The 88,782-nt window shown below is 37.1% G+C and carries 78 protein-coding genes, 2 other RNA genes and 4 pseudogenes; 24 read left to right on the top strand and 60 right to left on the bottom strand.

Going from position 1 to position 88,782, the window contains the following annotated elements:
- Positions 1-187: 187 nt before the first annotated feature.
- A pseudogene (locus D1953_RS14260) lies at positions 188-310 on the bottom strand (NmrA family NAD(P)-binding protein); the annotation flags it as partial.
- Between the two features lie 33 nt (positions 311-343).
- Entirely contained in the window at positions 344-940 is a 597-nt protein-coding gene (locus tag D1953_RS14255; protein ID WP_119117855.1) for an NADPH-dependent FMN reductase, read from the bottom strand.
- Between the two features lie 342 nt (positions 941-1,282).
- On the opposite strand from D1953_RS14255, the gene D1953_RS14250 reads away from it, so the two are divergent.
- Positions 1,283-2,218: an aldo/keto reductase gene (locus tag D1953_RS14250; protein ID WP_119117854.1), complete on the top strand. Its 936-nt coding sequence runs from the start codon at positions 1,283-1,285 to the stop codon at positions 2,216-2,218.
- A 492-nt stretch (positions 2,219-2,710) separates the two neighbouring features.
- Here D1953_RS14250 and D1953_RS14240 read toward each other — a convergent pair whose 3' ends face one another.
- Positions 2,711-3,472 carry an enoyl-CoA hydratase/isomerase family protein gene (locus tag D1953_RS14240; RefSeq protein ID WP_182480619.1) on the bottom strand — a complete coding sequence of 254 codons (762 nt, stop codon included), beginning with the start codon at positions 3,470-3,472 and terminating at the stop codon, positions 2,711-2,713.
- 322 nt (positions 3,473-3,794) lie between these two features.
- Between D1953_RS14240 and rnpB the strand changes: the two genes are divergently transcribed.
- Positions 3,795-4,185, top strand: an RNA gene (gene rnpB, locus D1953_RS14235) — RNase P RNA component class B.
- A gap of 158 nt (positions 4,186-4,343) precedes the next feature.
- Positions 4,344-4,609: signal recognition particle sRNA large type (ffs, locus tag D1953_RS14230), an RNA gene on the top strand.
- A 118-nt stretch (positions 4,610-4,727) separates the two neighbouring features.
- Here ffs and D1953_RS14225 read toward each other — a convergent pair.
- Positions 4,728-4,940, bottom strand: a complete 213-nt coding sequence (locus D1953_RS14225) for a DUF2187 family protein (RefSeq protein WP_119117851.1) — start codon at positions 4,938-4,940, stop codon at positions 4,728-4,730.
- A 365-nt stretch (positions 4,941-5,305) separates the two neighbouring features.
- On the opposite strand from D1953_RS14225, the gene D1953_RS14220 reads away from it, so the two are divergent.
- The 5 genes from D1953_RS14220 to D1953_RS14200 all read left to right on the top strand — a co-directional run bounded on the left by D1953_RS14220 (position 5,306) and on the right by D1953_RS14200 (position 10,936).
- Positions 5,306-6,013 carry a response regulator transcription factor gene (locus D1953_RS14220; RefSeq protein ID WP_119117862.1) on the top strand — a complete coding sequence of 236 codons (708 nt, stop codon included), beginning with the start codon at positions 5,306-5,308 and terminating at the stop codon, positions 6,011-6,013.
- Positions 6,010-7,392, top strand: coding sequence for a sensor histidine kinase (locus D1953_RS14215; RefSeq protein WP_119117850.1), 1,383 nt, complete (start codon positions 6,010-6,012; stop codon positions 7,390-7,392). Before D1953_RS14220 ends, D1953_RS14215 begins: the two co-directional genes overlap by 4 nt.
- A 112-nt stretch (positions 7,393-7,504) precedes the next feature.
- Positions 7,505-9,214, top strand: a complete 1,710-nt coding sequence (locus tag D1953_RS14210) for a DL-endopeptidase inhibitor IseA family protein (RefSeq protein WP_119117849.1) — start codon at positions 7,505-7,507, stop codon at positions 9,212-9,214.
- A gap of 171 nt (positions 9,215-9,385) precedes the next feature.
- On the top strand, positions 9,386-10,306 hold the full coding sequence (locus D1953_RS14205) for a DL-endopeptidase inhibitor IseA family protein (RefSeq protein WP_119117848.1): 921 nt from the start codon (positions 9,386-9,388) through the stop codon (positions 10,304-10,306).
- Between the two features lie 144 nt (positions 10,307-10,450).
- Positions 10,451-10,936, top strand: coding sequence for a C40 family peptidase (locus D1953_RS14200; RefSeq protein ID WP_119117847.1), 486 nt, complete (start codon positions 10,451-10,453; stop codon positions 10,934-10,936).
- Positions 10,937-11,399: 463 nt separating this feature from the next.
- Here D1953_RS14200 and D1953_RS21730 read toward each other — a convergent pair whose 3' ends face one another.
- The 6 genes from D1953_RS21730 to glnA form a co-directional block, all read right to left on the bottom strand.
- Positions 11,400-12,194 (bottom strand): glycoside hydrolase domain-containing protein, encoded by a 795-nt coding sequence (locus D1953_RS21730; RefSeq protein ID WP_119117846.1) that lies wholly within the window; start codon positions 12,192-12,194, stop codon positions 11,400-11,402.
- Positions 12,195-12,383: 189 nt separating this feature from the next.
- Positions 12,384-13,235 carry an acyltransferase gene (locus D1953_RS14190; protein WP_182480618.1) on the bottom strand — a complete coding sequence of 284 codons (852 nt, stop codon included), beginning with the start codon at positions 13,233-13,235 and terminating at the stop codon, positions 12,384-12,386.
- Between the two features lie 154 nt (positions 13,236-13,389).
- Positions 13,390-13,587, bottom strand: a complete 198-nt coding sequence (locus D1953_RS14185; RefSeq protein WP_245980143.1) for a hypothetical protein — start codon at positions 13,585-13,587, stop codon at positions 13,390-13,392.
- 91 nt (positions 13,588-13,678) lie between these two features.
- Complete coding sequence (locus tag D1953_RS21320) at positions 13,679-13,834, bottom strand: hypothetical protein (RefSeq protein ID WP_182480617.1); 156 nt, start codon at positions 13,832-13,834, stop codon at positions 13,679-13,681.
- Between the two features lie 327 nt (positions 13,835-14,161).
- Positions 14,162-14,347 (bottom strand): hypothetical protein, encoded by a 186-nt coding sequence (locus D1953_RS14175; RefSeq protein WP_119117844.1) that lies wholly within the window; start codon positions 14,345-14,347, stop codon positions 14,162-14,164.
- A gap of 524 nt (positions 14,348-14,871) precedes the next feature.
- A complete protein-coding gene (glnA, locus tag D1953_RS14165; RefSeq protein WP_119117843.1) occupies positions 14,872-16,236 on the bottom strand; it encodes a type I glutamate--ammonia ligase in 1,365 nt (454 codons plus the stop codon).
- Between the two features lie 152 nt (positions 16,237-16,388).
- Between glnA and D1953_RS21315 the strand changes: the two genes are divergently transcribed.
- Positions 16,389-16,526 carry a hypothetical protein gene (locus tag D1953_RS21315; RefSeq protein WP_182480616.1) on the top strand — a complete coding sequence of 46 codons (138 nt, stop codon included), beginning with the start codon at positions 16,389-16,391 and terminating at the stop codon, positions 16,524-16,526.
- A gap of 316 nt (positions 16,527-16,842) precedes the next feature.
- On the opposite strand, the gene D1953_RS14160 is transcribed toward D1953_RS21315, so the two are convergent.
- Both D1953_RS14160 and D1953_RS14155 read right to left on the bottom strand, forming a co-directional pair.
- Positions 16,843-17,496, bottom strand: coding sequence for a vWA domain-containing protein (locus D1953_RS14160; RefSeq protein ID WP_119117861.1), 654 nt, complete (start codon positions 17,494-17,496; stop codon positions 16,843-16,845).
- 77 nt (positions 17,497-17,573) lie between these two features.
- The gene (locus tag D1953_RS14155; RefSeq protein WP_119117842.1) at positions 17,574-18,578 is read right to left on the bottom strand and encodes a macro domain-containing protein; all 1,005 of its coding nucleotides are present in this window, start codon (positions 18,576-18,578) and stop codon (positions 17,574-17,576) included.
- A 284-nt stretch (positions 18,579-18,862) separates the two neighbouring features.
- Here D1953_RS14155 and D1953_RS14150 point away from each other — a divergent pair.
- A pseudogene (locus D1953_RS14150) lies at positions 18,863-19,750 on the top strand (thiamine pyrophosphate-dependent enzyme); the annotation flags it as partial.
- Positions 19,751-20,393: 643 nt separating this feature from the next.
- On the opposite strand, the pseudogene D1953_RS14145 reads toward D1953_RS14150, so the two are convergent.
- Positions 20,394-21,113: pseudogene (locus D1953_RS14145) on the bottom strand (molybdopterin cofactor-binding domain-containing protein); the annotation flags it as partial.
- Positions 21,114-21,264: 151 nt separating this feature from the next.
- Here D1953_RS14145 and D1953_RS14140 point away from each other — a divergent pair.
- On the top strand, positions 21,265-21,771 hold the full coding sequence (locus D1953_RS14140; protein ID WP_119117841.1) for a hypothetical protein: 507 nt from the start codon (positions 21,265-21,267) through the stop codon (positions 21,769-21,771).
- Positions 21,772-21,914: 143 nt separating this feature from the next.
- Here D1953_RS14140 and D1953_RS14135 read toward each other — a convergent pair whose 3' ends face one another.
- A complete protein-coding gene (locus D1953_RS14135) occupies positions 21,915-23,108 on the bottom strand; it encodes an MFS transporter (protein WP_119117840.1) in 1,194 nt (397 codons plus the stop codon).
- A gap of 127 nt (positions 23,109-23,235) precedes the next feature.
- On the opposite strand from D1953_RS14135, the gene D1953_RS14130 reads away from it, so the two are divergent.
- Complete coding sequence (locus D1953_RS14130; protein ID WP_119117839.1) at positions 23,236-24,132, top strand: LysR family transcriptional regulator; 897 nt, start codon at positions 23,236-23,238, stop codon at positions 24,130-24,132.
- 164 nt (positions 24,133-24,296) lie between these two features.
- On the opposite strand, the gene D1953_RS14125 is transcribed toward D1953_RS14130, so the two are convergent.
- The 6 genes from D1953_RS14125 to D1953_RS14100 form a co-directional block, all read right to left on the bottom strand.
- Positions 24,297-24,827, bottom strand: a complete 531-nt coding sequence (locus tag D1953_RS14125) for an IseA DL-endopeptidase inhibitor family protein (RefSeq protein WP_119117838.1) — start codon at positions 24,825-24,827, stop codon at positions 24,297-24,299.
- A gap of 239 nt (positions 24,828-25,066) precedes the next feature.
- The gene (locus D1953_RS14120; RefSeq protein ID WP_119117837.1) at positions 25,067-26,353 is read right to left on the bottom strand and encodes a M48 family metallopeptidase; all 1,287 of its coding nucleotides are present in this window, start codon (positions 26,351-26,353) and stop codon (positions 25,067-25,069) included.
- 167 nt (positions 26,354-26,520) lie between these two features.
- The gene (locus D1953_RS14115) at positions 26,521-27,780 is read right to left on the bottom strand and encodes an MFS transporter (RefSeq protein WP_182480615.1); all 1,260 of its coding nucleotides are present in this window, start codon (positions 27,778-27,780) and stop codon (positions 26,521-26,523) included.
- Positions 27,781-27,802: 22 nt separating this feature from the next.
- Entirely contained in the window at positions 27,803-29,089 is a 1,287-nt protein-coding gene (locus D1953_RS14110) for a D-serine ammonia-lyase (protein WP_119117836.1), read from the bottom strand.
- A gap of 233 nt (positions 29,090-29,322) precedes the next feature.
- Positions 29,323-30,288 (bottom strand): peptidoglycan-binding protein, encoded by a 966-nt coding sequence (locus tag D1953_RS14105; RefSeq protein WP_182480614.1) that lies wholly within the window; start codon positions 30,286-30,288, stop codon positions 29,323-29,325.
- A gap of 272 nt (positions 30,289-30,560) precedes the next feature.
- Positions 30,561-30,806: a hypothetical protein gene (locus tag D1953_RS14100; RefSeq protein ID WP_119117835.1), complete on the bottom strand. Its 246-nt coding sequence runs from the start codon at positions 30,804-30,806 to the stop codon at positions 30,561-30,563.
- A gap of 280 nt (positions 30,807-31,086) precedes the next feature.
- Between D1953_RS14100 and D1953_RS21985 the strand changes: the two genes are divergently transcribed.
- Positions 31,087-31,257 (top strand): aspartyl-phosphate phosphatase Spo0E family protein, encoded by a 171-nt coding sequence (locus tag D1953_RS21985; protein WP_119117834.1) that lies wholly within the window; start codon positions 31,087-31,089, stop codon positions 31,255-31,257.
- A 33-nt stretch (positions 31,258-31,290) separates the two neighbouring features.
- Here the strand turns inward: D1953_RS21985 and D1953_RS14090 are convergent, their stop codons facing one another.
- The 7 genes from D1953_RS14090 to D1953_RS14060 form a co-directional block, all read right to left on the bottom strand.
- Complete coding sequence (locus tag D1953_RS14090) at positions 31,291-32,061, bottom strand: nucleotidyltransferase domain-containing protein (RefSeq protein WP_119117833.1); 771 nt, start codon at positions 32,059-32,061, stop codon at positions 31,291-31,293.
- A 456-nt stretch (positions 32,062-32,517) separates the two neighbouring features.
- Positions 32,518-34,245, bottom strand: a complete 1,728-nt coding sequence (pabB, locus tag D1953_RS14085; RefSeq protein ID WP_119117832.1) for an aminodeoxychorismate synthase component I — start codon at positions 34,243-34,245, stop codon at positions 32,518-32,520.
- A 96-nt stretch (positions 34,246-34,341) separates the two neighbouring features.
- On the bottom strand, positions 34,342-35,367 hold the full coding sequence (locus D1953_RS14080) for an LLM class flavin-dependent oxidoreductase (RefSeq protein WP_119117859.1): 1,026 nt from the start codon (positions 35,365-35,367) through the stop codon (positions 34,342-34,344).
- Between the two features lie 325 nt (positions 35,368-35,692).
- Positions 35,693-37,933, bottom strand: a complete 2,241-nt coding sequence (locus tag D1953_RS14075; protein WP_119117831.1) for an AAA domain-containing protein — start codon at positions 37,931-37,933, stop codon at positions 35,693-35,695.
- A gap of 116 nt (positions 37,934-38,049) precedes the next feature.
- On the bottom strand, positions 38,050-39,846 hold the full coding sequence (gene pepF / locus D1953_RS14070; protein ID WP_119117858.1) for an oligoendopeptidase F: 1,797 nt from the start codon (positions 39,844-39,846) through the stop codon (positions 38,050-38,052).
- Positions 39,847-39,949: 103 nt separating this feature from the next.
- Positions 39,950-40,576 carry an FMN-dependent NADH-azoreductase gene (locus tag D1953_RS14065; protein WP_119117830.1) on the bottom strand — a complete coding sequence of 209 codons (627 nt, stop codon included), beginning with the start codon at positions 40,574-40,576 and terminating at the stop codon, positions 39,950-39,952.
- A 284-nt stretch (positions 40,577-40,860) separates the two neighbouring features.
- Positions 40,861-41,937: a branched-chain amino acid aminotransferase gene (locus D1953_RS14060; RefSeq protein WP_119117829.1), complete on the bottom strand. Its 1,077-nt coding sequence runs from the start codon at positions 41,935-41,937 to the stop codon at positions 40,861-40,863.
- Between the two features lie 407 nt (positions 41,938-42,344).
- Here D1953_RS14060 and D1953_RS14055 point away from each other — a divergent pair, with 407 nt between their 5' ends.
- The gene (locus D1953_RS14055; protein ID WP_119117828.1) at positions 42,345-43,178 is read left to right on the top strand and encodes a formate/nitrite transporter family protein; all 834 of its coding nucleotides are present in this window, start codon (positions 42,345-42,347) and stop codon (positions 43,176-43,178) included.
- A gap of 82 nt (positions 43,179-43,260) precedes the next feature.
- On the opposite strand, the gene D1953_RS14050 is transcribed toward D1953_RS14055, so the two are convergent.
- A complete protein-coding gene (locus tag D1953_RS14050) occupies positions 43,261-43,710 on the bottom strand; it encodes a YueI family protein (RefSeq protein WP_119117827.1) in 450 nt (149 codons plus the stop codon).
- Positions 43,711-43,880: 170 nt separating this feature from the next.
- Between D1953_RS14050 and D1953_RS14045 the strand changes: the two genes are divergently transcribed.
- Positions 43,881-44,627, top strand: a complete 747-nt coding sequence (locus D1953_RS14045; RefSeq protein ID WP_119117826.1) for a L,D-transpeptidase family protein — start codon at positions 43,881-43,883, stop codon at positions 44,625-44,627.
- Positions 44,628-45,036: 409 nt separating this feature from the next.
- Here D1953_RS14045 and D1953_RS21980 read toward each other — a convergent pair whose 3' ends face one another.
- The 4 genes from D1953_RS21980 to D1953_RS14030 all read right to left on the bottom strand — a co-directional run bounded on the left by D1953_RS21980 (position 45,037) and on the right by D1953_RS14030 (position 47,333).
- Complete coding sequence (locus D1953_RS21980) at positions 45,037-45,168, bottom strand: hypothetical protein (protein WP_281271552.1); 132 nt, start codon at positions 45,166-45,168, stop codon at positions 45,037-45,039.
- Between the two features lie 132 nt (positions 45,169-45,300).
- Positions 45,301-45,693 carry a nucleoside 2-deoxyribosyltransferase gene (locus D1953_RS14040; RefSeq protein ID WP_182480613.1) on the bottom strand — a complete coding sequence of 131 codons (393 nt, stop codon included), beginning with the start codon at positions 45,691-45,693 and terminating at the stop codon, positions 45,301-45,303.
- A 189-nt stretch (positions 45,694-45,882) separates the two neighbouring features.
- Positions 45,883-46,293: a hypothetical protein gene (locus tag D1953_RS14035; RefSeq protein WP_245980140.1), complete on the bottom strand. Its 411-nt coding sequence runs from the start codon at positions 46,291-46,293 to the stop codon at positions 45,883-45,885.
- Positions 46,294-46,430: 137 nt separating this feature from the next.
- Positions 46,431-47,333 (bottom strand): AEC family transporter, encoded by a 903-nt coding sequence (locus D1953_RS14030; RefSeq protein WP_119117824.1) that lies wholly within the window; start codon positions 47,331-47,333, stop codon positions 46,431-46,433.
- 193 nt (positions 47,334-47,526) lie between these two features.
- Here D1953_RS14030 and D1953_RS14025 point away from each other — a divergent pair, with 193 nt between their 5' ends.
- The 3 genes from D1953_RS14025 (at position 47,527) to D1953_RS14015 (ending at position 50,994) form a co-directional block, all read left to right on the top strand.
- Positions 47,527-47,994 carry a nucleoside deaminase gene (locus D1953_RS14025; RefSeq protein WP_119117823.1) on the top strand — a complete coding sequence of 156 codons (468 nt, stop codon included), beginning with the start codon at positions 47,527-47,529 and terminating at the stop codon, positions 47,992-47,994.
- Positions 47,995-48,108: 114 nt separating this feature from the next.
- Positions 48,109-49,857: an adenine deaminase gene (ade, locus tag D1953_RS14020; protein WP_119117822.1), complete on the top strand. Its 1,749-nt coding sequence runs from the start codon at positions 48,109-48,111 to the stop codon at positions 49,855-49,857.
- Between the two features lie 63 nt (positions 49,858-49,920).
- The gene (locus D1953_RS14015; protein WP_425454278.1) at positions 49,921-50,994 is read left to right on the top strand and encodes a lactonase family protein; all 1,074 of its coding nucleotides are present in this window, start codon (positions 49,921-49,923) and stop codon (positions 50,992-50,994) included.
- Between the two features lie 150 nt (positions 50,995-51,144).
- On the opposite strand, the gene D1953_RS14010 is transcribed toward D1953_RS14015, so the two are convergent.
- The 4 genes from D1953_RS14010 to D1953_RS13995 form a co-directional block, all read right to left on the bottom strand.
- Complete coding sequence (locus tag D1953_RS14010) at positions 51,145-51,864, bottom strand: mannitol dehydrogenase family protein (RefSeq protein ID WP_119117820.1); 720 nt, start codon at positions 51,862-51,864, stop codon at positions 51,145-51,147.
- On the bottom strand, positions 51,837-52,643 hold the full coding sequence (locus tag D1953_RS14005; protein WP_119117819.1) for a mannitol dehydrogenase family protein: 807 nt from the start codon (positions 52,641-52,643) through the stop codon (positions 51,837-51,839). Before D1953_RS14005 ends, D1953_RS14010 begins: the two co-directional genes overlap by 28 nt.
- A gap of 101 nt (positions 52,644-52,744) precedes the next feature.
- Positions 52,745-53,758 (bottom strand): zinc-binding alcohol dehydrogenase family protein, encoded by a 1,014-nt coding sequence (locus tag D1953_RS14000; RefSeq protein ID WP_119117818.1) that lies wholly within the window; start codon positions 53,756-53,758, stop codon positions 52,745-52,747.
- Positions 53,759-53,815: 57 nt separating this feature from the next.
- Positions 53,816-55,288, bottom strand: a complete 1,473-nt coding sequence (locus D1953_RS13995; protein ID WP_425454277.1) for a UxaA family hydrolase — start codon at positions 55,286-55,288, stop codon at positions 53,816-53,818.
- Positions 55,289-55,308: 20 nt separating this feature from the next.
- Here D1953_RS13995 and D1953_RS13990 point away from each other — a divergent pair, with 20 nt between their 5' ends.
- Entirely contained in the window at positions 55,309-56,148 is an 840-nt protein-coding gene (locus D1953_RS13990; RefSeq protein ID WP_281271555.1) for an AraC family transcriptional regulator, read from the top strand.
- Between the two features lie 101 nt (positions 56,149-56,249).
- On the opposite strand, the gene D1953_RS13985 is transcribed toward D1953_RS13990, so the two are convergent.
- From D1953_RS13985 to D1953_RS13910, 16 genes are all read right to left on the bottom strand, one after another.
- A complete protein-coding gene (locus D1953_RS13985; RefSeq protein ID WP_119117816.1) occupies positions 56,250-57,491 on the bottom strand; it encodes an MFS transporter in 1,242 nt (413 codons plus the stop codon).
- A gap of 211 nt (positions 57,492-57,702) precedes the next feature.
- The gene (locus D1953_RS13980; RefSeq protein WP_119117815.1) at positions 57,703-58,704 is read right to left on the bottom strand and encodes a LacI family DNA-binding transcriptional regulator; all 1,002 of its coding nucleotides are present in this window, start codon (positions 58,702-58,704) and stop codon (positions 57,703-57,705) included.
- 208 nt (positions 58,705-58,912) lie between these two features.
- The gene (locus D1953_RS13975; RefSeq protein ID WP_119117814.1) at positions 58,913-59,749 is read right to left on the bottom strand and encodes an SDR family oxidoreductase; all 837 of its coding nucleotides are present in this window, start codon (positions 59,747-59,749) and stop codon (positions 58,913-58,915) included.
- The gene (gene uxuA, locus D1953_RS13970; protein ID WP_119117813.1) at positions 59,746-60,822 is read right to left on the bottom strand and encodes a mannonate dehydratase; all 1,077 of its coding nucleotides are present in this window, start codon (positions 60,820-60,822) and stop codon (positions 59,746-59,748) included. The genes D1953_RS13975 and uxuA overlap by 4 nt, the downstream gene beginning before the upstream one ends.
- Positions 60,823-60,834: 12 nt before the next feature.
- Positions 60,835-61,455: a bifunctional 2-keto-4-hydroxyglutarate aldolase/2-keto-3-deoxy-6-phosphogluconate aldolase gene (locus D1953_RS13965; RefSeq protein WP_119117812.1), complete on the bottom strand. Its 621-nt coding sequence runs from the start codon at positions 61,453-61,455 to the stop codon at positions 60,835-60,837.
- A 13-nt stretch (positions 61,456-61,468) separates the two neighbouring features.
- A complete protein-coding gene (locus tag D1953_RS13960) occupies positions 61,469-62,488 on the bottom strand; it encodes a zinc-binding alcohol dehydrogenase family protein (RefSeq protein WP_119117811.1) in 1,020 nt (339 codons plus the stop codon).
- Positions 62,489-62,651: 163 nt separating this feature from the next.
- Positions 62,652-63,608, bottom strand: a complete 957-nt coding sequence (locus D1953_RS13955) for a sugar kinase (protein WP_119117810.1) — start codon at positions 63,606-63,608, stop codon at positions 62,652-62,654.
- Positions 63,609-63,976: 368 nt separating this feature from the next.
- Positions 63,977-64,600 carry an NUDIX hydrolase gene (locus tag D1953_RS13950; RefSeq protein WP_119117809.1) on the bottom strand — a complete coding sequence of 208 codons (624 nt, stop codon included), beginning with the start codon at positions 64,598-64,600 and terminating at the stop codon, positions 63,977-63,979.
- Positions 64,601-64,723: 123 nt separating this feature from the next.
- The gene (locus D1953_RS13945; protein ID WP_119117808.1) at positions 64,724-66,025 is read right to left on the bottom strand and encodes a nucleotide sugar dehydrogenase; all 1,302 of its coding nucleotides are present in this window, start codon (positions 66,023-66,025) and stop codon (positions 64,724-64,726) included.
- Positions 66,026-66,066: 41 nt separating this feature from the next.
- Entirely contained in the window at positions 66,067-67,383 is a 1,317-nt protein-coding gene (locus D1953_RS13940) for a glycosyltransferase (RefSeq protein WP_245980133.1), read from the bottom strand.
- 21 nt (positions 67,384-67,404) lie between these two features.
- Positions 67,405-68,607 carry a glycosyltransferase family 4 protein gene (locus D1953_RS13935; RefSeq protein ID WP_182480612.1) on the bottom strand — a complete coding sequence of 401 codons (1,203 nt, stop codon included), beginning with the start codon at positions 68,605-68,607 and terminating at the stop codon, positions 67,405-67,407.
- A 254-nt stretch (positions 68,608-68,861) separates the two neighbouring features.
- A complete protein-coding gene (locus D1953_RS13930) occupies positions 68,862-69,413 on the bottom strand; it encodes a thioredoxin family protein (protein WP_119117806.1) in 552 nt (183 codons plus the stop codon).
- A 162-nt stretch (positions 69,414-69,575) separates the two neighbouring features.
- Positions 69,576-70,541 (bottom strand): cation diffusion facilitator family transporter, encoded by a 966-nt coding sequence (locus tag D1953_RS13925; protein ID WP_119117805.1) that lies wholly within the window; start codon positions 70,539-70,541, stop codon positions 69,576-69,578.
- 215 nt (positions 70,542-70,756) lie between these two features.
- Complete coding sequence (locus tag D1953_RS13920; protein ID WP_119117804.1) at positions 70,757-71,155, bottom strand: nuclear transport factor 2 family protein; 399 nt, start codon at positions 71,153-71,155, stop codon at positions 70,757-70,759.
- Between the two features lie 71 nt (positions 71,156-71,226).
- A complete protein-coding gene (locus D1953_RS13915; RefSeq protein WP_182480611.1) occupies positions 71,227-72,561 on the bottom strand; it encodes a flavin monoamine oxidase family protein in 1,335 nt (444 codons plus the stop codon).
- Positions 72,562-72,800: 239 nt separating this feature from the next.
- The gene (locus D1953_RS13910; RefSeq protein WP_119117802.1) at positions 72,801-73,064 is read right to left on the bottom strand and encodes a hypothetical protein; all 264 of its coding nucleotides are present in this window, start codon (positions 73,062-73,064) and stop codon (positions 72,801-72,803) included.
- Between the two features lie 432 nt (positions 73,065-73,496).
- Between D1953_RS13910 and D1953_RS13905 the strand changes: the two genes are divergently transcribed.
- The 4 genes from D1953_RS13905 (at position 73,497) to D1953_RS13890 (ending at position 77,544) form a co-directional block, all read left to right on the top strand.
- The gene (locus D1953_RS13905; RefSeq protein ID WP_119117801.1) at positions 73,497-74,105 is read left to right on the top strand and encodes a LysE/ArgO family amino acid transporter; all 609 of its coding nucleotides are present in this window, start codon (positions 73,497-73,499) and stop codon (positions 74,103-74,105) included.
- Between the two features lie 441 nt (positions 74,106-74,546).
- On the top strand, positions 74,547-75,797 hold the full coding sequence (locus tag D1953_RS13900) for a flavin-dependent oxidoreductase (RefSeq protein ID WP_119117800.1): 1,251 nt from the start codon (positions 74,547-74,549) through the stop codon (positions 75,795-75,797).
- Positions 75,798-75,807: 10 nt separating this feature from the next.
- A complete protein-coding gene (locus D1953_RS13895; protein ID WP_119117799.1) occupies positions 75,808-76,104 on the top strand; it encodes a Dabb family protein in 297 nt (98 codons plus the stop codon).
- 84 nt (positions 76,105-76,188) lie between these two features.
- A complete protein-coding gene (locus tag D1953_RS13890; RefSeq protein ID WP_119117798.1) occupies positions 76,189-77,544 on the top strand; it encodes an MFS transporter in 1,356 nt (451 codons plus the stop codon).
- Between the two features lie 627 nt (positions 77,545-78,171).
- Here the strand turns inward: D1953_RS13890 and D1953_RS13885 are convergent.
- Positions 78,172-79,212, bottom strand: coding sequence for an NAD(P)-dependent alcohol dehydrogenase (locus D1953_RS13885; protein ID WP_119117797.1), 1,041 nt, complete (start codon positions 79,210-79,212; stop codon positions 78,172-78,174).
- 391 nt (positions 79,213-79,603) lie between these two features.
- On the opposite strand from D1953_RS13885, the pseudogene D1953_RS13880 reads away from it, so the two are divergent.
- Positions 79,604-80,013, top strand: a pseudogene (locus tag D1953_RS13880) (MerR family transcriptional regulator).
- 141 nt (positions 80,014-80,154) lie between these two features.
- Here D1953_RS13880 and D1953_RS13875 read toward each other — a convergent pair.
- From D1953_RS13875 to D1953_RS13845, 7 genes are all read right to left on the bottom strand, one after another.
- Entirely contained in the window at positions 80,155-80,799 is a 645-nt protein-coding gene (locus tag D1953_RS13875) for a hypothetical protein (protein ID WP_119117796.1), read from the bottom strand.
- A 227-nt stretch (positions 80,800-81,026) separates the two neighbouring features.
- Positions 81,027-83,024, bottom strand: coding sequence for a serine hydrolase domain-containing protein (locus D1953_RS13870; protein WP_119117795.1), 1,998 nt, complete (start codon positions 83,022-83,024; stop codon positions 81,027-81,029).
- 280 nt (positions 83,025-83,304) lie between these two features.
- Entirely contained in the window at positions 83,305-84,273 is a 969-nt protein-coding gene (locus D1953_RS13865; protein WP_119117794.1) for an NAD(P)-dependent alcohol dehydrogenase, read from the bottom strand.
- A 229-nt stretch (positions 84,274-84,502) separates the two neighbouring features.
- The gene (locus tag D1953_RS13860) at positions 84,503-86,581 is read right to left on the bottom strand and encodes a (Fe-S)-binding protein (protein ID WP_119117793.1); all 2,079 of its coding nucleotides are present in this window, start codon (positions 86,579-86,581) and stop codon (positions 84,503-84,505) included.
- 261 nt (positions 86,582-86,842) lie between these two features.
- On the bottom strand, positions 86,843-87,259 hold the full coding sequence (locus tag D1953_RS13855) for a MaoC family dehydratase (RefSeq protein WP_119117792.1): 417 nt from the start codon (positions 87,257-87,259) through the stop codon (positions 86,843-86,845).
- 158 nt (positions 87,260-87,417) lie between these two features.
- Positions 87,418-88,197 carry an enoyl-CoA hydratase/isomerase family protein gene (locus D1953_RS13850; protein WP_119117791.1) on the bottom strand — a complete coding sequence of 260 codons (780 nt, stop codon included), beginning with the start codon at positions 88,195-88,197 and terminating at the stop codon, positions 87,418-87,420.
- Positions 88,198-88,646: 449 nt separating this feature from the next.
- The coding region (locus tag D1953_RS13845; RefSeq protein WP_281271554.1) for an acyl-CoA dehydrogenase family protein at positions 88,647-88,782 on the bottom strand (136 nt) is incomplete at its 5' end.

Raw genomic sequence — 88,782 nt, 5'->3', positions numbered from 1 at the left:
ACATTTCAATCTTACGATTAAATACCAAACTCACCATTTTCACCTCCTTCTACACGAACAAATGATCCTATTTATATTTTACGATAAGCTTACCAACAGTTCAATGCCTATAATTCAAAAAACTTGCTCAATGAAAAGTAAAATTGAGCAAGTTTAACTATATTTAAAGAAGCTGTTTTTTAGCCCCGTTTTTCTCTGTAAGCTTCGACGCATCTCTAACAACAGCTGTGACTTGATGCCCTCGTCCGATTCCTTCTTTTAAAATAAACTGTCCTGCTTTTCCGCTCGCCCCAATAACTGCAATCTTCATAATTGTCACTCCATTCTCCCTAATTTCTATTTTTTATCTTAAAGTTTTTAAGGCTCCACTCCATTCCACAACTTCACCAAGCATCGCATTTACATTATCTAGATGTAAGGCTTGAGGTTTGAAATCAGTTCCATTTTCAAAATCTAGAAACAAAGACAATGTTGGATGTGCACGAACGTCCGCAATTTTTAACTCACCGCAAATTCCACGTAAATGTTCTGCTGCACGAGCACCACCAGTAGACCCATAGCTAACGATACCGGCCGCTTTGTTGTTCCATGCTTCACGCGCAAAATCAAGGGCATTTTTTAATGCTCCTGTAATACTGTGGTTATACTCCTGAACAATGAACACGAATCCATCTAAATTCGCAAGTTTTTCATTCCAAGCTGCAATTCCCGGTTCCGTCCCATCAGTTGTCCCTAAGAACGGTAAATTAAAATCAGCAATATCTACTATTTCATAATTTGCATCTCCACGTTTGTCCGCAATTTCTTTTACCCATTTTCCTACTTGTGGACTTACACGCCCTTGACGTGTGCTTCCTAAGATAATTCCAATGTTTAATTTATCAGTCATTGTTTTTTCCTCCTTCGTTTGTTTCCCAAATATCTTTTCCAAAAAACCCATCTTTCACACCGCTTATCTGTTTTCCCCTTGAAACTTCGACACCCCATGAATAAAGACAATAAGTCCTAAAACTGCACTTTATATAACTTTTCCTAACTCATTTTTTCATTTCTTTATTCTTTCAATTTACCTTATGTAAATTAATTTATTTATATAAATTAATTTCGTAAAGTAAGTTTATAATAAATTATTATTAATAAATAGATATGTAGTATAGTATAAATAGAAAGGTGTAAAATATATGAAGCAATCTATTATTTTTCCTAAAAATGAAATAATTTATTTTTTACTATAGTTGTTTAACTTGTCTGCAAAATAAAAAATGTGAAAAGAGGAATGAAAATGATTAAGCAAACACAATTAGGAAAAACAGATATATATGTCAATCCGATTGGACTTGGAACGAATGCTGTCGGAGGTCATAATCTTTATCCTAATTTAAATGAAGAGGCAGGAAAAGAGTTAGTACGAGCTGCAATTAATCACGGGGTTAACTTTCTAGATACAGCATTCATTTACGGACCAGGGCGTTCTGAAGAATTAGTAGGAGAAGTCATGAAAGAAACAGGAAAACGCAGCGACATGGTTATTGCCACCAAAGGTGCACATAAATTTGTTGGACAAGATGTTGTAATCGACAATTCTCCGCATTTTTTAAAACAGGCTGTTGAGGAGAGCTTAAAACGTCTGCAGACGGATTACATCGATTTATTTTATATCCATTTTCCAGATAACGATACACCAAAAGATGAAGCGGTTGGTGCATTAAAACAATTGAAAGACGAAGGAAAAATTAGAGCGATTGGTGTTTCTAACTTCTCAATGGATCAGTTAAAAGAAGCGAATACAGACGGGTATGTCGATGTTTATCAAGGTGAATATAATTTATTACAACGATCTGCGGAAAAAGAATTACTCCCTTATACAGCAGAGCAGAATATTTCATTTATACCTTACTTCCCTCTAGCAGCTGGCATATTAGCAGGTAAATACAATAAAGACATGGTATTCAATGACCTTCGTTCACAAATGCCGCATTTGCAAGGAGCGGCATTTGCACAAAACTTAGAAAAAGTAGAAAAAATACGTAAAATTGCTGATGCTAAACAAACAAACGTTGCCCATATCGTCTTAGCTTGGTATTTAACACGCGCTTCCATCGACGTTGTGATTCCAGGTGCAAAGAGAGCGGAACAAGTGCTAGATAATTTAAAAACATTAGATGTGCGATTAACAGCAGAAGAGATTCGAGACATTGATTGTACTTTCCAATCATAAAAAACTAGAAGAAATTTTAGGTTTGGGAACAAGAATCTTTACTACTGTTCTAATGACGTGCATCATGCTGAGCGAGATCTTATTCGTGAAGCTAGACAGTGGCTTTCTGAGTGGATTCGAGTTTGACACGGCTTTACTAATCATCACTATCCAACTACTCTTAAATGGAAGCTCACTATTAGCATTAGATTCCAAACTGCCACAAATAAAGTTATTTCCTACGTAGACCATCCCTGACGACACTAGAGAAGGAATAAACTAAGAATAAAATCGTAAACACGATCTTATTTTCGTCCCAAGTGAAATCACTTGGGACTTTTTTTAACTTTTCACATTGTTATGCTCCCAAAGCACTCGAATGAGCAGAGCTAATATGCCTTAAACTAGTAAAAATCAATACGACTTAATTTTAAAATAGCCTTACAAAATCTTGTCCATTTGGCAGAAATTAATCACTACACCCAATCAAAGTTTTCAAAATTATTCCGGGAATTATTTTTGTTTTGCCGCAAAAAATTCTGCTATCTTTTCCTGAGGAACACCCGTACTAAACGATAAAGCAAATTGGTTCATACTATCTTGGATCGCAGTATCGAGTGAAGTATTCTGCCACGTTTCAAAAAGTTCTTTTTGCTGTTTAATAGTAACTCTATGATTTATAGCAATTCTGTGTGCAAAAAATTCAGCAGTTGCTTTCAATTCAGATAATTCTACCAGTGCATTCAAAAAACCAAACTGATTTATTTCCACTGCACTGACAGCATCACCTGTAAGCAGCATCTCTTTTGCGCGGCTTAACCCAATATGCTGTTGGAGCAAAACAGAATCTAAAACAGATGGAATACCTAACTTTATCTCCGGCATGATAAAAATTGCATCTTTGGTAGCTACTCGAATATCGGCTGCCATTGCAATTTCCATTGCCCCTCCTATACAGTAGCCGTTTATAGCTACAACTACAGCTTGTGGAATTTTACGAACCAATTCACATACCTGCTTTAATAAAGAAATAAGTTCATATCCAGTTTGTGGAGTTAGACCTACAAATTCATTGACATCCATTCCTGCTGAAAATGACCTCTCTCCGCTGCCAGTTATAATGACAACGCTTACTTGTTCATTATTCTTTAACATTTGCAAATGTTCAATAAGATCTATTAGCATATCTCTCGATAAACAGTTTGCTTTAGCAGGGTTGTTTAAAGTAATCCATTCAATATTCCCTTCTCTTTCAAACAATAATTTTTGACCCATGAATGTCCCTCCTCCCCCTTGAAATATTCTAGTACCATTTTCCATAAATTACACAAGTTCTAGCACGTTTAAGATTTGCTTTATTTTCCATACATATAGTATACAAAAATATCCTTATTTCACCAATAAATACAATGCTTTTAATATACATATAGTCTTTTATATTACACAAGGAAGGCGGTCATTCATCTCCCACCTTGAAATACGGAGGATTCTAATGGTTTCATCCTAAATATCCCACAAATGGTGGCGGTAAACTAATGACGTCTTCCGTCCATTTATGATAAATTTACTTTCGTAGTCGATGAACACATAAACATGAAATGGTGAGTAGTCGCGGCTCATGGTTCACATGAGTTGAGGAAAGTCCAGGCTCGCCCGGTGCTGAGATGCCCGGAGTGTTCTTGCCATCTGTAAAGGTGGGCAGCAGACTTCGTATCTGCTGACGGCGGAGAAATCACGCTAAGTCCAACAGGGATATGCTGAGAGTAACCTTAAAGTGCCACAGTGACGAATTCTTCTGGAAACGGAAGAAGTGGAACGAGGTAAACCCCAAGAGCGAGCAACCCAAATTTAGGTAGGGGCACCATCCGGCGGGAATAATCAACCAAAAGGATGGATTGATTGAATAAATCAATAGTTATATGACTGCACCTGGTTGTGCGAGATTGGCATCGTTATTAGCACACAGGAACAAAACCTGGCTTATAGCCATTTCATGAGCCGAATTCATCAATGCGCTTATGCTAAATAGCAATAACCATTATCGTTCGGTTGTAGCTCTTATTAGAAATAAGATAATCGGTCAACTAGGGATAAATCTCTTCAAGTGTGCCGTTTTTCACATAGAATATAGTCTAGCCTATACATACCGTGCTAGATGGGGAGTTGGCGGTGCCCTGTAACCCGCAATCCGCCATAGCGGGGTTGAACTCCTATTTGAGGTAGGAACATGTGAGGTCTGCCTTGTGAAAGCAGTGTTGACAATTGGGTCCTACGCAATGGAAACCTACGAAATTGGTCAGGTCTGGAAGGAAGCAGCCATAAGTAGTGATTTCGATGTGCCGTGGGGCAACCTAATTAGAGCTAGCTTCCATAAGTAACGCTTGGTTGTTTCTATAAATGATAGGTGCACGGTTTTTAACTAATATGTAATGATTGTCCAATCGTTTAATACTATATTTTCTCTAACTTTTACATACTCGATATTAGTTCAAAGTGCATGTCCAATTCAATGGATACTATACTTGCTGCTTTATTTTATACATTTATAATTTTTATGATTAACCACTATTTTTATCGGTTCATCTGTTTGTGGTTTTATTCCAACTTTGACAATCACAGAGTTTTCTCGCACTGTTAAAACTTCTCCCTTCTTACCTTTCTGTTCACCTTTTATTACTTGAATAGTTTCTCCTACCTCCGCCTTTTTAATTTCACTCTTACCTACTGTTTTGTCTTCTGTCATTTTATTTCCTCCTTTTTAAAGGAACCCACTTTTTATTGTCATATTCAGTCTATAAGCTTTATTTACAACTTATCTTTCCCCATGTTTACCTTTTTATTTGGTCATTGTGTATTCATCTTAAATAATCATCATTCATCAAAAGAAATATCCGTGCAAATTAAAACATAAAATATTATATATGTTCAACTTATTAAACAGACAAAATACCGTAATACACGGTACTGTTTCGCCAACTAAATGGGTGGGATATATTGATATTAGAAAATCAATTTAGTTTTATATGGTTTTATTTTTTTATTTCCAAAATTACCAGTAAGTGTAAAAATATAATTATTAATATATTTAAAAATTGTGAGGTTATGAATATGACAGAAGGGACAGTGTTGATTGTAGAAGATGAAACACCAATAAGGAAGCTGATTGCATTTAATTTACAAAGATCAAACTTTGAGGTACTGGAAGCTAGTGAGGGAAAATCGGCACTACAGCTTGTTAAAGAAGATAAACCTACCATTGTCATTTTAGATTTAATGCTTCCCGATATGGATGGATTCGAGATTTGTACGAAAATGAGAGAAATCAATCCACAATTACCCATCATTATTTTATCCGCTCGCGGTCAAGATATGGATAAAATCACGGGGCTTGAGATTGGAGCAGATGATTATATAGTCAAACCCTTTAATCCACTAGAATTGATCGCAAGAATACGCACTGTACTAAGACGAACCTTACAAAGTCACCAACCAGTCACCCAAGAAAAAATTGAAATAGGTCCATTCCTTTTAGAGATAAAGACACAAAGGGTTTATAAATCTGGCAAACTATTAAAATTGACCGCTAGAGAATTTCAGTTAATGAAGCTGTTCTTTGAAAAAGTGAATGAACCCATCACTAGAAATGATCTATTAGACAATATTTGGGGCGTCAATTACTTTGGAGACCCTAAAACGGTGGATGTACATATACGAAGACTTCGAGAAAAAATTGAAGAGAATCCTTCTAATCCCACCTACTTAAAAACCTCATGGGGATATGGATATTGTTTTCAAGAAAAGGATAAAACGGAATGAAATCAGGAATAACAACACGTTTAGTATGGAGCTACTTATTGCTAATCATCTTAACCGTATTGATGTTTGAACTTTTTATCTTAACAGCTCTTCGCTTTTATTATGTCAATGGAGTAAAAGATACTTTATTAGATCAAGGAACGATGTTTACTTCCTTTTATGAACAGACAATTAATAAAGAAACATTCTTGACCGAAGCCCCTATCCTTCTTCAGCGCTACAACTTATTCGTAGATGCACAAGTACAAATCATTGACCCAAAAGGTGAAGTAGTCGCCGATACCCATAAAAGCGACAATAAAAATCTGAAAACATCAGAAGACGTAATCAGTGCCTTAAACGGTATTCCTGGTAGTTCTTATAGCGTTTCTAATGGTGAAAAGCTGATGTCTGTTACTCAACCCATTAAGCTAGATAATAATATCTTGGGAGCAATCCGACTAACGACATCTATGGAACAGATTAATAGTACGTTTAAGCAAGGAATGGTCCTGCTGTTGTCCATTGGTTGTTTTGTTATTGTGTTGGCTACATGCATTAGTTATTTTTTAGCAAATACAATCACGAAACCGTTAAAAATGATTACGGTTGCAGCCGAACAAATGGCATCTGGTAGATTTTCTGTAAGAATTTCAAAGAAAAACAACGATGAATTAGGAAAGCTTGCTGATACGTTAAACTATATGGCTGAAGAAGTAGAGAGCCATGAACGATTGAAAAATGAGTTTATTGCATCCGTTTCTCATGAATTAAGGACCCCGCTTACATCAGTCAAAGGCTGGGCCATTACCTTGCACTCGATGGCAGATGATCCTTTCTTTCAAGAAGGGCTTGATATTATTTCAAATGAAAGTGATCGTCTATCCTTTCTACTAGGAGATTTATTAGATTTATCTAATCTTTCTGCAGGAAATGTAAAATATTCATTTGAAACAGTCTCCCTAAATGATCTTCTTCATCAGGTCGTCAATCAACTAAGACCACGTGCAGAACGACAAGGAGTTCACCTAAAGGAAAAATATGAAGAGACACTTGAAACAAAGGCTGATATAAATCGGCTGAAACAGGTGTTCATTAATATTATCGACAATGCATTAAAATTCACCCCCATTAACGGGGAAATTTTGGTCCTCCTCAAGGCTAATGAATCATGTGCGCAAATTCAAGTATCTGATACGGGAGCAGGAATCCCAATGGAGGAACTCCAATTAGTTAAGGGGAAATTTTTCAAAGGAAAAACAAAAGCCTCTGGAACTGGACTTGGTCTGTCCATATGCCAAGAAATTATCAATGCTCATGATGGAACATTGAATCTTATGAGTGAAGTTGGACAAGGAACAACTGCGGAGATAAAGCTGCCACTTATCAAAAATACTTGAGTGAGTAACCAGTATGTAGCAATTGTTAACCTTTTTATAAAGATTTCTCTTTCTTTGACATGTATATTTTATATAAAAAATGTTTGATAGAAGGAGAAATGGAGGATAAATCATGCTTCAAAAAAAACTTTTAGGAAGTAAAATCTTGATAACGAGCACGCTCTTGCTTGGAGGCTGCAACTTTTTCCCCGAGCCGGCAAGTCTTATACAATCTCCGCAACAGAATCTTGCTTCAGGTCAAAGTACGAAATCATTGTATCAGAATGTGAAGAATTTTATTCCCACAGGTTCCTCTTTAACGGTTCCCAATGACCCGGTTAGCAGTAACTCTATTATACAAGCTGACTTTAATGACGATGGGGAAAATGAAGCCGTTACCTTTTATAAATCAAATGTTACAGCAAATAAAGTCGGTGCTGTTGTTCTTCATAAAGAGGAACAACAGTGGAGTCCGTTGGTGAATTTTAGTGGGAATGGTTATGAAATAAGCTGGGGAAGTGCCACTGATATTGACGGGGACGGAATTCCTGAATTATTAATCGGTTGGAAAATGGGAGTATCAGCGGGAAATGTTCTTGATATTTATAAGTGGAGCGACAATCACTTCGTAAAGATTACCCAGTTAAATTACCATGAGCTTGAACTAATTGAATCTCAGGCGCAATTTCGTTTAGCCATTTGGAAAAGAGAGTTCGATGATGTATACAAAGTCGATGTGGTAAAATGGAATCAAGGAACATTTGTCTCAGATAAAACTCTTTACCCCTCCTATTTTTTAAAAGTATCAGACTACTTTCAGCAAAGAGCTAAGGCTGTACCAGATGCAGCACACTACTGGTATTATTTAGCTGACTCCTTAGTCAAAGCGAAACAACCAGAGTCTGCCTTACATGCTATTAATAAAGGAATGACCCTTAGTACGGTTGTCCCTCCCTTCAATCAGTATGACGAGCTAAAAAAAACAATTGAGGCTCAAATTGAAAGCCGGGGAAATCAAGATGTACAATATTATGTTCCCTATGCAGACTTAACTATAAACATACCTAAGCAACTAGCTCCAATGATTTCTATTGAAGATCAAGAAGGTGTCTCAAATGAGTATATAGTAAATGTTTATATTACAGATCAAAAGAAAAAAGGGCTTCTTTTCTCCATCGAAATTCATTCAAAAGATTTTACTTCAAGAGAAGAACTACCCTTTCCTATTATTCTTGAAACCGAACATTTAATGTATATGATTCGTTTGAGTAGCGAAAACCCCTTTATAGAAGATCAAGATAATTTATTGTACAAAACATTTAATCAAGCCTCAAACGTGATGAATGATATTAGTGCTAGTATCCGACTTGGGGCTCCTTTTCCAAAATACGTGAACACCGAGGATACATTATTAATCAATCAGATAACCGAGGCCTACAGACAAATTACACATGTAAATATTGGGGGTGAACTTAAATCTGAAACACTTGAAACTTTCACCTACCAACAAAAGGAATATCGATTTTTAGGCGAGGACATTAACACACATGAAAAACTTATAGACTATCTTTCTAGCTCATTTACAACCGACGCAATTCAAGACTATATCGATACGGCTGGCATCATTGAACATAATAAAAGACTTGCCCAGCCAAATGCAGACGGAGGTTCCCTATTAACTTACCCTAAAGCAAGCGTAATCCAAGCTAGAGATCTTGGTTCAGAAAAACAATACGATTTAAGAGTTCCACTGGCGAATAGTTTATCCTTTGAAGTAATCCACATTTCTTTCCGAAAAACAGAAGCAGGCTGGAGAATCTCCTCTAGTCCTCTTTCTCTCTAAAGTGGCATCTACTCCAGATGTCACTTTTTTCTGTTTTCCTCTTCCCTATTCGGCACGAAAAACTGTTACCTTTTTTCAACTTTTTGTTAACCATTTTGTAACTTATCAAAGTTTAAAAAGGAATATGATGAAGACATACCAAATCAAACAGAACAAATTGGAGGTAATAAAATGAAAAAGTACTTAATGGCCGGGTTAGCAACAGCCATTTTCACAAGTTCATTTTTACAAACGGGAGAAGCATTTTCCAAACAAAATGAAGCATCAAAAGTGGTGACTGTAGAAATTCAACAAAAAATTACGAATGATCTGGTCATAAAAAAAGTGGCCCAATGGCTGAAGAGAGATAGCTATATATCTCGTGGTGGAAACTATAAGGAAGGAGAGTATAAGACATTTAGATATAAGAATAAAACCTATCGTTACTTATCGAAAGATATCGATACGAAGAAGGAATTAATCAACTATTTAACAAAGAGCGTAACAACAGACTATGCTGAACAATACATCAAGGATAAAGGAATCATTGTTCATAAAGGTAAATTAGCTCAAGTAGAAGCAGACGGCGGATCTCTCCTTCAATGGAATAAAGCTAAGGCAAAATATGACTCAACAATAGGGAAAGAGAAAATTTATAAATTAACGGTCCCAGTTGGAGACACGGGGCAGTATGAGCAATTTAATGTTTCCTTCCGATACGTTAAGAGTAAAGGCTGGAAAATTAGTAAAGCACCATCTTTAGTAACGATTAATCTAGATATCCCATTTAATATAAACCCAGCCTTTATCTTCTTTAAGTACTTATTCGTAGATACAAATGTTTCTAAAGCCCAATTCACAAAGCCACATATCTTAGACGTTGATATGTTCAAACAAGGAATAACAAAACTAGAGGTTCGTACATTAACTGAATTGGCTAGAAACGAGAAACAAGTTGAATTTGCGGCAACATTTGACGTTGAATTAGCTCCAAACTACAAAGGTTCACTAAACAAAGGGAAGAACCAAATGTTCTTCTTAATTGAAAACACAGGAGAAATGGAATTTAAAATTGTCAGCGCCGGTACTAGTCCGCATTTGAAACGAAAGTAGTTTAAATTCTTGTGAAGGTAGAATTCGTTCTTTGTAGTATGTATTCAATCATGCAATACATTAATAAAAATTAAAAATCGGTAATTCCAATCATGTTTAAGTATGTATGCACAAAATAAATTTATTTAAAATGGAGGAATTTTAATGTTAACGTCTATCCGGTTACCAAAAAATCTTTTGATACTCCTAACTTCTTTAATTATGGGATTTACTCTTTTATTTACCCCTCTATTTAAAGCGGAAGCCTCCGTTTCATGGGGACAGGAAGTAGTTGAAGTAGGTAAACGTTTTATTGGAACAAAATTCAAATGGGGTGGTAATACTCCTAAAACTGGATTTGATGCTTCAGGATATACACAGTATATATTCAAGACTTCTGCTGCGAAGATTCATTTACCTCATTCATCAAAAGCTCAATATAAATTAGGGACACACGTAAAAAAATCCCAACTAAAACAAGGCGATCTAATCTTCTTTAATACTAATGGCAAAGAGGTATCATTCGTTGGTATTTATGATGGGAACGATAAATTCTTAGCTGCAACGTCAAAAGGGGTTAAATACCAATCACTTAACACGAAGTATTGGAAAGACCGTTATGTAGGAGCAAAACGTATATTAAAAGAATAGTAATAGTTATTCCCAATATTGTTTTTCGGCGCTGTTATTAACAGTGATACTAATATTAAATCATTATCAAAAGAGATTTTGTTTTCTTAAACGATTGCTTCTATGATTTTATAGATTAGATATAGACCAGTTGGCCTAAGTAAGCAGAATTTACCCCACTTTTTTAAGTTTTGTATGATAGAAGTTTAAAACTTGTATTTTCACTTTCTAGGCTCCACGGTAACGCACACGGCGCAAACTGTGGAGTTCTTCACTATATAAGAAACTTGACGCCACCGTTGAAGGAGCGTACGGGTCGAAAGTTTTTTTACACACAGACAACCGTTGTTCCCTTAATTGATCATAACGTAATACATAATTTTCTTTGTCGTTTGGACAGTTTAACTTCACCTTATCCCCGCTTAGTCATCATTATTTTTATTTCACTCTTATTTTTTGATTTGTATAAATTAAATCAATATCTTTAATTGATGGATTTAGCCTCAGCTTTACTTTCATATTTCACTATTTGACCAACTTTAATTAAATTGACATTCTTAATTTCATTTAATTCTTGTAATCGTTTAACTGTTGTTCCCCACTTTTTTGCAAGAGCACTTAAAGTATCGCCACTTTTTACGGTGTACGTGTTTATAATGAATGTAACTTCTGTTTGATTTAATTTTACAACAGTTTCTTTCTTCTCTCCTTCCCTCCAATGACCAGGTGACTTTTTGATAGTATTTCGATCAATAGCAACACCTGCCACCTTTACATCATTTTCATATTGGTGCATATGGATGAAGTCCGCTACTTCTCCCCGAGACCATGCGTATGTCTGCCAATAATAATCAACTAACCCCTTCACAGCTTGAATGGTTGTGTATGAACCATATACTCCCAATTTATAGTCCTTCAACGTTTTTCTTACTGCATTAAAATAGATACGAATTGCTTTGGTATGTGACGACTGAGAATCAAAATCTACTGCAAAATAGATGGCCGTTCCTCTTGGTTGATCAACAGCTGCAGCATATTTCATTGCTTCTTCAGCATCAGCAATTCCTTGTGTTTCTGTAAAATAGGCAGCGTGATTAGCACTCTTTTGAAAGATACTGATTAATTTAAGACCCGCTTCTTTGATTACCGTTACTTCTGTTTTATCAAACGACTTCCAACTATTCCCCAAGTATCGGGCCACATATTCAAACCCTTCACTTCTCAATCTTTTTGCCGTTGTTAGTGTTAATTTAGTTGCACAATCAAATCCCTTTATCATTATTCACCCTTTCCTTTGTATCTTCTCTTTTACTCAGTGATTCAGAGTTGGAGAGAGTAAATCCTTTGAGTTTGCAAATTCAACATCAAAAAGAGCCCTTCAAAATAGAATAATGAAAGCAACTCAGAGTTTTGATTTATTTTTTTGGATAAATTTATTCATTTACTCCTTGCTTCCTTTACGAAAGATTCAGTCAATAAATGTTTTCTTGTTCTCAGGAGGCACTGGAATAAAGAAACGATTCTTACTTGTTACATCAAGATAAGATGTTAATATAGCAGTCTTCTCCTCTACAGAAGTTGCGATATTTAGCTGTTCTTCAATTTTTGCAAAATGTTTTTCTGTCGAGCCTTTTGATGTATAAACAAAACGTCCATCTGGAAACTCTTGTGAATCCATCGTTTCTTTTTCAGTATATGCATGGACAGACGGACGTGCCCAAAAAACATCTTTCCGCACCACACGTGCAGGACTTCCTGCAATTGCTACATTTGATGGGAATGATTTTGTCACGAGTGACCTTGCACCTAAAATTGAACCTGTACCAACTTCTACTCCTTTTAGAATCATCACGTCCTGCCCAATCCAAATGTGGTCACCTAAATACACACTCTTTGTTGGGTTAATCCGTTTTCGAGTTGTTCCATCATAGATTAAATGTGGATCTGCCAAACGAACGACTACATCACTTGAAAACATATTATCATGACCGATGAACAGGTTCTTTCGCTCAGAGAGAATAAATCTCGCAGCTCCATTAAATGAATAATTGCGACCAAGGAAAAATGTATTAGCATTCCAAACACTGACGCTCATCATTGCATTATGATTTGATTTCCCAATGATGATGAGCGAGTTGTTACGATTAAAATTTAGCGTTGCATTTTTAATTTTGGCCCCACGTTCAATAATTAACCGATTTCCTTTACCAACAAAATTGATTTTGCTATTCACAAACGAAATCTCATCTTCGGTATTTCCTATAAAAAGTATTTCATTATCCGTTTTCGGTTTCTGTGATATCTCGGAAATAGTTTCCATGCTGTTCATACCCACTTTCAAAATGTTAAAAACGTGTTTATTAAAGAAAAAATAAAAAAAGAGATATATCGCAATAATAGAAAGCTGTATTCGATACTAGCATATTGGTCCCTTCACACGCAACTCCCGGTCACTCTTAATGGTATAGTCACCCTCAAGCTCGTTCCAGCTTTTCATTTGCCGCCCCTGCCTTATTTATATATTCATACATAAGGTCTTTTTTCTTCATTTCTTTTTGTAAACGACAGTAAAAATCATGTGTTTCGATATACAATTTAATCAATTCTTCATCTGACTCTTGATATGATTCACCTAGATATTCTCTGATTTTCTTTGCAGTTGGTACGGCCATAATTTATGTCCCCCCTTTCATAAAAAAATTACATCGTGGTACAAACGATGGTCCCCAAATGAGAAAATTTTTGAATTGAAAGGCAGGGGGACTATCTAGTAATCGCATAATAAATTACATAGAACCAACTGAAAAAACCGTGAATGATTGCCCACAATATTGATTTATGAATACTCCATGATACGCAAATAGCCAACGCACATCCGAATGAGATACCACCTGACACAACTGTTTTATTGTCACTCATCTTCACTCACTCCTGTCTGTTTTTGAAAAGATATGCATCAGGTTATCTCCGGATTTCTTTTTGAAGAAATTATTTTTTTTACTAACAGTCTTCGCTTTCTTCTTTCCCTTCTCGGGATGTTGTTTGTTATGACAAGCGTGGATAATCTGCAAGCTCTTTAATGTGATGGACCATATCGGCTAGCTTGATAGTCTCCTTGTCATAACAGTCCTGGCGTAGATAATCGTAGCGTTGTAACGTTTATGCTCGGACCTTTTACTAGCTTTATAGTGTAGTAGCATCCGATAGTAATCCTTTGCTTCCCCCTGGTAATGAATAGCGCTCACATTAGGACTCCACAGCTTCTTGAATTTTTTGTTTAATTTCCTCATAAGTCCCTTCATGTCTAATTATTTCTACACCTGTTGGATATTCAACAAAGATTTGATCATCTAAAACAGATATGATTTTATTTATATTTATTAAACGCGAAGAGTTATAATGCTTTTCTAATATTTCTATAAATCCTTTCATCTCATCACTGCTCCATTCTTAAAATAAACCCTGGCTCGTTCAAGAATTTCTTTAGACAATTTATCTATTACTGTATTCTTATAATTGCAAATTGACTCCGATATTTTATTCCATTCGTTATATGAAAGTTCAATAGTCAATTCCATAACCATCTTGGTGGCCTCACCGTCACGGTTAAGCCAATCATTTATTTTTCCGTTCATATCTTACTCGATGCCCAAATAGAAATTAATAATCTTGTCCACAGTTTATTTTACATAAGCCACGATACGAGATTTATAGTTCTTCGCTAGCTCTTCAAGTTCTGGATAAATATTCTCTGGATGCTCTATGTACAAGTGGTCACCATTCAGAACTAATTAAAGAGAGCACATTAAATAAATTGGGAGATTACACGAAAAATGTACTCAAATAATTACTTTTTTAAATAAAATCGGGCATTTGTAAAAATCGGCGGAAAACTATTTAAATCGCCCGACATAAAAAAAAGCCCCGATACTAAAAGTACCAAGGCTTTGAATAGTTTAGAATTTAGATTGATAGTTTTCAATTTCCCATGAATGAACAGCTGTACGATAGCTATCCCATTCTGCTTTTTTGAGAGAAACATATTCGTTATATACGTGACCGCCTAATGCTTTATAAGCAAATTCGCTTGATTCTAATTCACTGATTGCTTCCTTTAAGCTGCCAGGTAAGTTGTCAATTCCGAGTTCCGCTTTTCTTTCTTCTGTCATATGGAAGATATCTTCATTAATTGGAGCTGGTGCTTCTAGTCCTTTTTCGATTCCATCTAAACCTGCAGAAGCAATGACCGCGAACGTTAAGTAAGGGTTGGCTGATGGATCTGGACAGCGTAATTCTACACGTGTCGCAAGACCTTTTTTCGCTGGAATACGAATAAGTGCTGAACGGTTAGAAGCAGACCAAGCAAGGTAACAAGGTGCCTCGTAACCAGGCACTAGGCGTTTATAAGAGTTTACTAACGGGTTTGTTACTGCCGCAAAGCTCTTCACGTTTTCTAGTAGCCCTGCAATAAATTGATACGCTTTTTCAGATAGCTGCAACTCATCTGAAGGATCAAAGAATGCATTTTCGCTTCCTTCAAAGAATGACATATTTACGTGCATACCAGAACCGTTGATTCCGAATACTGGCTTTGGCATAAATGTAGCATGCAATCCAAATTTCTTTGCAATGGTCTTCACGACCCATTTATACGTAGTTGATCGGTCTGCTGCAGTTAGTGCATCTGCATATTTAAAGCTAAGTTCATGTTGCCCTTCTGCTACCTCATGATGAGATGCTTCAATCGTAAAGCCTAGCGCTTTTAAAGCACGGTAGATTTCTAAACGAACACGTTCTCCAAGATCATGTGGTGATGGTTCGAAATAACCTGCTTTATCGCCGAGTTCTCGAGTTGCATATCCGTTTTCATCTGTTTTAAATAAGAAAAACTCTAACTCAGGTCCTACTGAAATCGTAAACCCTTTATCAGCTGCGCGTTCCATTGTTTTCTTTAGTACATTTCTTGTATCTCCCTCAAAAAGAGTCCCATCAGGGTTCTTTACAGAGCATAAGAATCGTGCCTCTGAATACCCTTCTTCTACCGTCCAAGGAAGAACAGCAAATGTAGCTAAATCTGGTTGTAGATATAGATCTGATTTATTAATAGGTGAAAAACCTGTAATAGAAGAACCATCAAACATCATCTTACCTTCTACTACATCTTCTAATTGTTCAGATGTTACCGTGATATGCTTTAAGATTCCTTCAATATCTACAAATTGTAAGTGTAGTAGTTCAACATTTTTTTCTTTAATTGTCTCTTCGATTTGTTCTAAAACTGCAGTCTCTGTCGTTATATTTGAAATAAGTGTTTGAGTCATGTTGTCCTACCTCTCATATACATGTTATATTTTATATCATTCGATAATTTGATTATATTTTAATCTATATGATTTGACAACTATTTTTTGAATATTTATGCTAATTTAACCTAGTTAATAATAAAGGGGTTTAGGAGAAAGGTAGTGCGAAAATGTCTAATAACAGAAAAGATAAGGGAAATTCATCAGTAAATAAAACTCAAACATCTCGAAAAGAAAAAATACATTCTAGTTTTGAAAAAGCCATCCAAGCAAATGGGGATGCCCTAAAAAAATTGAGCAAAGATTAATAGAAATATATTTAAGGGTGATTGTTTTAAATGACATGAAATAATATTTGTAGTTATATAAAAAAACACATGATGATTCAGAACTCAAATCTGGAGACCGTCTATTATTAGGGGGATTAAAAAGTTACCTAAATCTTATGTTTCTCATGAAGTAAACAATAATGGCCCTTCTCTAAAAAACGAGAAGAGCTCTATACTAAAATATTAAATTCCTTTGTGGTAGTATTTTATTTTTAAAATTGGCTATTCAAAATTTTTCAGGGTCATGAAAAGGTAGTTTTACTTCCTAAAAAATCACAACCATCATTTTTGTATTTTATTTATTCCTTGAGCGCCGATTATAATCTCTTTCAATTCCTTCTTTCCAGCTTCGATCAATCTTTTTGCCACTTCGGAGGTTTACCACAGCCTCATTCACCGCTTCATAATTTAATTGCGTTCCTATATGGTCAGCATGGTATTCAACTGCGAAGTCCTCATCGATTCCAAATTGTGCAGCAGTTGAGATGGCATCGATATTGGCGCCAAGGAACATAAATCTCCAGCCATATTTCTCTTTTTGATGCTGCACCATTTTTTTAATTTTATTCGTTGTGTATTCACGGCTAGCATTTTCCATCCCATCCGTCGTAATGACGAATAGTACCTTTTCTGCACGTTCATCCTCACTTGTTCTCTTTTGTACATTAATTATTTTTTGAATGGTGAAACCAATAGCATCTAATAAAGCAGTAGTCCCTCCTACTTCATAATCTTCTTCATTAATAGGAGATATACCTTTTACATTTATTCGGTCATGCAATAATTCATAAAGATGATTGAATAATACAGTAGTGACAAAAGCTTCTCCTTCAGCTTTTTGTTGTTTCCTGAGCATCGCATTGAAACCACCAATTGTATCCGCTTCAAGTCCTGCCATGGAGCCGCTTTTATCTAAAATAAAAACTAATTCTGTTAAATTCCCTTTCATCATCGTCATCCTCCGTTCGTTGATAAACTTAGATTAACAATGATTTAATAAAAAATGGTCGCTGTCAAAGCGACATTTTAAGCACCAAGTAATGGCTGGTCAAAAGCAAATAAGGCTTCATTGATTTCATGAATATTATAGTTATCTTGTTGAATAAAGAACTCAATAATGACATCAAATTTACTACTACGCGACAAGGTATAACCAGCAGTAGTGAGTAACTCCATCGTTTCCTCTAAATTCAGCTTTAAAGCAATAGCAAAGGCAATAACGGTTTTCTTCTTTGGAGTATAATCAACTCCATTCCGGATTTTCGAGAATAATCGACGGTCTATATTCGCCCTTTTATACGTCTCAACATCTGTCATTCCTTTTTCATCAATTAAACGAAGCAGCCGCTCGGAAAAAGACTCCTCGAGTTGGTTCAACAGGTTTACTAAAGAAGCGTTTGCTTCTTCGTATAGATCCTGCTGAAGAATTTCGACTTCCTGCAATTGTTCCATTATGTATCGTTCTTCTCTTCTACTACGATTAAATTTGCTTTCTACTTCCTCTACATAATGCTCGTCAATATATTGATGAATCGATGTAAATAACTTCTTGCTTAAACCGAAAGATTGCTTATCAAAAACAACTAGATAAACAAACATGTCATGATTTAATAAAAATGAACTGATAGTGGAAACCGCAATTTGTAATGCCTCCTCTTTTGGATAACCATATATGCCGGTCGAAATCAATGGAAAAGCAATGGATTCACATTGATAATTCTTTGCTAGTTCCAAAGAGTTATAGTAAGCTGCCTTTAACAGAGTTGCTTCTTGATTTGAACTACCTTGCCAAATAGGTCCTGGTGTATGAATAATAAACTTTGCATCCAACTTAAACCCGTCGGTAATAATAGCTTCTCCAACCTGGCACTCACCAATTTTATCGCATGCTTCTTGCAACTCGCTGGCACCTGCTGCACGAAATATAGCACCACATACACCACCACCCATTTTCAGTGCTGTATTCGCGGCATTTACAATCGCATCCACCTTCATCTTTGTAATATCATTTCGAACGATTTCTAATGGCATAGCACCTTCTCCTTCCCTACAAAACATCTTTTTTCACTGTACTTCCAATCATAGCTAATTAAGGGGATTTTAAAAAGAGAGGACATTTATTAAAAGCAAGACCCATTCAGGGACAGCCTGATTCATTGATATCCTCCTTACACTTTCTTCCTTATCGATGCGGATATTAAATACAGATACAAACCTTGTCGAGGCAACAACTGAACAATCACGCCATTCCTTTGATTCAGCATAAAATCCGGCAACATGGTAAAAATACAAAAAATAACGAAGGAGAAAAATATTTTCCATACAGACAATTCTATCCAAAAGATGCCACAATTTTGCAGGTCGGTATCGAGCCGGGACATCTCGGCCGCCGAACCGACATCATCTACAGGCTGTGTGGTGATGTGAAGGCAACCATTGAAGGACTGCTGCCTTATCTAACAGAGCCACATGATGGAGGCCACTTGAAGAGATTAACAGACCACTATTGCAAAGTCCGTGATGATCTGGACGAACTTGCCATCGGAAAACCCGGCCATAAACCGATCCATCCTCACTATCTAACGAAAGCCGTCAGTGATCTGGCGAGTGAGAATGCCGTATTTACATGCGATGTCGGAACCCCAACACTTTAGGCCGCCCGTTATCTGCAAATGAACGGACAAAGGCGGTTATTCACGGAACGATGGCAAACGCCCTGCCACAGGCTATTGGAGCACAGATAGCCCAGCCAGGTCGCCAGGTGATTTCTCTTTCTGGAGATGGAGGTCTTGCCGCGCCAATGGGCAATCTTCTCATCCTGCGACAGTATAAATTATCCGTAAAAGTGGTCGTATTCAATAACGGTGCGTTCAGCTTCGTTGAGCTTGAAATGAAAGCAGCCGGCCTCCTGGAAATAGGCACCGCCCTTGATAACCCCAACTTTGCAACGATGGCGCAAGCGATAGGCATTGAAGGAATTCGCGTGGAAGATCCTGCAGAACTGAAGGAAGCGATTCAGCGTACCCTTCAATATGACGGACCTGTGCCTACTTGATGTTATCGTGAACCGTCAGGAATTGGCTCTACCACCAAAAATCACATTTGAACAGGCGCATGGATTTAGCCTTTGGATGATGAAAGCCGTCCTGAACAGGCACGGCAACGAGCTCATTGACCTTGCCAAAACGAATCTTTTCCGCTAATAAGCCCAAATTATACGATATTATAGAAGAAAAGAAAAACCATGATGAAAAACAAACCGTCATTAAAAAGTTTGTTTTTTTATGCTATTAGTTGTTAATGCACTGCAACGAAGCCGTACATTAGTGCAATTAGGAAAACAAATGTAAAAACATCCTATTTTTTTCTTAAAATTAGTCGCCATTTATTATTGAATTTCTCAAATTGAATAATATAATTTTCTTTTTCATAAATAAAAATATTCCCGGGTTTTGTTGGTTTTCCCATCATCTCCAAAATTTCAGCTTTTGAATAATCAAGTTCAACTTGAATTGAATAAATCTCTTTCATTTCATCTTCGTTGATAATAAAATTTTGATTTTCAATTGTATATCCATATGTTTGAATGTCTTCATGGTCAAAATGTTCGTTTGGTTTGCCCCAAATTCTTTCTACATCGCTCATTTTAATATCGTTATCAAGCCTTAAAGGTGTTCCTTTTATGATTCCTTTTTCTAAGCTTTTAATAGTTTCAGCATCTAAATTAAATACGCTATGTCTTGAAATATCTCCTACCTTATTTTCCTCTTTTGGTACTTGCGTACTGCAACCAGATATAACAAGTAAAATAGCAATCAATGTTATTAATAAATTCACTATTTTCAAATTCAACACCCTCCCTAAATCATCAAAATAAAAGGTTTCTCTCCCAGCGAATGCCAGCCCCATACTCATTGCCCCCATAACCTGACCTAACGCTGTTTTTTCATTCATCACCCTGTGCCAGCATCCACCACCGTCGCAGCATTAACAAGTCGATACGTATAATTTTTACGATCAAATTCTACCTCTACCCCATATGCCGCAACAGACCACTCCGGACCAGGCTTCCCAGCCCCAGTTTCAGGATCCAAATGCGTGATATGGCGTAATATATATTTTCCTCTGCCAATGATTTGACCGCCAATAGAGTTACCATTTGGATACTTATAACCATAACCAATATCTTAAAAATGGAGCCCAATGGATGGATTATCCCTCAAAAATACCCGACTATTGGCCACTTCAAGATCTTCCTTTGGTACTCTTAACACACATGAAGCCACTTCTTTTAATTGGTTAATCACATCGTCTGCGGCATTTAAGGTAGCCCTACCTGCCATAAATGTCCCCCTGCTGCCAACACTTTTCCAATGTTCTGGCGTTGTCTCGGTATCGACTTTCATTCGAACATGAATTTGATTGATATCCATTTTAAGTCTCTCGGCGAGAATTTGAGCTAGCACAGTCTTAGTTCCAGTTCCAATTTCGATAACCCTACATCAAATTGATACTCCCATCCCGATTAAATATTAAAATAACGCCCGAGGGAGCGTTGGTATCAATTTAAGAAAGTTTTAAAAAGTCTCCTAAAATAGTCCTTTCACTCTAAAACTAAGGTACTTTTAGGATGTTTTCCCTATTGATTCCAATAAAATATTAATATAATATTTTTACTATGAATTTTACATATCATTAAAAAATGGAGGTAATTTTGGTGAAAAGGAAATTATATTCATATGTAACAGCCCTTTTATTAACAGTAACGGCATTGTTATTTTATCCTTCTCAATCCCAAGCATTAAGCGGTAACGAAGCATCCTATTTTTATTGGATGCAAAGTGGAACACCAAGTTATCAATCTACGTCTTATGGTAGTTGGACAAGCCAAAAGGGAACGATTGTTGGACCTGGCACTATGAAAAAAAGCTATACTACAAAAAGCAGCTTTTCCATTACTGGAAGTGCTGGAATACCAGTCAAAACAGTAGAATTAGGATTAGAAGCTGGTTTTACTAAAGAAAACACATTATCTACCTCAGTATCTAGACGTATTCCAAAAGGGAAAACAGGAGTATTTCAAACTAGATATCAATACAAAACATACAAAGTAAAAATGGCACAATGGGTTAGCATCGACGGCAGAAAATCAAAAACAGGTAAAACTAAATATGTAACAGTTAAGAAAAGAACAGATGTACAAGGACGAATTATTTTAAAATAAAAGAAGCCTAAGCCTAATTTCTCGCAAACACTGCTGAGAAATTAGGCTTCTTTGCTATTTTATCTACCAGTTTATTTAACTTTTAAAGTTCAATAATTTTAAATACAGCATGAATACTATTTCAATTACGAGAGACAATTAATTTAAAATTCCGTTGAAACAGATTGATGCTTTTTTTCTGGGATATGATGAAAAATAAAATAAACAACTATCGAGATTAGTGAAATAACAGCCGCAAATGTATACATTATTCGATAACTACTAATGAATGCAGTAAAGCCCATGAAATAGGAACCTAAACCGTATCCAAGATCACTTAGTAAAAAGAAAGTAGCTGTAGCAGCGCCGCTTCTGGCAGCAGGTGATTGTTTGATTGCAAGCCCTTGGAAGCAAGGATACAAAATACCGTAGCTAAGCCCCATAATGATGCCCGAAATTAAAATAGTCCCCACCGAATGAGCCTGACTTAACAAAAACATACCAGCCGTAAAAACGATGATGGAAGGATAAAATAAATAATGTTCCTTAAAGCGATCAAATAATTTAGCAACTGCTGGACGAAACACAACAATCATTAAGGCATATACAATAAAGAATAGCCCGGTTACAGAAGATTGATGAAGTTCCTTCGTATAGGGTGCTAGAAAGCCTGACAGTGAACTATATGAGAAAAATAAGAAAAAAGATACGAGAGAAATCGGCAACGCCTTGATTTCTAAAATATCCTGCCATTTTAATTTTTTCTTTACCGGTGTAACCGTTTTTTTCGTTTCCCGCAGTTGAACACGTAATACTAAAAGAAATGCAATTGCAGAGAGAATAGAAACTACACTTAGCAGCAAATAAATGTTTTCACTTTTCCATAAAAGCAGACCAAATGAAGGTCCAACAACCATAGCTAAACTGATAAACATACTAAAATATCCAATCCCCTCACCTTGACGAGAAGCGGGTAAGACAGAAATGGCAGCTGTGTTTGTAGCTGTTGAAGCAACGGCATAGCTCATACCGTGGATAAAACGGACAATTAAAAATAAAATAATCCCATCTTTTACACCAAAATAGGAAATCGTAGCAATAAAAAATATAGCAAATCCGATGACACCCATTTTCTTTTTACCGAAACAGTCTACCCATAAACCAGAAAAGATACGTGCCAGTACACTACCGATTACATATACCGTAATAATTAATCCCATTTGTTGTTGGTTGCCATGCATTCCAGATTGAACATATAAGGGTAAAACTGTAGCTAGCATATAAAACATCATGCCGATTAAAAAATTACTACCACAAAGATACAAGAAATTTTTTGTCCAAATTCTTGGTCGGTCCAATTCAGTCTCCACACTTTCTATAAATACTTTATTAAAACGGATAATTCATTATAAAGTTAATTTAATTTAATGTATAATTAACATTAATGATATTTAATATTAGTTATACTAATAGACGGAGGCAGACATGAATTTTGAACAGCTGGATTATATTAAAGCAATTGTCGAAAATAAATCGATGTCCATCGCATCACAACAATTGCATGTCACACAATCAGCTATTAGCCAGTCAATTGCGATGCTTGAAAAAGAACTAGGTGTTCAGTTATTTAAACGTTCCCGAAATGGAACATCGCCGACCGAAGATGGACTTTGGATTATTCCAAAGTTAATGGAGATTCTGCAAAAATCAAATGAACTTAAAATGGACATTCAATCCAAAACAGAAACTTTCTCAGGAAAAGTAACAATCGCTACCATTCCAAGTATTTTTATGACGCTGCTGCCAGAGGCATTGGCAAGTTTTAAAAAAGATTTTCCACTCGTACATTACGCAATTTCAGAACTGGAAAATAATCAAGTGTTAAAAGCAATTGAGCAAAAAAAAGCAGACGTTGGTTTTATCACATTAACACATGAATCGAAATCGTTAGACAATCAGCTAATTTATCATCCACTAAATCAACAAAGTCATTTTCATCTGCTTGTATCAGCAAAATCAATTCTTGCGATACGCTCGGAGATTCAATTGCAAGATGTACTAGATGAGTCCTTTATTTTATTTGGAGAACATTTTTATAGTAGCTTAACGAAAGGATTCGAAGAGAAATACAAGCAGCTATCCATTATATTTCAGTCATCTAATCCGGAAGTAATTAAAAAATCCGTAGCAGCTGGACTTGGCGTTAGCGTTGTATCAAAAACGATGATTGAAGACGATCCATATATTGAGAGTGGCCGAATTAAAGCAATACCGCTAATCGGTTATCCCTTTAATTTTTCCTTATCGTTCGGTGCCATTTATGACCGAAATTGTTCTAATTATAAATTAGTTCAACGAATGCTTACTTATTTTAATAAATAGCTTAGAAAAATTGCAGTACTTTGATTGAACTTTTTTCAAAACGATAGCTTTTTTGCTATATTTAAAACCGATACCGTAATACAATTGATGAAAAAAGAACATAATGAAGAGGCGATTTTCCATTCATTACTGAGCGGAAAATCGCCTTCTTAAGAGGTTTTCATTTATTGAACTGCATCGAACTTGTTTACTTTCCACTTCGACCCTGATTTGTAGAAAGTAACCGTACGTTTCACACTATCACCATCAACAGTAGGTACAGTGAATTTATATGAACGAACGTTTTGTTTTTTATCAATCAATTTCACTTTTGCTTTCTTCCATTCCAGCATGCCGAATCCATCGCCGACAGGTCTAGCTAGTTTTCCTTTATACGTAATATATCTATAATCTTTTAACCCTTTTTGTATCGCACTATTAGTAAATGTTTCTGATAAGTATTTAACGAGTTTATCTTTTGTATTAAATTCTTTACAAAGATACGAATACTGTGTGCCTTTATAAGTAAATGTCTTTTGTAAACATGGAGTCTTTTTATATCCGTATAACGCATTCCAAAAATGAATGCTAGCGTTATTTGCTATTTTTATCGCATTTGCATCTGATAAATTCTGTGAGGCAGTGTTCGCTGTAACTCCGGTACTTAATATACAAAATAGAATAACCGATAATACGATAACTGCAAATTTTTTCATCTTTTCTCTCCCCTATTCATAAGAGATTCAGCGTGAGCGGACTAAAAAACCTCCAATCTATATTTTGAATTAATTTTAACATAATTTAACAAAGTTTTCTTCAAATATTCATTTTCAAACAAGTTCGAGTGGACATTGAAAGTATCTACTTATATCATTCTTCATACCATCAAAAAAATACTGAACTTCCCTCAAAATGAGAAGTTCAGTATTTTTGATCATCATTCATAAACATCGATTTATTCGGCTAGGAGCTTCATGATTTCTTTATCGCCATTTTCTTCGGCATATTCATACGCTGTGTATCCTTCTTCACCTTTGATTTCCTTATTAGCTCCATTTTTTATGAGAAGTTCTACAATGTCAGAATTTCCATTCATGGCAGCAATCATAAGTGGTGTATCGCCATAGTAATCTTTTGCATCAAGATTACTTCCTGATTGAACTAGTAGTTCTACCGCTTCATAGGAATCATTGTAGACAGCATAATGAATAGCCGTTGAATCATCACTATCTTTCGCATTCAAATCTGCCCCACCGTCTATTTCTCTTTGCATTGTATCAAGATCGTTTTCACTGGCAGCATTCATTAATTCCGTAACATTTTCTACCTCATATTCTGATGCATCATCATTCCAAGCATATTCACTTAGGAATTGATCCGCTTTATTCACAGCATAAAATATACCAAATAATAGTGCTGGAGAAACAACCAGAGTCAAGAACAATACAAGAACAACATGTCGTTTTCTCTCTTTAAATAGTGTATATTCATGAGGATTCTGCCAATGATATAGACTATTCATTCTTTTAGGGAGATCAGGATGAGTAGACAGTTTTTCACTTAGCCATGTGAAAAATCCTTTTTCCTCCTCAAGTTGAGACATGAATGCTTCTTGATTCACACGATAATGCAATTTCTTTCCTATCGCTAGAATGGTTAAAGCATTTTGGGCTGCTTCCATATCTTTTATATAAAAAGCAGCGTAACGATCACATGTATACTCACAAGCTCTCATATATGATTCACCTAAAAAAGGCACCCACATTGCAGGTAAGATTAGGAAATGTACTAAAACATGTCTTCTCTTCAAATGTGCAAATTCATGTGCCAACACAAACAGCATTTCATCTTCCCTATCGTTTTCAATTAAATCAAATATTTCCGAATACATAACCACCATATTCTTACCGAAAAAACGAGTGGCAAACGCATTCAGCATTCCCATACTTTCCATAACATACATAGCTGGAACCTTTTCTAGTCCCATTTCAACTGACAGTCTCTCCGCTTTTATATATATTTCCGGAAATTGCTTCGGGGAAATTCTCACTGCATTTCGACGAATCTGCGCCATACTAATGGCATGAAAAAAATAAGAAATAAGAGCAAGAACAAGGATAATCACAATACCTATAATCGAAAAAGCCAATGAAATATAACATAATATACTGACAAATAAGACCAGTCCAAAATAAATATTTTCTTTATTATGTACTAAATTCCTCTGTAAATCTTCATTCATTTCTGTAAATCCCCCTCTCTATCTTTTAAACAACCATTTTAGAATAAATGGGGGGTTTTCAAAACACAAGTTGTAAATCAAAATAAACCATCATTCTCTATACAAACAGTCCTATAGTACTAAATACAACATATGAAAATATCAAAAGATCCAATTATATTTTTTGGTCAATCTCGCTTCGCTGTAACTTGAGGCAAACGAGCACTTAACACCCCAGCAATCGCTAACAATACAAACGCCATGATAAAGGATTGCTGATAATTCCCCGTTTGGTCGAACAAAATGCCAGGAATATACGAACCTAAGGCTGAGCCAAGTTGATGACTCATAAATAACCAGCCCGAAAGCAGACCGACAGATTGGCCTTCAAAATATTCCGAAAGCAATTTAACGGTTGGTGCAACAGTCGCAAAATCCACTAATCCAAAGGCAATCGCAAAAATAAATAACAGAATTGGATATTCAATAAATAGGACGAGCCCTGACCCGCTCGCAGCGAATACTAAAAACGCCACCGTAATCGCTCTTGTGAAATACAAAGCTACTAATATATTTTTATTATTAAAACGATCAGCTAATATGCCAGAAACAAGCGTTCCAATGACATTAAAAGCAGCAAGCGTACTAACCGCGGCACTTGTTACCGGCGCTGAAAACCCACAGGCTTGCGCAAAGGGTATTAAATGTGTATCCATTAATCCAGTTGTCGTAAAACCGCAAATGGCAAACGGAATTAATAAAAACCAAAAGCGACAATCCGCTTTCGATTTTGCTTGTACGACTGGCCGTTCTTCCTGCTTTTCTTCTTGATTTTTTTCATAACCAAACGGTTCCATCCCTGCTTTAAATGGGTCAGATTTTAACAACCAAGCAAGTAATGGACTAACAATACAAATTAAAAACAGACCAATGATACAAACCGTCCATCTCCAACCAACAGCATCAATAAGAAGAAGCGAACTTGGGACAATAACCATTTGTCCGGCACCAAACCCCGCTTCATTAATTCCAAGTGCTAATCCTCTTTTTTTCTGAAACCAGGTTGTCACAGCAACCGTTGCTGTGACACCTGAAGCACCGCCAAATCCAATCGAAGCGACAATTCCGTATAAAATAAACATTTGCCAAAGCTCTGTCGCAAAAAAACTAAGCAAAACTGAAAAACCAATGATAAGTGTACTCATGTAAAATACTCTTTTGATGCCATATTGATCAATCATTTTTCCAACAATCGGTTGAAAAATCGCAAATACGATAAAGCTAATAAAGGAAATCGCTGAAGTCGTTCCGCGGTTCGTTGAAAAAGTTGTTTCCCAGGGCTCCATAAAAGCCCCATACGTGTATCGTACGCCTTGCGCTGCCAAAATCCCGATAAACGTGACAGCGAGTATAATCCAGGCATAATGAATATGATGTCTTGTTCTCACCGGTTATCCTTCTTCCTATTCATTACTTTGTTAAATATTCATCCATCATATCTTTCGGCACCATACTGCCGCCTGTCGCCCAAATAATATGTATGGCTTGTGCCATCTTATCTTCTAGATGATGGTTTTTCAAATACTCCTGGCCTTCCGGCGTTTGACTAAGTTGGATGGGTCCATAGGCACCAGCTAGTGCAGATGGTTCTAAATAATAGTTTTCTGTTTCAGCCATCGCTTTCAATAAGTGAAATAAGCGCTTATCTTCAATCGTATAACTTCCGCTTAACAAATCATTCATCTTCTCACAAACCAATTTCGATGCTCTTCCAACTGCAAGTCCATCTGCCTCTGTTCGATTATCAATGCCTACATCCTGCACCGAAATTTGATCAAACTTGCCTGTCATGAGACCTAGCACCATACAAGGAGAATGCGTTGGTTCAGCGAAGAAACAATGAACGGCTTCTCCAAAAATGAGCTTTAATCCGTATGTAATGCCGCCAGGTCCTCCACCAACACCACATGGTAAATAGACAAATAACGGATGATCTGAATCGACAACAATGCCTTGTTCCTTCAATTGTTGCTCTAAGCGTAAAGCCGCTGTTGCATAGCCATAGAACAAATCTTCTGAATTTTCATCATCAATAAAATGACAGTTCGCATTTTGCTCTGCTTCCTGCCTCCCAGCTTCAACCGCTTTACTATAATCATCTGCATATTCTTTTACAATTGCACCAAGGCTAGTAAGCTTGTCTTTCTTCCATTGCTTCGCATCTTGTGACATATGAACGGTCACTTGAAAGTCTAGCATTCTACTAATAATTCCAATACTTAGTCCTAAATTCCCCGTTGAACCGACGGCAATCGAATATTGTGAAAATAGCGATCGAAATGTTCCATCATTAAGCTTTGCGTAATCCTCCGTCTCTTTTAGAAGTTTATGTTCTATTGCAATGCTCTCAGCATATTTTAAGACCTCATAAATACCGCCTCTCGCTTTAATTGAACCAGAAATCGGTAAATGACTATCACATTTTAATAGTAAACGCCCTTCTATTACCGTGTTGTATGTATTCTCTAAATATCGCTTCATATGGTTTATCTTTACAAGAGGCGATTCAATAATACCATTTGCTTCTTTTGTTTCAGGAAAAACGCTTGCAATATACGGAGCAAATCGTTTAAGACGAGCTTCCGCATCTATCACCTTTTCCCCGGGCACCGTCTGTTGTGCATAGTTGGGATTAGCCCAAAACACCTCTTTTGTCGCAATGAGATCTGTTAACTGTGGAATTATTTTTTTCTCCATATAGGACTCCTTATCTATATAAATTTTTCTTTCTGTAAATCCTCTACCTCTCTTAAATTCCTTTCATTCATTTTATTATAACGAAAAAATGAACTTTGTACGTAAAATTCAAGTCTAAATCCATAAATAGATGTCTGCGACGAAAAAACCCAATCATAATGATTGAGTTTCTTCTAAACGTTTTAAAATGTGCCTCATCTAAATTAAATATTATCATCAAACTTATTGCATCATTATCCAAATAATTTTGCAAAAGTAGTTTTACCAACTATTCCATCTACATCTAATCGATTCGCACGTTGAAATGCTCGTACTGCACTTTCTGTACCATCTCCAAAATGTCCGTCTACGCCTTTTGGATCATAGTTTTTGATATACAACATGGCTTGTACAATATACGTGATATTCCCTTTTGCCCCTTTACGTACATTACGAACAGCTGCTTTCGTTTTTGGTCTCCATTTACCATCTACATCTAACCTGGCCTTAAATTGTTTATTCAGTTCAGTTTGTAATCCTTTTATAAGCACTGTTTTCATTTTAGTTTTATACAAACCATCTACATCTAATTTAACATTATATCGACTATTTAATGTTTTCTGAATCGCTTCAATGATTGGATCTCCATTATTTTTAGAGATTGGTTCCTTCTCAATGACCTCCGACTTCACTTTTTCTTCCGGTGAAGTATAGGTCCCACTCACTTTAGAGGTAAGACTAGGACGTTTTCCAGATTGTAGCTGAGAGTAAGATAAGCCCCCTGTCATCTCAAGATGTGGGTAATCCTTGAAGTTTTTCCAATCTCCTCCCCAAGCAAAACCTAACTCTTTCCCAATTTCTGCAGTCCTTCTCCATTTATCATCCACTGTCCACAACGCTCGTCTTCCATCGTCACTTGAAATGAAATAGTCGATTGCTAATCCAAAGTTATGATAAGACTGGCCAGGCTTAGCATAAGTCACTATCGGTTTAGACATATCACTATAATTTTTTCCGTTATAACTATACCCTAGACGCCCTTGACCATATAACTTTGCTTGTTCCTCCATAGAACGATAACCTGCACTGATTTGCACATAAATCCCTTCTTCATATGCTCGTTTAATCATTTCAAGTGCGGATTCTTTTACAATCGGATGGATACCGCTCCCCATATTTTTAATAGATCTATCTAATAAAGTTTGCAACGACACTGGCATTTAAATCACCTCCTATTTTTTATATGTTTCATTCCTTAGACTTGCTTGTATATCTAACTAGTAAAGTTGATTTAGCCATTGCCTGACTGGATAACTTGTTTCAAACTTTCTTCTCTACTTATGTATATATTTTTTATGGATAATAAGTGCAATAGAAAAAGCCAACTTTGTTGTTGGCCATAAAAGAATCATAAGTTATTAGCAAACTCACTAAGGCTTTTTTGAAAGTTGCTCAACTGATTATGTACTGCATAAAGATAACTTAGTACTTGTTATTCTTCTTGGATAAAAACGACTTGATCGTGACCGCATGAGTTGCAAGACATCAAGTGAGGACAAATTTGATCTCTTGCTGTATTCGGATATCCATCTCCCATTTTTACCGTTTCTTCATCATTATAATGACCGTATGGATCTAAAAAGTCGGATACTTTTCCTGAGTCATCTAATAAAGTTCCACATAACGTGCAATGCATTTCCAATTCCTTGAATGCATTACATAATGGACATATCGCCATCACGTTCACTCCTTCTACTCATAATCACACCTTATCCATTTCCGTATACTAGTTAGATGGTGTTTTTGACCAAAACTAAATCATAGCCCTTCCTTTTACTCTTCCCTTAAATCCCTTCTACTATATCCATTAATATTTTCAAGAAATACACTTAAAATTTGTCCTAATATCTCAATTTTTCTTAGTATAAACGTATTTTAAAATATCTTTTTTGTAATAATTATTATATAATGTTAAATATTAACTAAACTTTACTTTTTATTGATATAGGAGTTCATTTATGAATACAAAATCCGTACCTCTTAAACATTTGGAAGATGCCATTCATTGCTTAAGAACCCATATGATTACTGTAGGAATATCGAAAGGATTTAATCATCCCGATACCATTAAATATAGTCAAACATTAGATGTTTTATTGAACAAATATCAGAAAACTAAACTGAATTAATATAGAGCTAACATCAGCTTAACTTGCTATTTATTAAAATGATCTCAACCCTAGTCCTTGCTGATTAATCTCGATTAACAATTCATTAATTCTATGATAATCAGGTGTTGGAGGAAGCGTGGATTTTTCATATGATACTTTTAATTGATCATCATACATTCTAAGCATGTCCAAAGCTTCATTGAAAGTGAATTTTCCGTTTCTACAATCTAACAAAAGTTGGCGATTGCTTCTGTATGTGCTGTAATCTCCAGTTTCTAATATCTCAATAGCACTTGTTAGAAGGCGAATACTGTGCATAAAAAACTTATGGTCATATCTAAATTCCTCCATTAAATCTTGGTTCCCTGTTTCATTAGATTGTTTACTTTTTAATTTTTGCATTTGGGAATAGGCATAGCCGCCGAATTTCTTTTGAATATTCTTAGATAAAAACAAATGGCGATGATCAATAAGCAATTGTCCTAAAGGAGTAACTTTTAGATAATCTTCTTGTCGGACGAACAGAATTTCAATATTGTTCGGAACTCCTTTCATCGCATCTTTTACGAATTTATTAATATGAATGACACTTACATCGACATCATCTTTCGTGTTGCGGAAGTTCTTCCCTCCAGTAGTGTTATATTCGTTAAAAGATTCTAATCCCAAGTAATAATCAATAGGAGGTATGCATACTCCCTTAAAATCCTTATCTGATGTTTCTGTGTTTGTACCATAGGCATAACTTCCTGTTGGAGATAAGATGATTGTTCTTTCTTCTAACCAATCTAAATTGGATTGATTTAATTTTAATTCTGTCATAAACTATGCTCCTTCCTGTACATCATAGTGTTTGCTTTGCATTATTCATTAAGCTAAGTCAGCCATTTATATTTTATAATTCCACGAAAGGAACTGTGAAATATAGAAATCTTAGGGACAGTAGTCTAATTCTTAGGTTTTATTGCGAATCTAATACCTATCCTTTCTTTGTTAAACGATCTTATTAATCATGCAATTGTTGGCTCACACAAATGAGCCAACAATGAACAGCACCATATTCCTTCAAAAAAACAAATTAGCACCACTTTCTCCTGCATAAATTGCGTTATATACACGCCGTTATGCGATTGGAAAGTGGTGCTGTTATGAAATTTATAAATGAATGTCTTGGTCATGCAACTATAAAAATGACAACAAATACGAAGCCGAGAATTTATTAAAGCTAGAATCCTATTTAAGTTAGTTAAGGCTTGATAAATCTAAAAGCCCGTCCTGTTACACTATTTTACACTGTATCCATTTACGTACGCTGTTAATAAACCAAACCTCCTCAGCTTCTAGCAACTTTGCCTTCGTAATCACTTTCTCCTCGATTTCTTTTTGAAGCAATAATTGCTTGCGGAACGTACCCGCTAGTAACCCACATTCAACAGGAGGAGTATACAGTTTTCCATTCAACTTAACGACAACATTTCCATTCGTAAATTCAGTGATTTCCTCGTTTTCATTCCAAAGCAATACATCAAACACATTTTGTTTTGAAAATGTTTCATAAACTTGACGATTTGTCGTTTTAAAATAAACAAATGGATGATTTGTCTTAATTGGAGCATCAGCCAATCTAATTGAAATTGTAGAATCTGTATCTTCAATTATCATCCCGCTAACTTCTACTCTGTTTGTTTTTGAAACAACTAAACGTACTTTATATAAACCCTGCGAATGCTGATCCGCAAATTGATGAAGCTCATTTATTACATCCTCTTTGACAATCGGAAATTGAAAATATTCAGCTGCTTCCATTAACCTTTCTATATGGTGATGAAATAAATAATATTCACCATTTTCTAATCGAAATGACTCCAAGAGTTGAAAGTCAGGTCGAATCTCGGTTAACAATTTTGCTTTTAAAAACGCTTCTGCATATTCTTCGCTTAGTACCGAATCCCAGGTAATTCCGCCACCGACCCCATATTCCGCACGTCCTGTTTCTGTATCAATCCAAACGGTGCGAATCGGTACATTAAAGATGGCCTCACGTTCAGGAGTTATATAGCCAATAGCTCCACAATATACTTCTCTTGGGAAATCCTCAACATGTGTAATAATGTCCATCGTCTTAATTTTCGGAGCTCCTGTTATGGAACCACACGGAAAAAGTGCTTTGAAAATATCAGTAATCGTTGTATGTTCCTTCGTTTTTGCTTTCACAGTAGACGTCATTTGCCACACAGTTGGATACTGTTCAATGTCAAACAATGCTGGAACATGAACCGATCCATTTTCTGCAATAACACTCACATCATTTCGTAATAAATCAACAATCATGACATTTTCCGCTTGGTTTTTTGCCGATTCAGCCAGCCAGCTAGCTTGTTCTCGATCTTGCTCTAGAAATAGCCCTCTTTTCACTGTTCCTTTCATTGGTTTTGTTGTAATCACATCATCTTTCCAATGAAAAAATAATTCCGGTGATGCTGATAAAATTCGATAGTTTCCTATATGTAAATAAGCACTATAATTCGAATTCTGTGCCTTCTCTAACTGTTGATAAAAGGCAAAATCATCTCCTTCAAATTGTGCTTGTAAGCGCAAGGTATAGTTCACTTGATAAGTATTGCCTCTTTTTATTTCTGTTTTAATATTTGTAAAGCCTGCCTCATATTGCTCTTTTGATGTGTTGGAAGTCCAATTGGATAATTGAAAAGATCCAGTATTGCACTCCTTCAAAAAAGTTGGTTGTTCAAAAATACCAAACCAAAGCAGCGGCATTCTTTCCCCTTGTTTTACCATAAAAGCCGAATCAAATGCTGGTGCAGCTTCATAGGAAACATAGCCAGCGGCATAATACCCTTGATCAACAAAAGCTTCTACTTCCAGCATTTTCGTTACCACTTCATCTAGATTAGATGTTTCGACGATTTGCTTTGGGTGTGTAAAAAAAAGCGGTTGTTTCATTCCCTGCTCGTTTGCAAAATGAAAAAATAATGAGTTTTGTTCCATACATACCTCTTGTTAACATAATATAATTATAATTAATTCACTTTATACATCATCCATGAGACATTCGTTTGAACTCTCATGGATGATTATTTCATTTTATTTCATCCCTACTACTTCTGCTACAATTTCAAAAGAACGAAGACGTGCTTGATGATCGTAAGTTGTTGTAGCAATAATGATTTCATCCGCCTTCGTATTTTGCGCTAAATCTTCTAATCGTTTTTTCACTTCTTCATGTGTGCCAATAATCGTATTTTGTAACTGCTTCATTACAAGACTTTTTTCATATTCTGACCAAAGATTCTCCATTGAATCCACAGGTGGTGGTAATTGGCCAGGTGTATTACGAATGAGATTTAGGAATTGCTGTTGATGAGAAGTCGCGATTCGCTGCGCTTCTTCCATTGTATCTGCCGCATATACATTTACTGCTACCATCACATGCGGCTCGTCTAGCACTTCAGAAGGTTTAAAGTATTGACGATACCTAGCAAGGGCTAACTGCATATTTTCTGGTGAGAAGTGGCTGGCAAATGAAAAAGGTAACCCAAGTTCCGCTGCAAGCACGGCACTAAAGCCGCTCGAACCAAGCAGCCAAATGGGAATGTCTTGTCCTTCCCCTGGAATCGCCCGTATTCGATTATTACGTGAAGCAGGCTCTAGATACATCCTTAACTCAGCTAATTGTTCAGGAAAATCTTGACCTTGGTTGCGAGGGTCGCGTCTAAGAGCCACTGCTGTTTGTTGATCACTGCCTGGTGCACGCCCTAATCCTAAATCAATTCTCCCAGGATACATTGCTTCTAGTGTACCAAATTGTTCCGCAATGACAAGCGGTGAATGATTAGGCAGCATAATTCCACCTGAACCAACACGAATCGTTTTCGTTGCATTCGCTACATAACCAATGACAACAGATGTAGCTGAACTTGCAATGCCTGGCATATTATGATGCTCAGCAAGCCAATAACGATGGTACCCCCACTTTTCGGCATGTTGTGCAAGATCGGCTGAATGTTGAAATGATTCGGCAGGTGAACCACCAACGGTAATTTGTGCTAAATCTAGTATTGAAAATTTTATATTTGATAATGTGTCCACTTTATTCACTTCTTTCTTCATTAGATGACGCAATACATTGTCATCTTATATTAAGATAACCTAAAAATGCATCCAATTTGCTTGAAGGCAATAAAACAACCTTACTAATTTATTTAGAATGAACGATTATTAGATATTCTATTGAGGTTATTTATCAAATATAAATAAATTGAATGTGTTTAATGGATAAATCGTTTAAATGAACTAATAAAATCTCAGTTTCAAGTGATAAATTGTTGTATCCAATTGATAAACTGAAAAAAATATATTCTGACGAGGTAGAATTTTAAATATAAAATTTAGAACAAAAAGACGAGCACGTTCGTATGCTCGCCTTTTTTCGCGCTTACTCTGACACAATCACTTGATTGATAAATTGTTCAGCCATTACAGTTGAATCTAGTCTAGCTGCGATAAACGGCGGCTGCACTCGATTGTTTGCTTCAACAGGAACGCCAAGCCAGACAAATCTTTGATCGATGATGATGAACGGAAATGCAATGGCGCTTAGTATAAAACGATTGGCAGGAAGCTCACGATTTATTTTAGGTGAAATAAGCGTAATATTCGCTGAACAGTTTTGTAATACCGGCAGCCATTCATCCGGTAATTGAAATGAATTAGGTAAAGCTACGATGATGTCTCTCTTTGCTGACGTTAAATCATCAAATAATTTTTCTAATTTTCTTGCATGCATCCATTGTAAACGAGGATGCTGATGCTTAACCCACTGGCCAATTTCATCTGTTTGAACTAGTTGGCGATGTTGTGTTTGATGGTCGACTAATTGGCGGATTGTTTTACTGCGATATACAAATTTCTTTACAAAATCGGTATCACATACATGAATAAACTTTCCTTTTGTACGGGTAATCGCTACATTTATTAAGCGTTCACTATCTTTTCCCGTCAATAGTAATCCTGCACGATTTTGCGGATAGCTATCAACCGTATCAAAAATCATCACGTCGCGCTCACTGCCTTGAAAACGATGAACAGTGGCTGCAATCAAATCGGCTGTTTGACGCTCCTTTGCATATATATCATTTAATAGCAGTTCCATTAAATCCGCTTGTGCACGATACGGCGTCACATAGCCAATCGAACGAGCACCATCGATATAAGCTTCATGAAGCAATTGAAAGGAAAGCAGCAATTGCCAAGGATTCACTCGCGAATGAGTCGTTCGCTCTGACACACAATATTCTCCCGAAAAACTCGTATTTAACAAAATGGAAGCTCGATTCATAAAAGGCTCCATTTCAGCAATCGGCTTTCTACTTTCCTCCACACTTTTGTGATCACCAACAAAGTCATGATAAATATAATGATTCGTAAAAGCAGAAATTTCCGGATGCATGCGTCGCTGTTCTTTTAAAAGAAATAAATGCGGATGCAGCTCTCCGGCTTCAACAACGGTTGCTACCCCCGAACGATGAAAAACATCTTCCTTTAACCATTGCTTCACAATCGCATCTTTAGCTGCAGCAATGGGGGGCAGCTGCTTAAAATCACCCGAAACAATGATATGCTTCGCGAGTGAAGCAGCAAAAGCCACTTGCGGCACATAGGCCATACTTGCTTCATCTAGTATCACGACATCATATTCTTGCTCATAAATGGTCGCATCCGTTGCGGCCTTCGCCAATGTAGTTCCAATTATTTTCGCTTCTTTTATAAAGCTCATTTCTTTTTGACGAATTTTTTCTAAAATTCTTGCCAGCTTTTTCTCTAATTCAATTAATTGTTCTGAATCGCGTACGCTAAAAGAGCCAGCTAAATCCTGCTTTAACAGTCGTTTTTCTTCTATTAATTGTTCTTTTTCTTTTAGCAAGCTTGGTTCCTTCTTTTGCAGCAGCTGACCGGAAACAATATCTTCATGCTTCGTTAGAATTTCTCCAATTTGGGTGCCATAGCGAAGCACTTCTCCTTCTTGAAATCGATTTTTCTTCTTCACAAAAGCAGAAATTTCCGCCATTAACACATCGACAGCTTGATTGCTATGCGCTAAAATAAGCACCTTTTTCTCTTTTAAATAGTGATTGGAAGCCACTCGGGCCAGCGTATACGTTTTGCCTGTTCCCGGCGGCCCCCAAACAAATGTAACTGGATTATATTTAGAACGTAAAAACAGTTCTTTTACAGCCGTTTGCCCGCTTTCATTCGAATGCTTGGCTGGCATAGAAGGGTCCATTAATCGCTTAATTCGTAATCGCTTTTGCTTGCTTTTCGCCGCTTCTAGTAAACGGCTTATTAGTTGTTCTAACAACTCCCACGGATCATGGAAAAGAAATGCTTCACTGATTACATCTCCAAGTGAACGGTCAAATGCTAGAATAATGCTTCTCCCTTCTGAAGATAAAATGCGCCCTTTCTCCTTTATTCCTCCCCACTCCATGCGAACCGAACTGCCTACTGGAATTTTAACAGATATACCTGTTTCAAAATAATACGTATAAGCCTCGCCGCTTGAAAGCTGTTTTCCATTTGAAATTAAATATTTTGTACTTCCAAACTTTTTCAAATGGAGAATTTCAAGCTGCAGAGCCTCTTGCCATTCTTTAATATATTCTATCGTTGAATTCATCTTTCTCTTCCCTTAGTTTCCTTATAATAGATAAACAGGCTCAATCGCATCGATTGAGCCCGTTTTTCAGACATCTTACTATATCATTTTTCTTAAATTTATACCAACAGGAATTATTACTTTTCCATTAATTCAACAAATTCATCAACAAGATCATTAAAGATACGTAAAGCATTAGCAATTGGTTCTGGTTTCGTTAAATCAACTCCAGCTTTTTTCAATAATGCAAGAGGCTTGTCGGAGCTTCCACTTTTTAAAAACGTTAAATAATTTTCTAATGCCTCTTTGTCTCCTGACAAAATCGTATCAGCAATAATAATCGCAGATGTATAGCCTGTTGCGTATTTGTAAACGTAGAACGGACGATAAAAGTGAGGAATCCGTGTCCAGCCGTATTTGACTTCATCATCAAAAACAAGATCTTCTCCATTGTATGTGCGGAAGATGGACTCATATACCTCATTAAAGACATCCGCATTTAATGGTTCATCTTGCTCCGCTTTTTCATGAACTGTTTTTTCAAACTCTGCAAACATTACTTGCGTAAAGAACGTTCCTTTAAAGCTGTCAATAAAATGATTCAGTAAATGTTTTTTCTTATCGATTTCTTTTGTCGTCTTTAATAAATGACGGATTAATAAAATCTCATTGACCGTTGACGCCACCTCTGCGACAAAAATAGAATAACCAGCTGAAATGCGCGGCTGATGAGTAGAACTGAAATATGAATGCATGCCGTGACCACATTCATGAGCTAACGTGAACACACTATCTAAATCATCGCGATGATTTAATAAAATAAATGGATGCACGCCATATACCCCAAGGTTATAAGCTCCCGAACGCTTCCCAGGTGTTTCGCGAACATCTAGATAACGATTTTCTTTAAAACTCGCTAATGTTGACGTGTATTCTTCACCAAGCGGCTTTAATGCTTCGAGCATAAGTGCATAGCCTTCTTCATAAGAAATTTCCTCTTTTGCACCTTGTACTAACGGTACACTCAAATCATACGCACGTAACTCATCGACCCCTAATACTTTCTTTCGCAATCGCATATATTTTTTCATTGGAGCTATATTTTGTTTAGTTGACATAATCAAATTATCATAAACTTCTTTCGGTACTTCATCACTAAATAATGATTTTTCTAAAGCAGATGGATAATTTCTTAATCTTGACATGTTGACATTATTGCGAATGGCAGTTGCAAGTGTGGAGCCAATCGTGTTTTTCAATTGAACATACGGTTTATAATATGCTTTATAAGCTTCTTTTCGCTTATCACGATCTTCTTCCTCCATTAACTTCGCATACATACCGCGTGTTAGTTCTACTTTGTCTCCGGATTCTGTTGTTACCTTTCCAAACTTGATATCTGCATTATTAATCATGCTAAACGTTTTTTGCGGGGCTGACATTGCCTCACCAATTTGAGAAATAACCGCTTCTTGCTCTTTTGTTAAAACATGAGCTTTATATCGATAAGAATCCCATAAATCTTCTTCAAAATATTCTAACCCTTTCACTTCTGCTATGTAGCTCTTTAATGTAGATTCCTCTAAACTTAACAAAAAGGGCATAAAAAATGACGTGGCCTGACTGATTTTTCTCCCTAATTGGCCCGCACGATCCAGTAAAGCTTGCGATTCGCTGTTTCTTGTATCTAAATCCGTTTGCAGCATCGCATAAACATACACTTTATTATATATACTCCCAAGCTCTTCACTTGCATGAAGGTATTCATATAAATCCTTAGCACTATGAATCGCTCCATCATACGCTTTAAGCTGATCAATGTCCTTTGATACTCGTTCAAAATCCGCTTCCCATTGTTCCTGGCTTTCATAAATATCCGCTAAATTCCACTTTTCTTCTTCTTTTACCTCTTCACGTGTTTTAAACGTTTGCATAGCATCACTCCCTTTCTTGTTCTTCTCTTTATTATAAGCGAACCACGGAAAAAAACTGCTATGAAAAGCACCAGTATGGAAGTCATACTGGTGTTTAAACAATTTAAAATTTGCTTGCTGCTTGTGCCACCTTTTCTAAACCGTCCGCAATGATTTCTTGAGCGCGATCCGGATATTGATTGTGCCCTTCAATCACGACTGTTTCTGGACTAGAAATGCCCCAGAAGTTAAGCATTACTTTTACATAATTAACGGCCATCTCTACAGAATTCATTTCTGGAGTAGAATAATCAGAACCACGTGCATTTAATAAGACAACTTTCTTATTACCCGCTAATCCTACTGGACCTTCTGGCGTATATTTAAATGTTTTCCCTGATTGTGCGAGGTAAGAAATATAAGTAATAAGCGGTGCTGGCACGGTAAAATTCCATAAAGGAAAAGCAAAAACCACTTTTTCTGCTGCTAAAAATTGATTCAAGTATTGTTCCACTACATCCGCCGCTTTTGCTTCTTCCGTTGTTAATTCTAATCCTTGATTGCGTTTGTATACCCCTGTAATCGCAGTATGTCCAAAATACGGAAGATTAAGCGCAAAAAGATCTAACTCTGTAATATCTTCATTTGGGTTTGCTTCTTTAAACGTGTTAACAAATGTTTCATACATTTTTGTACTAACTGCTTGATCCGCAGGACGGTCATTTGCTTTAATTAATAATACTTTAGACATCTTCTGTTCCTCCACTTGCTGTATTTGCTTAAAAAATATATGTTTTCGGTCCAAATACAATCACTTAAAATATCTTGATTTAATTGTAATTATTACATTCACATTCCAGATGTACATCTAAAATTAATACAAGCGATTTGTCTTTATGATGTCCAAACACTTCATTATGTTAAAATCGACATCACTTCAATTAATTTTCCTCCATTCTCATTTCACATAACATGCAAAAAAACCCTTTTTCTAAGAAAAAGGGTTTTATCGTATTTGTATTGTGATTGTGTAATTTAATCTTCTAATTTTGTAATCCAATTTAACGGATCTGCTATTTTACCGTTTTGGATTCCTGTTAATGTATCATATAATTTTTGGGATAATTCGCCGGTTTCACCGTTGTTGATGACCATTTTTTCCTCTTTCCAATAAAATTCACCAATTGGAGAAATAACAGCAGCTGTTCCTGTTCCAAAAGCTTCTTCTAACTGACCAGCTTTATAAGCATCGTAAACTTCTTGCATCGAAATACGGCGCTCTGTTACTGGAACATTCCAATATTGTAATAATTCAATAATTGAAGCACGAGTAATCCCTTGAAGAATGCTGCCATTAAGAGCCGGTGTAACAACTTCACCGTTGATTTTGAAGAATACGTTCATACTACCTACTTCTTCAATATATTTCTTCTCTACGCCGTCTAACCAAAGAACTTGTGAGTACCCTGACTTTTCAGATATTTCTTGTGCTTTTAAGCTAGCTGCGTAGTTACCGCCTGTTTTAGCTTCACCTGTTCCACCTCTAACAGTACGGGCAAAGTCTGTTTCCACCGCAATTTTAACTGGTTTAATTCCTTCTTTATAATAAGAACCTACTGGTGACATAATAATAATAAATTTATAACGATCCGCCGGTGATACACCTAAGTATGGTTCTGTTGCAATAATAAATGGACGGATATATAAAGATGTACCTTCTTCTCTTGGGATCCAATCACGATCGACACGAATTAACTCTTTTAATGCTTTTAAAGCGAACTCTACATCTATCTCTGGAATACATAAACGTTCGTTTGATCTATTTAAGCGTTCAAAGTTCTTTTCCGGACGGAATAACAGAACTTCTTCCTCTTCTGTCAAATAAGCTTTTAATCCTTCAAAAACAGATTGTCCATAGTGAAAAATCATTGCCGATGGCTCTAATGTGAGCGGTTGATAAGGAACGATTCTTGGATCATGCCATCCTTTTCCTTGCATATAATCCATAATAAACATATGATCGGTAAAATTTTTACCAAATTGAAGTTGATCCGCTTGCGGCTTTTCCTTTTTTGTTGTGCTAAGCGTGATTGCCAATTCTTGTTCCTTCATTACCAAGACCCCTTGTTGATTAATTTTATTAATTTATTTTTCGAAAAAACTATCTTAATTATTTTACCTCTTCTATCAAAGAAAGTTCAACCCCTATATCACAAAATTTTCGGAAAATTTTTGTTTTGAAGGTCATAGATAACCTTATATATTAATAAAATCCGCTTGTTACAAACATTCTGTTCATTAGAATGATACAGTTAATCCGTTGTATAACACCAATTATATCCAATGTGTGTACCACTTTTAAAAAGTTTTAAACTATCTGTTACATATTTTGTACTAGCTTTTTTATAACAGAGATGGCATAATGATTTAGACAATGTTGGTTGTGTTAGAACATACGGGGGGTTATTACACAATTTAACAGATAATCAAATTTTCAGGGATCAACAAGGGGGTACAAGATGGGGTACAATAGTCCACAAGAAATGGCAAATATCGCCGTAAAAACAGGGGTAAAGAAAGTTTCAATGCCACTTTTAAGCATTCTCATTTTAGGTTTTTTAGGTGGCGCTTACATTTCATTAGGATACTTATTCCATATTCGCGTCGTTGCCGATTTACCGCATGAATGGGGTACACTGAATGCTTTAATAGGAGGCGCAGTCTTCCCGCTAGGCTTAATTCTTACAATCATCGCTGGTGGTGAATTATTAACAGGAAATATGATGGCTGTTCCAATGGCGGCACTAGCTAAGAAAGTTACAGTTAAACAATTGACTATTAACTGGATATTAATTACCATCACCAACTTTATTGGTGCTGTTTTTGTTGCCTATTTTTTCGGTCATCTACTTGGATTAACAGAGTCAGGTACATACTTAGAAAAAACGATTTATACAGCAACAGCTAAAGTGGAAGATAGTTTTTGGATGGCTTTTATCTCAGCCGTTGGTTGTAACTGGCTTGTTGGACTAGGGGTGTGGATTACTTATAGTGCAGAAGATACTGCTGGAAAAATTACGGGTATGATTTTCCCAATTGTCGCATTCGTAGCTATCGGTTTTCAACACGTTGTAGCCAATATGTTTATCATTCCAGCTGCAATTTTTGCAGGAGCCCTAACATGGACGGACTACTTCAGTAATTTCGTACCCGTATTTTTAGGAAACGCATTTGGAGGCGGCATTTTAGTAGCCGGTTTATTCTTCGGAGCGTATATCCATTCTAATAAGAAGAAAACAGAAGAACAAGAAAAAGAAAAAGAAGATGTCCCTTACTTGAAGAAAACATCTTAAGCTTATATTCACAAAGCCTCTATCAAGTTGATAGAGGCTTTGTTTTGGCATTCACTTGTATGATGCTATGTACACATACAACTTATTTTACTATTCTTCTGCAAAAACGGATAAGCCGTTTCCAAAAACTCTTTTTCACCGGCTTTATGTTTACACTTTTCTGTTTTTTTTCTATATAAATATTATCTCGATCAATGGCGAACTCTTCTGCAAAAACTAGCCCTAAGTCAGAGTTATGCTCTTTATTTAACACAATTTTATAGCGAATATTGTGAGTCGTTGCCACTTTCACATATTTAATAAGATGATTATAATCCATATGACCATTTAAAAATACGCACGCCTTTGGATGTTGTTTGAATAATGGAAGGAGTTCTGTGTATACTTCTTTTTCTAACACTTGTGCTTGAGTAAGTACTACAATAACACGCTCTCGTAATGAACTAAGATATTTTCGTCTTTCTGCTGGATTAATTTCCTTCTTGCCATACATCCCCTGCTCTAAATAATCCTCAATATTAGCTTTTACCATATTCTCCACCCCCCATCGTTTAATTTAATGTATGAAATCATCTATAAAGTGTGCTTCCTAAAAACATATCCTGCTTTTATACCTATTTAAGCTTCTATTTGTCATCCAGATTCTTTACGATGCATAAAATAAAAGGATTCACCAATTTAGAAGGATGGGAAAGAAGAGATATGAAGAAATTACTCGTAGCGCTATTATTTTTCGTTTCTTGTTTCGTTTTTTACAGTCCGCCTGCTGGTGCCGCTTCAAAGCAATTGATTATCATTAATAAAACTACTAATCAATTAGCCTATTATGAGAATAATAAACTCACCAAAATTTTTCTCGTTGCGACTGGTAAAAAACCTTCGTACACCCCGGAAGGAAAGTTTAAGATTGTCAACAAAATCGTCAACAGACCGTACTACAAAGAAAACATTAGAGGCGGTGATCCAAGAAATCCTTTAGGAAACAGATGGCTTGGCATTAATGCAAGAAACACACCGGGTAATACCTATGCCATTCATGGCAATAATAACGCCAGTTCTATTGGTAAATATGTAAGTGCTGGCTGCGTTCGCATGTACAATGAAGATGTAAAGTGGCTTTATTCAAAAGTAAAAGTAGGTACGCCTGTTATTATTACAAGCTCGTCTAAATCATTTAAGACTATTGCCGCTGCTAATGGCTTTAAAGTGACAGGGGCCGAAACAATGCCAGTTGGAATAGTCGATACAGTACTAAAAAAAGGAAGTCAAGGTCCTCAAGTTGTTGCGCTGCAAAAGAAACTAACCTCACTTGGCTATTCAACAAAAGGAACAGACGGTATATTTGGTTCGAATACGGAAAAGGCCGTTAAAAAGTTTCAAAAAGATAACAACTTAACCGCGGATGGGGTCGTCGGTCCGCAAACGAGAAAAGCATTAAACTTGAAGTAACTCTTTTGTTACTACTCCCTTGAACAAATATGTTATAATTCACCTAGAAATGGTAAATTCTATGTTGTATCTTAATTCTTTTTTATGGAGGTCTTATACATGTACGATGAACTTCTTGTTGGCATTATTAAGGGAGTTTTTGTTGTTGGATCTGTTGCTATGTTCGTTTTGCTCGGCTTTATTAAAGGCCGCCAGTCGTAATCCTCATCTCACACCCAAGAATAATGCACCAGGATTAGCCCATCCATGCGTACGTACCTTCATGACAATCTTATCATAACTTCGTATACCGCTCCTTCATGTAAGGAGCTTTTTTTATTTAGCTGTGTTAAAAAGAGCCTATTAATCAACACGATTCATTAACATAGCTTTTAGCACAGAAAAAAAGCATGCACACATTGTCATGCTTTCACTCATCTCTTGTTTTTTCCAATAATTGATCAATATCGTATATATGAAACGTATGAAGTTGATTTGCAACCGATTCCGTCTCTATATCTACCGTCGCTAACAATAATTGATCGATATCGATTATTCTCAAATCAAATCTCTCCCCTTTAATTTATGTTCTATTACACGATACGAGATCATGGTTAAACAATGTGGGGGTAACTTTCATAATGTAATAATTGTTATTTATTTGTTACAGATTTGAAACGAAGCTTGTACACTTTTACGCTACAAATACAGAGTGAAGCATTTTTTCTAATTTATAAAACGTACCACTACAAATATCAACATAGGGCATATTGTGAAAAATCGATTTTTTTCCAAGATGATAATGTTCTTTCTCAGGAGAATATACAATAATCTTTTTCTTTAAAGCAAGCGCATAGCCAATTGTATATAAATTCCCTTTGCCAGCCTTGAGAAACACTAAAATAAAATCAGCCTTTTCTATCATTTGTTCTTCCGATTCATCCATGTTTATAATATTAGACTTACGAGATGTTTGGCTTATGACACTAGAATCATTCAAACAATTGTAGCCTCGTGTTTTGAGCTTCTTCACTAACGAACGCACTTGCTTTTTATTTTTTTCATCCGCTGCTAAATAATATTGCACAAATATCCCCCCATTAATAAGTCTTATTACCTGTTACCTACATAATTTATTCTTTACAAAAAACCAAATATCCTTTACGAAAAACAAAAACCTTATCCATATATAGATAAGGTTGAAAATCCGACTAGGATGTTTAGTACTTTTTTCGAAATTGACGTTTAAACCAATCCTTTTCGAAAAAGAACATTCTTATATATATTTAGCATCTTCAAACGGTGCATAAAACTGACCTTTTGGTGCCAACATATCTGTCTCCGAGACACGTTGTTCTCCATCTACTTCATATGTACCTGCTGGATAGTAATCAAAGTAGCCGCTTTCTATATGAAGCTTTACAAAATATTCGTTCAAATCATCCATTAACTGTTGATATTTTTCACGATCGATTACTTTTCCATATTCATCAACCTGAAAGTTACGGTGAATTGCATCTTGAAGCAATTCATGATGCGATGCTGTAATATACAAATCAACATCCCCGCATTCCATGCATAATAATAGCCCGTCTTCTTTCACTTCCTCATAGGAATCTTGCACAAGTTCTTTTAAAATCGCCTCAATTTGTTCTACATTCACTAAGTCAACTGTCGTTTGCAGCACTCCTACCCCTCCTCATCTAAAATAGTAACGATTTAACAAGATCATTTAACATAGCTAAAGTAATTAAGTAAATTTTATAACGTTCTGTTCAAAAAGTCTTTTCTTACGTTTTGTGAATAAATGTAAATTTATAAAATCTATAATAATATAAGAAAAACAATTGGCAAAGTAACCAAACTTAAGACCGTACTAATAAATGTTACACTGGAAACAAATTCGGGTGCTGTGTCAAATTGCAGGGCGTACATCGTCGTATTAGCTGCAGATGGCATCGCCGCAACAATAATCATAATCTGTTTAATAACTTCATCTACAGGGAGAATCAGTGTTAGTAAAAATGCGATTGTTGGCGAAATCGCTAATTTAAGAAACAAAGCAAGCGAAATTCTTCGTACTTTCATTTTTCGCAACGAAATGTTCGCTAACTGCATTCCTAGTACAAGCATTACGGTTGGGATCGCTGCATCCGCCACAAGACTAATAGCTTCCATAATCGGTTTACTTAATGGGATATGGAAGAAATGAAACAACCAACCCGCTATTGCACCGTATACAATAGGCATTCGTCTGACGGCACGAAGCGCAGACTGCATTCCATTTCCTTCAGGACTTCCCTTTGCCGCATAATAAATCCCAATCGTACACATTACAAGCTGTTGACCGACCATCAGGACAATTGCATAATCTAAACCAACAGCACCAAATAATAAGAAAACAACCGGTGTACCATAATTACCATTATTCATAAATGCCGAAGCCAAAATTAGGCTGCACGTTTCCGTTCGCGAATACGAACGAATAAACGAAACAATATAAACAATTAAAACGAGCGATATACAAAGAATAAATGTAAAGAAAATTAAAAATAAATAATCCGTATTAAATTCCGTTGTATAAAAAGTGCGAAAAACAAGAAAAGGTGACATTAAATAAACGGACACCGTCGAGATTGCTTTTGGCTCTAAATGAAATTTCTTCTGACCGATAAATCCTAAAACAAAGATACCAAAAATCGGCAATAATACACCTAAAAACTCCAACTTTTTCACCTTCACTACTAAAATATTTATATCCAACTCTATCACTTCGTATAACGAAAGTAAAATTAGGCTAGGATACATCCCCTTTTATACACACTTAGCATGTCATCAAACCCATTTCATGGTAATATGTATATATGAGTTATGTTACAAATTTTAACATTAACATTCATAACGAAAGGGAGTGTTAAACATGGATGTAAAATTCATGGATATGGCTGTTCAACTAGCAAAAGACAATGTGTTAGCGAAAGGCGGCGGTCCCTTTGGAGCCGTGATTGTTAAAGATGGAAAAATTATCGGTAAAGGATGTAATAATGTCACAACAACAAATGATCCAACAGCCCATGCTGAAGTTCAAGCAATTCGCGATGCATGCAAAAATTTGAATTCCTTCCAACTAGACGATTGTGAAGTGTATACAAGCTGCGAGCCCTGCCCAATGTGTATTGGTGCTTTATACTGGGCACGCCCAAAAGCCGTTTATTATGCTTGTACAAAAGAAGATGCTGCTTCTATCGGTTTCGATGATCAATTTATCTATGAAGAGTTAGAGCTCCCCATCCATCAACGCTCCTTACAAATGAAAAAATTAGATACTCCAAACTATGATTTACCATTTAGAACATGGGAAACTTTCAGCGACAAAGTAGAATATTAATTCAAAGCTTTGTTAAATAATATTGTTGATAATATAAATAAGAGAAAAAATCAATAGTCTAGCATAACAGGACCTAATTCAAAAGAGATGGCGTGACAAAGGAGTGATGAACCGATGGATCAACGTATGTTGCAAAAACGAATTAACGTAGCTTCCGGGAAAGAAACGGCTGATTGCGTCATTAAAAATGGAAAAATTATCGATGTGTTTAACGGAAATATTTTCGAAGGAGACATCGCCCTTGTGGACGGCTTTTTTGCCGGCATCGGAACATATACAGGTAAAACAGAAATCGATGCCGAAGGAAAGTATGTATCACCATCCTTCATTGATGGGCATGTTCATATCGAATCCTCTATGGTTCGTCCTTCAGAATTTGCGAAAGCACTGCTTGTGCACGGTGTAACATGTGTCATCGCTGATCCTCATGAGATTGCTAATGTTGCTGGATCAACGGGCATTCAATATATGCTGGAACAATCGGAGCAGCTCCCTTTTGACTTCTACTTTATGCTCCCCTCTTGCGTTCCCGCTACTTCTTTTGAACATGCTGGTGCGACATTAAACAGCTCAGATTTATTACCATTTTATCAGCACCCCCGCGTACTTGGATTGGCAGAAGTAATGAATTATCCAGCTGTCGAAAGTTGTGATGCTGATATGCTACAAAAATTAACAGATGCAAACTCCTTGCATAAAAAAATAGATGGTCATGCCGCCGGATTAACAAACCAACAGCTAAACGTGTATGGAAGTGCTCATATTACAACTGATCACGAAAGTACAACAGCTAAAGAGGCTCAGGCACGACTTCGAAATGGTATGTATTTAATGCTTCGAGAAGGTACCGTTGCCAAAGACTTAATCAACCTTCTTCCCGCTATCAACCAAAACAATATTCACCGCTGCCTGTTTGTCACAGATGACCGTCATCTAGATGATATTCATCATGAAGGAAGCATCGATTATAATGTTCGCTTAGCCATTGCACACGGGATCGAACCGATTAATGCGATTAAAATGGCCTCTATTCACACAGCACAATGTTTTGGATTAGCGAATCAAGGAGCCATCGCTCCTGGATATAAAGCAGATTTTTTATTACTCAATGATTTATCTTCCATTAGTATTGACTCGGTTTATAAAAGCGGAGAACTAGTTTGTGCCCAAGGTGAACTAATTCATTTTCCAGAAGTACAACCATTGGGCATAGAAGATACATTGAAAAATACCGTTCATTTTCATGAGTTACAAGCAACGGACTTTGCTATTTCTTTCGCAAATAACTTAGCTAATATTATCGAAATCATCCCAAATAGTCTTATTACAAAACATCTAGTCGAAAAAGTGAATGTTGACGATACAGGTGTATTTCAATATTCAAGCGATATCGATCACTTAACTTTAGCTGTGATTGAACGACATCATCATACTAGAAATATTGGGCTCGGCATTGTGAAAGGTCTCGGATTAAAGTCAGGGGCCATTGCGACAACGGTTGCTCACGATTCCCATAATTTAATCATCGCAGGAACAAACAACAAAGACATGGCAGTAGCTGCTCGAACAATTAAAGAAATGCAAGGCGGTTTAGTCGTTATTCAACATGGTAAAGTGTTGGCCTCATTGTCACTACCGATTGCCGGTTTAATGTCGACCTCCCCCTATCAACAAGTCATTACGAAATTAGCGGAAATAGATCAAGCATTAACCAAATTGAACGCAAGTCAACAATTTAATCCGTTTTTAACACTTGCATTTTTAGCATTGCCTGTCATTCCTGAAATTAAATTAACCGATCAAGGGCTATTCCTCACTTCTTCTTTTTCTCATATTCCAATTGAGGCCGTACCGTCTACTTAACAGAATCAGCTTATGGTGTTCCTCTCTTTTGAGGACACCTTTTTGACGCTATAATTACAAGATATAAAGGAGGGAAATACATTGACATTCATTGGCTACCTTGGCACATACACAAGAGGAGTAAGCAAGGGAATCTATTCATTTACACTTGACCCAAAAACAAGCACAATTAGTCAACCACGCTTAGTTGCTACATTAACGGATCCAACTTATTTAGCTATTAGTGATAACAACCAATTTTTATATGCCAACTATAAAATAGAGGGAAAAGGCGCTATTGCAAGCTTTTCCATTCATCACAATACCGGTGAACTAACTTTATTACATACATCTAAATCCGGAAATGGATCGTATTGCCATATTAGTGTAAACAAGAACAACAACATGCTTGTTGCAGCAAGCTATGGAGACGGGCTTATTGAATCCTATCATATTGAAAAAGATGCCACTCTTAGCCATGTTATATCCACTATTCAACATAGAGGTTCAGGTCCAAACAAAGAGCGACAGGAAAAAGCACATGCTCATTATGCTGGATTCTCCCCTGATGAGCAGTATATCATTGCTGTTGATTTAGGAATCGATTCCATCCTTACATATCGCGTTACGCAAGATCAGCTTCATGAAGTAAATCGGTTAACAACAACTCCTGGAAGCGGCCCAAGACATCTTGTTTTTCATCCAAATCAACAATACGTCTACGTGATGGCCGAGCTTCGTCCGGAAGTCATCGTTCTCCAATTCGAAAAAAACACCGGTTGTTTTAAGATGATTCAAAGCGTTCGCTCTGTTCCAATTGATTTCTACGCCAACAATCAAGGAAGTGCGATTTCTATATCGTCTGACGGTCGTTTTGTTTACGCAGCTAATCGCGGTCACGATAGCATTGCAGTGTTTGCTGTTGATAGCGAAACCGGACATCTTACCTTACTACAACTTATCGGAACAGAAGGTCATTGGCCGCGAGATTTCTCACTTGATCCATCGGAAGCATTTCTTGTTGCCGCAAATGAGGAATCAGGAAACCTTACTTTATTTGCACGGGATCAGCAAACAGGGCGATTAACGCTGCTTCAAGGGAGCGTATCCGTTCCTTATCCGGTATGTGTGAAGTTTCTTTCTTATACCGAACGTTAAAGATTGAAAAATGATTTATGCGGAAAAATGAACGTCTATCCACCTTAAATTATACAATCTTCCCCATGCCCAATATCATGAATAATAGATTGTTCCGTCTATACTAAAAACTTGTTTGATGATTAAAATAGGTCATCAAACAAGTTTCTCTTACAAGATACCAGCCTCATTATTTTCTAAGTGATGACTTAATTCAGCAGCAAGGTCTGGAAACATATTCAAATCCTTCCCCCATAAGGATTGATTGCTAAGAACGTTCTCAACGAGTTGTTGAATTGAAATTTCTGCTGCTTCATAACGGAACCATTGTTCTTTAAAAAATCCAACTGCCTGTACATGATCGTTCACGATATATTCTTTGCCATCAAAGCGTTTCCCTACGTAACTTCCTTTCACTTTCTGTACCTTATAAAAGCGGATCAAACCAGCAAAAGCCCGTACAACACAGACAGGCAGCCTACCTTCCTTCTCAAAATAAGCTTCCAAAGTCGGGAGAAGACGCACCTTAAACTTCGATAAACTATTTAATGAAATGTCGGCCAGACGATGCTGAACAAAAGGATTCATAAAACGTTCCAGAACGCTTTCTGCATATTGCATCATCTCATTACGGGCAAAAGATAGGGATGGAATAATTTCCTTCTCAATTGCTTGACGCAAAAACTCATTAAAACTTGGGTGATTCATAACTTGTCCCACTTCATCCAATCCAGATAGAATACCTAGTGGGGCCATTAATGTATGTGAACCATTTAAAATACGAACTTTCCTCATTTGATAAGGGACTAAATCCTCAACCCAATGCACGTTTAAACCGTATTGTTTCAACGGAAGACGCTGATCTAAAGATGGATCACCTTCTTCGTCCATACATGATAAGGCTCAGCTGTATTTAATAAAGAATCCTCGTAGCCCCACTCTGCAAACCATGCTTCTGCCTCTTTAGCAGGGAAACCTGTTACGATGCGATCTACAAGAGAGTTGAGGAAAAGATTATCTTGATCCACCCAATCCATAAATGACTTCGGTAATTCCCAGTCCCTGCTGTGCTGAAGAACGCATTGCTTCAATGTATCCCCATTTCTCTCCAAAAGTTCACACGGCAGCATGATAAGGCCCTTTTCTGAATCCCCGTTAAAATATAAATAGCGCTCATATAAAAAAGCCGTTAGTCTTCCAGGAAACGATTCAATCGGTTCTCCTTCTTTCCAAGAAATAGGCTGGTAGGTAAGGCCTGCTTCTGTCGTGTTAGAGACTACAAATTCTAATGTAGGATTTTGGGACAACTCCAAAAATTCAACCCATTCTTCATACGGATCCACTGCCTTTGAAAAAACAGAAATAATCTCCTTACGTTCTACTTTCTCCCCGTTTTGAATCCCCCGTATCATCAACGTGTATAATCCATCTTGTTGCTTCAATTTCTCTATTTTTTCTTTTCCAGATGGTCGAGGCTGAGTGATAACAATACTTCCTTGAAAATTCCCTTGTTTATTACATTCATGAATCATCCAGTCAAAGAAGCCTCGAAGAAAATTCCCCTCTCCAATCTGCAACACTTTAACGGGATAATCTTCTATCAGATGCCCGCTTTGCACAGCGTCAGTATCTTTATTTAGACTTTTCACGTGACTTGGGTTGATATTCATAGTTACCTATTCTCCCTTTCATAACAGAAAATTTCACTCCCGAGCAGATGAACAAAGCAACCACATCACTTGGTTGCTTGTACATTCATAAAACTTTGAGGTTATATTTCAACAATAGCCTTAATAACCTTAGCTTCAGGAGTTAACCATCCTTCAAACTGTTGAATCATGTCATCCAAATGGGTACGGTGTGTAATATATAAATCTAAATCTACTACTCCATTTTTTACTGTATTCACAACATAATCAAAATCTTCTCGAGTAGCATTACGACTTCCCATTAACGTAAGCTCTTTACTATGGAAATCTGGATCATTAAAAGAAATATCAGACTTCACTAAACCTACATAAATCAATCTTCCACCGTGAGCAGGGAATTCAAACGCATTCATCATGGACTTAGCGTTGCCTGTTGCGTCAAATACAACTGTAGGCATGTCTCCGTTTGTCAATCCCGCTAATTTCTCTAAAGGATGATCCAAAGCGTTCACCGTATAATCGACATTTGCCCATTTACTCGCAAAGGCTAAACGCTCATCGTTTACATCCATGGCAATTACTTTCGCTCCTTGTTCCTTAGCAAAAGCCATAACCCCCAAACCAATCGGTCCTGCCCCAATAACTAGGGCAAACTCTCCTTCTTGAATTGCAGCCCGTCTAACCGCATGCGCTCCTATACTTAAAGGCTCTATCATAGCAGATTGGTCGAGGGTAAGTCCTTCGGTTTTTACTAAATGATTATAGGGAACCGTAATCCATTCGCTCATTCCGCCTTCTATATGTACACCTAATACTTTCATATTTGTACAGCAGTTTGTTTTTTTACTTTTACAAGCAATACATTCCCCACACTCCATATACGGAATAATCGAAACTTGGTCACCAACCTCTAGTCCTAATGCATTATCCGGAATGGATTCAATATAGCCAGACAGCTCATGACCAAGGATACGCGGATAACTAAAAAAGGGCTGATTGCCTCCGTAGGCATGAATGTCCGTTCCACATATTCCAATACGCCGCACACGGATTAAAGCTTCCTCTGAGTTGGGAACAGGTCGTTCAGTTTCAATCATTTTGAATTGCTTAGGTTGCTCACAAACGATACTTTTCATTGAGTAACACTCCTTTTTCTGTTTAGAATCTACTAAAAAGCTGGGAGCTCTATTCTATTAAAGAATGACTCCCTCTTTAAAAATGCTAATTTCTCTGTATCCGAATTGCTCATTATTCGTTTTCTTTTCACCTGATGCAAGGCTAAGAATGTATTGGAATAAATCCTGCATTAATTCATCGATTTTTTGACCTTCAATTAACTGCCCCGCATTATAATCAATCCAATGCTTCTTACGGTTAGCTAAATCCGAATTCGTCTCTATTTTCACAGTAGGTACCGGGCCACCAAATGGTGTGCCTCTTCCTGTTGTGAATAGAACGATATGAGCCCCCGCTGCCGCCAAAGCCGTGACCGAAATCAAGTCATTTCCAGGAGCGTTCACCAAATTCAGTCCATTCTTCACCACTCGTTCACCATATGGACGGATATCCACAACCGTAGCATGGCCGCCTTTTTGCGTACATCCAAGTGATTTTTCTTCAAGTGTACTAATACCGCCTTCTTTATTTCCAGGTGAAGGGTTTTCGTAAATTTCCTGGTCATGGCGAATAAAATATTGTTTAAAATCGTTAATAAGATGAACAATTTTCTGAAACGTTTCTTCATCTTTTGCCCGGTTCATTAATATAGTTTCAGCTCCAAACATCTCTGAAACCTCTGTCAAAATTGTTGTCCCGCCATTTGCAACAATAAAATCGGATACCGTACCAACTAATGGATTAGCCGTAATACCTGAAAAACCATCAGATCCCCCACACTTTAACCCGATTTTTAACTTGGAAACCGGTATCGGTTGGCGTTCAAATTGTTCTGCATACTCCACTAATTCTTCCATTAAACATACGCCGCTCGCTAATTCATCTTCAACCTCTTGGGCTTTTAGAAATTTAATACGATTCGGAGAATACTCTCCAATAATCTCTTTAAACGCTTCTATTTGATTATTTTCACACCCTAATCCTATAATTAACACACCTGCTGCGTTGGGATGCTGAGCCAAGGCCGCTAATAGCTTCTGTGTGTGAGTCAAGTCATCTCCTAATTGAGAACAACCGTATGGATGAGGAAAATGATAAACCCCATCAATTTTTCGATCTTTAAACTGCTCATTGCCCATTTTCGCAAGCACTTCACATGTTTTATTAATACAACCAACCGTATTAATGATCCAGATTTCATTGCGAATTCTAGCTTCCCCATTTTCACGAATATATCCTTGGAATGTATATTTTGAATCTTCGACAGCCGTCAAATTTTGAATGGTTGGTTGATAAGTATAATCCAAGATTCCATGCAAACCAGATTCTAGATTATGAGTATGAACCCACTCCCCTGCAGAAAGATCCTCTTTGGCTTTCCCAATCGAATAGCCAAACTTGAGAACATCTTCGCCTCGCTTTACCGATTGTACTAACATCTTATGTCCTTTCGGAATATCATCACGAGCCTTGATATCGATGAGTACTTTGTCCGCCATTTGAATCCGAATATTTTCCCCTTTACGAATCTCATGTAAAGAAATAACCACATCATCTTTTGAATGTAATTGTGTTTCCTTTTTCCTTTGTCTTTCAAGATCAGAAAAGCCCTCAAAAGGAACTTTCTGATCATATGCATGATTATTATGAAATTGTTTATGTTTATAGTGGCAAAGGGACTTTTTTTATCGGTGAGTTTTTTTACGATATGCAGTCTGGGGATGTATTCTTAATTCCAAATAACACGATTCATCGGGCAATGCCGGATCAAGGCGACCCTATTATGTCTACGATTATCTTTTTCAGCCCAACATTAATTTATAATAACTTCGTTGATGATTCTTTTTCTTATTTACATTTATTTGACGCAACAAAAAAAGATAAAAATTACAAAATATCTTTACCTCCAGAGAAACAGCCAAAAATAGAAGAACAGCTTCTACGTATCTACCAAGAAATAACGGAAAATAAACTAGGTTCCAAGCATGCCTCTTTGCTGATTTTTCACCAAATTATGCTTGATTTATGTCGTATTCGCATGAATAACGAACAGAATATGTCAGAGAGTACTACCTATAGTTTAGATTGGATTAGAGATATTCTAGCCTATATTAATGACCACTTAAGTGAACCATTAACCTTGACGAAACTTGCCAAGCAATCCTTAGTCAGTCCCTCTCATTTCAGTAGAGTCTTTAAGGAAACGACTGGAATTGGGTTAATCGTGTATGTTAATACGAAAAGAATTATTAAAGCAAAAGAACTATTATCGGAAACAAATTACACGATTTCACATATCGCAGAATTGTGCGGTTTCGAAAGTATGCCCCATTTTCATCGAATCTTTAAAAAATATATGGATAGAACTCCCGCTAATTATCGAAAAGAATACCGAAAATCCCAAATTTGATAGAATCTGATGATCTCATCTGTCTATTGATTATTTTTCAAAAAAAGAGTGTCACCCCATTTGTATATCAAATGAGCGCGACACTCTAGTTGATTAATCTATTACATCGGTTTGACAATTGGACGTACAAAGCGAGTTACTGCAAGCGATGCGACAACAGCTAGTCCACCTGCAAGCAAGAAAGCCGCTGTAAATGTTCCTGTTGTATCCACAAGATAACCTGTTAAAGTTGGTCCAATAATTCCAGCTGTATTCGCTAAGAAGTGCATGAATCCACCAACTGATCCAACGTTTCTTTGATCGACAACATCATTGACAATTGCCCAGTAAATAGCACCTGTCAAATATAAGAAGAATACAGAAAATGCAACGAGTGTAACCGCTCCTACTGTTGTTGTTACTAGACCAGCTAAGCCGATACAAACTGCTGATAGGAACAAACATGTTACAAGCACAAGTTTACGTGAGAATAAAACACCTTTTTGGGCGAATTTTTTAGAGAAGAAATCCGATACGAATCCGCCTAAAGCAAGACCAAGAAACCCTAAAATCCACGGAATCACTGTAACAATACTCATGTCCTTTACACTTAAGCCGCGAGCATCTACCAAATAACTCGGGAACCAAGTTAAGAAGAAGAACAAAATATAGTTGTAAGCAAAAAACGCAAATGCTGTAAACAATACCGTTTTTTGTTTCAAATAAAAGGTTAATTTCAACTTTCCTTCCGTTGCTGCTGCTACCTGTGCTGCTCCCGTATTGACCTTTTCAGATGAATCTGCTGGCTTTTCTTTAACAAATTTCCACCAGCAAATAGCCCATATAAGACCAATGACCATGATTGCAATAAAGGAAATTCTCCAGCCGTATGCGATTGCGATAAAACCAACAATTGGTCCTGAAATAGCACCACCAAGCGGCGTTCCGCTATTCGTTAAACCAATCACAGATGCACGGTTACTCGGTGGAAACCAGTTATTGACCATTTTACTTATAGTTGCCGAGAGTGGACCTTCCCCCATCCCAAACAGAACACGAATAACAATCATACTCACAAACCCAACAGCCAGCACAAGTGCACCGCTGAATAATGACCAAACAATCATGGCAACAAAGAGAGTCAGCTTCGCACCATATTTATCGGATGCCATTCCGCCAAGAAAGTTAAAGATAGCATAACCGACAGAAAAACTACTAAAAATAATCCCCATCTCAGTCGCTGTTAAAGATAAATCATCTTGAATGAATGGTGCTGCAATAGACAATGCAGAACGGTCTAAATAGTTTATTACACCCGCTAAGAACAAGAAAACAATAACTACCCCTCTACCCTGCGAAAACATAAAGAACCCCCCTTGTATATTTCAATGAATCTATAAGCATCTTTTTTTGAAAACGGTTCCATTTGATAGCCAAGTATCAAAACCTTTACATTTTACGAAGGCTTTGTTATACAACGCTGTTAAGCAACGATATCGTTTAACAGAGCCTTCTTGTAAATAAATCGATTTAGTAGAGTTCAGGTAAAAAAGTGCTTTCTTTTTTACCTGAACTCTAGCAAGAATTTCTCAACAGCAAAGTTGGTTTCAAACGATGTACGCTCGTGTCTTCTTTTCCAGTTTTATTGATTTGATTAAGCAATAATTGTGCTGCTTGGTTTGCCATTTCTATTGCCGGTTGATTAACCGTTGTTATAGTCGGTGTATAGAAATCAGCATACGAGACTTCATCAATTCCTATAACCGCAACATCATCAGGAATATTCATATTGTGTTTTTTCATATATCGCAATACTTCATTAAGTACAATATCATTTCCTGCTAATATGGCTTGAGGCGGATTTTTCAATTCGAACAATTCTGAAAGCTTGTCCGAAATTTCTTCGGCATCCGCAGTTTTAATATAATCTAGATTAACCGGTATACCATGTAATTCAAGTGCCTCTTTGTATCCTTGAATACGCTCAAGACGCGGACTAATATTCCGGAAGATTGAAGTAGTTATGATTGCAATGTTCTCATAACCTTTTTCGACAAATTGATCTACGGCTAATTTAGACGCAAAGTGATTGTCAAGCATGACTGTCGCAATATTTAACTCTTCTATCGCCCGATCCATAAACACTACTGGAAATTGATCACTCTTCATGCGTTTATATAAATCAAGATTGTCCCCTGTGGGGAAAATGATGATTCCATCAACTTGCTTTGCCCTTAGCATTTCTATATAATTCTTTTCTTTCTCAGGTTGATCATCTGCATTACATACAATAATTTGAAATCCGTGTTTATAAAAATAGTTTTCTATTGCACGGATAATTTGTGTAGAAAACGTATGAAGAATATTAGCAACGACTACTCCAACAGTAAAAGTAGACTTCTGTTTTAAACTACGTGCTATAATATTAGGCTGGTAGTTTAGCTCTTCAATGGCTTCTTCAATTTTTTTTCTCGTTTTCTCACTCATATACTCGTATCGTTTGTTCAAGTATTGGGAAACTGTGCTTTTTGATACCTTCGCATGTTTGGCGACATCAGTAATTGTAATAGCTTTCATTTCATTCATTCCTATTCTGTGTTTTTGTACCGGTACATATCACTATGTTAGTAAAATCTCTTATGATACATTAACAAATATTCTATTATATTAGGAATGGCTTTACAATCATCTTCCGATTACACCAAAAACACAATCTCCTAATACCTTCCCATAATCAATAAGCTGTGACAAAAAGTCCTTTTATTTATAGAAAAAACCCTTTAGCTCATACACCTGAGTAAGCCATAAAACCGCCATCAACCGGCACCGTAACACCTGTGACAAAACCCGAATAGGATTCATCAGCAAGCCAAAGCAAGGTACCAAGTAAATCTTCAGATTGTCCAAAGCGTTTCATTGGTGTTGCGGTAATAATTTTATTAGATCGTGCAGTTGGACTGCCATCTTCATTAAGCAGCAGATCTCGATTTTGCTTTGTCAAAAAGAATCCTGGTGCAATAGCATTCACACGCAAACCTGCTTCAGCAAAATGAACAGCCATCCACATTGTAAAATTATTAACTGCAGCTTTAGCAGCGCTATAAGCTGGCACCTTGGTCATCGGTGCATAGGAACTCATGGAAGAAAGATTGATTATAGCTGGTGATTCAGCTTCTAATAATGTCTCTCCAAAAACCTGGCTTGCTAAAAATGTGCCTGTGAAGTTACTGGAAAAAACTTTTGAAAAACCGTTTTCATTCAAGTCAAAAAATGATTTTCCTTCTATCTCTTCCCCAAACTTCTCCGGACTCGTAATAGCATCAGGATGATTGCCTCCAGCCCCATTGATTAACAAGTCTATGCGTCCAAACGCTTCAATGACCTTCTCTTTTGCATTCATTAATGAAGTTCTATCCAAAACGTCTGCGGCAATAGAAACCGCTGTACCACCGGCTTGGCTAATGGTTTCGACCACTTGTTGTCCTTTTTCAGCTGTTCTGTTCAAAATGGCTACTTTAACCCCATGGCGGGCTAATTCTTCAGCCATTTTTGAACACAATACACCGCTTCCACCTGTAATTACTGCTACTCTGCCTACTAAGTTCTCATGGATTGGAATCATTGTTTATTACCTGCTTTGCTTGATTCATAGGCATCCCACAATCCAAGTAAATACATAATTCCTAAAGCTCGGTCATATAAGCCATAACCTGGGCGACAAACCTCTCCCCAAATGTGACGACCGTGGTCAGGTCTTACATAGCCAGTATAATTTTGCTTGCTTAATTCTTCTACAACACCCTTAATATTAATGGAGCCATCTTGTGTATAATGAGATGTTTCCACAAAGTCACCGTTTTCGTGAATTTTCACATTACGAATATGGGAGAAAGGAGCACGATAAGCATACTTCTTAGCTACTTGAACCATATCATTTTCAGGATTCGCTCCCATTGAACCTGTACACATCGTAAATGCATTCGATGGTGAATCAGAAATAGCAATTAATTTCTCGTAACTTGCTTCACCCGTAATGATGCGTGGCAGACCAAAAATAGACCAAGGTGGATCATCCGGATGAATCGCCATTTTAATCCCGCATGCCTCCGCTACAGGTAATATTTCTTTTAAGAATATTTCCAGATTCGCCCACAATTTTTCTTCATCTACACTTTTATAGGCTTCAAACAATTCAGAAATCCGCTCCATCTTTTCTGGTTCCCAACCAGGCAATGTTAAATCGGAAGCTTCTGCTACCGTACGAATTAGCTCTTTTGGATCTAGCTTATCTACCTTTGCTTTTTCGTAAAATAAAGCCGTTGAACCATCTTCCAAAGGATGGAACATTTCCGTACGAGTCCAATCAAAAATCGGCATAAAGTTATAACAAATGACCTTTACTCCAGCCTCTGCAAGATTACGGATCGTCTCTTTGTAATTTTCGATATACATCATACGGTCTTCATTGCCTAATTTAATTGATTCATGAACATTTACACTTTCCACAACATCTGTGTGAAATCCAAACGACTGGATATAGTCGATTTCATCTTTAATTTCTTCCTTTTCCCATACCTCACCGACAGGTTTTTGGTGCAAGGCCCACACAATCCCCTTAACTCCAGGAATTTGTTTAACCTGCTCCAAAGTGACAGTATCATTACCTCTACCATACCATCTAAATGTAATATTCATCATACACCCCCGTTATTCAGCACTTTTCTGCATGTATTTTTTACTTAATTCAACTACGGCCTCATAGCCACCACTCTGATAGGCTTTATTCAAGTCACTTCCAATTCCAGTTGCTACTGCACCTGCATGTAACCATTCCTTCATGTTATCCAAATTAATTCCGCCTGTTGGCATAATTCTTACATTAGGCAGCGGGCCATTTACGGATTTGATGAAAGAAGGTTCAAAATGGTTTGCTGGGAATAGTTTCAGAACATCACAGCCTGCTTCAAGAGCCATAGCCATTTCTCGAATTGTCATACATCCAGGCATATAGGGAATGCCATATCGATTACAAAGCATTGCAACATCTTCGGCAAAATACGGACTTACAATAAAACGGGCACCAGCTAAAATGGCATGACGTGCGGTTTCTGAATCCAATACAGAGCCTGCTCCTAAGAGTGCATCCGTATTTTGCAACTCTTTAAAAACATCTTCAATTTGTGGAGTGGTATACGTTAATTCGATTGCTCGAATTCCCCCTTCCACAGCTGCTTTAGACAGTTGAATGGCTTCCTCTGCATCCTGCCCTCGAATAACAGCGACAACTTTCGCCTCCGTTATTTGATAAATAATTGAATGTTTATCCATTAAGTCACCCCCTTTAATTAAATACAATGATTGCTTTTCGAACCTGTTCTGGATGCTTTTCAACAAAATTAAAGGCCTCTTGGACGTCATCAAGCGAAAATGTGTGTGTAACTAGTCCGTTATGACGCAACTGTCCTTCGTTTAACAGTTTCACTACTTTTGAAAACTGATTCGTTTGCAATCTAGACCCAACCACAGTCACTTCCTTTTTTGTGATTGGAAGCTGAGCGATTGCTGAAGTGCGCTCATCAAAACCAAGCACGACAATCCGCCCTGCAACAGAGACTACATCAAAAGACAATTCAAAAGTCATCGGCAAACAAACGGCATCAATAACAACATTGGCCCCTTCTCCATTCGTCCATTCCTGTACACGTTGTCGAACATCTTCATTACCAGCATGAACAGTGACATCAGCTCCATTTTCTTTAGCAAAAGCCAAGCGTTCTTCACTTAAATCTGTGATCATGACAGATGCACCTTGAAGCTTAGCCATTTTTAAGATACAAATCCCTATAGGCCCAGCTCCTTGAATAAGTACAGTATCTCCTTGCTCCACTTCACCTCTCCAAATCGCTTGTGCTCCAATTGTATAAGGCTCGGCTAATACGATCTCTTCCCAAGCTAAAGTGGGATCTACAACATGTAGTTGTTTCTCAGGAAGCACGAACCATTCCCTCATCCCACCATCTTCATGTACACCAAAAACAGATAGTTTTTCGCATACATTTTGACGGCCTTTACGGCAAGCATAACACTCTCCACAATAATTGATAGGTTCGACCACCACGTGATCGCCCACTTGAACACCGGTAACATCCTGACCAATTTCCACGACTTCTCCTGCTACTTCATGTCCAACAACACGGGGCAAAGTAGCAAGAGGATTTGTTCCATGATAAATATGCATATCTGATCCACAAATCCCAACTCTTTTTACTTTAACCAGAACATCTGTAGAGTTCGAAATCTTTGGTTGTTCTACTTCTTGAATAACAAGCTCATGTGCTTTTCGTACTTGAACCGCTTTCATTTCTCCACCTGCTTTAAGAAATTTATATTGGACGCGATCGTAATACCTTGTTCAATCTCATCCGGTATGTATACTCGGTCAAACCTTGTAGTTGACGGAACACACTGAAGCGCTTTCATTAAAAAGAAAGAATCTTTTAATGATAGACATACGCTTCGCCATCTTATCTTTCAATAACAACTTCATCCTGTATGAAATTCCATACTTCTTCCAAATAAGGCAATCCTTCATTATCCCCCAGCACAGTCGTGACAAGAGCACCTACACCATTTGCAAATGCTAAGCGTTCTTCAATCGATAAACCATGAAGATACCCGTAAATGTAACCGGCATCAAAACCATCTCCCGCACCAACAGTGTCTACTGGAATAACTGGGAAGGCTTCTTTCTTATACCATCTTCCATTTGTATAGAGCTTTGAACCGTTAGCCCCATCCTTAATGACAAGCTGATCGATATTGTTGAGATTTGCGAATTTTTCCAATGATTCTTCAGAGTCTACTCCATTAATCAACCGGATTTCATCAAGTCCTGTTAGCAAAATATCAATATATGGGAAAAGTTCTGCATAAACAGCTCTCGCTTCCTCAATCGTCCATAGCTTCAAGCGGATATTCGGATCAAATGAAACTGGGATATCTTTTTGTTTAGAGATTTCTATCACTCGCTTAGCAATTCTTACATTTTTAGGGTTTATAGCTAAAAATACACCTGTAAGATGGACAAGATCAATATTTTCAAACATCCGTTCCGTGATATCTTCAGGCTCTAGAGTTAAAATAGGCGATTGATATCGATAATAAAAGGTCTTTCCTGAACCATCCTCTCGAATTTCTTTGAAATTCAAAGATGTTGGATACCCTTCTACATAAGCAACATCGCACATATCTACCCCTTCGCCGCGTGCGAAATTATAAATAACACGACCAAACTCATCTTTACCTAAACGACTTAACCACTTTGCCCGCATACCGAGCCGAGCACAGCCAATGGCAAAATTCAGTTCAGCCCCTCCTACTTTACGCTCAAATTGGCTGACGAATCGTAAAGGCCCAGTTTGAGCAGGATTTAACGTAATCATGGCGTCACCTAGTGTTAAAACACCAAATCTTGATGACACTACAGTCCCCCCTTTTTAAACATTCACCAATATTAAATAATATTCGGATTATATTCCATATACTAGCGTATAAATCGATTTAGCAAATTACTAAATCGGTTTTGTAAATCGATTTAGTGAAATTGTAAATGAAAATTCTATTAAATACAACAAATAAATTAAAAAATTCTAAATTTTTTAATTTAAGCTTTCAAATACCTAGTTTACCTATCGTTTTCTTCAGATTCTCAGTCACCCTGAATAGGCCTGTATTAAGTTAATCACGCCTACTGCCCTTCATAGTAATTCAGAACTTGTTCCCTACACTATAGGGCTATACCCAACCCATGCTAGACGCACGAAAAAGAGGATGAATTTCATACTCATCCTCACTTCGATTGACAAAACGCCTCTAAAAAATGCGTTAAAATCCTTGCGGTCAGCCCCCAAATAACGCGATTTTCATACCGATAAAAATATTCATCCATTTTTCGCGGCTGCCAGTCATAGTTTTTTCCTCCGATGATTAAATCAAGAGGAAACTGCTCATCAAGCTCTATCTTATAGTTCACTTGAAAAATCCTAGGTGGATGTTCCATAAAAAACGCTAATGGAACCGTAAAAATAGAAGCTACTTCAGCTTGATTCACTTGAATATCATCGAGATTATGTATATAACCGGCAAATGGAGTTATCTTTGTTCCGAATGGTGTCACAATATAATCTAACGGATAAAGGTCGCCAATATCACGCCTATTTAATCCAAGTTCCTCCATCGTCTCACGAATTGCTGTCTGTTTTTCATCACGGTCATCATGATCCACTCTTCCGCCCGGAAAACAAATGTCTCCCGGCTGACGCTTCAATGTATGAGCCCGCTCTTCAAAAAGAATATGAAGTCCATCTTCCTTCTCAACGAGCGGCAGTAAAACCGCAAATTCTGAAAATGTTTCACTCCCTAATATAGAAGGTTTATGTGCTGCTAATCTTTTGTTCAACTCTCCTGCATCCATTTATCTCACCTCATTTATCACTATATCTCTATTGTATACTGCTTATAGTGCCGAGTCTAAATTTTATGCAATCAAAAAAACCGCAGCTTTATATAGCTACGGTTTACTCAATATTCGATTTCATTACAACGCTTTTAATAATTTTTTCACAAGCTCCGATGTTTTACATTCATGAATATTGCCTAAATTAACAACCTGAATTTGTTCAAATCGTTCTGGATCAATACAATTACGCGTATCAAAAATCATTTTCCCGTTCATTTGTTGAGATAAAATATCCAGATCCATCTCTTTAAATTCTTGATGGTCAGTTAAGAGTAAGATAAGATCAGCCTTTTGTACGGCTTCTTCCGCTGATACTATCGGCATTTTACTCACTGGAACATGAGGATCATGGAAGGTAAGCTCGATATTTTTTTGTTTCATTAATAAGTTAATAACTTCAATAGCTGGACTTTCTCGTAAATCATCGACATTTCCTTTATACGAAAGACCAAAGATCGCAATCTTCGGAAACTGCCGATGTCTGAGCAACATATTAGCACAATCGACAATATACTGCGGCATGCTCCTATTTGTTTCACGAGCTAATCCAATCATTTTGGCTGCCTTAGGGGCCTCAGCGACAATAAAATGTGGATCAACCGCTAAGCAATGCCCACCTACTCCAGGCCCTGGCTGATGAATATTCACACGAGGATGTTTATTGGCCATTGTAATCACATCAAGTACATTGATATTTAACTCAAAACAAATTTTAGCTAATTCATTCGCAAGAGCGATATTTACATCACGAAACGTATTTTCCATCAGCTTAGCCATTTCAGCAGTACTTGCATTCGTCCGAATAATTTCTCCTTTAACAAAGGTTTCATATACAGCAGCACCTGCATTCGTACAAGCTTCTGTAATGCCGCCGACCACTCGATTGTTATACACTAATTCATGGAAAATTTGCCCAGGCAATACACGTTCAGGACAGTGAACGACATACAAATCCTCCCCAATCGTATAGCCTGCTTTTTCTAATAAAGGAGCAACCTGATCTTCCATACTTCTTGGAGCAATTGTCGATTCAATAATGATTGTATTTCCTTTTTGAATAAACGGGAGAATCTGTTTCACCGCTTGTAACACATGGGTTAAATCACATGATCTATGTACATCCTTTTTATTTGGCGTTGGCACAGCAATTAAGAATACATCGGCTGCTTCCGGCGCTACTGAAGCACGAAACTTTCCGCTTTTAACGACTTCTGTTAAAAACTCCTGCAATCCAGGTTCCTCAATATGGATTTTACCATCATTTAATTGATTAATAATTTCTGGTACAAGATCCACACCTACCACTTCTACTCCATGTTTAGCAAACATAATTGAGGTTGGTAATCCAATATATCCTAATCCCATTGTACATAATTTCATCTATTCCCCACTCCTCACGATTTATATATGAATCTACTACTTTAGGCTGATTCGTAAATTTCAATGAAGACTTCTTTTTCTTTTTTCCAATTATATTTGTTACGAGCATGTAAACAATTTACACTCATTCGCTCGCGAACCTCGGGATGATTCAATAAGTAATTGACGCCTTCGGCAATGGATGCTGGCTCATGTGAATCAACACAAACACCAATTTTCTCCTCTTCTACAACTTTCTGAATTTCTGGAAAGCTACAAGCAATAACAGGCACTCCGCTCATCATATATTCAAACAGCTTATTAGAAGAAGCTGAATAATGATTGAAACAAACATTGTTTAATACTTGAAATCCTAGGTAAGCATGCTTCGTATAATGAAGAAGTTCATCCACCGGTACTTTTGGAATAAACTTAATGCGATGTTCAAGATTTCGTTCCGCAACCATATTGACTAACTCTGGCTTTAGCCGACCATCGCCAATGAACACAACCGTACCTCTTTCCATCATCGGAACCGCTTCAACAATCTTCTCTAACCCTCGTCCCGTTTGGATGCCCCCTTGATACAAGAGAATCGGTTCATCTTGTTCAATTTGCAATAATTCTGCCAAATTAATAGCCGAGCTTTTCTCAGGGTTAGTTGGAATCGGGTAATTATGAACAACGTTTGGATAATGTCCATAACGATCATCGTGATATTTAGCACGCGTATGATTTTCCGTAATGATTTCATCAACGAACCATAGCAAAACTCGTTCCATTATGCCGTAAATAGGACTGTTATATCCCGTTCGACTCGTTTGGACTTCATGAGAATCATAAATAAGCTTTTTACGGCGAAGCCACTTAGCTGAGAGTACACCTTGCATAAGCGTGTTTAAATCATTCGAGTGATAGAAATCATAGTTCTTTTTCCGACCATATCGCACCATTTGGCTAAAAATATAACCTCGAACCATTAATGTTGGAATCTTTGTTTTCGTTAATGCAAAGATCAGGATTCCTGCTAGAGCAAGCAAACTAAAATAGATGGCTACTCCAAACCAATTTGTAATCACTTCAAGATTCAATAAAATATTGAACGTAACTAAAAACAGGAGCAGCATTTCAATTTGTCTCTTCTTCACTTTTTTTATGAAACGAATGACACGCAGAAGCGAATTCATCCGATTATTGACTCGGATAACCCGAAAACCGTTTGGATGCTGCTCCTCTTTTGCTAACCATTCATCTTTCCAATCATGAATCGCAATTAAATCTACTTCATAGCCAACTTCCGTTAATGCCGAGCATTCTCTAAGTACCCTGGCATCATTTGTGAAGTGGTTCCAAACAAACATGCATACTTTTTTAGACATCTTAGCCTCCAAGAATATGATTTACTGAGCTTCTAATATGTGGCGTAATCCTTCGATATTATGATTCCAGTAAAAATGTTGTTTAGCATATTGATAGCCATTGTTTCCAAAAAGGTTCATTAACCCTCGATTTTGAGCAAGCATCACGATATGATCTGCAATTTGCTCAACACTTCTATTTTCAGCTATAAGCCCGCATCGCGCTTCTTGAATTACGTTTGCTGCAAAGCCTGCAACATCAGCGACAATCGGCTTGCCCACACACATATAATCAATAATTTTCCCCGGCAATACTTTATCAAAAACCGATTTCTCTACTAAACTAACATAGGCAATATGAGCAGCGGCTAATTCCTGAAGAGTCGCTTTTCTGCTTTTCGCTTGAGTGAAAGTAATATTGTTCAACCCTCTTGCCTTTATTTCGGTTTCCACTTCATTTTTTCGAAAACCATATCCGATAATGACGAACTCAATGTTTGGATATTCCTTTAAACGCTCCGCAACGCTAAGCAGTTTCAAAATATCTTGCGCTAAACCAATATTCCCGGTATACATCACCTTTATTTTTTCTTCCGATAATGGCGGAGGGCGGAGAGCAAGATTCAATTCTTCACTTGTTAAAGAGTTTGGAATAAAACGAATTCGCTGTGCCTCTACTCCTTTTTCCTGAATATACTCTTTGAAAATCGGGCTATTAATAATAATTTGATTGGATGCTTTGTATAATTTTTTTTCGAACCAATAAGCTCCTTTTAACACGGCTTTATTAGTAAATGCACCCACCCCCAATAAACTCTCCGGCCATAAATCTCGAACATCGGTAATAAGCTTCGCCTTCATTTTCCGTTTCGCAATCATGCCTGCTACACTCGGAAAAATAGGCGGTGTGGAGATAAATACATAATCGTATTTTTTCTTTAGCTTGAAGATTGTCAAAATAAATAAAAACATCGATTCTAAATAATGAAATAGCCGAAACCAAATACTACTTGTGTACTGTTTTACTTTTGCTGGGTGAATTCTAATTACATCCTGTTCAATATCCTCTTCATCCCAAAACTGTTCATCTTGATACAAATTCTGATTAGGGTAACTCGGATTCATTGTTAATACGGTCACCTCATATCCGCTTTTCTTTAAATGCAGATATATATTTTTTAAGCGATTTGCGCCACTCCCAATTTCAGGATAAAAATTTTGGACAATCATTAGGATGCTTTTCATAAAAACCCTATCACCTCTATCCCTCCAGTATTTGTAATCTAATTTCAGTATAATGAGCGAATATGTAGCACGTATTAATGGAGAATAAAGAAATGTTTAACAATATGAAAGTTTTATTGAAGATTTGTGAATGTGGAATAAAATTGAAATACTTAAATCAAATACAATAACTTTCTCATCATATAGCTTAATTCTTTTACAAAATCATAAAAAAAAACGCTTGGAGAGTATCCTCCAAACGTTTTCCCCTACATTTATGCTAATTTTACCTTTACACTATCAATAACTGTACGCCACATGTTGGGATCAGTTGTAATCTTTTGTTTAAATTCACGATACATATTTGTCTGCTTTTCTTCAAAATCAGGTGAATTGCTCTCTGGCAAATTATTTCTTAACGATGTAACGAGCTGCTGAATCTCATCTGCTCTCGGTCCCCAGACGCGAACCTCATTTCCTTCTTTATCAATAAAAATAAAAATCGGAATTGAACGTGACGTTCCATTCGTCAAATATTGATTCATTAATTCCAAGTTTTCATCTCGAATGAGGAAGCGCAATTCAATATCACTTACTTCAGCCATTCTTTGAATAATTGGCACGTTCAATGCCGCATCTCCACACCAATCCGCCGTTAGTACAATTCCTCGCCAGTTGCGCTGACGAAGGTCCGTTAAGAAACGTTGATCCTCATCATTTAATTGTACCTGCTCATAAACTGCCGTGACTTCAGCTTGATTCACTTGCATACTTGTACGATATTGTTCAAATGTTTGGCCTTTTTCAAACCATGTATTTAATGCCATAGATTCACTTCCTTTTCTTTATATACGAACATCCTAATAGTAACAGGTTCTTGCATCGATTTTCCAATGAAACACTATTGAATCGCTGTCCTATAACAAAGACTAATGTAAAAAGAGAAGTATAATAATTCTCCGCTTACATCACTATTTGTCTTTTGAATGTTACTCTAAATCTGCCGTTTGCCATTGGGGAACCTTATCATCTTCATCAAATTCGATAATGACATTAGTTACTCCCCGTTCATTCAAAATAGCCGTCCTTAAACGATCTTTAATATCATCCGCTTGAGCAAGAGTAATAGAAGGATCGAGCTCTACTTCCAATTCAACATGGAAATCTTCCCCTTCTTTAATAACCATCAGTTCTTGAATGTCGCGCACATCCGGATCGTTCATTACCATTTGCCCAATTTTCAGCTGCATATCATGATCTGCCTCACCTAGAGCTCCAGCTGCATTGTCCAGAAATACTCGTCCAACTACAAAGAACATCATAAGACCGATGATGGCAGAAGCAAACCCCTCCGCTGTATCAAATGGTGTAAATCTGGCTAACAAAATCGCAATAATGGCTAATAAACCACCTGATGTGGCTACCATATCTTCCATAAACACAAGCTTTGTCGCTGGTTTTGCACGCTTCAACGCTCCAAAGCTTTTGTAGAAAACCGCCAAACCCTTTGCTTCCGTTCCCGTTTCATGCAGCACTTCTTTCATTGCCTTATACAGTACATACATTTCTAAAAGAACGGCAATTGATAATACTGATAAGTTAATCAAAATACCTTCTGATTCAACCGGATGCAAAATGTGATGAATCCCTTCTTTTACCGTTTCATATGACATAATCCCAACAATTAATACCGCACCTAATAAAACAAGATTAACTAATCGTCCAAATCCATTAGGAAATCGACCTGTTGGTGATTTCTTACTTAACGCAGATCCAATAAATACAAACAATTGATTGGCCGCATCGCCTAAACTATGTAAAGTTTCAGCAAACATCGCCACATTGCCCGTAATAAAAAAAGCTACCCCTTTTAAAATTGCAATAATCGTGTTCACACAAGCTGCGATAAAAGCAGATTTGTTCCCCTTTTTCAACAACTGAAATAATTCTCTCATCCGTGGTAGTCCCTTCTTGTTTGGTTTATCGAAAGTTATTATCTCCAGAACAAAGGAAAAGAGTACCGTTTTTTTTTGCGATAATTTATTTTTAATTCTTGCATGGTTTTAGAATTTGTTTTGCCAATTATTCCATTCCTTAGCCGTAGCAACGGTCAGTTTACCGTTTGAATCTCGTGCAAATTATTAATTTCAGCAAAGTTCATGTTACGACGTTAAAACATTCCATTTTTATTTGGTGAGTTCTCCGGTATAGATTGACCAATATCCCATAACTCCACAATTCGGTCATCCTGAAAGCGGAAGATATGAACAACAGCCCCGCCAAGGTCATTGGGATTCTGTTTGACATGAGAGTGAACTACAACGGTCTCGTTCTCTTCGATAGCAAGTTTAACCTCAAGTGTCTTGTGAGGATTTTGGGCTGCACTCTCTTCCATCGCTAGCATTAGTGAATCAGCCTCTCCGAGAAAAAAGGGATTATGGTGGCTAAAGCCAGGGCCAATGTGTCTCTGATATGCTTCACGAACTTTCCCCGATGCTACGAGTTGTAGAAACGACACTGCTTTCTCTTTGTGATTGAGTGTTGTTTTAGACTGGTGTTCCATATTCATCTTAATCAGCCTCTCATTTCATTTTTAGGAGTTATTACATTTTAGAATTAAATGCATTTTAGAGGTATCATTCAAGTAAGCCTATTTAATACTTCTTTTGCCGCACGTTCTCCTGATTGTATCGCTCCTTCCATATAAAATTTCCATTCATCTGCCGTTTCCGTACTTGCCCAATGAATTGGTCCAATAGGTTGATGCAGCCATTCACCGAAGGAAGTAATAATTTTAGGAGGAAAATGAGCCGCATATCCCCCTCGGATCCAAGGTTCTTCTGTCCAATCTTTTTCATAAAACTCAATTGGTTGCTCAGCTCGGGGACCGAACAAGAGCCCTATTTCTTTTAACACCGTTTGCTTTCGGCGTTGCTTTTCAAGTTGAGCTAATTCCTTTGCGTATCTTCCTCCAGAGAGCACCGTTAAAACACCTTTCCTCCCATCAGTTGGTGAACTATCTGCAACAAGCCGGATCAGCCCTCTATCGCACTGTGCGTGACCGTTTAAGCCTTCCTCTCTCCAAAACGGCCTGTCATAAATAAGAATCACCTTGATAACAGAAGATTGGTTAATCTTCTCGGTTATTATACTTCGCTCCGCTGGGAGAGGAGGATTATATTCAATGCGACCGCTAACAGCTGGCGGAATAGCGACAATTACTTTTTTTGCCTTCCATACTTGTTTTTCAGTAAGAACAATAACGCCATTTTCGCCGTATTCAATTCTTTTTACTGGCGTACTGACATATATATGATCTTTCATTGCATCTGCCATCTTCAACGCAAGTGTATACGCACCATCTGAAAACCACTCCTCTTCCGCTGTCAAGACATGCTGGAAACCGCCGCTTGTTTTTACGCACCATAAAAAATCTAATGCTGAAGGTTCATAAAGCTCTACACACATTACTTCTGCAAATAGACGAAAAAAGTTTCTCCCCTCCTCTGTAAACATATTAGTTTGGATCCATGCATCGAGGTTGTATGTGTCTAGTTCTTTTGCTAAAGATGAATTCCATATGTCTTGTTCAGGTAGTTCTGCTACCAAGCGTTCTATTTTTTCTTTGAGCTGGAACAAGTCAGAAAGACCTTCAGGTGAAAGAGGAGGATGTTCCCCTTCTATTTTCTCTATCGTCCCTCTTAAATTGTATGTCATTTTACCTTTAGTATAGGTTTTTACAAGAGGCAAGCTAAATTCTTTAGCAAGAGCTCTTATTCGCCTTTGATAGCGTCCAACCCACTGCGCTCCGAGGTCAACTGTTACAGCATCTTTTGTTTGAAAGCTGTGTACACGTCCACCTACACGGTCCATAGCTTCTATCACAGCAATATTTACCTTTCTTTTTGTTAGCTCCCACGCAGCAGAAAGCCCCGCAAACCCGGCACCCACAATAACCACATCTACCTCTTTCATAACATTCCTCCCTAAAACATTCTGCTGAAACATCATTTTCATCATTTATTTACCTATTCTGATACCTTTTTATACATTATTAATGACACACGCTCTCCTGCAGTCAGTAGCACGCTTTCGGAGTAGTTGATAAAATTAGATTTAACGGCATCAGCTTCAAATTTCTTATTGTATTAAAAATAGAAGTAGTTACTTTATTTTACAATTATTCCTAACTATTCTCACATAAACTTTATTATTTACGTTCTAGTTTTCATAAGATAAGCAATTACAAAAGCAAATAATGGCAGAAATAAAAACAAGATAAAGAAACCTTTTTGAGTAGACAAAATGATGGCTGGAATTAAAATGAGGAGTCCGCTAAAGAAAAACCCTTTCCAAGACTTTTTTAGAACTCCCCATAAAAGCAAAATGACTGAAATGATAATCAACAACCATAATACTGTACCTACAAATAGAAACCCTACACTCGATAAGATTGTACCTACAAAGAATTCATTCATTTGTTTTATCCCCCCTTTTAACTTTTCTTTCTCTCGATACATCATATGTTGCAAGTTCTGATTTTTCTTTTCATTTTAAATGTAGTTCTAGTTAGCTAGTGATTCAATTATATCGAGGACATCACTGGGGTGTTACTACGATTAAAAGCTTCATAGAAAAAATGAAAATAACTCCACACACTCATTAACCGTTCTATTATTTTCAAAAAATATTATTTACATATAAAGGACAAGGTATTATTATGACGATACCGAAACAACCTTTTCTTTAAAGGAAAAAATGAAAATCATTTTTACTATTGATGAACAATCAAGATCAGAGACATACCCCGTATAAACAGTGAGAAAATCACTGGATTGAAAAAGCATATGAATGATTTACATAGCTTATTCTATACTATCGCCTTTTCTTGATATTAATAGGAGGACATCATGTTATCAGCATTACTTCATGGAATGATACTAGCCTTTGGATTAATTCTTCCTCTTGGAGCGCAGAACATCTTTATCTTTAACCAAGGGGCTTCTCAATCAAGGTTAAGAGGGGCGATTCCGGTGATTATCACCGCTTCACTTTGCGATACTTTTCTTATTTTATTAGCAGTTTTAGGAATATCTATTATTGTACTAACAGTTCCAGCATTACAGATAGGGATTTTTTCCATTGGAATTGTATTTCTTCTTTATATGGGATGGTCTATTTGGAATAGTGATACTGCAAATGTAAGTCAAAAAGAAACAGCCATGCCGCCTAAGAAACAGATTATGTTTGCCATGTCTGTATCCTTGCTGAATCCTCATGCCATTCTTGATACAGTCGGTGTCATTGGAACGAGTTCCCTCAGCTATACTGGTCTAGAAAAAATAGCATTCACAGCTGCATGTATAGCCGTCTCATGGCTATGGTTTCTCGGCCTAGCTGTATGCGGGAAGATAGTAGGCAACTTTGATACAAAAGGGAAAGTTTTAAAAATAATTAATAAAGTATCAGCGCTCATCATATGGGCAGTAGCCATATATCTTGTTAGCCAACTGCTATGACAAAACAAGCATCAATGAACCTCCCCCTCCTATCGCGTTCACGCTTGAGAAGGGAGGTTCTTGCTGTACAGAATACCCTTGAAGAAACGAAGTAAATGCTTCTAGGTGTACAAACCGTAGTTATCCTCTAACAACCAAACTCCCACCGTAAGCAACATATATGTTTCCCAACGCATAAGGGGCGGTTCTACCCAACTAACTACTTCCTTTTAGCAAAAAAACTTCTTCTTACGCCAAAATGACAGGTCATAGATATGTCGGATGATCATAAAAAAACAGCCATTCATCTCCTTCCTCAAAAATTTCGGTTATAGGAACAATTTTTTTTAATATATTAATAATTTTTATATTGATATATCTAAATTTTATGTAATAATAAGAAAATACTGAATCTTTTGTTAAATTAAGCATTATATCTTTTTTCATCATGGAGGGATTATTTTGTCTAATATCAAAACAGCGATAATCGTCGGCGGTGGAATTGGCGGACTTGTCACCGCTCTTAAACTTCACCGCATTGGTGTGTCAGTACAAGTCTTTGAGAGTGTGGAAACTATTAAAGCGCTTGGGGTCGGAATCAACCTTTTGCCTCATGCTGTAAGAGTTCTAACAGAGCTGGGCTTGGAAGAAGAGCTTAAACAGACGGGCTTACCTACTGCGGAACTCATTTATGTAAACAAATTCGGCAAGGAAATTTGGCAGGAAGATAGAGGAATGAATGCTGGTTACCGCTGGCCGCAGTATTCCATCCATCGTGGACGTCTGCAAATGCTGCTGCTAAAAGCAGTCAAAGAACAATTGGGTGAGGAAGCAGTGCTCACTGGACACCATCTAAAATCATTTCAAATGTTTGGTGACACGGTGACAGCCCATTTTGAAAATAGAAAAACGGGTGAACATATAGGTTCTTATAGTGCAGATATCATGATTGCAGCGGATGGCATCCATTCTGCTGTTCGTAAATTTTACTATCCAAATGAAGGGCTACCAAAATTCAGCGGCCGGATTTTATGGCGGGGTATCACCGAATCAACTCCTTTTTTAACAGGAAAATCGATGATAATGGCTGGATACCAAGATCAAAAATTTGTTGCTTACCCAGTTTGTCCGGATACAGCAGCAAACGGAAAGTCCCTTGTGAATTGGATTGCTGAACTTACTATCGATGATGAAATGCCTTCCCGTGCTGATTGGAATCGGGAAATAGATAAGGAAAAATTTGCACCTGCCTTTTCTAAATGGGATTTTGACTGGCTAAACGTGCCGGAATTGATCGAGAACACAGATGCCGTTTATGAATTCCCGATGGTCGACCGTGATCCTCTACCCCAATGGACGTTCGGGCGCGTAACTTTACTGGGAGATGCTGCACACCCAATGTATCCAATAGGATCAAACGGTGCTTCACAGGCTATCCTTGATGCGGATGCATTAGGACAAGCGGTTTTAGAGCAACCGAATGCAGAACTTGCTTTGAAAGCTTATGAACAAGCAAGACTTGAACCAACAGCCCATATTGTCTTAACGAATCGAAAAAATGGACCAGAAGTGGTGATGCAGATCGTCGAAGAACGGGCACCTAACGGCTTTGAAAGTTTAGATGATGTCATTACTCAACAGGAACTCGAAGATATCGCTAATAAATATAAAAAAATTGCCGGCTTTGACCGAGATACACTAAATAGTAAATAGGGGTGCAACTATGGTTGAACATATTGTGTTAATCAAATTTTCACAGAAAACAACAAGTGAGCAAAAGGAAGAGTTAATCAGGAAGACCTTACTGCTGAAAGAAATAATTCCAGGTATATTGGATATTCAGCAAGGCAAAAATTTCTCAAACAGAAGTCAGGGATATGAAGTTGGGTTAACCGTCCGATTTAAGGATAGGGCTTCCTTAGAAAACTACGGCCCCCATCCTGCACACCAGGAAATTGTCTCCTATTTGAAAGAAATTGGCTTAGAAGACAGTATAATTGTTGATTTTGATATCAAGTAATATTTTTTTACTTTTAAACTTTAGTACATAAACGCGTTTAGGCATTTCAGCATTTTTACACCATATTTCTAGGGAGTGAACGAAATGAACGTTTTAAATGTAAGTCAAACAATTGACAACAGTCGATTTCGTTCCTTCCATTTTTCCATTATTTTTTGGTGCTTTTTTATTATTCTTATGGATGGATACGATGTAGTCATCTATGGATCTATTGTACCTTCTTTAATGGAAGAATGGAAAATATCAGCTGTTACGGCAGGAGCAATCGGGAGTTATACAGCTGCCGGGACGGCTCTAGGGGCTGTGTTGTTTGGACTATTAGCAGATAAAATTGGTAGAAAAAAAATCATATTAGTTTGTACCACAATTTTTAGCCTTTTCACTGCGCTTTCTGCATTCGCAGAAGGTCCCATGGTGTTTACTGTACTTCGGGTGATTGCGGGGCTGGGACTTGGCGGTGTCATGCCAAATGTCATTGCTTTATCGACCGAATATGCTCCTAAAAAAATTAGGGGAGCAATGGTTTCTTTCATTTTCTGCGGCTATTCCATCGGGGCCATTGTCGCAGCACTCCTCAGTAAATCTATTCTGCCTGCTATGGGATGGAAACCGATTTTCTGGATTGCAGGTTTACCCTTATTGTTGCTTCCGCTTATTTGGAGAAGCATACCGGAGTCAGCGAATTTTCTTTTATCCAAAGGAAAAGACGAAGAGATGAGGAAAATCCTCAATAGAGTCAATCCTGAACTTAAGCTGGGCAGTACGGCCAAATTTGAAAAACCAGCAGCAAAGGAGCCAGGCTCTCCGCTAGTAAAACTCTTCGAAAAGAAACGTGCTCTTAGCACGGTCATGTTCTGGATATCCTGTTTCTCCTGCTTTGTCTTAATCTATGCGATGAATACATGGTTGCCCAAATTAATGATTCAGGCTGGGTATAGCTTAAGCTCCAGTTTGGTATTCGTAGCAATTATGAATGTTGGGGCTGTCCTCGGAACGATTATTTTTGGAAGGTTAACGGATAAATGGGGATTTAAAAAGGTAATGATTCCACTTTATATTTTAGGAGCTATTGCCCTTTCTTGTATTGGTTTAACCAAAAATATTTTACTAGCTTATCTGTTAATCGGAATGATTGGAGCCGCATCTGTTGGTGTCCAAAATATCAGTAATGCCTTTGTGTCTCAATATTACCCACCTTCCATGCGTTCAACCGGAGTCGGTGCTGCCATGGCATTCGGACGAATCGGCGGCATCTTTGCACCTACATTTGTTGGTATCCTATTAACGATGAATTTATCTTCTCAGATGAACTTTACCGTCATCGCCATGGCTGCGGTTCTTGGGGGAATAGCAGTATTGTTTGTTCAGGAAAAGCATGCTTATTATCACACTGAAAGTGAAGAGAATGAAGTTGGAGAGAATCAAAACAAAGTGGTGTAAATAGCGAGAAAGTGGCTATATATAAATATCTTTTAAAAGCTAGTTACAACATAAGAAAAAGCCAATCAACAAGCTGGTGACTGTATTCTGCAGATGCCAGCTTGTTTCATTTTATCAAAAAATAAGCGAGAATCTCCATGAGTAAGCGGGGATAGTTTAATGAAAAGTATTCATTTTAATTGAATTATAAAAAATATTCCTACTTGAAGCACCTCTCTATGAATCATCCGCTCTCTTCCTCTAAATTTAGAGAGATTATTTATGGGAGGTAAACTATACAATTCTTATCTAACAAAATCCTCCATTCTTTTGCCATGATTCCAATACTAATCACCTCCCCTACCGGATATTTTTGAATTCATTAATCTCATATCAAATTACTTTTCTTACACCACCCCTTGTTACTTATCTCCGTAAAATCATAGTTACCATAGAAGCATCACCATTCTTTAATACTCATATAATTGAATTTACAATCTATATGTTAACTATAAGACAAGCACATTGATTAATTTTTTGTATTATCCTGGCTTTTTCTAAAAAGAGCCAGAATAAAAAAGGATAACCCAAAAGCTATGCTTTTGGGTTATCCTCAAAATTACCAGTAGAACCTATCATTTACGCAACTTACATTGTACTGATGTCAATCACGAATCGATACTTCACATCTGAAGCTAATACGCGTTCGTAGGCTTCATCAATTTGGTCGGCTGAAATGACTTCAATCTTAGGAACAATGTTATGTTCTGCACAGAAACCCAACATTTCTTGAGTCTCACGGATGCCCCCAATCATTGAACCTGCAAAGGAACGGCGATGACCGATGAGAGAGAACACATTTAATGACAATGGCTCTGCTGGCGCACCAACATTCACTAGAGTTCCATCCAGCGTTAACAATGAGAGGTAAGCACTAATATCGATTTTTGCACTTACCGTGTTAATGATCAGATCAAAAGTACCAGCAAGTTTCTCGAATGTTTCCGGATCGCTTGTGGCATAGTAGTTGTCTGCGCCCAATTGCAAACCATCTTCCTTTTTACTCAATGTTTGTGACAGGACGGTAACTTCTGCACCCATGGCATGTGCAATTTGGACAGCCATGTGACCAAGACCACCCATACCAACAATAGCTACTTTCTTACCTGGGCCAGCTCCCCAATGATTTAGTGGAGAATATGTCGTAATACCTGCGCATAGTAATGGTGCTGCGGCATCAAGCTCAATGCTATTAGGAATTCTGACTACGAAGCCCTCCGTTACAACAATGTGAGTAGAGTAGCCGCCTTGAGTAGGCTCGCCATATTTGTCAACACCAGCATAGGTAGGGATATTTCCTTTAAGACAGTATTGTTCTTCTCCTTTACGGCAGTTGTCGCATTCGCCGCAGGAGTCAACCATACATCCGACCCCTACACGGTCACCGACCTTGTACTTTGTGACCTCAGCTCCTACATCCGTGACAATTCCCGCAATCTCATGTCCAGGTACGAGCGGATAGTTCACTGGGCCCCATTCTCCATGTGCAGTATGGATGTCAGAATGGCATATTCCTGCATATTTAATTTCAATTAGAACATCATGCAAATCAAGATCGCGTCGTTTAATTTCAGCAGCTCGGAACGATTTGTCTGGACCGTCAACAGCTCGTGCTTTAGCAATTATCATAAAAAAAAATCCTCCTATTAATTTATATTTTTCAAGAGAATGCGCTTATTCCGGTATAAATGAAGAACTCAAGTTACAATTCCCCTTCATTCATTTTTATCCCAACTTTTTTCTCTTACAAAACTATGTTAATCCCTATAGTTAACTCTAGGTCAAGCAATTAGTTTATATTTCTTTTAAAAATTTCCCCAGCCATACAAGTTTCAGATTATCTATCAATCTAGCCTATAGCTAACTACATTTTTTAAAAAGTAAGTATAGCCCTAATGCCAAAGCTATTTTACACTTTCCCTATAGGACAACTTTGACATTCAAAAAAATACCGTGATAAAATCCCCTTACAACATAGAGTTGGCTCGAAGTCTACACCTATAAAAAGAGGAGATAAATGATGAAGACATATTCTATCAGCGAAGTGGCAAATGAACTAAATCTTACCGTATATACCTTGCGTTACTACGATAAGGAAGGGCTTATGCCTTTTGTAGAACGGACACCTAGCGGAACACGATTGTTTAAGGAATCTGATATCGGTGCTTTAAAGGTGATTGAATGTCTGAAAGCCACAGGGATGTCTATTAAGGAAATTAAAAATTTCATTGATTGGTGTTCTGATGGGGATTCCACATTGCAACAAAGATATGACATGTTTATAGAAAGAAAAGCACTTGTAGAAACACAGATGGAAGAACTAAAAAAACAATGGAACTCATCGAACATAAATGCTTATATTACAAGACTGCTTTAGATGCCGGAACGGAAGATATTCATAAAGATAAAATAGAGATTTCCTTTTACTGAAATAATCGGCTTCTAATATACTTAAACTAAACTGCGACATTCACCGCAGCAGGCATTCCATCTATTCTGATTCAAGAAAGAGTATTTTAAGAGTCCTACCACTATAATAAGCATGTGTATTGAAGGGTTTTTACCCAATAGTTAAATCGTCCATTCATCGTGAACAATACCTACAAGGTACCACTTGCTGCCTTTTTTCTCATAAACTAGCTTCAAACTGGACCAATCCATACCACTGTATTTCTTAGTGCCTCCAAAGTAATATTCAACCACAATGGAGTTTGGGTATACCTTACGAATATTGTTAACCGTATTTCCTTTCCCTATCGTTTGATTATACCCGACTTTTTTTATATTTTTATAATCGTGGTCATAAATAAATTTACGGTAGTACTGATTAAACGTCGCCTTAATTGGATTACCTGAGCCATCGTATGCCCCCCATGTGTAAACGGTCTTGCTGGTTGGGAGCTTTCCTATTTGAGAAGGCTTAAATACAAGGTCAGATTTTTTGTCCACATACGTATAGGGAGAGAACCTAACTCCCTTATCAGGATGAATCATAGTTTTTAATTGTTTCATATTTTTGTTTTTAATAGCCTCAACTGTTGCTGTTGCTTTTTTGCCAATGACAGCCTTAGCTTGTTTCGGAGACAGCTTGCTAGATACCGAAACTTGTTGAGCATTTATTTCTTCAAATTTCATTATCGGATGGGTCTCTTGAACATCTATATGTGTTCCAGATAACAAAACAGTAAGGCTTAAAATAACTCCCTGTATACTCATTACTTCGCCCCTCACTTTAAATAATCATTCGCTGCTTTTTAGATTAGATTTTTAAGGATTTTATCTTCTACCGCGCTTACATTTAATAACCTCTTCATTAAAGTACATAGATAGATCTATTCTGTATTTTAATGAAGAGGGAAATTTAGCTCTTATGTTTATAACCCGTATTCTTATTGAAATACATATTTCACAACAGATGAATGAAGTTTTTGTTTCAGAATACTCTATAAGTTTACATTAATAACTTTGGCAATTAATGCAGTAGCTTCTTGTCTTTTCATGATTTTTTTCGATTGATAATTAACTGTTCCATCTTTTTTCGGTTTGATTTCAGGTCCATATAATTTCAATGCCACAATAGTTTTAACACTGTCTAAAGCCCATTTATCAGTGGAGCCAGATAACTTTGCATCCATTGGCTGGACTCCGCTTAGGACAAGCACCCGATATATATAGCTTGCAGCTTCCTGACGAGTTATTGCAGCATTTGGCTTAAATGTTTTTGAAGTAGATGTTACAATCCCATACTCTACAGCTGTTTGGACAACAGCTTTTGCTTTATGATTTTTCATATCTGTAAAACGAACAGGGTTATTCGATAGTTGGATATTCGTTGCTTTTAATAAAACAGTTAAAAATTCAGCCCTTTTAATCGATTCTTTTCCACCAAATGTGCCATCCTTCTTTGCTTCAAGAGCATCTTGGATTTGAAGTGTTTGGATATATTTGCTATATGGATCTTTTGTTGAAACGTCCTTAAAAGGTTTAATAGAACGCTTCTCAGCGTAACTAACATCTCCACCATATTTCAAGTAATCTATTTTACCTTTAGTCTCGTGGAATATGAGATATTTGCCATTTTTATCGACAAACACTAACGGTTCGATTTGTCGGAAAGTATTTTTCCCTAAAACGGAATGAGCTATTTGTATTTTTCCATTTCCAACGGATTTCACTTCTGTAACGAATGTCTTAATCCTTAGATCTCTATAGAACCCTGCAAACTTTTCGAGTTTCTTTTTTGAGGTTTTTAAATATTGATATTTTGGTGCTTCCTGTGGGAAAAATTTAGTCATAAACGCGTTATAAAACTCTAATCTCGGACCGCCCATCATATTACCGGAAAGGAAAACACCTATTTTCTTGTTAGGAACTAGCCAAACGTCGGAGCTGAATCCAGGGATATCTCCCCCTTTATTAACAACGTATTCATTGCTAATTAAAGAATAAGGGGCTTCAAAACCTAAAGTAGTATCAGGAAATTTCGGATGAATCATTTGTTGATATTTATGCATTAATTGGATGCTCTTTTCGCTCAATACTGACTTGCCTTTATATGTCCCACTGTTTAATTGAGCAATCATAAACTTCGCCATATCCCCTCCTGTCGTAAACATTCCTCCATCTGGTAGATTAGTAGGTTTCACGTTATAAACAGGAATTGGCTTTCCTAAAACAGGATCGTATCCAGTCGCTAGATTTTTCAGTAAATCCGGACTAAATACAGTATGAGAATGGTTCATTTCAAGAATAGAGAATACATTTTCTTTCATATAATCTTCATAGCGCTTACCGGTAACTTTTTCAATAAGATAACCTTGGAGTAATGATGCAAAGTTGTCATACATGTAGGATGTACCCGGCTTTCTAATAACAGGCGGGAAGTTCCCCTTAACATAATCTTCTAATGGATAATATGTTTCAAAATCTCCGTGGATGTCGTCTATTTTTACCTCACGAGGCTCAAAGCCGGTGTTATGCAAAATTAAATGCTTTACGCGAACGGGTTCTTTAAACGGATTCTTAAATTTGATTTCCGGGAAATAGGTTCGGATATCCTCTTCCAAATCCACTTTACCTTGATCCACTAATTGCAAAAGCGCCATCGCCGTAAAGGTTTTCGTAACAGAGCCTACACGAAAAAGAGTTTCATCTGGGTTGACCGCTGTTTTTTTCTCAACATCAGCATACCCGTAGCCTTTGTTTAAAAGAACTTGATCTCCTTGAACAACCGTTACTACTGCGCCAGGAGCACTTTTTTGCACCTGTTCATTGCTAAAAAAATCATCCACAAATTTGGTTAATTCACCCCGATCAATGTTTACATTTGCTTCTTTGTTAACTTCAATTGCATTTGCCCTTGTGCTCAATGGACAAATTAACGTACTAAACATAAACGTTAACAAAATAATGAAAAGAAAGGCTTTATTCCATCTTCTCACACAAATTCCTCCTTTTTAGTTATGTACTATAAAAAACATCAGAGGAAATTTGATTGAATTCAATTTATAATAGAATAGTAGTTTATATGAGTAATTAGACCTATTAATATCCATTTATATTAAAAACAACCAAATTAACCCTACTAAAATTTTAACTGCTCATTTGAAAGTTTACAAGATACCAGTCGAAAAACGTAAAAAGGCAACAACCGAAAGGGTTCAGTTGCCTTTTTGTGACATATACAGTCTCTAATACTAACAAAAAACACGGATTCACTCTTCACACAGTGATGACGACTTTTCCTTGAGCATGTCCTTCTTCAAAATACTTGAAAGCTTTGGGAACTTCACTCAACTTATAACCTCTATCAATAACAGGTTTTACTTTACCGGTCTCAAGAAGTTCTTTCATAACAACTAGATCTTTTTGGTTTGGCCTCTGCAAAAAGCTACTCATTTTCTTTCTCCCGGTTATTGAAATGCACGGCCCCAGAACCATGACTTGGAACATTTGAGCTCCGGAACCTCCGACGTGAACAAAAGTTCCTTTTGGACTTAATGCACGCTTATACACTGAAATCGGTTGATATCCATCAGCAGCAAGAATCAGGTCATAACACTCCGTTCTCTCGGTAAAATCTTCCTTCATATAATCAATAACATGATCCGCACCAATTGATTGCACAATGTTTACATTTCTCGTACTGCACACTCCAGTTACCTCGGCCCCGAATGATTTAGCAATCTGTACTGCGAACGCTCCCACACCGCCAGAGGCATCATAAATCAAAACCTTTTGCCCAGCTTGAATCTTGCCTTTATCCCGTAGACTCTGTAAAGCTGTGACTGCCGCCATAGGTACTGCAGCAGCTTCCTCAAAAGACATATTAGATGGTTTTGGTACTAATGCATTTTCAGGAACCGATACATATTCGGCAAAACCACCCCAACCACAACCAGATAGGTCTCCAAAAACCTCATCACCTAGTTGAAACTGCTTAACGTTTGTCCCAATCTCTTCCACCCGACCTGCTATATCACCCCCGGGTATGAAGTATTTTGGTTTCAGAAGACCAAAAGCAAAGCGGGCTAAAAACGGTTCCCCTTTCAAAAGAACCAAGTTACCATAATTCATCGATGCTGCATGAACTTTTACTAGTACTTGATTATCCTTAGGAATAGGTTTTTCGACCTCTTTTAATTCAAGAATATCAGGTGGACCATATTTGTTTTGAACTATAGCTTTCATAATTCTCCCTCCTAATTTACTTTGAATTAATCAATTTATCTCATTTAAAATCATAAATATCACGAAAAAAACGAAAAAAGACCCTCAAGTTAAAAGATATTCAAGACTGAAGTCAGTAAGAAATTATTTAATATAATAGTAAAAAAAATAGATCATACCCGGGAAACTCCCTGGCATAATCTATTTTTTTACGTTCTTTTCTCGCTAATTAAGTTTATTATTCTATAACTCACAATGCTTTTTCCAAAATTTCAACGATGTCATAGTTTTCTACTGTCCCCTCAACTTCTTTTGCCTTTACCCCATCACTAATCATCGTTAAGCAGTATGGACAACCGCTTCCAATCATTGTTGGTTTTGTCTCAAGAAGTTGTTCTGTTCTTGCAATATTAATACGTGTTCCAGTATTCTCTTCCGTCCACATCATACCACCGCCAGCTCCACAGCACATAGCATTTTCACGGTTGCGGCCAGCTTCAACAAGTTTTACACCTGGAATCGCTTTTAATATTTCCCGTGGCGGGTCGTATACATCATTGTAGCGCCCTAAATAACAGGAGTCATGGTAAGTGATGACCTCATTTAATTCTTTTGTGAATTTTATTTTTCCTTCTTTGATCCACTGATCCAACAATTCTGTATGATGATATACTTCTGCTTCAAGACCAAATTCTGGGTACTCATTTTTCAACGTATTATAGGCATGTGGATCCATCGTTACGATTTTCTTCACATTATGCTTTTGGAATGTTTCAATATTGGCATTGGCCAATTCCTGGAATAAAAATTCATTTCCTAGTCTTCTTGGTGTATCACCTGAGTTTTTCTCTTTATTCCCCAGAATAGCAAATGAAATGCCTGCCACATTCATGATACGAGCAAATGACTGGGCAATCTTTTGACTACGGTTATCATAGGAACCCATGGATCCGACAAAGAATAAATATTCAAACTCTTCTCCGGACTTCTCCATTTCTTTAACAGTTAGAACATGAATATCCTCGCGTCCTTCACGCCAATCCCCACGTTCTTTTCGATTAAGTCCCCACGGATTTCCCTGACGTTCGATATTTGTGATAGCACGCTGAGCATCAGAATTCATTTTTCCTTCTGTTAGGACAAGATAACGGCGTAAATCGATAATTTTATCTACATGCTCATTCATCACTGGACATTGATCTTCACAGTTACGACATGTCGTACATGCCCAAATCTCTTCTTCTGTAATAACATCTCCAATTAAACTCACACCTTCGCTCGCTGCTGCTACTTCTTGAAGCCCGGCCTCAGCTAAAGCTAATTGATTCCCTTTTTTGCTTTTAAAAGCAAAAGCCGGCATCCACGGTTCTCTAGAAGTAACCGCTGCTCCTTTTTCTGTCAAGTGATTCCTCATCTTCACAATCAGATCCATTGGAGATAACGTTTTTCCCGTTCCTGAAGCAGGGCACATATTCGTGCATCGTCCACATTCTGCACATGCGTACAGATCAATCAGCTGATGCTGAGTAAAATTCTCAATTTTTCCGACACCAAACTCTTCAGCCGTCTCATCCTCAAAATCAATCTTCCTTAACTTCCCAACAGGTCCGCTCTTCTTAAAAAAGATATTGACCATGGCAAATAACTCATGAAATTGCTTGGACTGTGGGACAAACACCAGAAATGTGAAGACCGTTAACATATGAACCCACCAAAATACGTAGAACAACACAGTTCCTGCCGTTGATCCGATGCCAGAAAATAATGACGCAATAGCACCAGAAAAAGGGGCATAAGCCAGATTCGGTTCATGATTTAACATAATTGCTTCGAATCCTAGTGTAAGCAGGATAGATAAGGTTAGCGTACATAAAGCGATATAGACAAAAGCAGCTTTGCCATCACGCTTCCATTGCAATCGCTTTAACTTTTCCCCATAACGGCGGTAAAATCCATATACAACAGCCAACAGCATAAGGAATGTAGCCCACTCCTGCAGAAGACTGAAATATTTATGCCCCTCACCAAAAGGAAATTCATAGCCTTTAATAAACCCTTTTATGATAAGTTCTATGAGTCCTATTTGAATGATAAAAAAGGTATAAAATAATACTAGATGCATCAAACCGCTTTTCTTGTCTTTAAATAATTTGGACTGACCAAAACCGTTGATTAATATCAGATTGATTCGTTCTTTAAGGTTTGGTTCAAACTCAGCTTTTTTGCCAAGCTTGATAAATAAATAACGGGTGTATACAAGATTGATAAACAAATAGGCTGCATATCCAGCCACAGCTAGGAAAACAAGTAAATTCAACAATGATAACATTCTTTCTCGTCCCTCCAATGACAAACTTTTGAAGTAAATAGGAGGAAGTGAATTCCTCCCATTGCACTATTAAACTCCTATGTCAATCATGGTTTTCTGGAATTCCTCCGCATAATCACGTAGATATTCATTTGCGTCTGTCCATTTTCGTTGGATATATGTATCCAATCTTGGATCCTTGCTAACGTAAAACAATTATGTTGTCCTGTGATTGAACTATTAAACGAGGGAATCCCTATCCTATTTCTTCTTGCTTTCTTTCTATAGTTTCATAACAACTGCTTCTCCATCTACCACTACCTTCTGGTGCTGATTCAATACTTGCGTTTTTAACTTAATAATTTTCTTATCATCCCTTTTTTCTACTACCTCAACAGTTGCCTTAATCGTATCCCCAATTTTAACAGGAGCAGTAAACTTGAAGTTTTGGGACAAATAAATAGAATTCACTCCAGGGAGCTTCATTCCAATAACTGTAGAAATAAAACTACCTGTTAAAAGACCGTGGGCAATTGTTTCTTTAAAAGGTGTTTTCTTAGCAAACTCCTCATCAATGTGAATCGGGTTAAAATCACCAGTCAGATTAGCAAATTGAATGATATCAGAGTCTGTAATCGTTTTAGTGACAAATTCCATATCTCCTACTTGAATATCGTTGTACGTTAGTTCTTTTATCATTAGTAAACATCTCCTTTTATTTTTATAAGAGTTATATATTGCAATCTTTTCAGCCTTATTTTTTGTAAAAAAGGAGCCCGTAAATCCTACACTGCTTTACTCATCTGAGGCTCGTCTTCTGACAAAGAAGATTAAGTGAATAAAATTCGTTTCCCCATTTAGCTCCCTGAAAACGATGCCTGTCTTTTTTCAAGAAAAGCTCTCGTTCCTTCTACCTTGTCTTCTGTTCCATACAAAAAGGCTTGGGCTAAGGTTTCAATCAGTAATCCAGTATCCATATCAACCTCAAACCCTCGATTAACAACAAGCTTGGCCATTTGAACAGCAAGCGGTCCTTTTGCCAATATTCGTTCAGCCTTTTCACAGACAGCATCCATCAATTCCTCTAATGGAACCACGTCTGACACTAAACCAATCGCTTTTGCCTCACTCGCGGAAATGAATTCCCCTGTTAAAATCATATTCATCGCTCGACCCTTACCGATGATTCTCGTTAATCGCTGCGTCCCTCCAGCACCTGGGATAACCGATAAATTCAACTCAGGTAAACCGAATTTTGCATTTTCAGATGCCATCCGAATATCACAACTCATTGCTAATTCGCTTCCACCTCCAAGAGCAAACCCATTAATAGCAGCGATGGTTGCCTTTTTACTATTTTCAATGCGGCGATACACTTCAGTCATACTTCCATTATTGAATGCATCGATTGATTTCCTGGTCGTAAGCTGATTAATATCAGCTCCCGCTGCGAATGCCTTATCACCAACTCCGGTAAAAACAATAACTCCTATTTCCTTATCATTCTCTAACTCTTCCAATGCAAATAAAATTTCCGTAACCGTTTGATTATTCAGGGCGTTTCTTACTTCAGGACGATTAATTTTGATAATGCCAATCTGATTTTCCTTTTCAAGCAATAGATTTTGATAGACCATTATGAATTCCTCCTCATTATCGATATTTCCGATTTAATTAGACAGAAATAATCTTCTTTTGAATTTCAGATGTCCCGTATAATTCGAGCATCACTAACACCCATTTCGCCTAGCTTCTTCTACACCTGTCTTAAAGTGATCCCTTCTCTGTCCCGTTTTGTCTAGTCTGGCAAATTTCTTTATCACTTTTCTGAAAATACTCTTGCTTCTGTAAATAAAAAATTGAATAATGTAATCCCTCCTCACTTATTAATATTGCAAGTTTCATGCCAACAAATATCCTTGGAAAGGATGCACAAAACCCTGCTTCCTTCGCAAAAGTGATAATTTTCTTAAAACTGCGAAGCAAAAATGAATATTACATACTTTCTCAGCACCACGAACCGAATCAACAAGCTTAAAACTGAAAACCAAACGAGACTCGCAGAACCTAGCACAGCACAGGCATATTAATTTTCATCAAGCACGTTTCTAGAAATAATCAATCTTTGAATTTCATTTGTTCCTTCGTAAATTTGAGTAATGCGGGCATCACGATAAAAACGCTCTATTGGATAATCGGATACATACCCCATACCACCATGA

This window comes from Peribacillus asahii (assembly GCF_003570725.1).
Lineage (GTDB): Bacteria > Bacillota > Bacilli > Bacillales > DSM-1321 > Peribacillus > Peribacillus asahii.
This window is presented reverse-complemented; position numbering and strand designations above follow the sequence as displayed.

Bases quoted from the DNA above. Each gene is read 5' to 3' on its own strand.
- D1953_RS14120 (WP_119117837.1), bottom strand. From the start codon at position 26,353: ATGAATGAAGATTTACAGAGGAATTTAGTACATAATAAAGAAAATATT.
- ade (WP_119117822.1), top strand. From the start codon at position 48,109: ATGGATCAACGTATGTTGCAAAAACGAATTAACGTAGCTTCCGGGAAA.
- D1953_RS13930 (WP_119117806.1), bottom strand. From the start codon at position 69,413: ATGGCATTAAATACATGGTTTGAAAAAGGCCAAACATTTGAACAATAT.
- pabB (WP_119117832.1), bottom strand. From the start codon at position 34,245: ATGGAACAAAACTCATTATTTTTTCATTTTGCAAACGAGCAGGGAATG.
- D1953_RS13875 (WP_119117796.1), bottom strand. From the start codon at position 80,799: ATGAGTATACAGGGAGTTATTTTAAGCCTTACTGTTTTGTTATCTGGA.
- D1953_RS14005 (WP_119117819.1), bottom strand. From the start codon at position 52,643: ATGAATATCAACCCAAGTCACGTGAAAAGTCTAAATAAAGATACTGAC.
- D1953_RS14065 (WP_119117830.1), bottom strand. From the start codon at position 40,576: ATGTCTAAAGTATTATTAATTAAAGCAAATGACCGTCCTGCGGATCAA.
- D1953_RS13945 (WP_119117808.1), bottom strand. From the start codon at position 66,025: ATGAAATTATGTACAATGGGATTAGGATATATTGGATTACCAACCTCA.
- D1953_RS13925 (WP_119117805.1), bottom strand. From the start codon at position 70,541: ATGAGAGAATTATTTCAGTTGTTGAAAAAGGGGAACAAATCTGCTTTT.
- D1953_RS21320 (WP_182480617.1), bottom strand. From the start codon at position 13,834: ATGAGTGACAATAAAACAGTTGTGTCAGGTGGTATCTCATTCGGATGT.
- D1953_RS14075 (WP_119117831.1), bottom strand. From the start codon at position 37,933: ATGAATTCAACGATAGAATATATTAAAGAATGGCAAGAGGCTCTGCAG.
- D1953_RS13860 (WP_119117793.1), bottom strand. From the start codon at position 86,581: ATGTTATCATTGTTGAATTTACTTGTTTTCCTAGCTGTGGCTGGATAT.
- D1953_RS13865 (WP_119117794.1), bottom strand. From the start codon at position 84,273: ATGAAAGCTATAGTTCAAAACAAATATGGTCCACCTGATATTCTTGAA.
- D1953_RS14220 (WP_119117862.1), top strand. From the start codon at position 5,306: ATGACAGAAGGGACAGTGTTGATTGTAGAAGATGAAACACCAATAAGG.
- D1953_RS21315 (WP_182480616.1), top strand. From the start codon at position 16,389: ATGTCTAATAACAGAAAAGATAAGGGAAATTCATCAGTAAATAAAACT.
- D1953_RS13920 (WP_119117804.1), bottom strand. From the start codon at position 71,155: ATGAATATGGAACACCAGTCTAAAACAACACTCAATCACAAAGAGAAA.
- D1953_RS14105 (WP_182480614.1), bottom strand. From the start codon at position 30,288: ATGCCAGTGTCGTTGCAAACTTTATTAGATAGATCTATTAAAAATATG.
- D1953_RS13855 (WP_119117792.1), bottom strand. From the start codon at position 87,259: ATGATAAAAGAACTAACGTACAACGATATTCAAGTAGGAGATATGGAA.
- uxuA (WP_119117813.1), bottom strand. From the start codon at position 60,822: ATGAATATTACATTTAGATGGTATGGTAGAGGTAATGATACTGTCACT.
- D1953_RS14155 (WP_119117842.1), bottom strand. From the start codon at position 18,578: ATGCCATTAGAAATCGTTCGAAATGATATTACAAAGATGAAGGTGGAT.
- D1953_RS14080 (WP_119117859.1), bottom strand. From the start codon at position 35,367: ATGAAGAAAGAAGTGAATAAAGTGGACACATTATCAAATATAAAATTT.
- D1953_RS14110 (WP_119117836.1), bottom strand. From the start codon at position 29,089: ATGGAGAAAAAAATAATTCCACAGTTAACAGATCTCATTGCGACAAAA.
- D1953_RS14210 (WP_119117849.1), top strand. From the start codon at position 7,505: ATGCTTCAAAAAAAACTTTTAGGAAGTAAAATCTTGATAACGAGCACG.
- D1953_RS14250 (WP_119117854.1), top strand. From the start codon at position 1,283: ATGATTAAGCAAACACAATTAGGAAAAACAGATATATATGTCAATCCG.
- D1953_RS14045 (WP_119117826.1), top strand. From the start codon at position 43,881: ATGAAGAAATTACTCGTAGCGCTATTATTTTTCGTTTCTTGTTTCGTT.
- D1953_RS14255 (WP_119117855.1), bottom strand. From the start codon at position 940: ATGGGTTTTTTGGAAAAGATATTTGGGAAACAAACGAAGGAGGAAAAA.
- D1953_RS13950 (WP_119117809.1), bottom strand. From the start codon at position 64,600: ATGGATGCAGGAGAGTTGAACAAAAGATTAGCAGCACATAAACCTTCT.
- D1953_RS14055 (WP_119117828.1), top strand. From the start codon at position 42,345: ATGGGGTACAATAGTCCACAAGAAATGGCAAATATCGCCGTAAAAACA.
- D1953_RS14185 (WP_245980143.1), bottom strand. From the start codon at position 13,587: ATGGCCGTACCAACTGCAAAGAAAATCAGAGAATATCTAGGTGAATCA.
- D1953_RS13940 (WP_245980133.1), bottom strand. From the start codon at position 67,383: ATGTCTAAAAAAGTATGCATGTTTGTTTGGAACCACTTCACAAATGAT.
- D1953_RS14010 (WP_119117820.1), bottom strand. From the start codon at position 51,864: ATGGACGAAGAAGGTGATCCATCTTTAGATCAGCGTCTTCCGTTGAAA.
- D1953_RS13905 (WP_119117801.1), top strand. From the start codon at position 73,497: ATGTTATCAGCATTACTTCATGGAATGATACTAGCCTTTGGATTAATT.
- D1953_RS14100 (WP_119117835.1), bottom strand. From the start codon at position 30,806: ATGGCGATATGTCCATTATGTAATGCATTCAAGGAATTGGAAATGCAT.
- D1953_RS14125 (WP_119117838.1), bottom strand. From the start codon at position 24,827: ATGAAAAAATTTGCAGTTATCGTATTATCGGTTATTCTATTTTGTATA.
- D1953_RS14200 (WP_119117847.1), top strand. From the start codon at position 10,451: ATGTTAACGTCTATCCGGTTACCAAAAAATCTTTTGATACTCCTAACT.
- pepF (WP_119117858.1), bottom strand. From the start codon at position 39,846: ATGCAAACGTTTAAAACACGTGAAGAGGTAAAAGAAGAAGAAAAGTGG.
- D1953_RS14060 (WP_119117829.1), bottom strand. From the start codon at position 41,937: ATGAAGGAACAAGAATTGGCAATCACGCTTAGCACAACAAAAAAGGAA.
- D1953_RS13885 (WP_119117797.1), bottom strand. From the start codon at position 79,212: ATGATAATTGCTAAAGCACGAGCTGTTGACGGTCCAGACAAATCGTTC.
- D1953_RS13985 (WP_119117816.1), bottom strand. From the start codon at position 57,491: ATGTTTTCGCAGGGTAGAGGGGTAGTTATTGTTTTCTTGTTCTTAGCG.
- D1953_RS21985 (WP_119117834.1), top strand. From the start codon at position 31,087: ATGAATACAAAATCCGTACCTCTTAAACATTTGGAAGATGCCATTCAT.
- D1953_RS14160 (WP_119117861.1), bottom strand. From the start codon at position 17,496: ATGAAAGGGAATTTAACAGAATTAGTTTTTATTTTAGATAAAAGCGGC.
- D1953_RS14000 (WP_119117818.1), bottom strand. From the start codon at position 53,758: ATGAAAAGTATCGTTTGTGAGCAACCTAAGCAATTCAAAATGATTGAA.
- D1953_RS21730 (WP_119117846.1), bottom strand. From the start codon at position 12,194: ATGATAAAGGGATTTGATTGTGCAACTAAATTAACACTAACAACGGCA.
- D1953_RS13895 (WP_119117799.1), top strand. From the start codon at position 75,808: ATGGTTGAACATATTGTGTTAATCAAATTTTCACAGAAAACAACAAGT.
- D1953_RS14240 (WP_182480619.1), bottom strand. From the start codon at position 3,472: ATGGGTCAAAAATTATTGTTTGAAAGAGAAGGGAATATTGAATGGATT.
- D1953_RS14225 (WP_119117851.1), bottom strand. From the start codon at position 4,940: ATGACAGAAGACAAAACAGTAGGTAAGAGTGAAATTAAAAAGGCGGAG.
- D1953_RS14215 (WP_119117850.1), top strand. From the start codon at position 6,010: ATGAAATCAGGAATAACAACACGTTTAGTATGGAGCTACTTATTGCTA.
- D1953_RS14175 (WP_119117844.1), bottom strand. From the start codon at position 14,347: ATGAAAGGATTTATAGAAATATTAGAAAAGCATTATAACTCTTCGCGT.
- D1953_RS13975 (WP_119117814.1), bottom strand. From the start codon at position 59,749: ATGATTCCAATCCATGAGAACTTAGTAGGCAGAGTAGCAGTAATTACA.
- D1953_RS13965 (WP_119117812.1), bottom strand. From the start codon at position 61,455: ATGGATAAACATTCAATTATTTATCAAATAACGGAGGCGAAAGTTGTC.
- D1953_RS13935 (WP_182480612.1), bottom strand. From the start codon at position 68,607: ATGAAAAGCATCCTAATGATTGTCCAAAATTTTTATCCTGAAATTGGG.
- D1953_RS14205 (WP_119117848.1), top strand. From the start codon at position 9,386: ATGAAAAAGTACTTAATGGCCGGGTTAGCAACAGCCATTTTCACAAGT.
- D1953_RS13960 (WP_119117811.1), bottom strand. From the start codon at position 62,488: ATGAAAGCGGTTCAAGTACGAAAAGCACATGAGCTTGTTATTCAAGAA.
- D1953_RS13850 (WP_119117791.1), bottom strand. From the start codon at position 88,197: ATGGTCTATCAAAATCTATTGCTTGAAAAGGAAAATCAGATTGGCATT.
- D1953_RS14090 (WP_119117833.1), bottom strand. From the start codon at position 32,061: ATGACAGAATTAAAATTAAATCAATCCAATTTAGATTGGTTAGAAGAA.
- D1953_RS14050 (WP_119117827.1), bottom strand. From the start codon at position 43,710: ATGGTAAAAGCTAATATTGAGGATTATTTAGAGCAGGGGATGTATGGC.
- D1953_RS14190 (WP_182480618.1), bottom strand. From the start codon at position 13,235: ATGGAAACTATTTCCGAGATATCACAGAAACCGAAAACGGATAATGAA.
- glnA (WP_119117843.1), bottom strand. From the start codon at position 16,236: ATGACTCAAACACTTATTTCAAATATAACGACAGAGACTGCAGTTTTA.
- D1953_RS13890 (WP_119117798.1), top strand. From the start codon at position 76,189: ATGAACGTTTTAAATGTAAGTCAAACAATTGACAACAGTCGATTTCGT.
- D1953_RS14025 (WP_119117823.1), top strand. From the start codon at position 47,527: ATGGATGTAAAATTCATGGATATGGCTGTTCAACTAGCAAAAGACAAT.
- D1953_RS13910 (WP_119117802.1), bottom strand. From the start codon at position 73,064: ATGAATGAATTCTTTGTAGGTACAATCTTATCGAGTGTAGGGTTTCTA.
- D1953_RS13980 (WP_119117815.1), bottom strand. From the start codon at position 58,704: ATGAAAGCTATTACAATTACTGATGTCGCCAAACATGCGAAGGTATCA.
- D1953_RS14130 (WP_119117839.1), top strand. From the start codon at position 23,236: ATGAATTTTGAACAGCTGGATTATATTAAAGCAATTGTCGAAAATAAA.
- D1953_RS13915 (WP_182480611.1), bottom strand. From the start codon at position 72,561: ATGAAAGAGGTAGATGTGGTTATTGTGGGTGCCGGGTTTGCGGGGCTT.